Here is a 115,343-nt window from a genome sequence, read left to right as displayed (position 1 = left end):
TCGCGTCCAACATTAAACATCATCATGAACGAATTAAAAGAAGCAAATGTGATCGATTTTAATCGAAAAGAAATTCGTTTTATTCAATAAAAAATAATACATTTAAAATATACACAAAGACGCTATTTTTAGCGCAAAAAAGCATCCAAAACTAACATGACAGCATGACAGTTTTGGATGCTTTATTTTTATTAATCTAATTAGTTAAATAATTGTGTTTAATATTTTGATATGTAGGTTTTTGAATCAAAAAAAATAGTATCATTAAGGAGTGTGTTTTTTTTGAACATTTTTTTAGCAAAAAGTGATTTTTTTAAAGAAGTGTTAGCTAGCTAACATTTTACGTGATTTTAGCAACATACATTTGTACTGTAATCATAAAAAAATATTCGCAATGATAAAAAAAATGTTTTTGGGATTAGCGTTAGGATTTTTCGCAATCTCGTGTAGTAGTGATGATGATGCTACAGTAGCAATATCAAATTTAGATGTAAACCTAAATGGTTTAGAAAACTTAGGTGCAGACTTCGTATATGAAGGATGGATTATTGTAAATGGAAGTCCAGTTTCCACAGGAACATTTACGGTAAATGATGCAGGAGCTTTATCGAGAACTTCTTTTTCAGTAAACTCAGATCAATTAGCGGCGGCAACAACATTTGTACTTTCAATAGAGCCAACGGTTGATCCAGATCCAGCACCAGCAGCCACAAAATTATTAGCAGGCGATTTCTCAGGAAACACTGCAGCCGTAGGATTAGATCCAGTAACAAGTAGTGGAAACTTTGACAACGCTTCCGGAGTATTCTTTTTAAGAACACCTACAGATGAATTAGCAGGATCAGGAAACAACGGAAACGATCAATATGGAGTTTGGTACGGAACACCAGGAATGCCGCCAACTTCAGGCTTGAACTTACCTCCTTTAGCAGACGGATGGAAATATGAAGGTTGGGTAGTAGTAGATGGCGTAGGTCCGTTAACTACTGGAACTTTTACAACATTCGGAGCTGTTGATGAATTTAACGACTTTAGCGGCGCAGAAAATACGGTTGGACCTCCAGTTCCAGGTGAAGACTTTTTCCGCAACGCACCAGCAGGTTTTACATTCCCACTAGATGTACGCGGACGTACCGTAGTTATCTCTGTAGAACCAAGTCCTGACAACAGTCCAGCACCATTTCTACTAAAGCCCCTAGTAGGAACTGCTGGAAACGACACAGCGCCAGCGACGAATAATTTTAATTTAAATGCTTCGTCATTCCCTACTGGAACGATTGTGCGATAATCTTTATGATTATTATCGTTAATTTTGAAACACGTTATCAATGTTGGTAGCGTGTTTTTTGTTTGTCATTAAAAGATTGAAGGATTAAAAGATTAAAAGATTGAAGGATTGAAAGATTGATTTTTTTGAAATTTTATCGTAGTTCTATCTGTAAATCTTTAAATTAAACTCACAAACTACATTACATGAACTTCACAAAAAAACTAAGAAATAATATTATCTTCTTTTCGGCAATAGCAATCTTGCTTTTTACTCCAGTTGGTACTTTTGTAAAAGTTCAGCTTATGAGAGTGTACATTGCTGTTTCCAATCCATCAAGTATTGCAGAAGAAAATAGAGTTACTATTAGCGATTTTAACTGGAATTTGATAGACAGCAACGGAAAATCAGTAAACTTTCAGGAAATGGAAGGAAAAGTCGTTTTAATCAACTTTTGGGCAACTTGGTGTCCGCCATGTATTGCAGAAATGCCCAATTTGAACATGTTGTACACAGACTACAAAGATAAAATCAGTTTTGTGTTTGTAGCCAATGATACTGCTGAAAATGTACGTACATATCTCACTAAGAATACGTATGATTTGCCCGTGTATTATACTTCTGAAAAAGCGCCAAACGAGTTGTATTCAAAAAGTATTCCTGCTACGTTTTTAATTGACGATCAAGGAAAAATTGTGATGAAGGAAATTGGCGCAGGAAATTGGAATAGCCAAAATGTACGGAATCAAATAGATGAGTTGTTAGCGTTTACGCTTGCAGAGTAAGTATAGTTGTGTAAAGCGCAGGAACTATTTTTCTTCTTTTCTACTGTATAGTTATGGTTTTTAGTTCAGAATTATTAAAGCGTAAAGTAAATCATAAAAGTCCTTATTTGTACCTCGATAACTTTGCTACGTATTTTCAATCAAAATGTATTTTTAATTTTGTAACTAAATTATTTTTAGTGAATTAAGGTTTCGTTATAATAGAAATAAAAGTAATTCTTATGCTATGCATATTGACACAATTTTGAAACGATGCAATTTTGGTGTATTTTTACACCAAATCATGAAATTATGGCAAGGCAAAGCATATCTTTTACAAAACCAAATGATGAGTGGCTTAAAACGCAAGTAGACAGCAATGAATATTCAAGTAAAAGTGAACTCATAAATGACTTAGTCAGGCAAGCTCGAAAACAACAAGCTCAAGTTGACTGGATTCGGACTAAACTAGAAAAGGCTGAAAAAAGCGGATTTACCAACGATCGTAAAGATGAAATTTTAGCGCAGTCAAAGTCTTTGCTCAATGGCGAATTATAGATTAAGCAACGAAGCTAAAAACGACTTGATTCGAATTCATCGCTATGGAACTGAAAAATTTGGCACAGCTCAAGCAGATAAATATTTTGAATCGTTTTTTGAATATTTTGATAGTATTGCGGAACGACCTTTTTCTTTTGAGTCAGTAGATTATATAAAGAAAGGTTACAGACGTTGTGTTTATAGTGTTGATAGTATTTTCTTCAAAATAAATGACAATGTTGTAGAAATAATGGCGATTATAGGTAGATAAGATTTAAACGAAATATCATAAATTTTATAAAAAAAATGATTAGCCAACTCCGTGTAAAATCAAGAGTTATTTTTAGCTTATTTATGAAAACCTATTTGTTTTTATTTATTACTTTAGTCCTATAAATACATAACGAAATCATACATAAATATCTTGTATGTATTATAACAACTCAATCAATCTGCTATCTATAATCTATGAGAAATATTTTATGCTTAATGGTGTTAGTTTTGACATTTGGATGTGCTGAATCTGAAAAGAAAGTCTACATTGAAGAATTTGAATGGACTTTACATATTCCAGCAAATTTTAAAGATGTACCATCAAAAACACGAATGGAATCTCAAAAGAAAGGTGTGAAAATGATAGAATCTGCTTATCCTAACACAAAAGTCAATATAGTTGCACAGAATTTATTCCACTTCAATAATGGTAAATACAATTCCATGAACGCACAATTCTCAGAATTGAATTCAGAACAGGATTTTTTAGAACAATTCAATAAATCAAATGAAATTGTTTTGAAAGCATTTACCAAAGAGAGACCAAACACAAAAATTGAAAAAAATGTCGGTACTGAAATTATTGATGGACTAGAGTTTAAAATGTTCAATCTGAAAACACTAAACGATAACGGAACTAATTATGACTATACCGTTTATAGTAGGATGTTTGGTAAAAAACAATTGGAAATAATTATTTTATCAAGCGACAGTGAAAAAAGAAAATTAATTGATAAAAGTATATTAGCATCTACTTTTAACTAAATCAACAACGCTATACATAACTTTGGAATTTTATATAAAAAGAATTGATTTTCAGATTTTTAAGTGAAAATTCAGTAAAAGTACAATAGCCACAGCTTATGAAAATTTTCCCAACCATAGAAAAAGAATTTAAACTAATTGATGACCAAGCAGAAACGCTGAATCGATTGCATCGGAGAACGGAAAAGTCTAAAAATTTGACTTCTCAATATACCGATAAATCTTTCCGCGGAATGATAAACGAAAATGAATTTAAAATAATCTCTTCAGCAATCGGAAAAGGAGCTTTTTGTGTGATGACAGGGAAAATTAACGCTGATAGTGGAAATGTGAAAGTAGAAATTCATAAAGTATTTAGAATCTTATTGAGTGTTTTTATGTGCTTTCCAGTAATCGGAATGATTGCGATGATTTTGACTAAACCTCAAGAATTTTCATCAATTCTGATTTTAGTGATGATAGTTCAAATTTTAATGATTAGATATATCTTCATAGGACTTGCTTTTAAATTTTTATCAAAAGATAGTCTGAATCGATTGCGTGATGTATTAGACTTTGAGTGGAAAAAAAACTAGAAATAGAAACGTATGTAAAATATGGCAATTCAAGTCTTAGTGTGATACTTCATACGCTGAACGTTGCGCACAAGCTGAAAAAAACAGAACCGAATTGAAAAACATTTTTCTTACTTTATTACTAACTCTAATTTCGCTGAATACTTTTGGACAAAATTCTGACCGAACTTATTTAAGTCACAACCATAATTATAGTACGATCTACTCATATGCAGTAACTGAAATAACAATACATTCTGATGCTACTTTCACTTGGAAAAGTTGGGATGTTAATCGTAAAAAGGAATGGAAAAGCTATAAAGAACAAGAACCTACAATTAGTAAAGGGAAAATTACTCTAAATGGTAAATATTATATCTTAACTCAATATAGGAATGGAAACAAAACTGACTTTAACTGGACTGTGAAATTTAATGATAAACGATTGATTTTCTTCTATCTAAATAAAAATAAGAAATTGAAAAGAGGTACTATTTACAAGCGGATTAGATAAATCGGAATTGATACCAGTTTACATGAATAGTCAACAAATATGAAGGTCAATAGTACCAAACCAACTGTAATTATTTATTACATTGACAAAGATTCATATAATTCTGGAAGTGGATTTGCAGATAATAAATGGATGAAAAGTTGGAAAAATAATCTTGAAAATGAACTCAATCAAATTTTCAAATATTTTCTAAACACAAATATCCTTACTTAAACTTTGTTGTGATGTCAGAAAAACGGAATATACTACAAAAAATGTATTTACTTTCGTTTAAAGTATTTCATTGGAACCCAAAGCATTCCAAAACATTCGCCGTCTTCTTTTCCTAAGTGTTTGTGATGAATTTTATGTGCTCTACGAATTCCTTTTGCATACCAATTGTCTGCTTTTCGGAACATTTTAAACCGTTGATGAATAAAAATATCATGCACAATAAAATAGGCGAGTCCGTAAGCGAAAATTCCAACACCAATAGGCAATCCAGCCCAGAAAATTTCAAACTTCCACAATACAAAACAACCAATACTTACGACTGCATAGAAGATAAAGAATGCGTCATTACGTTCAAACCATGAATCATGATCTTTATGATGATGATCTTTGTGAAGTGACCACAAAAAACCATGCATTACATATTTGTGCGTTGCCCACGCCATAAATTCCATAATACAAAATGTTCCTAAAAATACTGCGATCCAAAGTAACGTTGTCATTGTTTTTATTTATATAAGATTGAGTTGATAATTAACGTATGATTTTGCTAATAACGCCATTTTTTGATAATTTGGAATGCGAATTCGTGCATTTTTTATCTTCATAGAAGGCGTTCTTTTTAGCTTTTTCAATAATTTGAAATAATATTTATATGCTGTAAAGACCCCAAATTTGGCTTCAATAGGTAATTTTGCAATACCTTCTAAACCTAATTTGAAATCGTGTTCTATTTCTGCAATAATTTTCTGTTTTGATGCTTCGTCTAAGTTTTTTAAATCTGCATCAGGGAAATACGTACGATCTAAATCTTCAAAATCAGCTTTTAAATCACGCAAGAAGTTCACTTTTTGAAATGCTGAACCGAGTGACATTGCCGAAGATTTCAATTCTTCATACTTTGTTTCATCTCCTTTTACAAAGACTTTTAAACACATTAAACCAACTACATCAGCCGAACCATAAATGTATTCGTTGTACTCTTCTTTTGTTAAGTATACTTTTTTATCCAAATCTTGACGCATACTTTTCATAAAAGCATCAATTAAGTGTTTTGGAATGTCATATTTTAAAACCGTATGCTGAAAAGAATTTAAAATAGGATTCAAGCTAATTTTATTTTCCAGCGCACAATCTAAATCATCTTGAAATTTGTCTAACAAGAATTTTTTGTCGAACTCATGAAAAGAATCTACAATTTCATCGGCAAAACGGACAAATCCATAAATATTGTAAATATCTTGACGAATAGATGGTGATAACATTTTTGTAGCCAGAGCAAATGACGTACTGTACGACTTTGTAACGGTGGTGCTACACTGATATGAAACAGAATCAAATAGTGCTTTCATGATGAGTATTTGGTTGGTGTTTGGTAATTAATTCGGCTACCAATTTCCCAGAAATTAACGCTGGTGGAACGCCAGGTCCAGGAACGGTTAATTGTCCAGTAAAATAAAGATTTGATACTTTTTTACTTTTCAATTTGGGTCTTAAAAATGCAGTTTGAAGCAACGTATTTGCCATTCCATATGCATTTCCTTTGTATGAATTGTATTCTTTTATGAAATCATTCACACAAAAAGATTCTTTAAATATAATATGATTTGAGATATTTTGTTGTGTAATTTCCTGAAATCTGTTCATTATAATGTCAAAATACTGATCGCGAAGCGCTTGTGTATCTTCTAAACCTGGCGCAATTGGAATTAAAAAGAAACCAGCTTCTTTTCCTTCTGGCGCCATTGTAGCATCTGTCATGGACGGAAAGTTTGCATAAAATAAAGGTTCTTTTGGCCAAGCTGCTTGATCATAAATAACGTGCGCATGTGCATCAAAATCTACATCGAAAAATAGAGTGTGATGCGAAACATTTTGCAACTTTTTATCAAATCCTACATAAAATAATAGGGAAGAAGGTGCAAATGTTTTCTTTTCCCAGTAATTTTCTGAATATTGACGGTATTTTGGAGCCAATAGCGTTTCCGAATGATGATAATCTGCGCCAGATAATACAATGTCAGCTTCAAATTCATCTTGTTGTGTTATGACTTTCGTCGCTACCGAATTGTCAACTTTAATTTCTTGTACGTTTTGATCTGTTTTGATCGTTACACCTAACTGTTGTGCTAACTTCTGCATTGCCAATATTACGCTGTACATTCCTCCATTTGGATGCCAAGTGCCTAGTCCGAAATCGGCATAGTTCATAAAACTGTAAAAAGAAGGAGTATCGCTTGGTTTTGCACCTAAAAACAATACTGGAAATTCTAAGATTTTTATCAATCGGTCATTTTTAAATTCTTTTCGAACATCACGTTTAATGTTGCTAAGAAACTGACCTAATTTGGTAACAGTTTTTGCATTGACCAATTCTAACGGAGAAACACCAGGTTTGTATACCAAATCTTTAATGGCAACATTATAGTTTTCTTCTGCGTTTGCAATAAATTTTCGGAGTTTTGCACTGCTGCCTTTTTCTTCTTGCTCAAAAGCGGCACAGATTTTTTCTAAAGTATCTTCAATACAAATAGTATCTTCCTTACCAAAATATACTTGATATGCAGGATTCAATTTGTCTAAATGATAAAAATCTGAAGTTTTGGTGTCGAAGTCATTGAAGAAACGCTCAAATACGTCAGGCATCCAGTACCAAGAAGGTCCGATATCAAACGTAAAACCTTCTTTTTTGAGTTGACGTGCGCGTCCTCCAACAGTCGTATTCTTTTCTAGAATTGTCACATCATATCCAGCTTTAGCCAAATAGCTTGAAGCAGATAGTGAGGAAAATCCAGAACCTATAATTATAATTTTTGATTTCATTGTTTAACAAATGTAGTAAAAAGTTAAACAAAAATGAATACAATTTTAGATTTCTTTAACTAAATTTTGAATCGATTTAAAGATTTTCAAGTTTTTGTGATTCTCCTTGTTTTTAACATTTCTAGCTTGGTAACCAAGAAGCCATAAATGATGTGTATCCAAACCAATTTTTTCACTAAACTCTTCTATGTATCCTTCAACCTTATCATCAGGTGGCGTGACCGTAAAATAAGAAATAAAATGCAATTCTGGAAAGAAATTGTGAATATTTGTTAAGCTATCAATAGGAATTGTTTGTCCAAGATATATAGTGTGATATCCTTTGAGTTGTAATTCATAATTTAGGTATAACAATCCAATTTCATGAATCTCGTTTTCAGGTAAAAACAGTACAAACGTTTTTGATTTATTTGACTTTTCTAAAGTTTGAATTCTTTCCGTATTTAGTATAATTTTTTGTTTTACTAAGCTGGAAATGAAGTGTTCATGTGCAGGATTTATGGTGTTTGTATGCCACAATACACCTAATTCGTTCAATAAAGGAATAAACGTGTCAAAAAATATCTCTCTAAATGATTGCTCAGCCAACAACTTATTATATGTATTGTAGAATAAACTGTAATCAAAATTTAACATAGAAAGCTTAAAAGAATTTAAAGCTTGATTATGCATATTTTTCTCGGTAGCAATCTCTCTAACTAAAATATGAATTTTGTCTTCCGGTATTTCGGCGATCTTAGATATTTTATACCCATTTTTGTAAAGTAGGGTTATATTTAGTAGCTTTTGCAAGCTTTGAATATCGTAAGTTCTTATATTTGTATCAGTTCTTTCAGGGGCTAATAAGTTGTATCGTTTTTCCCAAATACGAATTGTATGCGCCTTAACACCTGAGAGGTTTTCTAAGTCTTTAATACTAAACTTTGTTTTTACACACTCCATTTGTTCAATCTTTTTTTTAGCAACTTCAACAAAAATAGTGCTTTTTATCTATTTTTTAGCCAAATTATCCATTTCTCCGCTAATAAGAATCATTCTAAATAAAATCGATAGAGCACAAAAGTTGTCCATATGGACAACTTTTTTAGCATTACTGGGTGTTTAGCATTTTACATCAAGTGATTGACACCAAACTTGAATGGAATATTGTACCGTACAATTTCCTAATGGTCTTGGTAATGTTTGGCAAACAGCTGGTTGTACTGTTAGTGCAATTGTGCAATTCCCAATAGGTCTTGCGCAAGTTTGCGTGAATTTTTCATCAGCTCCACCAACAATGTTTTCTTGATTTAAAGCTGAAACAACTTGCTTCTTTAGGTGTAACCCATTTAATTTTTGTTTTTTCATGGTATTATAATTTTTATGGTTTGCCTAAAATTACAAACAAACAGATTGTTATAAAACAAAAGAAGATCGCTATTTATAAATAACGATCTATTCAGGTAAAAATAGTAGCTTTTTCTACCATTTCAATTCAAAATCGTCTGTCAATAAAATACATGTACTATTCACAAGGAAGTACAGTTTGTAAATTTTGATATACCTAAGTTGTTTTTAATTAGTTGAAAAACAATGGATTATTTATTTTCAAAATGAATTACGATTTTGAATACACTGATGAAGCGACAAATTCTATACATCTAATTAAGACAAAAAATAAAAATGCACCAACCAATCCGCTAAAGAAGAATATGATAATTTCTAAGAAGAAATCGCTTCTGTAATTATGTAAATGATCAACGGCTATTTCATCAAGTTTGTAGAATGTAATTGCCCAAGAAGCGCCAAATAGTAAGGAAATGGCAGCTGCTTTTAAAAAAGTAAGTAAATGTTTTATGTAGAATTGCATTGAAGTAAATATACTAAAAGTAATTTGATCTGTTCCATAAGATGAAAAACATATCTTTTTTAGTATTTTCAGCCTTTAAAATAGTATATGAAAAAACTTGAAAAAATCTTAGCAGTTACCATCATAGCATTCATGGTTTTACGATTGTTTACGGCTTTCCCGTATAGTTCAATGATATTAACGCTTTCAACACTTTTGTTAGTGTTACTCTATACTACTTTTGGTTTTGCATTGCTGAATGGAATTTCTTTTCGAAGCTTCTTAAAAAAAGAATCTTTTAAAGGTATTAGTATTTGGCGAATGATTGGCATTATTGGAACTGGATGGGTACTTTCCATAGTAATTATAGGGATTTTGTTTGTATTTCAACGTTGGCCTTATGGATATATAAATTTGCAAAACGGATTGATTTTTACAGGAATTATTGTAATTGTCATTGTACTCAAAAAAGGAATATCATTTCATAAAGTGTATTCGTATATTTTGTTGCGAATTGGAATTACAGGTCTTATCGGTTTGTTTTTGCTGTACTTACCACAAGAAACGTTGCTTGAAATGCAATGTAAAGATTGTTCAACATCATATCTTGAAGCAGAAAAAGCGTTGCTCAAAGATCCTAACAATAAAGAGTTGCAAGAAAAAGCATATCAAGAATATATAAAAATGGACAAAGCGGAGGAAGAACGCAAACAATAATAAAAACAAAACCAAAAATACAGAATTTCTGTAATTTTATAAATTGTGGCTAATTTCATTACCTATATATTCACAAAAAGTTTGATCTTAGCTACGTATTAAAATGAACTCGTTTAAACTTTTCGGATTTAGGCGAAAATTAGCAGTTTTAAGTTCTGTTGACAGCTTTTTTGAGTTTCATAGCAGCGTTACGGAACGAAAAAAAGGTAAAAACAGGTCTGAAAAGAGCAATTTTTTAGCAAATTAAAAAAGTTTAAACGAGTTCAATAACTAAAAACACATAAAATATCATGAAAAATATAAAAATTGTATTTGTACTTGCCGCTATTTTCAGCTTTCTATCTTTTCAAACCAATGAATCATTAGTTGGAAAGTGGGAATTGTTTAAAATGCAAAGTGGAGAAGGAGAAGTGAGAGATACCAGTGGTCGCTGGATGGATTTTCAAAAAGATGGAGTTTTAATAGGAGGAAATACACTTGATACGACTAACAGAACAGGAAATTGGGAATACAATACAGAAACGAAAGAAGTATCAATTAGTTCTGAAGAAAAACGCCCAGGAGAAGGAACATTTGTAGTGAATTGGATTGACGGAAAAACGATCAGTTTAGACATAGGATCTGGACGAAAAGTATATTTGAAGAGAATAGAGTAAAAATAGATTCAAAGAACTTAAAAGCGAGCTACACGGCTCGCTTTTCTTTTTTGAAGAATTGATGATATTATTTAAAAAGAATAAAAATTTATTGTTTATCAATAAATTTTTACCGTAATTTGATGTATTAAACACAGCATTATGAATTCAACAGCCAAAAATATATTAAAAATCATGCGCTTGCTTGCATGGATTGCCTTTATCGGATTACTGATTAAAGCCGGAGCAATTATTATGTCTTATGGAATCAGCACAAATAATCCTGAAGCAGCAAAAGACTTATACAAAGGAATGGATTTGTCACGCTATGAAGCCTACAATTTTGTTCAGTATACAATTATAGTGATGTATTATGTAATCATGTATCTTATGCAGGCATATATTGCTTTGTTTGGTGCAAAACTGCTAAGTAGTATCAATATTGAAAAACCATTTAGTGCAGAAGTTGTCCAATTATTACATAAAATAAGTTACACAATTTTAGGTGTGGGAATTTTGGCTATTCTACACAATGTACATGTCGGAATTATTAATGCAAATGCTGGTATTGAGGCTGAACTTATCGCTGGAGAATTTATCTTCTTGGCAGGATTGGTATATGTGTTGGCGCAATTGTTTAAAAAAGGAGCAGTTATGCAAGCAGAAAATGATTTAACCGTATAATCATGGCAATTGTAGTACATTTAGATGTAATGATGGCAAAACGAAAAATGTCATTAAACGAACTTTCAGAACGCGTAGAAGTTACGTTGTCTAACCTTTCTATACTAAAAAATGGCAAAGCAAAAGCCGTTCGGTTTAGTACGTTGAGCGCAATTTGTAAAGCATTGGATTGTCAACCAGGCGATATTTTGGAATATATTGAATAACTTTAGAAACTAAAAATACTAATGAAAATAGGGAACGTTAACAAATGGGCATTTCACTTTTCAATTTGGATTGTGATTATAAATATCATTCAATTTATTCTTACGGTCAATTTTAATTCGCTGACACAGGATGCACTTCGTTTTTCAACAGTGATGCTGTGTTTTGGAATCATATGTGCCTTTTTGTGGTGCTTGACGTTTGTATTTCTATTGATAAGTATATTGAACAAATATCCGAGAAACTATCAATTTTGGATAGCAAGTGTTGTTTGCGGTTTATATGGTTTGCTATTTATTATTTCTATGTTTACTGTAATTACTTAGTAAAACAGATGAAACAAACAAAAAAAATGCGAACCGAAGTTCGCATTATCAATTAGCCTAATGGTGCATCTAACTGCCCTTTTGGTTTACAAAGCGCAGGCGTACAAGAATATCCGCATTGTGAATCACATTGTGATCTAGACATTCCTCCATTTAATTCTCTACTACTAAAATTTGAAATTGACTTTTTGTTTAATTTCAATGATTTTAAATCTTTTCTTTTCATGATATAAAGTTTTAATTGTTTCCATCAAGATACTCAATTGATTAAGCATAAAAAAAGATGACTTCTCAGGATTCATAAATCGTAATTGCTTGAATTTCAATTGTATTACAACAATACTACAACATTACGAAGGAATCACATACTACAATTTATGTAATTATTTGATTTATAGTTCATTGTAATTTTTTTTAAATGTTGTAATCTTATATCGTCAGTTAAAGTGTTATTTTGCAACTACTTACGTGAAAGTATATAGTGAGGCATAAAAAAAGCGAACCGAAGCTCGCTTAAAATGTTTAAGATTTGGACTGTTGTCTAATTTGTGTGACAGTGACAAATAGACAATGGTTGTGATCGTGTTGGGTTTGGACAGTAAACCACTAGATAGATTACCAGCGCTTCAAAAATATTTTTCTAAAGAAATGTGGTCATATTTTGTAATTCCAAGAAACAGCTCAGGAGATGTATTACCTTGGCCGTAAAATTGGATCGTTCTAAAAACAGGTGCGATTTTTTAGGACGACACAAATATTCTTTCAGATTTCGAGCGTTTCTAAATCAAGCACTTTGTTAAATTAAAAATCGCATCTTGATGCAGTTTGTTTTTCGCAATCATTTGAGCAATTTCCAAGCGTACACATAAAATAGTTAGAATTAGTAATCGCTTCCTAAATCGTTTAATAATACGACAAGAAAGCAATAAAGGAAGCTTTCATTTTAAAAGTATCACAAGTAAGAGAATTTAGGAGAATTATAGCATATTTAATGGCTATTTGTATTTTCGATTCATTATTTTTATGCCGTAATACTACTAAATAAAACAAATCAAAAAAACAATGACAAAGCAGTATCTATTCTACTTTTTATTAGTGATCACAATCAATTCTTTTGCGCAAACAACTACAGTTGTAACGGGCTTATCAAATCCAGTAGGTTTAGCTCTAAATGGAAATGACTTATATGTAGGTTCTGTAGGGAATCAAAAAGTAATGAAAAAGGATTTATCGGATACAACTACAACTTTAGCAACCGATTATCTCACAAATATAAGTTTCCCAGGATTCTTATTGCTCATAGGCGATTATCTGTACATTCCACAAGTATCAGACAGTAAAGTTACAAGAATAGACGTTAGTGATCCTAATTCATCTCCTGAAGATGTAGTAACAGGAATAAATACTCCAATTGGATTGGCATTACGTGGAAATGATTTATATATTTCATTGAGATTTTCTAATAAAATTGTTAAGATCGATATTTCTCAATCAAATCCTTCTCCGACTGATGTAGTTACAGGAATTAATGGCTGGGTTAATGGATTAGCATTCTATGGAAATGATTTGTATTTTTCACACAATAATACCAGTATTTCTAAAATAGATGTTACACAAGTAAATCCTAATATTACTGAAGTAACGCCTATGTCTGGAGGTGCAGGAATTAGAATTAAAGATAATTATTTATACGTAGCTAGACCTAATGAGAGTAAAGTTTCAAGATTTGATGTTACACAAACTACACCAACTATTACAGACGTTGTTTCCGCTCTTAACACTCCATGGGATATTATTGTTACGGATAATTTTCTATACATTTCCGAACAATTTGGAGCAAAAGTTTCGAGATTTGATCTAACAACTTTAAGCACCGAAAATAGTGCTCAAAAAGTAACATTTGAATATTATCCTAATCCGACATCAGGACTTCTTAGCATCAAAGGACTCGAAGATAATGCTACTTATAAAATTACTGATATAAATGGTAAGATCGTTTTAAAAGGTAAAACAATAAACAATAGTAATCTTGATATTAGTGATTTAAAAAATGGAATCTACTTTTTAAGAATTAACGAATATCAGATAAAAAAGATCATAAAGAAATAAGTATATAACAATTCAATATTAAAAAACTATTAATTGCGGTAGTTATTGCGAAAAAACAAAAAATCCCAACACAACTGTTGGGATTTTTAATTTTATGAGGAAAATTTTAGTACCGAAGATGGGAGTCGAACCCACACGCTCTAATGAACACATGGCCCTCAACCATGCCTGTCTACCAATTCCAGCACTTCGGTAAATACTTGTAATTATACAGTAAATATAAAACAAAAAAGTTAAGCAATAGCTTAACTTTTGTGACCTGGCTGGGGCTCGAACCCAGGACCCTCTCCTTAAAAGGGAGATGCTCTACCAACTGAGCTACCAGGTCATAGACCTTGATAATTTGTACGTTGTGACCTGGCTGGGGCTCGAACCCAGGACCCTCTCCTTAAAAGGGAGATGCTCTACCAACTGAGCTACCAGGTCATTCAAAATGAATTATAAATAATTCCCTGAATGCGGGTGCAAATATAACATCATAATTTTATTTTTCAAGTCTTTTTTAATATAATTTTATCTTTTTTTTTCGGATTTTTGTAAGCGCTTAAAAATAAATTAATTATAATGCAAATATGACAATTGTACTTTTAGGATATATGGCAAGTGGAAAGAGTTCTGTTTCTAAATTACTAGGAAAAGCATTGAAACTTCCAGTAGTTGATTTGGATCATTTTATTGAAGAAAAAGAAGAAACTACGATTCGTGAAATTTTTGAATCGAAAGGAGAAATCTATTTTCGCATGAAAGAACATCACTACTTGAAAGAAATTTTAGAGAAAAAAGAAGACATTATTGTTTCGCTTGGCGGAGGCACACCTTGCTATGCTGGAAATATGGAGTTGCTTCATGCATATACACAACATACTATCTATCTGCAAACGTCTATTTCTGAAATTATCAATAGAGTGAAGGATGAAAAAGCAACACGTCCTTTAATTACCGAAATTGCAGACGAAGATTTGCCAGAATTTATTGGAAAACATCTGTTTGAACGGAATGCATTCTACCAAAAAGCAACACATACCATACTGACCGATAAAAAATCAGTGGACACTTTAGTGGAAGAAATAAAGGCAGTTTTAAATTAGAAATGCTTTATTCTGACCTTCTTCAAAAACAACATCAATATGCTCTAAGATAGACGTTGATAATGAAATACCTTTAAAATCGGCTTTTATAGGGTATTTTTTATGATTTCTATTCACTAATACCGCCGTTTTGAAATTCTTCAAAGGAACGTCTAAAAAGTGCTTTACGCCATAAATTAATGTTGTTCCTGAGTTTAGGACATCATCAATTAACACCAAAGGCTTATTGGAGTATTGTTCTTTTGGTAGCGAGGTAGTAACGGCTTCAAGTGGATTTTGTTTGTCAATTTTAACTTCACACAAGGTAATTACAGCTGAAGAAATTTTTTCCAACTCATCTTTTATCTTTTGTGCAAATACAAAACCATTCGTTGCAATTCCTGCGACAATGATTTCTTTTTCATTTACATTAGATTCTAAAATTTGATACGCAATTCGACGTGTTTTATGTTGAATTTGCTGATGATTGAGGATAATATTTCCCGTAACGGTCATAGTGTTAAAATTTAAATAAATTACTACAGCGTAAATTCGCAGTATATATGAAATTTATGTTTTACATCAAGTCTACTTTGCATGAGTAAATGCTTGATTGTTGAGTAAAATTAATCATTACTTTGATCATCATCAAGACTATCTTCCAGATAATCATCAATTTCACGTCTGTCTTTTTTAGTAGGTCGTCCAGTTCCTTGCTTACGATAATGATCTTTGGCGTGTTTTAACAGTTCTAAATGATCAAAATTTTCTTTCGGAGTTGTATCTACTCTGTAAATATCTACCAATTTAGCTCCTACACGATTTGGCGGAATATCTAGTACCGTTAAATGGTGCTGTACTTGGTTTTTTCGCACGATAATTTTATCCGTTGCATACACATCTCTCGACGGTTTTACAACAGCATCATTTATGCGTACATGCCCTTTTTTACAGGCAGTTGTCGCAATGTTTCGCGTCTTAAAATAACGGACGCACCAAAGGTATTTATCTATCCTCATACAAAATCTCTAAAAACTACGTTAAAGAATATACAAAAGTAGGATAAAATTGTATCTTGCAAGCCAAAATTTAATAAATCAATGATGAAGATTATAAAATTTACATTTTTAATAATAATCGCAAGTGTGGTTATATTTTCGTGTAGACCAGATGATGATAGTGGAGGTGCTATTGAGTTAGCTGATAGAAATGAGCAGCAAATAGAAGATTCTGCGGAATTAATAGAATTTCTCAATACGCATTTTTATAATTACGAAGATTTCGATTTTATGAATCCTGAAAGTGCCGCAAATGATACTTTTCAGATGACTTTTGGTAAGATTGAAGGAGCAAATGCAGACAAAATACCATTAAGCAGTCAGGTAGAAACCAGAACGATTACTTATTTTGATACAGAATACACATATTATGTATTGAAACTTCGTGAAGGTGGTGGAAAAGAATATACCAATGCTGATGCGGTAAGCTTAACGTATAGAGGACAATTAGTTGAAGACTTATCTACGTTTGACTTTAAGTTAACTCAACAGTTGATAGGTTTAGTATCTTCCATAAAAGGATTTCAAGTTGGACTTGACGAATTTAGAACTGCGGAAGATATTGTAGAAGGATCAGGAGGATTTTTAAACGCAAGAAACGGTGGTATAGGCGCAATATTTTTCCCTTCAGGATTAGGATATTACGGCTTATTTCAACCAGGAATTCCTGTGTATTCTGAACTTATCTTTTCTTTCAATGTATTTGATGCAATATACCAAGATGATGATAATGACGGAATTCTTTCTTCCTTAGAAGACATTGATGGCGATAATGATGTAACCAATGATGATACTGATAGTGATGGAAATCCAAACTTTGCAGACTTTGATGATGATGGCGATGGAACTTTAACAATAAATGAAATTGTTCAAAATACATATGTATTAAATCCTGGAGATTTAGAGCCTGTATTAGCTGCCAATGAGGTTGAACAAACTAGAGAAACTGACGACGATGGTGTTACAACCATTAGTACAGTTGTATTTACAGATACAGACGGAGATGGAACTCCAGATTATTTAGATGCGAACTAAAAGCATTTTATAAAAGCACAAAAAAAGCACTTCTGTTCGGAAGTGCTTTTTTTATGCTGTAATTTTTTAAGTCTATAATTTTAATGAAAGACTAAATATTATTTGACTTGGTCTAGAATCTAAAGTTCCAATTTGAATATTATTACTATCTAAAATAGTGGCTTCATTTTCAGTAAATCCACGTTCGTAGCGTACATCCAAACCAACATTTCCAATTTTTACCATGGCGCCAAAGTTGAAACCAACAGTAATGTCATTTTGTACATCAGAAATAGTATTATTTTCAAAATCGTTATCTAATGTATATTGAAACGCTGGTCCAGCAAAAACACTCAAAGGACCAACAATATCCAATCCTACTAATAACGGAATATCAATTTTAGACATGTCATATGCATTAGATTGGTATTCACTTTTCGTTTTTGTATATACAACTTCTGGACGAAGGTATAATTTTCCTAAATCAACATTGTAATACGCTCCAAAGTGATATCCAATTTTTGCGTCTCCGCTTTCTTCTACAATATTTTCTCCCGCGTTGATTACATCTTGAAGTTTTAATTCTCCATTAGAGTTGAAGTTCAATCCTGCTTTTACACCAAATTGCGCGAAGCAACTTGCCGTAGCAAACAAAAATATCAAACATAATAGGTTGTTTCTCATGATCTTACTGTTTAATGTTATAGTAGTAGAAACGTATTTTTTTAGAATCTATTACTTTCTTTTAATTACTTTTTGTGTCGCTTTTACGATTGAAGCGGCATTTAAACCGTACTTTTCCATCAATTGTGCAGGCGTTCCAGATTCTCCAAAAGTATCTTGTGTCGCTACAAATTCTTGAGGTGCTGGTGTATTTAGTGCTAACGTACGTGCTACACTTTCGCCCAATCCTCCTAAAAAGTTATGTTCTTCCGCTGTAACAATGCAACCCGTTTTAGCAACAGAGTTCAAAATAGCTGCTTCGTCCAATGGTTTAATAGTGTGAATATTGATCACTTCCGCAGAAATTCCTTCCGCTTCTAAAGTTTCAGCCGCTTGTAATGCTTCCCAAACTAAATGTCCTGTAGCAACAATTGTAACATCAGTTCCTTCGGTTAATTGAACCGCTTTTCCAATTTCAAATTTTTGATCAGCAGGTGTAAAGTTGGCTACTTTCGGACGTCCGAAACGTAAATATACAGGTCCATGATGTGCTGCAATTGCCAAGGTAGCTGCTTTTGTTTGGTTGTAATCACAGGTATTAATAACGGTCATACCAGGCAACATTTTCATCAAACCGATATCTTCTAAAATTTGGTGTGTTGCGCCATCTTCTCCCAACGTAATTCCTGCGTGTGAAGCACAAATTTTTACATTCTTATCAGAATACGCTACTGATTGACGAATTTGATCGTACACACGACCTGTAGAAAAGTTCGCAAACGTTCCTGTAAACGGAATCTTTCCGCCAATCGTCATTCCTGCGGCAATTCCAATCATATTTGCTTCTGCAATTCCAATCTGGAAAAAACGTTCTGGATGATTGTCCTTGAATTCATTCATTTTTAACGATCCTGTCAAATCTGCACAAAGTGCGACAACATTTTCGTTTGTTTGTCCAAGCTCTGTCAATCCATCTCCAAAACCTGAACGTGTATCTTTACTTCCTGTATTTGTATATTTTTTCATCTTATGTGCCCTAGAAATCGGGTATCTTTTTAGTTGTTGTTTTTAATTCAATAAGAAAGACTTGATTTTTAATAATCACCTAAAGTTGCTGGATTTTGTGCCAATGCACTTTCCAGTTGTTCATCATTTGGTGCTTTACCGTGCCAAGCATGTGTGTTCATCATAAAATCAACACCATTCCCCATTTCTGTATGCAACAATACACACACTGGTTTTCCTTTTCCAGTTCTGGCTTTAGCTTCCGCCATTCCGTCTTTAATAGCCTGAATATTGTTTCCGTCGGTAATTTCTAAAACATCCCAACCAAACGCTTCAAACTTATCAGAAAGTGAACCTAATGGCAATACATCATCTGTAGCACCATCAATTTGCTTCTTATTATAATCAATCGTTGCGATATAATTATCAACGTTATTTCCAGCGGCGTACATAATTGCTTCCCAATTCTGACCTTCTTGCAGCTCTCCATCTCCGTGTAACGAATACACTAAATGATTGTCTCCGTTTAACTTTTTAGTCAATGCCGCGCCAATAGCAACCGACATTCCTTGTCCTAGTGAACCAGACGCAATACGAATTCCAGGCAAGCCTTCATGCGTAGTTGGATGTCCTTGCAAACGAGAATCTAACAAACGAAATGTGTTCAATTCATCAACAGGAAAATATCCGCGACGTGCTAAAACGCTATAAATTACAGGAGAAATATGACCGTTAGACAAAAAGAAAACATCTTCTCCTTTTCCGTCCATATCGAAACCGTCCTTCAGTTTCATCGTATCATTATATAAAGTGACTAAAAATTCAGCACATCCCAAAGAACCTCCTGGATGTCCAGAATTTACTTTATGTACCATTCTCAAGATATCTCTACGTACTTGAGTGACTAAATTTTCTAATGATTTGTTATCAGACATTGTGTGTTAATTAGTAGTTTTTTAAAGCATCAAAAGTAAGTTATAAAACGGCGCAAACAAAAGAACTTTGTAGGCTTTTATTAACGAAATGTTGTGAATAAGGTAAAAAGTGTGAGTTGTGTGTAAATTATTGAAAATGAAGTTTGTAAAAACTATTGTAAATGCTCCAAATAATACTTGCATGAAGAACTTACAAGACATATTGTAAAACTTAGTTGATGAATTTCCCTAATTTGAGAGAAAATCGATGTCTTTTAAAAAAGCAAATTGTAAGTACGTGAAATATATCATTAAAAATCATGCTTGCTAAAAAGGTGCTAGAAAGTAAATTCTACACTCAATAATTGTATGATAGTTACAGTAGTAATAGTACATAATACATTATTTTGTATCTTTGATTTAAAGAATAAAATACTATGGATATTCAAGCAACAAAAATTGAATTAGTAAAAACAATCTTAGCGATTCAAAATGACGAATTTCTTCAAAAAGTTGCTGATTTTGTCAATAAGGAAAAAGTTGATTTCTGGAATGAATTGAGTACAGCTCAACAAGAAGAAATAAAACAAGGCATCGAAAATCTTGATAAAGGAAAAAGAGTTTCCTACGAATCAGTCTTGAAGAAGATTTCTTAATGAATGTATTTTTATCCGAATTAGCAGCGTCTAAACTGCAAAAATTAGCTCAATATCTTTTAGAACATTGGAGCTTGAAAACAAAAGATCAATTTATTGAAAAATTGACAGCAAAAATAAATCAAGTATCTACACAACCGCATAGTTGTCCGCAATCCACTGAATTTAGAGGACTTTACAAATGTGTTGTTACCAAGCAAACCACTTTTTATTACAGAATTGTAACGGAATCAAATGAAATTGAAATCATTACATTTTTTGATTCAAGACAAGATGCGAATAAACTCAATGAAGATATAAAGTAAAAATCTATCAAAAAACACCAATCCATCTGAGTTTCTTAAATTTTAATATTTGATTAGTAAAATCATCTCGCAATCTTACCTATATTTGCCAACTGATCATGCCACTATATAGTTGTCAAAAAAGTCGTAGTCGGCTGTAGCCGATAAAACACAGCGCACTTACATGATAACATTACAGGCAATAGATAGCATACATACATGAAATTTGATTTAAAAGGAAAAGACGCAGGAAGTAAGGCGAGAGCGGGAGTTATTACCACCGATCATGGAACAATTGAAACGCCTATTTTTATGCCTGTGGGAACGGTTGGAACCGTAAAAGGAGTACATCAACGTGAGTTAAAAGAAGATATCAATCCTGATATTATTTTAGGAAATACCTATCATTTGTACTTGCGTCCACAAACTGAAATTCTTGAAAAAGCTGGAGGATTGCACAAATTTATGAACTGGGATCGCAATATTTTGACAGATTCTGGAGGTTATCAAGTGTATTCGCTTTCGGCAAACCGAAAAATTAAAGAAGAAGGCGTAAAGTTCAAATCGCACATTGACGGTTCGTATCATTTCTTTACGCCAGAAAATGTCATGGAAATTCAACGTACAATTGGAGCCGATATCATAATGGCTTTTGACGAATGTACACCGTATCCATGCGATTACCGATATGCAAAACGTTCGATGCACATGACACATCGTTGGTTAGATCGTTGTATTGCACATTTAGCCAAAACACCTTACAAATACGATTACACACAAGCATTTTTCCCAATAGTGCAAGGAAGTACATACAAAGACTTACGCAAACAATCGGCAGAATTTATCGCATCGCGTGAAGCAGTTGGTAATGCAATCGGTGGCTTATCTGTTGGAGAACCTGCTGAAGAAATGTATGCAATGACAGATGTTGTCTGTGAAATTCTTCCAGAAGACAAACCACGCTATTTAATGGGCGTTGGAACACCAATCAATATCTTAGAAAACATTGCTTTAGGTGTCGATATGTTTGATTGTGTCATGCCAACTCGAAATGCTCGAAATGGGATGCTTTTTACAGCACATGGAACTATAAATATCAAAAACAAAAAGTGGGAAGACGATTTTTCTCCAATTGATGAAATGGGCATTACGTTTGTCGATACGGAATATTCAAAAGCATATTTACGTCACTTATTTACGGTAAATGAATTGCTTGGAAAGCAAATTGCAACGATTCATAACCTAGGATTTTATCTTTGGTTGACACGAGAAGCTAGAAAACATATCTTAGCAGGCGATTTCAGAACATGGAAAGATATGATGGTAAAACAAATGGATAAGCGTTTATAGCAGAAAATAAAGCGAATATTTAGAAATTTGAAAATTCCTCTATAAAGAAAATATTTAAAATTTAAATGTGTGAAAATATTAGATTGGTACATCATTAAAAAATACTTGTCAACATTTTCAGTAATGTTGTTACTCTTCGTTCCTATCGGAATCATGGTTGATATTTCTGAAAACATTGACAAAATGTTAGCTTCAGAAGCGCCAGCAGGTGCAATCGTTGTCTATTATGTCGACTTTGTCATTTACTTTGCCAATCTATTATTCCCAATATTTTTATTTCTTTCGGTCATTTGGTTTACATCAAAAATGGCAAACGATACTGAAATCATTGCTATTTTAAGCTCTGGTGTTTCTTATATGCGTTTTTTACGCCCATTTTTAGTTGCTGCCTCTATAGTTGCTATTGTAGCTTTTGTAGCAGGAATGTACATCGTTCCTAATTCGAGTAAAGGTTTTAATGAGTTTCGATTTGAATATATCAAAAAAGGACGGAAACAAGTGCGCGACAATGCTCAGATATATAAGCAAGTTTCGGATAATGATTTTGTGTATTTAAAAGGATTTAATTTTAACGACAAAAGAGGCGATAACTTTACTTTAGAGCATTTTGAAGACAACATATTAAAGTATAAAATACAAGCACGCTCGATAACATATAACGAAGAAGATAGTACCTACACGTTACGAAGCTTTAAAAAACGTATCATCGGAACTATGAATGATAGTATTTTGAGCGAACGAAGATTTGATACTATTTTTCCTTTTGAAGTGGAAGATTTAACGCCTGTAACCTACATGGCAGAAACGTTAAACTATCAAGAACTAAACAAATTTATACAAAAAGAACGTCAAGCAGGATCGCCAAACGTAAGCAAGCATTTATTAGTAAAATACAAACGTTGGAGTCTGCCAATAACAGCTTTCATACTTACTATTATTGCGGTAGCTGTTTCGTCTATGAAACGTAGAGGAGGAATGGGCGTTAACCTAGCTTTTGGGATTTCTATCGCGTTTATCTACATATTTTTTGATAAAATCTTTGGTACAATGGCTGAAAAGTCAGGATTCTCTCCCATGTTAGCCGTTTGGGTGCCAAATATTGTCTTTGGGATATTAGCGATATATTTGTTGTACAATGCTAGGCGTTAAACTCAAAAACTACATACATCTTCACGTGTTGATTTTCATTGCAGGATTTACTGCAATACTAGGAAAACTCATCACAATCAAAGCGATTCCATTAGTCTGGTTTCGAATGCTTATTGCAGGTGTAATTATGTTTGCCTTTATCAAAATTTCCAAAATACGATTACACATATCTCTAAAAACATTTTCAAAATTTGCCGTCGCAGGTATTGTGGTGGCTTTACATTGGATTACCTTTTTTGGCGCTATTGATGTGTCTAACGTATCCATTACTTTGGTCATGTTCTCTACAGGAGCATTTTTTGCTTCTTTCATAGAACCTATTGTTTACAAAAGAAAAATAATTTGGTATGAAATCATCTTCGGAATCATTGTCATCATTGGTGTGTATATCATTATGAATAGCGAATTCAAATACATCAACGGAATCATTTTAGGAGTCATTTCTGCATTTCTATCATCATTATTTGCAGTACTAAATGGAAAATTTGTAGAAAAACACAATGCTTCTACCATATCATTCTATGAATTTATCTGTGGTGTCGCATTTATCTCAATATACTTAGTCTTTTCGGCAGATGGTTTTACACAAGAAAATTTCTTCATCCTAAGTACAAATGATTGGATATATATCTTCATTCTTGCTTCTATATGTACGGCTTATGCGTTTATAGCGTCCACACATATAATGCTTCATATAAGTCCGTATACGGTAGTGTTGACCTATAATTTAGAAATAATATATGGAATAATTTTAGCCTTGTTATTATTTCCAGAAGACGAAAAAATGTCACCAGGATTCTATTACGGAAGTATCCTAGTTATCATAACGGTACTTGCAAATGGAATCCTAAAAAACAAAAGGAAAATAAAATCCGATGTCGGCATAGATGTTTCCTAAATTAAAATTTTATATTTGTAAACTGAAACAACTAAACATACCCTCAAAAGCATGGAATATTTAGATTTTGAGCTACCTATTAAGGAATTAGAAGAGCAACTGACAAAATGTGTCGCAATTGGACATGAAAGCGATATTGATGTTACAGAAACATGTCAGCAAATCGAGGAAAAACTAGCAAAAGCTAAAAAAGATATTTACAAAAATCTAACTGCTTGGCAACGTGTACAACTATCACGTCATCCAAACAGACCGTATACCTTAGACTATATCAACGCACTTTGTGGCGATACATTCTTAGAACTACACGGAGATCGTAATGTAAAAGATGACAAAGCCATGATTGGTGGTCTAGGTAAAATCGGAGATCAATCGTACATGTTCATCGGTCAGCAAAAAGGATACAACACAAAAACACGTCAGTACCGTAATTTCGGAATGGCAAATCCTGAAGGCTATCGTAAAGCATTGCGTTTAATGAAATCTGCTGAAAAATTCGGAATTCCTGTAGTAACGTTAATTGATACACCAGGAGCTTATCCAGGATTAGAAGCTGAAGAACGCGGACAAGGAGAAGCAATTGCACGTAACATTCTTGAAATGACACGATTAAAAGTGCCAATCATTACTGTAATTATCGGAGAAGGTGCTTCAGGTGGCGCGTTAGGAATCGGTGTTGGAGACACAGTATTAATGTTAGAAAACTCTTGGTACTCTGTAATATCTCCTGAAAACTGCTCGTCAATTTTATGGCGTAGTTGGGAACACAAAGAAAAAGCGGCAGATGCGTTAAAATTAACTGCTATTGACGCAATGAAAATCAAAGTAATTGATGAAATCATAGAAGAACCGCTTGGTGGCGCACACAACGATCGTGAAGGAACATTTATTGCAGTTCGCGATGCCATTGTTGCAAATTATGACAAATTAAAAAACTTATCACAAGAAGATTTAGTAAGTTCACGGATGGATAAATATTCAAAAATGGGCGAATTCAAAGGATAAACCTATACTACATAAGGAAGTATGAAAATCCGAAGTTAGCGCTTCGGATTTTTTTTCCGCTTATCAACAAAAAATCGTAACTTATTAACATTGAATCGTTAAGATTCAAGCGAAAAATAAAACCCCAAAAGTAAATGTATTAGTTTACTTTCGCAGTCATGGAAAATGTAAACCCTAAGCAAACATATAAAACTGATAAAAGCAATTTAATAAGTCTGGAGAAAGGAAAATTGCCTCCACAAGCCGTCGATTTAGAAGAAGTCGTACTTGGTGCAATGATGATTGATAAAAAAGGTGTCGATGAGGTTATTGATATTCTAAGTCCTGAAGCTTTTTACAAAGAAGCCAACAAATTTGTCTTTGAAGCCATCTTTCAATTGTTCGAAAACTCAGAACCAATTGACTTATTAACAGTTTCGTCGCAATTGCGAAAAAATTCAAAGTTAGACATGGTAGGCGGCGATTTCTATTTAATATCGCTTACGCAAAAAGTATCATCTTCGGCGCATATAGAGTTTCATGCACGTATCATTTTGCAAAAATTCATTCAACGTAGTTTGATAAAAATTTCCAATGAAATCATTGAAGATGCATACGATGAAACAACAGACGTTTTTTCACTATTAGACAAAGCAGAATCACGTTTGTATGAAGTAACACAGGGAAACATTAAAAAATCGTCCGAAACGGCGCAAAGTTTGGTAATTCAAGCCAAAAAGAAAATTGAAGAAATATCAAATAAAGAAGGATTAAGTGGTATTCCAACAGGTTTTACACTATTAGACAAACTAACTTCTGGATGGCAACCAAGTGATTTAATCATCGTTGCAGCACGTCCAGGTATGGGAAAAACGGCACTTACCTTATCGATGGCACGAAACATTGCCGTAGATCAAAACATTCCAGTAGCATTCTTCTCGTTAGAGATGGCTTCGGTACAGTTAATCACACGTTTAATATCTTCGGAAACTGGTTTATCTTCTGAAAAATTACGTACAGGGAAACTTGCCAAACACGAATGGGAACAACTCAACGTAAAAGTAAAAGGACTCGAAAAAGCACCTTTGTTTATTGATGATACACCTTCGTTATCCATCTTTGATTTGCGTGCAAAAGCGCGACGTTTAGCTTCGCAACACGGAATCAAAATGATCATGATTGATTACTTGCAGTTAATGACAGCTGGCGGAAGTCAAAAAGGAGGAAACCGTGAACAGGAAATTTCAACCATTTCGCGAAACCTAAAAGCTTTGGCAAAAGAATTAAATGTTCCAGTAATTGCCTTATCTCAGTTATCACGTGCGGTGGAAACGCGTGGAGGAAGCAAACGTCCATTACTTTCCGATTTACGTGAATCGGGAGCGATTGAGCAGGATGCGGATATCGTATCGTTTATTTATCGTCCTGAATATTATAAAATTGAAGAATGGGATGATGAAGAACGCTCGCCAACTGACGGACAAGCGGAATTCATTGTCGCAAAACACAGAAATGGTGGTTTGGATAACATTCGATTGAAATTCGTTGGACATTTAGGTAAGTTTGACAACTTGGAAACTTTCGATTCTCCTTTCGAATTCCATTCAAAAATGAACGATGCGGCAAATGATGATACATTTAAAACAGAAAATTTACCAAGTGCCGATGAAGCGTTTGGAAGTTCAATGAATGATGATTTTAATCCTGACGATAACGAAGTTCCTTTCTAAGAAATCCTTATTTTTGTAAAAGTAACATGTCAAATCGAGCGCGGAATGACAAAAGCTAGATTTTTAACATGCAATAATTACTGTAAAGAATACTTTGTCAATGAAATACGATTACATAATTGCTGGATCAGGATGTGCAGGGCTGAGTTTGCTGTACAGAATTTTGAAAGATCCAACGTTGTGTACCAAGCAAATTTTAGTTGTAGACAAGGAACAAAAAAACAAAAACGATCGTACATGGTGTTTTTGGGAAAAAGGAAACGGACTATTTGAATACATCGTAACGCATCAATGGGAAACCTTAGAGTTTTTATCAGATGATTTTCAGCGCAAATATGACATGCCTGCATATCGATATAAAATGATTCAAGGAATTGACTTTTATAACTTTGTAATCAGTTTCGCAAAGCAATTTGAAAATGTAAGGTTTATTTCTGAGCAAATCACTTCAATTACTTCAGATCAAAAATCTGCAGAAGTTACTACGGAAAAAGCAACGTATTCGGCAACGTTTGTGTTCAATTCTACAAGTCTTTTCTATCCAAAAATAGACACTAAAAATTCACTTTTGCAACATTTTGAAGGTTGGGTAATTCAGTCAAAAAAACCAGTTTTTGATACCACTGTTGGTCGATTGATGGATTTTAGATTGAGTCAAGAACACGGAACAACTTTTATGTATGTGTTGCCCACAAGTGAAACCGAAGCTTTGGTAGAATATACCTTGTTTACAGAGAAAATTCTTGAAAAAGAACAATACAAAGAAGCGTTACAAAACTATATCAAATCGTATTTAGCTATCGATGATTATGAAATTTTGCATACAGAATTTGGAATCATTCCTATGTCGTTGGCTGAATTTTCAAGAGATATTTCTAACCAAGAGAATATTATCAACTTGGGAACTGCTGGCGGATTTACAAAAGCGAGTAGTGGTTATACGTTTCAATTTGTGCAAAAACACACGGAAAATATTATCAAACTATTGCAAGAAGGAAAACATCCAAATCCTAAATTGACATTTCGCGAAAAAACATACCAATGGTACGACAGAACATTATTGGAAGTGATGTTGTCTAACAAATTAGAAGGGAAAGAAATCTTTGCAACGATCTTTAAAAATCGTCCAATAGAAGATATTTTAGCATTTTTGGGGAATGAAAGTTCTGTTTGGCAAGACCTGAAAATTATGAGTTGCTTGCCAATTGGACCTTTTTTCACTGCTGGAATTAAACAGTTGTAATCGTAATTAATTCAGAGATACTTTTTGAAATTATACGTACTTATCATACAAAAAACTTCAAACCTAGAAATATTGAAAGCTCAATATGAAAAACTCGGTTTTGTCTTATGAATATATTTTCTAAACTATTTGGCAATAGTACAAAGGCTAAAAAGCAAGAATACATACATTACGTACTTTCTGATTCCAAAAATGTCTACTATTTAAAAAAGATAAAGAAAACGATACTACTTTTTCCAAATCGGATCAATACAAATGCACATTCAGAAGCAAAAACGACACTCGTTTTTACTAAAAAGTTTCGTTCATTACGCGAATTTTGGAATTATATTACCAAATCTGAAAAATGGTACTTGGAATATCAAGCAAATAGTATTGAACATATAGAAAATTATATAGAAATTTTGGCGCCATTCATCGAAAATTCTACGAATGAATTAAGACGTAACATGGAAGTCTCAGATCAAGAAATCTACACGATTGCCGCATGGGATAATTTATTGTTTCGACATAAAGAGAAAAGTGAATTGGTTTATATAGAAAGTCAAAAACTAAAAACTTTTTGTGCAAATTGCGGGAACGAACGAGCAGGATTTAGTGAACGCTATCCAACATCAATTTGTAACGAATGTTTTTCCAAAATCACAGATCATTCATCGTAGAAAAAGATGGTTCTGTACGTGATGCTAAAATTACCAAAAGTGTACATGCTGATTTGGATAGCGTAGCATTACAAATGGTTAAACAAGCTACGTTTACACCTGAAAAGTATAATGGGGAAATTGTTAGCATTCGTTATAACCTACCGATTGATTTTAAATTGGAAGATGATTAATGCGAAAAGTCGAATATCTGTTAAGAAACTATAAAATCTTTAATGAGGTATAATTTTTGTGTATCTTTCGATAGAATAAAAAATAATGAAATTGAAATTCAAAAAAATAATCACATTGGCGCTGCTTTTACTGTTTTCAGTGAGTAGTTATGCTTCCTATATATTGATTCCAATGGATGCGGAATCGCAAAAAGATCACTTAAAAGCGTACGGAATTACTTATTGGTCGCTTGAAAAGAAAATCAAAGTAAAATGGTTGCTCAATTACAGAGGCGGATCATTTTTACTGCCTGCAATTGATGCCGTAGAGAAAGAATGTAAAATTAGAGGTGTTTCATACGAATTGTTATCAGATTCAAAAACGGCTACCATATTAGCAGAAATCGCTAGTCCGAGTAAAAATCAGGAAGCTGTAATTCTAGAAAAAGCGCCAAAAGTAGCAGTATATTCTCCAAAAGGAAATGTTCCGTGGGACGATGCCGTAACAATGGTATTGACGTATGCGGAAATTCCATATGAAGTCGTGTATGATGAAGAAGTATTGTCGGATGGTTTAGTTCAGTACGATTGGTTACACTTGCACCACGAAGATTTTACAGGGCAATATGGTAAGTTTTACGGAATTTACAGATCGGCTCCTTGGTACATTCGTGAAAAGAAAGAAGCAGAAGCGTTGGCAAAAAAGTTAGGATACGATAAAGTATCAGAAGAAAAACGCGATGTCGCTTTAAAAATTAGAGATTATGTTATTGGTGGCGGATTTATGTTTGCCATGTGTAGTGCAACGGATAGTTTTGATATTGCACTTGCTGCGGAAGGTATAGATATTTGTGAACCTATGTTTGATGGTGATGTTTCGGATAGAAATTATCAAAATAAGATAGATTATAATAAAACGTTTGCATTTACAGATTTTGAACTCGAACGAAGTCCAACTAAATACGAATTTTCATCGATTGATATGACTTCCAAAAGACGTATTGTAAAAGATGCGGATTACTTTACATTAATGGATTTTTCTGCAAAATGGGATCCAATTCCGACGATGTTGTGTCAAAATCATACCGCTTTAGTGAAAGGATTCATGGGACAAACCACAAGTTTTGATCGTTCGCAAATAAAGCCAGCTGTTTTAATTTTAGGTGAAAACCGAACCAATGGCGAAGGTAGATATATTCATGGAATCAAAGGAAAAGGTTTTTTTACGTTTTATGGCGGACATGATCCAGAAGATTATCAGCATAGAGTAGGAGATCCGAAAACGGAATTAGAGCTACATCCAAACTCTCCTGGATACCGATTAATTTTGAACAATATTCTATTTCCAGCAGCAAAGAAGAAGAAGCAGAAAACTTGATTTTTCAATCAGTTTTAAATGTCTTCTGCTTGCGTAAATTATCTAATTCACGGTTGCTTCAATTTTAGGTTTCATAATTTCTAACTAACTTCAAACAATTATTAATTTAAAAACCATCTTTATGTTAGAAAAGTTAACACAATTTAGAATTGAAACTCCAGATAAAATTTATGGAGGTTTTACCGCGACTGATGATTTGGCAAAGTGGAGAAAGAATAATCCATAACAGCATATAATTATCTACAATACAAAACGAACTTCGGTTCGTTTTTTTTATGCACTACATTTACCGTCATAAATCAGTCAATTTAGGGTTGCTTGTGTTTGAAACGGCACAATTTATAAGTTGCTTTGTCTCATTAATAATTAAAATCAAATTTTATGAAAAAAAACAAATTAAGGCAATTATCACTAAACAAGAAGGTCGTTTCTAAGCTCGATCTTTTACATCAGAAAGGAGGAAATATTGATAACTCATTCAACGAATGTATTCGTACACTTGATGTTGATGGTGTTAATGTTTGCTTTGAAACACGACAAAAAAATTGTGGAATAAGCGTCGTAAGAACGTGTGTTACACAAACTGAATTTCCAACATGTAGAGATTGTGTGTAGGAAGTAACTTTTTAGGAATTCAGCGGCATAAAAATCCTGACTTGTGCCTGCGATGGATTTCTAAATTGAATTGAAAATAATGTAAACTATATTGACTGATGTTTATAAGAAATCCGACTATAGCAAAGTCGGATTTTTTAATAATAGATGTTGAGTTCGACGTAAAAAATTTAGTTAGATACTTTTCTTTTCCGAAGTATAGCAGGGATTTTCCGTTAAAAATTTTTGAAGCCTTGGAAAAAATTTAGGGAAATTCATGCGGTTTTAGTTTTTCCTTCAAAGAAAAACTAAAAATACCTCTGGAAAAGTTCCCTTTCTTTTGTTTCTTTTCTTTGGGAAAGCAAAGAAAATGAAAATAAAACACTGAAAATGTGGTTTTTAGTAAGGAGTTTCTAAACTCAATTACAAATATGAATTGAATCACTTATATCGAACTCACGTTAATATATTTGGGTTAAGCCGTATCTACATCTCCAATTCCGATAATGTCAGCAGTAGCATTGCAGTTTAATGCATTGATATCATCCACAAAAATAATATCATCAAAAGAATCTGTTATACCACCTAAAATGTAATACGCGTTTACGATTGTCTGCGTGTTGAATTTTTCTAACATAGCTATAAAATTTAAAAATTAATAATAGCATGAAGTTATGTGAGTATATTTTTGAAAACAAGCAACGTTGCCTTTGGTGTATGAATTGATGACAGGTAAGAAGCAACTTCTATAAAAACTAACCATAAAAAAAACCGACTCAAAAATGAGTCGGTTTATATAAGCGAAATATATTATTATTTGACGATTTATTTTACTTTATCAACGATTGCTTTAAAAGCTTCTGGGTGATTCATTGCTAAATCGGCTAAAACCTTACGGTTTAATTCGATATCGTTAGCTTTAACTTTCCCCATAAACTGAGAATATGACATTCCATTTAAACGAGCTCCCGCATTGATACGAGTAATCCATAATGCACGGAATGTTCTTTTCTTGTTTCTACGGTCTCTGTATGAGTAACTCATAGCTTTGTCAACCGCATTCTTTGCAACTGTCCAAACGTTTTTACGTCTTCCAAAGTAACCTTTGGCTTGTTTTAATACCTTTTTTCTTCGGGCTCTACGAGCAACCGCGTTTACTGATCTTGGCATAATTTTAAATGTGTTTTTGTAGTAGGCGATTCAAAAATTTAGAATGTATAATTCAGAATTTTGAATTCTTTTTGTGTTGGCCTAACTCCAGGGTTTATAAATTTGATTTAACCGAAAGAACGGATTACTTTAAACGTAATTGTTCTTTAATACTATTAACATCACTATCGTGTACTAAAGTACTGTGAGTTAACGCTAGCTTACGCTTTTTAGACTTCTTTGTTAAGATGTGACTTTTATACGCGTGCTTTCTTTTAATTTTACCAGTTCCAGTAAGCTTAAAACGCTTCTTAGCGCTGGATTTTGTTTTCATTTTAGGCATAATTCCTAAGTTGTTTTTAATACTTCGCTTATTATTTTTATTTCTTTTTTGGTGCAATGAACATAATCATTCGCTTTCCTTCTAATTTAGGCATTTGTTCTACTTTACCATATTCTTCAAGCTCTTGGGCTAATTTTAATAATAAAATTTGTCCTTGATCTTTGTATATGATAGAACGTCCTTTAAAGAATACATACGCTTTTAATTTTGCTCCTTCTTTTAGGAACTTTGTGGCATGCTTCTTTTTAAACTCATAATCATGATCATCAGTTTGAGGACCAAAACGAATCTCCTTAACAGTAACTTTCGTTGCCTTTGCTTTTAGTGATTTTTCACGTTTTTTCTGTTCATAAAGGAATTTCTTATAATCCATTATTTTACAAACAGGCGGATTCGCTTTAGGTGAAATTTCAACTAAATCTAATTCTTGTTCTTCCGCTATGGCTAGCGCTTTCCGTGTTGGATAAACACCAATTTCAACATTGTCCCCTACAAGTCGTACTTCAGGAGCGTTGATTTTTCTGTTAATTCTGTGTGGATCTTCCTTGATTTCTCTTCTAGGAGCTCTACTTCTTTTTCTTCGTATTGCTATGGTTCTAAAATTTTAAGTTAAACATTAAATGGCTTTAAGCTATTATTTATTTCTTTTTGTACCATTTCAGCAAATGCTTCCATGGTAAGTGTGCCGATATCTCCGACTCCGTGTCTACGTACAGAAACTGTGCCATCTTTCTCTTCTTGTTCTCCGATGATAAGCATAAACGGTACTTTGCTCATTTCTGCTTCTCTAATCTTCTTTCCAACAGTTTCGTTTCTATTGTCTATTTGGGCGCGAATTTCGTGATTTTCTAACAAATTTAAAACTTTTTTCCCGTAATTCTCATATTTTTCACTGACAGGTAAAAGATTTACTTGTTCTGTCATTAACCATAATGGGAAATTTCCGCCTGTATGTTCTAATAAAATTGCAATAAATCGCTCCATACTTCCAAACGGTGCACGGTGAATCATTACTGGTCTGTGCAATTCATTATCACTTCCTTTGTATGTTAAGTCGAAACGTTCAGGCAAGTTATAATCTACCTGAATTGTTCCCAATTGCCAGCTTCGTCCAAGTGCATCTTTGACCATAAAGTCTAACTTAGGTCCGTAAAATGCAGCTTCTCCATACTCAATTACATAATTTAGTTTTTTCTCCTTCGCAGCATTAATGATAGCATTTTCAGCTTTGTCCCAATTTTCATTAGAACCAATATATTTTTCTGGCTTCTCTGGATCGCGTAACGAAACTTGCGCTGTAAAATTGTCAAATCCTAACGAACCAAATACATACATTACCAAGTCAATCACATTTTTAAATTCCTGATCTAGTTGATCTGGTGTACAAAAAATATGTGCATCATCTTGTGTAAAACCTCGAACACGCGTTAATCCATGCAATTCTCCACTTTGTTCATAACGATATACCGTTCCAAACTCAGCAAAGCGTTTTGGTAAATCTTTATAGCTAAAAGGTTTTGCATTATAAATTTCACAATGATGTGGGCAATTCATAGGTTTTAACAAAAACTCTTCATCTGCTTTCGGTGTTGTGATTGCTTGGAAACTATCTTCTCCATATTTTGCGTAATGTCCAGAAGTTACATATAAATCCTTTTGTCCAATGTGTGGAGAAATTACCATTTCGTATCCAGCTTTTTGCTGTGCTTTTTTCAAAAAACTTTCTAGTTGACTGCGTAAAGCGGCTCCTTTAGGTAACCATAACGGCAATCCTTGTCCAACTTTTTGAGAAAACGTGAACAATTCCATTTCTTTTCCAAGTTTTCTATGGTCACGTTTCTTTGCTTCTTCTAATAAGTGTAAATATTCTTTTAGTTCCTTCTGTTTCGGGAACGAAATTCCATATACACGTGTCAACTGCTTATTATTTTCGTCTCCTTTATAATATGCACCGGCAACGCTCATAATTTTTACGGCTTTTACAATTCCAGTATTTGGAATATGTCCACCGCGGCATAAATCTGTAAAAGTATCATGATCACAAAACGTAATGGTTCCGTCTTCAAGACCTTCTACAAGTTCTACTTTGTAATCGTTTCTATCTTTATAATAAGCTAATGCTTCTTCTTTAGTTGCAGAGCGCATCTTAAAATCGTGCTTTCCTCTAGCAATTTCAAGCATTTTATCTTCAATCGTTTTAAAGTCTTTGTCAGAAATAGTATCATCGCCTAAGTCAATATCATAGTAAAAGCCATTTTCAATAGCTGGACCAACCCATAATTTTGCAGTTGGGTACAATTCTAAAATTGCTTGTGCTAAAATGTGAGCCGAAGAATGCCAAAAAGCTTTCTTTCCTTCATCATCTCTCCAAGTATATAAAACAAGGTTTCCATCTGTGGTAAGTGGAGTTGTGGTTTCTAAGGTTGTACCATTAAATTTTGCCGAAATCACATTTCTAGCAAAACCTTCACTAATATTCTTGGCAACATCCATTGGAGTGGCGCCCGAATCAAATTCTCTAACTGAGCCGTCTGGCAGTGTAATTTTTATCATACAAAAATAAATATTAAGCTAACAAAGATAATACGAACCAAAATCCTGTACAATATATATAGGAACTTCTTTTTATAAATCAAGCTTCGAATCGTACATTGCTATTTAAATTTTAGAAACTTCCATAGAATGCTCACGATTTCTACTAATAATTAGGTGCTAAAAAGTAATCTTAAAGACAAAATAGAAAGGGGAAATTCAATTTTAAAATAATTTCTAATAATTCTCAACTCTTTTTTTTCACTTTTATCCCAATATTTTCACGCTAGCAAACATTTATGCTAACAAAAATGCATGTTATACGTTGATTTGTGGAAAATAAAACAAAACAATTTAACATGAAGACAAAGACAATTAAAGGAACAGTGTACGCAGTAATAATGGTATTATTTTCACTGCAAAGTTGTAGTACAGACGATGGAGAAATCCTTGCAACTCCAGAAACAAATGCAGGCTTGGTTCAACTAACAAATAATGCTACTTTAGGAAGTATTTTAACGGACGTTGATGGCATGACGCTTTATTTCTTTTCAAAAGATACCAAAGGCACTTCACAATGTGCAGGAGGTTGTCTTGATACTTGGCCAATTTTCTATGCTCAAAACATTACAACGAACTCAGATTTAAGTGATTCAGATTTTGCAACAATTACACGTGCCGATGGAGCACTACAAACAACCTATAAAGGTTGGCCTTTGCATTACTTTGCTAATGATAACGCCGCAGGAGATACAAATGGAGAAGATATCGGTAATGTTTGGTATGTAGCTAAGCCAGATTATTCACTTATGTATGCAAAAACACAATTGGTAGGTCATGATGGTAATAATTATACAAGTACTTACGCTTTGGGTGATGAAGAAACGAGTTACATAGTAAGTGGTAATGGTAGAACAATTTATACATTTTCTAACGATACAAACAATACCAACAACTTTACAAGTCCTGATTTCTCAAACAATGCGGTATGGCCAATTGTAGAAATCACATTGGATCAAATACCGAGTATCTTAGAAAATAGTGATTTTGGAACCATCAATGTTCATGGTAGAACTCAATTAACGTATAGAGGATGGCCACTTTATTACTTCGGTCAAGATGTAGCACGTGGAGAAAACAAAGGAATTAGCTTTCCAGCGGCAGGAGTTTGGCCAGTTGCAAATACAAATACTGTAATAGCTCCAAATTAAAGCTATGTTTAAGTGTATTGCTTCACATAATACACTTAAACATAGCGTGATCAGCATTATTTTTTTTGAAAAAGTAATGCTGATCACGCTTTTGCATATGCTTTTATGTGTTTGAAGAGAATTGTGTATTGTAAATCAATGTTTTATACAACATATAGTTTTTTTAGTTTACATATTAAAACTTTACTTATAATATGGTATGTAATCCAATTGAAATATTGTAGTTCGTAAAAAATGTTTCACAAGAATTTTCCAAAACTTTTTAAAACGATCTTAATTATAATTTTATAACCTACATTTATTCTTTTAATTTTGTAAAAAAAAGATTTGTTCAAAAAAATCATCGCATACCACAATACCATCATCAACAAAGGTGTAGAACATGTTTCTACCGAATTCGACAAACGAGTCTTGAAATTGCTGAACTTTATTAGTCTATGCGGTGCTATACTTATCTTGCCAACCGTGTGTATTCTAAAATTAATTAAGGCAGATTACACATCTTTTTTCGTGACTGTTTTTGCAGAAGTGATAGTGATTACAGTAATTTATTTGAATAGAATTGGCAAAAGTCAAATTTCTTGTTTACTGTATTTATTTATCATGACTTCAATGGCGTATGTAGCAGTATATTTTGAAGAAAAACAAGTAGAAGTACCTTATGTCGTACTTTGCATTGGGTTTTTTAGTATATTTTTAATCAAAAATCAACTATGGAAAATTGTTGGTTTCATATATGCTTTTTTCACCTTTTCTATTTTGCATTACATCCAACTCAATGATCGAGAATTTGCAATTTCTGGTTATGTGCTTACACTTGTCATTTTATTGATCTTTGCTTTTGGATTAAAATTTTTTGATAGAATGCGCAACAGAGATGAGCAAACAATTCGAAAACAAAATGATACACTAAAGCATCAAAATGAAGTAATTAAAACGACTTCCGAACAACTGATGCAACTAGAAAAAGAAAAATACGCGCAAGAATTACTCTTAAAACAAAAGGATATTGAAATGATCCTTACCAATAATCAGGTACAAACACAGTTGAATGAAAATCTCATCAAAAAATTAAAATTAGCGCAACGAGAAGGAAAACTTGAAAATAACATCAATCAAGTGATTCTAGAACTACGTCAGCAAAACGAAATCAACGCGAAGATGAAACTTTCAGAACAAGATTTGGACGTTGTCAATGCTAGTTTTTTTGAAAATTTATTAAAAGCACATCCAAATATTACCCGAACCGACAAAGAATTTTGTTCCTATATAAAATTAGGATTATCCTCCAAAGAAATTGCCGTAGTTAGAAATACAACAGTAAATACTGTAAATGTGGCGAAAACAAGATTGCGAAAAAAAATGGAATTGGATTCCAACGTAAATATAGCTGCATATCTTTCTTCTTTTTAAGTTATCTTCTAATTAACGTCAGTTCGATATAAGTGATTCAATTCATATTTATAATTGAGCTTAGAAACTCTCTGCTAATTACCATATTTTCTGCGTTTTATTTTCATTTTAGCTCATAAGACTTTAATTTCTTAAATAGGAATTCGTGAATCTTCGATTTCTTTGCTTTCCCAAAGAATACTGAATCAAGTTCAGCACAGGCATCAACAAAAGAAAGGGAACTTTTAGTTCATGTCATTTATATTTTTAAATTAAAGTATTCATGAATGCACAGCATTTCCAGAGGTATTTTTAGTTTTTCTTTCTGAAAAAAACTAAAACCACATGAATTTTCCTAAATTTTTTAGTTCACAATCTTTTTATTTTAAATTATGGAGTTCATGAATCTTCGATTTCCAAGGCTTCAAAAATTTTTAACGGAAAATTCCTGCTATACTTCGGAAAAGAAAAGTATCGAACTAAATTTTTCACGTCTAAATCAGATTAATCAAAAATATATTCTCGGCTTACTTGTTATGTGTGAAGAACTTACAGGTGTAAAGTATTCATTGCTAATATTTTATCACGTATGCTTTTTTGGGTAAAATACTTAGTTCCTACATCTTTGTGCTAGTAAAGATTGAATGGGTGAAATATCGTTTTATGCTATTTTAATTTCATAAAGCGCTCATCAATCTATAATTGTTTAGTTTACTTACGGTTTAAAAACACGATGGAAAAAATCATGAATGATTGTAATCTCAATCGTGTAAAAAATCCAGATACGTACTATTTCTGGATAACGAGTCTACTATTTAACTACATCTAATAATCTCATCATTAGATATTGTAAATAGTCAGTTTATTTTATTATGGTTGAAAGATGGGGTAGTTCCCATCTTTCTTTTTTTAATAAATCCCACGAAACAATTACACACTATTCCTAAATTTCTATTTCGCACAAAGTCCTCAATCGAATGAATCATCCTACTTTCTTACAAAGGCATAAGATCTAAAAACCTTTTATCAACCTAATTTAATTGCAGCAATTTAAATTTAAAAACTTGTAAATCAATATTTTAAAAACATTGCTAATACTTTATCACTACTACTTTCTTTTTCTTGAAAATAGATTTAAACATATTTGTCGCATCCAAAATGACAAGCGTATCTAATCAATTGTCAAAACCATAATAATTAAAATAATCTATCATGTTAAAAAAACTACTATTACTTTTTGGAGTATTCCTATTCGGTATATATTTCCTGAATGCTCACGGAAATATGGAAGGCCGAAGATCGTCGAAATCTAAAAAAGAGGAATCAAAACAGCATACTACAAATGCGAAGGAACATACTTCTTCGGAAACAGTGAATCCATACACGGCAGTTCCCGACCCAAATTTTGAAGCAGCGTTGAGCGCATACGATGATATTCCGAACGACGGACAAGTGCCTACCAATAACATTAGCGGAGTAAGTACCTTATTCCTTAATAACTTAAATATTTCAGACCTTACGGGAATTCAAGGGTTTACTGATTTACGAATTCTTGAATTCAACGACAATAGTGTAGATTCATTAGATGTAAGTCAAAATACAGGTCTATTTATATTACGCCTTCGTAATAATAACGTATCTAATTTAGATTTGAGTGCCAATCCTAGTCTTACTCAGGTTTTAGTAGAAAATAATGGTCTTGAAACCATAAATGTTAGTAATAATTTTTTCTTACAACGATTATACGTAGGCGGAAACTCGCTTACGGAATTGGACTTGAGTAACAATTCGAATCTTCAGATTGTGGGTGTAAATGTGAATAATTTATCCACTCTTAATATACAGAATGGAAATAACACGAACATTACCACTTTTGTAGCAGGAAACAATCCGAACCTCACATGTATTTTAGTAGATGATGCCGCTTATAGTATTGCGAATTGGACAAATGTGGATTCACAGTCCAATTTCATAGATACAAGCTGCTATACATCTATTCCAGATAGTAATTTCGAAGCCTTGTTGAGCGCGTATGATGACATTCCAAATGATGGACAAGTGCCAACGGCAGCTATTCAAGGTGTCACAACTTTAGACGTTTCCAACAGTAGCATTGCTGACCTTACAGGAATTGAAGGTTTTACCGCCTTAACCGATTTAAACTGCGAACGAAATAGTTTGATGAGTCTTAATCTACAAAAAAACACCAATCTTCAAACTCTTAATTGTGCAATTAATAATTTAGGAGCACTTGATTTACAGTACAATACAGCACTCCAAAATTTGAATTGTCAGAGAAACAGCATTACGAATCTTGATCTGCAATACAATACAGCACTAAAAGGTGTAAACTGTGAACGAAATACCATGACACTACTCAATGTGTCTAACAATCCGTTATTAGAATCATTAGACTGTGAAAGAAATAGCCTCAGCGAACTCGATGTTACGAATAATCCACTTTTAGAAACTTTAGTTGCGAGAGTGACTCAAATTAGCGAATTAAATCTTTCCCAGAATACAGCTTTAAGAATTTTTCTAGGCGATGGAACTCGAATTAGCAAGCTTACCTTAAATACAAATACACTGCTAGAAACTGTAGTAGTAGGAAGTAATCATTTAACAGAAATCAACATAAAGAATCAAAACAATACAAGCATTACCAATTTTAACGCGAGCAACAGTCCAAACCTAACCTGTATTGCGGTGGACGATGTAGCGTACAGTACTGCCAACTGGACACAGGTTGATAATTCTGCAGTTTTTTCAGCATCATTTTGTAACTATACAGCAATTACGGATCCCAATTTTGAAGCTGCTTTAGACAATTTAGGATACGATGACATTGCAGCTGACGGACAAGTACCAACATCGCTAATTTCAAATCTGATATTTTTAAATGTTTCCAACAGATTGATTTCAGACGTAACAGGAATTGAAGACTTTACAGCGTTGCAAACATTAAACATCAATGGTAATTCTGTTTCCACAATAGATATTAGCAACAATACGGCGTTAACATCATTCTCTGCAAGAGAAAATACATTATCAAGATTACAAGTAAACTCTAATACGGCTTTGGAAACGATTGCAGTGCAAGATAATAATATAGACAGCTTAAATGTAAGTCAAAACGGAGCGTTGCGTTATTTAGGAATCGCACGTAATTCAATAGCTACTTTAGATCTAACTAATAACACAAACTTATCAGAACTGTATGCTACTACAAATGGATTGACTGGAACGATTGATTTAAGCAACAATCCAAACCTAACAGTTGTTGGTTTAAACGGAAATAACATTACTGGTTTAGACATGAGAAGTGGTAACAATATAGCAGTAACAACATTCACTACTGCAGGAAATCCTAACTTATATTGTGTGTTGGTTGATGATGTAGATTACAGTACCACCAATTGGACAGCTATTGATGCACAAACTATTTTTAGTGATACGAGTTGTTATACGCAAATTCCCGATCCGAATTTTGAAATAGCTTTGGGCGATTTAGGATATGACGATATTCCAGGCGACGGACAAGTGCCAAAAGGAATCATTGCTGGTGTCACTATTTTAAATATCATCAATAAATCGATCTCTGACTTAACAGGGATTGAAGACTTTGTTTCCTTAACAGAATTGAGAATTGCCGCAAATCCTATCACAGAAATAAACCTTACAAATAATACGGCGCTGGAAGTTTTAACGGCTAATGATTGTGATATTTCCACCATAAATATTGCAGGACTTACCCAATTAAGAAACTTATATATTCAGCTTAACGAACTCACAAGCTTAAACTTTTCTGCATTTCCAAATTTGGAAAATATAGATGTGAGCAGCAATCTACTGACAAGCTTGAATATTCGAAATGGTAATAGTACTACATTGTTAACCATGAATGCGCGTAACAATGACGATCTAACGTGCATCTTTATAGACAATCTCTCAGATGTAAATAATACGTGGTTTAAAGACAATGAAGCAAGTTACACAGAAACGGACTATTGCGATTATACGGCGATTCCTGATACCAATTTTGAAGAACGATTGAATGATTTAGGCTATGATGATATTGCTGGTGACGGACAAGTGCCAACAGACTTAATTACCAATGTAAATAGCTTAAATGTCGCTTCAAACAATATCTCAAACTTAACAGGAATACAAGCATTTACGGCATTACAAATATTTAATGCATCTGATAATCCTGCAACAGCCATTGCTATTGATAGTTTAACACAATTGTTGGAAGTAAATTTAGGAAACACAGGAATTTCGTCCTTAAATACGGGCAATAATAGGTTGTTGAAAGTGTTACGCATAGACGAATCTGCTGTAACAGCACTCGACATCACAAACAACGAACAACTAGAAGTATTAAACGCAGATGATATTGGCGTGTTGACCGATATTACTTTTGGAAACAACACACTTTTAAAAAATGTAGTATTGAGTGGAAATCAATTGACTTCTATTGATTTATCACCATTTCCAATGTTAAAAATTGTACGTTTAAACAATAATAACTTTACCAACATTAGGCTAAACAATGGAAACAATAGTGCTATTATAGACTTTAGTGCAAGAGTAAATCCAAATTTGAGCTGTATTTTAGTGGATGATGTAACTGCTTTTGACATGGCTTGGGGCACTTTTGTTGACAATGCCAACATTAGTGATACATTTTGTGACTATACAAGCATTCCAGATCCTAACTTTGAAGCGCGATTGGAAGCCTTAGGTTACGATGATATTTCAAATGATGGACAAGTGCCAACAGCTTTAATAATGACAGTTACTTCGCTAGACGTTAGTGATCAATCGATCAATGATTTAAATGGAATTCAAGATTTTGAAAACCTTCAAACCTTAAACGCGTCTAACAATAGTATGACGACCATTCCGTTAGACAATCTAATGCAATTAGTTACCATTCAAGCAGATAGTAGTTCTATAAATACCATCAGTTTTCCTGCAAATTCACTCATAGAAAATTTATCCTTAAATGCGAATAACTTAAGTGTGCTGAACGTTCAAAATCTTACACAACTAAAAACACTTTCGGCACATAGCAACAATCTTAATGGAATTTCGCTCAACGCAAATACCGCTTTGGAAACTGTTCAATTGTCAAACAATTCGCTAACATCTTTAGTTGTAACGTTATTAACAAATTTAAAAACGCTGGAACTCAACGATAATCTACTCTCAGGAATTTCCTTGGATGCAAATACTGCTTTGGAAGTATTACGTTTGGATGACAATGAATTATCAAGTATTGAATTGATAAATAATACAAATTTACAAATCATTAGCTTGAATAATAATGAGTTGACAGCAGCAAACTTCAAAAACGGAAACAACACAACAATTACTGACTTTTCAATTACGGGAAATAGTGAACTTACCTGCATTTTTGTTGACGATGCTACCTACAGTACTACCAATTGGACACAGGCAGATGCTCAAGTTCAATATGTAGATACTGACTTTTGTGAATACACCTTAATTCCGGATGCAAACTTTGAAACACGCTTACGACAATTAGGATATGATGACGTTCCGAATGACGGACGTGTACCAACGGAATTAATAGCAACGGTAACATCACTCAATCTATTCAATCGTGGTATTTCCGATTTAACAGGAATTCAAGATTTTGCTGCCTTAGAAACACTGGCAATAGGACAAAATTCGCTCATAAGTTTAAATGTAAGTAGCAATACACAATTACGAGATCTGTCGGCAAACGATAACCTATTGACATCAGTAAGTCTTGGTGCAAACATAAATTTACAGGACATTCAACTGAATAATAATAACTTAAGTAGTATCAGCCTAACAGGTCTTACAGGGTTAAATACTATTAACTTGAATGGTAATCCGTTAAACTCTTTAAATCTTGCGGATCAAGGAGCTTTGCAAGAACTATATCTAAATAGCAATCCTTTGCTAGCAAGTCTTGATCTTACCAACAAAACCGCGCTGAGAGAAGTATTCCTGAACAACTGTATTGCATTGGCATCAATAACCTTTGCAAACAATCCAATGTTGGGTGAAATAGTACTTTCTGCAACGGCATTAACTTCAATAGATGTAAGTCCACTAACTGCTTTAAGAGAAATAAACATCAACGATACGGCAATTACAGAAATAGACTTTTCTTCCAATACATTCTTAAGAAAAGTATTTGCAAACAATACGCAGTTAACGTCGCTAGATTTGTCATCAAATACAGGAATAAGAGATGTATTTATCGAAAATACCTCAATATCGTTTTTAAACATACAAAATGGAAACAATACCAATATAAACAACTTTGCTTTCAGAGTAGAAAACAATCCCAACCTATTCTGTATTTTGGTTGATGATGCAAACTACAGTACCACGACTTGGACAAATGTAGATATGCAAGTAACATTTAGCGATACCTTTTGTCGTTACACTGCCATTCCAGATGCAAACTTTGAAGCTGCTTTAGGTAACTTAGGTTACGATGATATTTCAAGCGATGGACAAGTGCCAACCGCATTAATTGAAGGTGTAACCTCATTAAGTGTAGAAGGTGTAAATGCAGAAATAACAAATCTAACAGGAATAGAAGCCTTTACCGTACTTACGCATTTAGATATTGACTTCAACAATCTTGGAGACCTCGATTTAAGAGCAAATACAAACTTGATTAGCTTAGACTGTGAAGCAGCCGGAATAACATCATTAAACATTGAAGGTTTGGAGCTGTTAGAAGAATTAAAATGTAAATTCAATCCTTTAGGGACTTTAACTATTGCAACCAATACCAATCTCAAAAAGCTAGACTGCGCAGATACAGGTATAAGTACTTTAGATGTAAGTATGTTACCATTATTAACAGCATTAGATTGCAGTCTAAACACCTTAACTGCCTTAAATATCCGCAACGGAAACAATATCAACTTTACCAATTTCAATGCAACGACCAATCCAAATCTGGCTTGTATTTTTGTAGATGATGCCGCTTTCGCGGAAATAAACTTTACCAACGTTGATGCAGGTGTTACGTTTTCTGATACAGCCTACTGCGATTACACTGCCATTCCAGATGCCAACTTTGAAGCAAAATTGGAAAGCTTAGGATATGATGATATTTCAGGCGACGGACGTGTGCCAACAGTTTTCATTGAAGGAATCACATCATTAGACATAGAAAGTGTGTCCGCAACAACAGCCATACAAAACCTCACTGGAATTGAAGCGTTTACGGCGTTGGAACACTTGAATATGCGTAACAATAACGTATCAGATGTTGACTTAAGATCAAATACAAATTTAATCACCTTAATATGTGATTCATCTAGTATCGATTCAATCAATATAACAGGATTACAGCAGTTGGAAGAAGTGGATTGTAAATTAAATTCGTTCTCGTCCATTAATTTGACAACAAATATTAACATAAAGAAATTAGACTGTAGAGATGCAGGTTTGGGCGAATTGGATGTAAGTGTGTTGCCATTGTTAACTGATTTAGATTGTAGCTTTAACTTTTTTACGACACTAAATATCAAAAATGGAAACAATGTCAACTTTACCAATTTCAACGCGACCAACAATCCGAATTTGACTTGTATTTTTGTGGACGACGCCGCTTTCGCGGAAACGAACTTTACCAATGTAGATGCAGGTATAACGTTTACTGATACAAACTACTGTGAGTATACAGCCGTTCCTGATCCGAATTTTGAAGCGCAGTTAGCTGGTTTTGACGATATTCCAAATGACGGTCGAGTTCCTACAGCGTTAATAGCAAACAGAACTACACTAAGTGTAACAAATGATAACATTTCAGATTTAACAGGAATAGAAGGATTTACATCATTACGCTTATTACGTGCTACAAATAATAACCTTACTACTGTCGATTTAAGAGCAAACACAGCATTAGAACAAGTATTTATACAAAACAACAGACTTACCAATATCAATATAAATGGCTTGACAAGCTTACGAGAATTGCAATTAGATAACAACAACCTTTCTTCGATTGATGTAAGTACAAATACATCACTCGCTACGGTAACGTTAAGCAGTAACACAAACTTGCCAAGTATAGATGTACGTGCAACTATAAATCTAACATCGCTTTTGGTAAGTGATTGTAGTAGTTTGCAAACCATCATTTTTGGGAATAACACATTGCTTACTACCGTTACGGCAAACAATACAGGAATCACAAGTTTGGATGTAAATTCATTAATAGGATTACGCCAACTTACGCTAAACAATACATCTGTAACATTACTAAATCTGATTAACAATCCAAACTTAAGAAATGTAAATGTTGCCAATGCAAATCTGACAGCATTAAACATCAAAAACGGAAACAACACAGCAATTACAAGTTTTGATGCGTCCAACAATCCAAATTTAACCTGTATCAGTGTAGACGATGCTGCTTACAGTACAACCAATTGGACAAATATTGACGTACAAACTGCGTTTACAGATGCTTATTGTCGTTATACCGCCATTCCAGATGCTGCTTTTGAAGCCGAATTAGAAGCAATTGGATTGGATGATATTACTGCTGACGGACAAGTGCCGACGGCGTTAATTGAAATCGTAAATTCGCTTAGCATAGGAAGTGCTGGAATCACAGATATTACAGGAATTGAAGACTTTGCCGCATTGGAAAATTTTGTCATCAATGCAAATACGATCACAACAGTAAACCTGAGTAGTAATACAAATCTAAAACTGGTAGAATTTGAAGATACTACGGTCAACAATTTAGTATTAGACAACAATCCACTATTAGAAAGTATCGAGTTTGAAGGAGCTGGACAATCTATAATCACGGATTTAGACCTATCAAACAGTCCATTATTACAACGTATTGATGTCAATAATGTCGGACTCGTAAACTTAACACTACCAGCACAGTTGCCAAACTTGGAAATTCTATTCATTTCAGGAAACAATTTTGCTTCTATAGATGCTTCTGGCTATCCTGCTTTAGAGCGTATTTCATTTAGCAACAATCCAAACTTGTCATATTTTGACTTTAGAAACGGAAACAATGCCAATATCCTTTCGGCAAATCTAATCAACGTGCCAAGTTTAACCTGCGTTTTAGTAGATGATGTCGCGTATGCAACTACAAACTTTACCAATATTGATTCGCAAATCTCTTTCAACGAAATTGATTGTATTGTGCCAACGCTCACCTGTCCAAGTGATATTACAGTAGGGAACGATGTAGGTGTTTGTGGCGCTGATCTAACAATTCCAACGGTAACAATAACTGATGATAACACAGGTGCTGTACAAAGCGATGATTTGGAATCCTACACCGTAGGGCCGCTACTTGGGCAAGATGATAACTGGGTTACATGGACACCAAACACTCCTGAACAAAGTGCCAATGTTTCCACAGAACAAGCACGAAGTGGTACAAAAAGTATAAAGTTTACAGGAATATCAACAGGCGGACCAGAAGATATGAATTACAATCTAGGAAATCGTGAATTCGGAGCTTGGGAATTAAAACTATATGTATACATTCCATCAGGAAATACCGCAGCTATTAACCTTCAAAAATCAGAAACCTCTGGAACTGAGGTTGGAAGTCAAGTATTCTTTTTCTCTGATGGTACAGGTATACACAATGTGAATCGTGGTGTAACCAATTTCACGTTTCCACAAGATACTTGGTTTGAAATAAAATATGTAATCAATACAGATGGAGATAATAGTGAATTTTTTGTAGAAGGTACTTCCATTGCGAGTCATCCATTTACCTATATTCCTACAGGTACGGACGGTACACTCACTACATTAGGAGCTATTAATTTTTATCCAGTTACCGTAGATATATTAGATCCAAACCCAACGGCAACACCATTGTACTATGTAGATGATATCAGTTTAAGCCCAATAGCTGTAAACGATTATAACAATAGTTCGGATGCTTCCGATGTATATCCTGTAGGAACTACCGATGTTGTTTGGAAGTATACGGATGAAGGCGGAAATACGGCTACCTGTACACAAGTTATGACGGTAAATGATACAGAAGCACCTCAAGTGGCAAACTGTCCTGACAATATCACTGTAACGAGTTGTAATGCCACTGTAACTTATGACGTGCCACTAGCATTGGACAATTGTGATGTAACTGCAATTACAGGATTTACCTACTTAGGAAAATTTGAGAATAAAGCGTACTACTTATCAGAAGCCGATTTCAATGCACCAGACGCATTTATTGATGCAGAAGCACAAAATGGTTTTGTAGCTACTATAGACTCACAAGGATTGAATGACTGGTTAAGAGAAACTACAGATGCAGCAGGAACAGGTTCTGTAATCATCGGATTTACTGATCGTGAAGAAGAAAGAGAATTCAAATGGCATTCGGGAAGTACATCAGACTATACAAACTGGAATGATAACGAACCGAATGATTTTAGAGACGGAGAAGATTATGTAGAATTGCGCTCAAATGGACGTTGGAATGATATAAACTCTACAAGTGCACGAAAATATGTACTCGAACTTTCAGGGTTTCCAATGACACAAACTGCCGGATTGCCAAGTGGAAGTGATTTCCCTATCGGAACTACGACCAACACGTTTGAAGCAACTGATACTGTAGGAAATACCATTACATGTAGCTTTGATGTAACTGTTGAAGCGGTTAATGGAGGATGTGTTTCACAACTAAGTATGCGTCCAAAAGTATATTTGCAAGGAGCAGCAATCAACCCAGTTACGGGAGAAGAAAACCTCATGCGTGACAATTTGCGTGCTAGCGGATTCATTCCAACCAGAAGTCCGTATGTAGATATGCTAGCCTGTGAACAAACTGTTTTAGACGTAACAGGAAACAACGCAATTGTAGATTGGGTTTGGGTAGAATTACGAGATGTAACAGACAATGAAATAGTTGCTCTAGGTCGTTCTGCGCTGCTGCAACGTGATGGTGATGTCGTGGATGTTGATGGTGTATCTCCACTAAATTATTCAAACGTAGAAAATAGCTATTATGTCGTTATCAAACACAGAAATCATTTAGGTGTCATGACCAATAGTGCCATTACATTTACAGATGGAGTTACGGAAACGATAGATTTCACAACCATTACGACGTTTGGTACAAATGCGCAAACAATTGCTGGAATGCCTGCTAGTATTGCGGGAATGTGGAGTGGAAATGCCAATCAAGATATAAGAATTCAGTATTCAGGAACCAATCCTGATACACCAGCGATTTTAGCTACAGTATTGAACGATCCAAGTAACTTTTTAAATTTTCCAACATTCAGTATCACAAAGTACAATACCAACGATGTAAATATGGACGGAATCATTCAATACTCAGGAACCAATCCAGATACGCCATTCATTTTACAAAACGTATTAGCGCATCCTGGAAATTTCTTGAACTTCAGTACCTATCAAATCATAGAGCAATTGCCAGAAAATATATCAAACACAGCACAGTAGTATACCGTAAATAGTTGTTCGTTCGAGCACAGTCGAGAATCATCTAACAAAGAAAATTCAAAAACCGTACTGTGCTCAACTTACAAACCTTTAAAAAAATAGCATCAAAAAATAAACATCGTAAAATCATGAAAACTTCATACTTAAAAACACTCATTATAGCCATTATTACAACTACAATATACCAAGCAAAAGCACAAGATGGTTACACATATACATTAATTGACAATGGTTCCTATAATTATACGATTGGAGCTGTTCCCAATGCTAGTGCAAATAATTTTGCAACTTCAGTACAAAGTTATGGATTCACCATCATCCTACCAGATGGTATTACTGCTACTATTACTTCTTCATTGGGAAGTGCTGCCAGTGCTACTTTTTTTGACGGCAATGCTGTAGGGCAATCAGCAATTGACGGATATCTAATTACAGAGACTTTGGGCAGTCCTGTGTCGCTGGCAGCTCCTTCTTCGGGAATTACTTCAACGATTGTTTCCATTCAAATCAATGGCGCACCAACTTCGGGAACGATGTATGTATTAGAAAACAATTCCACGCTCGCAACCACGGTAACAGCTTTAAAAAGTTTTATGCAAGCGGATATGGTTGACAATGGCATGGCAGCGTTTGAAAATGTAGTAGATGCAATGACTTCTGGAGTTTCTGGAATCTCCTCAATTAGCTTTGCTACACTTTCGGTAGAAACAGTGAACGAATTGGCTGAAATTTCCATCTATCCAAATCCTGTAAAAGATATAATTCACATAACACATACAAATGCACAGTTAATAAAAGCTGAAATTCATAATCTAAATGGACAATTGGTACAATCGCAAGAAAACAATCTTACGACAATAAATGTGAATAGATTGCCAAGCGGTATATACATGCTAAAACTATATTCAGAAAATGCAACGAAGACAATTAAAATCATGAAACAGTGAGTCTGATTTGTAAAGCTAAACTCTATTTCATGTAGCACTTAGCAGAATCTCAGGTAAACTTTGTCATAATTAATATAAGTATGTTCATTTCCCTTAAAGCGATGAATCTGCGCATATGCAATTACTTTCAAACGTTTTCTAACATTACTATTCATATAAATATCAGTTTAATAATAATAATAGGGTTCCCATCTTTCCTTTCGTAAAAAAAGGAAAGATGGTCACGCTTTCGCCTGTACCTTTGTATGTTTTAAAAGAATAAGGTATTGAAGTTCAGAGTTTTATTTTTAGTTTTAATTTAAAAAAATGACCTAATCGTATTCGTTTGTGTATTCTATTTTAGTTTAAAATAGAACTCAAATATAGTTGTAAATTTCCAATTCATAATATTTTTTTAGGATATTAGCTATCTTTTTTTATTTAAAATGTGAATATAAGATTATATTACTTTCACTGAAGTTTAGATGAATTTTATTATAGTTGATATATTATCGTAAAATTATTTATACTGATTTGTACTTTATGTTAATCAAAATTTCAATTTGTATCTCTAAGTAAGCAATTACAATAAAGCTGGAGAAGTTTATTACCAAAACTAGGCTAACTTATTTGCATATATTTTTTGTATTTACAAAATATAAAATTTAATAAAGATTTATTTCTATGCTTTTCTTTACTCTGAACCTGTATTCTTTTAATGTTTTTATAACTCTATTTTCTAATCTAATTTTAACAAAAGTAAAAGAAAATATTTGCAAAGGAAAAATGCGTAAATAATTCCAAGAAATAAATCTAATCTAAACCTTATTGTATAAACCAGAATAATTTCTGAATATGCCAATTTGAATTCATATGTAATTCCAAATTGAATTTACTCTATATTTTGTCCAATACTATTGGGTATTATTAAGCTTAAGAGCGTTTTTTCATTTAATTGATAAGAAATTTTTCGGTGAGATGTAAAACTCTTCCTAATTTCCATCAGTTGGGCTTATATAAACTTTTTTAAGTACTTAATCTAATGCTTACAACTATGAGTGTAAATTGTAAAATGTCTTAATTGATAGGATAGATAGCATATCTTTTTCATGATATTTTGTTATATTAATTTTTAAAATTAAAAAAGAGATCTTTAAAGGCAATTCCCAACCTTAAGTTGCTCACGTGTTGATTGTAGTCAATAAGATCTTCCGAATATCCACCAAAATATTGTAAATATAGAAATTGATTACTCTTTTTTGAGATTTTATAACTTATTCCTAATTTGATGCTCCCTCTCCAACCATTATGAAATGCTTGTCTTAAGTCTGCATCAAAATATAGGTCTTTTGAAGGGGTATAAGTTACGCCAGTCTCAAAATAGCCTCTGTAATCTGTTATGTCTTCGTTGTCTGTCAGACTACCAACAGGCAACCAAGTTTTTATTCTAAATACCCAATCATCACCATAAGGCTTAAAATATTGTAGGGAAAAAAAATTCCAACTACGTGAGTTTTCAGCATTACGACCATTGGATTCATGCTCAAAAGCAAACCAAAGTCCGTCAGTAATGCCAGTTTCATTAGCAAAAAGTTTTGCAATTCCTAAAGAAGGATTATAATTGGTTTCTCTAAAGGGGAAACTATCTTCATAAATATCCCAAAATGCTTTTTGTTGATATGTAAAATATATGAATGTATTCCATGGTAATTCAAAATTTGTGAGACGTTGCCTAAATCCTAAATGAAATTTAGCATCACTATTGTCGGTTGAAATTTTATTTTTTAGTGATGGGCCAGTTATAAAATAATTATCGCCAAACATTGTAAAGCTAGGTAAGCTCTTAATATATTTTTCGTAATTACTGCTATTTAACTTTACCTGTTTGTTTTGAGAAAAAGCATGATTGCTAAAACTAAAAATTAGTATTAGAGCGATAGCTTTTATCACAAGTAATGGATAAAAAGTATTATTTAATGATTTTAACTGCATAGCACTAATTATTTTTTACAATTATATTTTAGTGTCTTTTAATATTGAAGCTATATTAACTAATCATCTTGAACCATATAATCGATAGAGAATGCTTCGGAAATTCTAAAATAACCAAAAGGGTATTTTTCTGGATTTTGTGAATTAACAATATTACCTCTAACAGTAGCTGGTGGGCTACTAAAAAGACCTCCGCTTCCAGTTTGTTCTAGAAGTAATTCCATATATGTAAAAAACTGCTCATCTATACCATCATTTATAACAGTTATGGTATCTCCAGTTTGTAAATTAACCTCGTCATCTTCTGTGTAAAGAAAAGAAAACTCAAAATCATTGCCATTAAAAAACTCATCTTCTAAAGTCAAGTATAGAGCAAAACCGTAATCTAAGAGGTAATAATTTTCGACAATTGGAGTGTCACTTATAGTTACTATTATTTCTAAGTCCTCTTCACCAAAAATTTCAAGGTCGCCTTGCTGTATATCAATTATTGGTGCGGAAGTAATTGGCTTTGCAGATGATATGTAAATCTCATCACCAACCTCTATACGTAAATCAAAAATAGCATCAAAGTTATTGAGAAAGAGTAGATTGTTGATCTCATAAATACCTGACTCAGGTTGTATTTCGGTGAAGATGTACTCATTATTAGTATCACGCTCAGTTATTATAACTGTAGCACCACTTACAGTTGGAATAGTTTCATCAAAAAAGTTAACGGTTTCAGTAAGAACTACTTGACCTGTAGCTCTTATCGGTTGCTCATCAGTAAACACTCTAAAATGAGCATCAATATTTAAGCGAGACTCTCCAGTTGGTGTATCGAGTTCTACAACATCCTCACAACTAGAAGTGATTAAACCAAAAATAATTATTACATATAGAATTTTTTTCATTTTTTAAAATTTAAAGTTATAACTAATTGCTGGAACTGCACCGAATATGGATGTACGTATTGCCTCATTTTGACCTGTTTCTCTATTTTCTTCAAAAGAGTATGAGGCTGCATTTCTTCTGTTATAAATATTGTAAAAACCAAAAACCCATTCGGATTGCCATCTCCTACCTTTATTATTTCTTGGAGTTAATGTGACTGATACATCTAATCTGTGGTAATCCGTTAGACGGCTTTCATTTCTACCTCCATAAATAGGCACAGTAATACCCAATTGTTCTACTTGACCTATGGGTAGGTTAGTAGGAATACCTGTTTGATAAATGAAGTTTGAATTAAAACTCCATTTATTATTGAGTTCATAAGATGCATTGACAGAAAAGTCATGAGGCCTGTCCCATAAGGAATTATACCATTTACCATTATTTATTCCTGGTTCACTGGAGGTTCTTCCAGGTGTACGCTGTTCAGATTTTGATAAGGTGTAAGCAATCCACCCTTTAAGTTTTCCTTGGTTTTTACGAAATAAAACTTCTAATCCATAAGCGCGAGCTTCTCCATTTAATATAACTTGCTCAATTTCTTCATTTGCAATTAAATCAGCTCCGTCAATATAATCGATTCGATTTTGTATATTTTTATAAAATACTTCTAACTCTAATGAGTATTTACCATCTTTAAAATCTTTATAAAATCCAAGAGCATATTGGTCTAAGGTTTGAGGTTCTATGTAGGGACCACTAGGTGTCCAAACATCAAGAGGTGTTGGTGAGTTTGTATTAGACAATAAATGTAAATACTGAGACATTCTATTGTAGCTTAACTTTAAAGAAGTTCTATCATTTAGTAAGTAGGATAGGGCGAGACGTGGTTCAAAATTATTGAAATCTGCCAAACTCTCACTACGGTCGGAACTTTCTACTCCCGTTGGATTTGCGCCTTCGTATATCTGAAAATCCTCGTTGTATATTACAGGGTTATTGTTTTCATATACATTAAACTCATCTTGGCCTAAGCGATTAAAATGACTCCATCTAAGCCCGTATCTTAATGAAAGTTTATCCGAAATTTTATGTTCTGCATCAATATAAACTGCGAATTCATTGGCATATTTATTTGTAAACACTTCAGCATTGATACCAGAATCCGCACTATTAGGTCTTATCTCACCTGGACTAAAATGATAATATATATTGTTGATACCGTAATCTAAAGTTAGTTTGTTAGATACATAGTGTTTAAAATCATATTTTAAGTTGAAATTGACAATATGGGATTCCCACTCAAAGCCTCTAACATCTAATTCTAAACCATAGTAGTAATCTGAATAAATCAGTGATAGGTTTGAAAATAACTTATTAGAAAATAAATGATTCCAACGTAAGTTAGCTACAGAGTTGCCATATGTATTTATAAAACTATCTCCAAATTCAAAATTATCTCTTCCAAAATAACCAGATGCGTATATACTGTTGTTTTCATCTATGTTATAACTAAGTTTTGTATTTAAATCGTAAAATGATGCTGTGTTTTCTTCTCCAGCTGCCTGTAAAAATAGATGTGCATACGATGTTCTACCTGCTAATAAAAATGACCCTTTATCTTTTTTGATTGGGCCTTCTAGTAATAATTTACTAGATATAAGACCAATACCACCATTCATTTTAAATTCTTTTTTATTTCCTTCTCGCTGATAAATATCTAGTACTGATGAAAGTCTACCACCATAACGTGCAGGAATCCCACCTTTATACAGTTTTAAATCTTTAATAGCATCTGTATTGAACACCGAGAATAAACCAAATAAATGCGATGTATTAAAGATAATGGCTTCATCTAATAAAATAAGGTTTTGGTCAGCACCACCACCCCTAACATTAAAACCCGAGGCGCCTTCACCAGCATTGCTCACACCTGGAAGTAATAAGATGGACTTAATGACATCTGGCTCACCTAAAACAGCTGGTATTTTTTTTAAAGATTTTGCAGTGAGTGTATTGACGCTCATTTGAGGTTTACGAATACTATTTTTTTCAATATTTTTTTCAATGATGACTGCATCAAGTTGGCTAGTTTCTTCAGTTAATGTAAAGTTCAGTTTTGTATTCTTGTTAAGAGTTACTTGCTGTTCAATGGTTTGGTAGCCTAAATAACTGATTACTACTTTGTGCGTGCCACTTGGCAGCGTAATTGAGTAAAACCCATATTCATTGGTTACAACACCTGTATTGAAATCGGGTATTATAATATTTGCACCTAAGGCAGTCTCACCAGTAACCTCATCAGTTACAGTACCACTCAAAGTGTATTTTTCTTGTGCATTCATTATGATAGTAGATAGTATCATTGTAAGGAATGCAATAATTATTTTTCTTTTTTTCATATATTTCAAGTTATTTTTTAAGGTTATAAAATAATATATGTAATTATTATAGTTGGTGATTATTTAAGACTATATACTTTAGTTTTGTTCAACTTACCTTCCAATTTTAGCGTTGCCACATATTCGATTTCAACCTCACTGATTACTCCCATTACCTTTAAATAAAAATCTAAAAAAATAAACGTTCGTTTTTCTTCGATAGGTTCCGCATATCGATCAATGAGATAATTAAAAAAAACATGCTGACCAAACGACGTATGCAAGCGCCTTAAAAAGCTTACAACCATACTTAATACATAATAGTAGTTAAAGAAAGAGAGAAACAAACCTATGGATATAAATTTGAGTGCATTTTGAGAGGCTTCAATAAATGTAAATTTTCTTTCAAGTGCATCAGCAATAATGAATACGGAAAATGTGAGTGCAATAATTTTAATAGCAGTATCAAAATGCCAAAACAATCGTTTTCCGTGAAAAGACATCCGTTTGTTCATAAAATGATGGATAAATTTCTCATGAAACAAGATGACACAACCAATTAATAGACCACCAATACTAACTCTTAAATGAGCATTTAATAAGTTAACCTCCCGAAATGGATCAAATTTAAACACTGGATTTTCAATACCTATCGTCTTCAAAAAAATAAAAAAATTGGCACCACATATAAATGACAATACAATGATGATGTTTTCAATAAAACCTTGATAATTATTGATATGTAGTTTTGAAGTTTCCATACATTATTGCTGTTTTTTATACGTCCAAACAGCTGCACCATTAAAAATGACTGCTAACATAATCGTATATATGAATTCCCATTTCACATCCATAAAGCCACTTCCTTTTAAAATGACTTTACGCGTTAAAGAAATAAAATGTGCCAATGGATTTGGAATAGTAGTGTATTGCGCCCATTTAGGCATACTATCAATAGGTGTAAACAAACCGCACATTAAAATAAAAATCATAATAAAGAAAAAAGCAATAAAAATGGCTTGTTGTTGTGTGTCAGCATAATTAGAAATCAATAAACCTAAACCTAAAACACAGATAATATTGATAAAACCATAAGCATAAATCAATAAAATACTTCCTCTAAATGGAATGTCGAATACAATTTTACTTGCCGCTAAACCTACCGTTAGTACAAACATTCCTATACACAAAAAAGGAACTAATTTCCCAACAATAAGTTGCCATTTTTTAATAGGTGTAACGTTGATTTGTTCTATGGTACCGACTTCACGTTCTTTTACAATATTCATTGCAGAAAGAATAATGGTTAATAAAGCCGTTAATTCTGCTAAAATGCCTGGCGCCATAAAATGAGGATATTTTAATTCAGGATTGTACCAACTGTTATTAGATACAGTGATAGTTGCGTTTTTATTTCTATTATTGGTATGAATCATTAAAGGTTCGTTCATTATCAATTCTTGACTTAGTGAATTGATAATTGAACTCAAATATCCCGAACCTATGGTCGCTTGCTGTCCATTGATAGCATTGACCAACATTTGTAATTTTGGAGCTTCACCACGATAATGCTTTTTCTCAAAATCTAATGGAACTTCTAAAATAATATCCACCTTATCTAATTGCATCAAATTCATAGCTTCGTCTTGGTCAAAACTTGTTGCTACGACACTAAAGCGATCATTTGCTAAGATTTTATTTGATAACGATCTTGATATTTCAGATTGATCTTTATCGACAATAGCAATGCGAACATTTTTCACTTCATTAGATGCTGCACTCGATAATAAAATCAATTGCACTATTGGAAGCACTGTCATCATAAGTAATAAGGTTTTATCCCTAAAAATTTGAATGAATTCTTTCTGTATGAGATATCTGAGTAGTTTCATATTATTCCAATCGGATTTTAAAATTCTTGAGTGCTAACACCAGTAAAACTACCGTCATTAAAATTAGGATACCTACTTGAAAAAGTATGACATTTAAGCCCGCGCCACGCAGCATAATTGCTTTTAATATTTCGATAAAATAAGTAGCAGGAACAATTTTTCCAATGTATTGTAATACCATGGGCATGCTTGCTAAAGGAAAAATAAAGCCTGATAAAATCATGGAAGGCAACATTAACCCCATAAGAGATTTCATCATGGCGCTTTGTTGTGTTTCCGATACTGTTGAGATTAATGTTCCTAAGGATAATGCCGTAACCACATATAAAAAACACATCAACAATAACAAACCCACGCTTCCAACAATAGGAACATCAAAGACAAAATAGCCTATAATCAACACAATGAGTGCATTAATAAAAGAGAGTAGGGCATACGGTGTAACTTTTCCTAGAATAATTAATAAAGGTGGTAATGGTGATACTAAAAGAATTTCCATGGTGCCCAATTCTTTTTCTTTTGCAATGGTTAATGAAGTAAGCATAGCACAAATAATTAATAATATAAGAGCAATGGTTCCAGGAACAAAATTATAAGAACTGATAAGCTGCGGATTATATATCATACGTGTCTCTATACCAATTTGGAACGGATTGGAAATGCTCACGTTCTTTTCAGATTTAAAACTACGCACCATTTCGTTAATATATTGCACCAAAGTTGTTGCATTATTTGGGTCGGAACCATCAGCTATTAATTGAAGTTTCACGGAATTTTCAGCATAAAAATCGTTGGAAAAATCACGAGGAATTACAATCACTAATTTAGAATTCCCAGCTTTCATACCAGATTCCATATTCTTTTCTGAAGTTAATATTTCATTAATAGCAAAATTTCCTGAACTTTGTAAATGTTGAATCAGTTCTGTGCTAGTTTCATTTCTTGCATGGTCTAAAATGTCAATTTCGGCATCCTTAAATTCATTGGTAACCGCATATCCAAAGATTAAAATTTGTGCCAATGGCATGCCAAAGAGAATCAATAGTGTACGCTTGTCTCTTATAATATGATACACTTCCTTTTTTATAAATGCCCAAAAAACCTTTAGCATAATTTGCGAATTAGATGATGAATATCATATCAATAACTTTCTCAGAGGTATTGAGTTCAATAGAACATTTTTTGAAATTTGGCTTGCTTCTTTTCGTAAGATTTGAAGCACCAACAGGTTCTTTTGGCATACCAAAGAAATTAGATTCTATTTTACCATCACCATTTTCATCATGAAAAATTACAATGGCATACGTACCATGTGGTAGATCTTTGAAAGTATACGAAGCTGTATCTGAAAATTCTTTTACGTATCCTTTTTTGTAAGCTTTGTTTACTTCTTTTGGGAAACCTTCGTCTTTGTTAAAAAGCATAAAAACGATTTGTCCTTTTTCACTTTGAATTCCTTTAATATTGACTTTTATCGTTCCTAAATTTAGATCTTCTTTTGAAGTAAAACTCATGAAACAGATTGCTGCAATCAGCAAAATCATTAACTTTTTCATAATTTCGTTTTTTAATTTATTTTTCGTACTAGCTTTAGAAATACTTCATCCATAGATGTTGCATTGAACTGTTTTTTTAGATTATCGGGCGTATCTAAAGCTTCTATTTTACCATCAACCATAATTGAAACACGATCACAATATTCAGCTTCATCCATATAATGTGTTGTTACAAATATGGTGCTACCACGTTTTGCTGCTTCATAGATGGCTTCCCAAAATTGACGTCTTACCGCAGGATCTACGCCACCAGTTGGTTCATCCATAAAAACAATTATAGGATCGTGTACCATAGAAATGGCAAAAGCCAAGCGTTGTTTCCATCCTAGCGGAAGTGATTTTACTAATTTTGAAGCGACTTCTATCAACTGTAATTCTGCTAGAATCTGTTCAATTTTCTCTTTTATTCTTTTTCTGGAAAGTCCATATACACCACCGTAAAAGCGTATGTTTTCTTTTACTGTTAAATCTTCATATAAACTGAATTTCTGCGACATATACCCAATTCGTTCTTTTATTTTTTCAGATTGTCTAATCACGTCCAAACCTGCTACGGTTCCACTTCCTGAAGTAGGTTTACTCAATCCGTTGAGCATTTTCATAGCGGTTGTTTTTCCAGCACCATTAGCGCCCAAGAAACCAAATATTTCACCGCGTTTAACCTCAAATGTGATCGCATTCACTGCTGTGAAATTGCCAAACTTCTTAGTTAAGTTTTGTACCGCTAAGACATTTTCGTTATTCATTTATAGCCTGTTGTTTGTTTAATGGTTTGAAATAATCAGGAAACTCAAAATAGGCACCAATCCATAAAAGTGTTTGTAATACGATGCCAGGAATTGGTGGCTCATGAGTCATCCAATTGGACGCGATGATTCCACCAATGTAAGCAGTACAAAGTAAAAAACCGATGCGCCTCGTTTTGGGAATTAGAAATGCAAAAACACAAATTAATTTTAAGAGTGCTAGTAAATTTAACATGTGCGACATGCCTTTTTTAGTCATTTCTTTTATTAGAGCTTCCGTGCCTAATAATTCAATAATTGCTGTTAAAGTGAGTAATAGTATTGGTATTACCCATATAAATCTCCATTTGCTCTTTTTTTGCGTTTTTATCATAAGTTATTTTGTAAGTGATTTTTCGTTTTTAGATATATCCAAGAAAATATCTTCTATAGTTGCTTTAATTTTTTTAACTTCAGTTATAGTAAAACCATTTTGTTGAAGGTGTGATTTTAGTATTTCAACATTTAATTTTTGTTTGGTAACGAGATGTAAATATTCGCCAAAAGGCAAGATACTTTCGGTAAAATTTTGTTGCTTTAAATGCTGGAGTGTACTATATGTTTCGTGGGTTTTAATGGCATAAAGTGGTTTTTCAAAATCGTTAATCATTTTTTGTGGCTTATCAATCCTTAGTATTTTTCCTCTTTGAATTAGTGCAATACGATCGCACAAACTGGCTTCATCCATATAAGGTGTACTCACCAAAATAGCAATGTTCTTTTTTTTGAGACTTTGGAGCATATCCCAAAATTCAATGCGGCTTACTGCATCAACACCAGTGGTAGGTTCATCTAAGAATAACACTTCAGGTTTATGAATAAGCGCACAACAAAGTGCTAATTTTTGTTTCATTCCCCCAGAAAGTTGCCCTGCTAAACGTTTTTTAAAAGGTTCAATTTGCACATAAATATCTTTTACCAAATCATAATTTTCTTCAATTGTAGTTCCAAATATGGTAGCGAAAAAAGATAGATTTTCTTCCACGCTTAAATCTTGATATAATGAAAAACGTCCTGGCATGTAACCTATTTTTTTGCGAATTTTTTTATAGGCTTCTACAACATCATATCCAGCTACTGTGGCTTTTCCTTTATCTGCAATTAGTAATGTAGTTAATATTCTAAACAAAGTAGATTTTCCAGCACCATCTGGACCAATTAATCCAAACAATTCGCCATCTTCCACCGTAAAATTAATGTCATTTACCGCAAGTACATTGTTATAACTTTTACTTATATGTTCTACTTTGATCGCGGACATCTATTGTTCTTTTTGTTTAAAAATAACCTCAGCAGGCATCCCAATTTTTAGTGTGCCATCATTTTTCACTTTTACTTCTATGGCATATACCAAATTAACACGTTCTTCTTTAGTTTCAATTGTTTTTGGTGTAAATTCTGCTTCACTAGCAATCCAAGTAATTGTGCCGTCTAATTCTTTGTAATCTTCTTTTCCATTATCAACAAGTACAGTAACAATATCATTTAGTTTAACATTTTGTAATAAATTTGAACTGGTATACGCTTTTAATTTTAGTTCATCAATATTTGCTATTTTGTACAAAGGCGAGCCTTGATTAACATATTCATGTTGTTCTACAAATTTGATCAATACCGTTCCCGAGATAGGATTGATAATTATATGATCATTAATTTGTTTGTTTGTTAAATCGATTTGTGCTTCCATAGGTTTTCGTTCAGATAGCACAGCTCTATTGGCGACGCCTACATTTTGTTTTATTGAATTTATCCGCTGATTGATGACTTCTATTTTGCCATTGTAATCATCAAGTTGTTGTGCAGTTGCGGCTTTTTCTTTATATAGTTTTTTTGTACGATTGCGTTCTCTTATTAGGTTCGATCGGTCTTTAATAAGAATTGCAACTTCTGGTGCAGCTTCTTGTAATTTTTGATCTAAAGCATTTATCGAAGCTTGTGTTTTTTGTTTTTCGAGATATAATTTTACCGTATCAATCACACCTATAACTTTTTTGTCTTCAAGCTTTTGACCTTCTTCAATATTAAATTTTAATAGTTCGCCAGTACCTTTTGCACTGATAGTAATTGAAGTTGCTTCAAAATTTCCGTATGCATCGGATTTTTTATAGTCAGTACAGGAAAAGAAGAGTAGAGTTACTAATAAAAAGGAGCATGTTGTTTTCATGTGTTATAGTTTTCCGATGAGTGTTAAATATTCTATTGTAGCTTGTTGAAGTTCTACACGATTTAATTCTAAATTTTGTTCAGATTGTATAGCAGCATTCAGTTGTGTTACGTATTCACTTGAATTGATAATACCATTGTCTAATTGTACTTTAGATTGTTGAAGAATTTCTTTTTGAAGTTGCACAATGGTTTCATTATTTTCAATTTCTAATACTAACGATTCTATTCGTTTGGTGTATTCTTTGGCTTCAGATTGAATATCGAATGAGAAGACTTCACGATCGATTTCTATTTGATCTTGTTGGATTTTCAGTAGTTCTTTTTCTTTTTTACTTTTTCCAAAATTGATAAAGTTCCATTTTAGTTTTACGCCACCTAACGCATATGGAGCCAAATTGAAATCAGCAAAATTTAGCGGATTTGGATTTCCAACACCACCTTGAGCAAACAGTGATATTTTAGGTTTTAAACTGGCGGTAATGGACGCTTCTTGCGCTTCTAATAGAGATTTCTGACTGTTAAATAATTCTAGTTCTGGACGATTGATTTCGCTAGAAGTAAAATTAGACGGTACTACAGGAATCTCAAACTGTACATTATTAGAAAACGTCTTGCCAGTTAATTGTTCTAACATGACGAGATAAGAACTAAATTTGCCATTGAGTTGAATGATATTAGAAATAATTTCTAATCGCCTTACTTTTAGTTTAGAAACTTCACTTTCTAGTATTGTACCATTTTTAAAACCGATTTCTAAGGTTGAAATGTTGGTTTCTAAATCTAATTTTGATGTTTCGAGGATGTATTTTTGCTTTCTAGAAATAGAAATTGCAAATAGTAAGGTGTTTACACGATTTTTGATAAGTCTAAATTGTACTTCAAATGCATTTCTATCTACACTAGATTTAGCTTTCTGAATCCTAGTTTCAGCGGAAGTTTTTCCGCCATCATAAATGTTATATTCTGCATATAGATAAGCATTGTAAGTTTCTAGTGGTGCTTCTATGGACGCTGTTCCTAGGTTCAATGAAATATTTTCTGATTGAACTTGCGCATTACCATTTAAGGAAACTGACGGAAGTTTTGATTTTTTGATGACTTCTAAATGTAAGCGTTCTATCTCATTAATTAGATTTCCATCTTTTACCAAAGGGTAGTTTTGTTGTGCATATTTATACACTTGGTTCAATGTTATAGCTTTTATAGCTGCATCTTGCGCAGTAGCGATAGATGCATATATGAAGGTTATTAAGAGTAGTATACTATTATTTCTAATCATAACTTTTGTGCAAAAAACAATTTATCTAAGTTAACTAAATAATTTAACTAAATGGTTAATACAAATGTAAACAGAAAAAGTGAGATAGTTTTTAATAAATCTACCAACTAATAAAATGTATCTATGAACTAAGGAATTAAGGCACTTCGAAGAATATTCATAACGATTATTTTACGTTCATGCATCATTGATGTATATTCTGTTTCGGGAATTTCTAATAGGTTAGTAAATACAGGTTTTGCTAAAAATGGAAATGTGAGTAGCGACATAACTGTAAGAATAACATGTTTAGGAGGAATTTGTTTTAAAATACCTACGTCTTGCTCTTTTTGTATCTGATTCATGAAGCTGAATAAGACACCGTTTTCCATCATTTTGGACTTAAGTTGCACTTGAAAATTTTTTTGACCTCTAGTCATTTCACTTAATATAAACATGGGAATATGAGGATTCTCAATTGTGGTATTAATATGAATGTGAACTAAATTTTCGAGTTTTTCAATTACTGGTTTCTTACCAATTAGGGCAGGTATTATATTTGAAGCCATTAGTGTAACCGAGCTTTCTAGTATTTTAAGAAAAAGCATGTCTTTATTTCTAAAGTAATAATGGAGCATTGCTTTATTAATATTTGCTGCATCTGCAATGGCTTGCATTCTTGTTCCAGCGTATCCATTCTTTATGAAAATTTTTCTTGCTTGTTGAAGAATTTTTTTTTCGGTATTCACTTTAGATTTCTCAGCCATTATCAATAGATTAACTTTTCAAAAGTATTAAACTTATTTTAATATGTCGCATTGTATATAGTTAATAACTAATTATTTTACTTTCAAAGTTTTGTTTAGTAATCTTTTTAATTACTCAGAAATATGACATATAAGTACCAATTTTTGATGAATTTTAAGCAAATATTAGAAGTCTTTCTCATTCAATATTGTATATATAAACTTTAAAGCCATCACTTTACTTCGCAAATCTTGGATTTAATATTAGTAGAGAATTAAACCTTTTTACTTTTAGATATATTGCTACTTTAGTAAGGTTTATATGTTAAATGTTTGATTAGAAAATCCTTCAAAAATTTATCTTGCTGAAAATTATTCCAAGCTATCTTTTTATTTCTAGTTCTAAAACGAAAAAATAGATTTTCTTTTTTGTGTAAGTATGATAGTTTATGTAATTTATTCTAGTACTCTAAAAAGGATTTATCTTTTGACTAATATTGCTTATTCTTAACCCAAGAAAGCTTTTGGAAGATAAGTAAACATGAGTTTATGAACTTTAACTTCTACTTATAATATCAAATTATCAAAAAATCATTACCATTCAAATCATTTCATAGTTAAACCTTTTAGAAAATATTACATTGAATAAATCTATAGGTATAATTTTGAGCTTAGTATATATTATTTGGAAAGTATTTGAATTTTATGTAACATAGCAATGATTAGTAAGACTAAAATTATATATTAATTTATAATGGTTCAAAAAGTTAAATGCTTTATAATTGAAAATGATCCTATAGCCCTATTTTGGCTTCAAGATGCATTAAAAGGTTTTATAGATATAGAAATTTGTGGTTTTGCTACTAATTATGAAGATGCTTTAGAAGGAATCAAAACGCTTGAAATAGATTTACTTTTATCTGATATTGAATTGGATAACTGTACTTCATTTGATGTTCTAGAAAGTTTAGAATCTCCTCCAAATTTTGGTATTATATTTATTACTTCTCATGAGCACTATGCATTGCAAGCAATTAAGGTTAATGCTATAGATTATATTACTAAACCTGTTACTTTAAAGAGTTTAAGAATTGCCATAAATACATTTATTTCAAATCAACAAGAAAAGTTAGATCAGCTGAAAAAACTACTTTCTTATTTAGACAAAAATAAAACTAAAAAAAGAATTGCACTACCAATGAAAGAATATACTGAATTGGTAAATTTAGAAGATATCATGTATTTCAAAGCTGATGTAAACTATTGTATTATTTATATTAAAGATATAAAACCAATTATTGTATCAAAAACTTTAAAAGAATTTGATCTTTATCTGAAGGATAATTTTGAATTTATTAGAATTCATCAGTCGTATTTGATCAATAAAAATTATATTAAAAAAATTATAAAAACAAAACTACCACAAGTAATAATGCAGGATAATGTTGTTTTAAATGTTTCACGATCAAAAAAGACCGATTTTTTAAAACAAGTTTTAGATTAATACGATTTATTAATTACATAACAATTTGTTTATTACAATTGAAATATTGATACATTAAGAGAAATTCTTATATCCGTAATAAAAGGTCAAAAAAAACACCTAAGCATTCAGCTTTATTTTAGTATTTAGTTTTTACGAATCAATCATATCATATGTTCTTATGAAAATTAATTTTCTTTTTTTGTTAGTTATATTGCAAGTTTTGGGTATTTATTCTTTAAATGCTCAGGAAGGTAAAGTCTTATTATTTGATAATCTTATTGAGGTTGAAAATTTACTTCATGAGTATACAGTTTTTGAAGATATAAAAGATCGAGAAGAATTTTACTCCAAAATCAAACAATTATATTCTAAAATCCCCGATCTAGATAAAATCAGTGATGAGCAAAAAATATACATTGATATTGTAAAGTTGTTTTATACAGCATTGATTGAAGATGCAGATGAGAAAGCTCTTAATTTGAGTGAAAATCTTTTGAAAAATTACAAGAATATCAAACCCAAACTAAAATTTAAGATATTATTGGTAACTATGACTCAAGGAGAATTTAAACATTTAGACAGGTCATTTGCAGATGATTTTATTGAACTTACAGCTCGTTTAAGCGAGCAAGTCAATGCTAGTACTCTTGAGAAAGACTTTATCAAATTAAATAAAGCCGCACTATTTACTAATTATAATGAATTTGATAAAGCTATTCAAGAATGGGAAAAAATTCATTCGCCATTCTACCGCGGTTTAAAAATTGAATCATTATTGGTGCTTTCAGCTTCCCTGAATAAATTTGATGAAGCAATCAAAATATATAAAAAAGCAATTATTGATACGAGCTTAACTAACTACAAGAATAGGTATTCTGCCTTTATGGCATTGAGCTTACTCAATAATGATCAATCACAATTAGTCATAGATTTATTTTCAAAAGAAGCTGAAGAAATACAAGATAGTGATCAAGGTGGATGTTCATTGAAGTTTATCGTAGCATTAGCACATAGATATAATGAGGATTATGATACGGCATTAAAGCATTTTACGAAAATTATGTCTTCTGAATTTTTTCAAGAAACTAATAGTATTTGTTACATAACTTCAATAAATGGTATCTTAGACTGTTACAGTAATTTGGGAGAATATATAAAATTTGATGCTTTGCTAAGCAAACATGATTCCTTGTTTTCATCTCTTAGTGAAAATTCTATAATAACTCTTGCACATAAAATAGTAATAGCCAACAATAAATTAAAACAAAAAAAATACTTAGAAGCTTATGAATATTATACTGAGGTTAAAAAAAAATCAGACTCGTTGAATATTCATATCTCCAAGAATAAGAAAAAACAATTACTTTCAGGGTTAGCTCAGAGTTCACTAAAACTAGGGTTAATAGAGGAAAGCGATAAATTCTTTAAAGAATTAACTACTCATTTACAAAATGGATACAAATTAAAATCAGAAGTAAATGAATTTTCGATTAACGCTTTGAAAGTAAAATATGAAAATAAAATCTTAGAAGAAAAAACAAAACTTGATGCCATTAAAATTGATCTATTACAAGAGGAAGTTATAACTCAACGTTACAAGTTATTTATGAGCATTGGAGTACTTTTTATAGGTTTAGTTTTTGGTTTGTGGTATCTATCATATAAAGCGAGGAAAAAACTCGAAAAAGCATATAATCTCTTAGCAATAGAAAAAACAGAAGTATCTAAGTTAGTTGATGAACGAGAAAAGCTTTTAGCGCATGTGACTCATCAATCGAAAACACCTTTAGTTAATATGAACTACATGGTAGATATTATTGATAAAGTAGAGAGTAGCAATGATCGAAGCCAGCTCAAAAATCATTTAAAAAAGATGTTAGAGATTGTTAATGTGCAAATGGAAGACATATTAAACTGGATAAAGGCAGTATTAGATTCAAACATAAATATTGAAAAAGTTGATTTATATCAAATTGTTGAAAGTATAATAAAAGAAAATATAGTTTTGTTAGAAAGTAAATCGTTAACTATTGTAAATAAAATAAATTCTAAAACAATGGTTAATACTAATCAAGAAGCTATAAAGATTATATTAAATAACTTGTTGATTAATGCAGCAAAATACTCGTATTTAAATAACAGAATAATTTTCGAACTAATAGATAATTCTCTAATTGTGACAGATTATGGAGAAGGAATGTCAGTTAGTATGAAAGAAAGTATCATCTCAAAAACAAATCCAGTTAAGAGTAATCATCCTCAAGACGATTCACTTATATCAGGTACTGGATTAGGACTATATCTAGTGAAAGATTTGTGCGAAAAATTGAAACTTAAGTTAGATATTATCAGTAATATCGGAAAGGGAACTGTCATTAAAGTTTCTTTTGAATAAAAGAAGTGTTGTCTTTATGACGATTTTGCATTGTGCTAAAGGGCATAGATTACTTTCATTAGCTCTATAAAATATTTTTTTCTTTATCAATTAACCCATATTTGTTTGATCCTACCTCAAACATAATTGGTTTGTTAATATGAATGTTAAAGACTTAACTTTGATTAGTTGTATGTGATTTTAGATTGTAAATCATTAAATAAAACTCTTTTATAGTAGAATATTTCTTTCTAAGAAATATTCTACTATAAGTATAAGTGTTGAAAAAATTACTCAATGACTGAATAATAATAAAAGATTACTAAATAATAATTAGTCATAATTTTAATCCAAAAGCAAATCTATATTTGTTCTGTAAAAAAGAATCATAATATTAGAAAAACTTCTTATCATTCCTAGTTATATGGTTCTTCAATAGAAAACATTAAATATAATTAAAATCTACATTATGACACATTTTTTATCAATTATCTGTATTGCAATAATTTCGTTATTTAACACTCATGGTCAAAATTTGGAAAATACTACTCTCTGGGAGATTTCAGGTAATGGCTTAGAAAAAAAATCATATCTATTTGGAACTATTCACGTGACCTGTGATGCTACATTAGGCGTAGATGTGAAAAAAGCATTAGATGAAACCTCACAAGTAGTTTTAGAATTAGATATGGACGATCCCGAAATGAACAAGGAAGTGATGCAAAATATTAGTATGAATGATGGTAAAACTTTAAAAAATTATGTTACAGACGAGGAATATGGAATAATTGACTCCTTATTTACAAAACACTTGGGTATTTCTATTAAAATGATGGAAACTATGAAACCAATTTATCTAACATCTTCATTGTTGCCAAAATTAATTGATTGTGAAATGCAATCTTTTGAAACAAAACTAATTAATACTGCTAAAGAACAGGGAGAAGAAATTAATGGCTTAGAGACTGTTGAGGAACAAATTAAGGTATTTGATTCAATCCCTTATAAATTACAAATTGAAGGTATAATAACAATGGCAAAGGACGATTTAAATTCTGAAAAAGAGATGCTTTCAAAGCTTATAGAAATTTACAATAGTAAAAATATTACTAAATTACATGACCATATGTTTAATAATTCCGATAATTATTTGTCTAAATATGAAGATATAATTGTGTCAAATAGGAATATAAAATGGATTCCCAAAATGGTTAATTATGCAAAAGAGCAGCCTACATTCTTTGGTGTTGGAGCTGGTCACTTAGCTGGTAAAAATGGGGTTATTCAGTTATTAAGAAATGAAGGCTATACAATAACTCCTGTAAAATAATAAAAGTTTTTATACCATTTAAATAAAAATTATTGTAAAAAAGCATTATTTTAAAATATTCAATAAATTGATTAGGTCAATACTAAATTAAGTTTGTGGACTTCAGACTAAAATTAGTATTGGCTTTTTTAATTTGATTCATTCTATCGATCATACATATTCTAAAACAGAAATGTGTTGATATTTTACAAAAAAAAATGAATTGACTAGATATTCTATTGAGAATAAAGTATACGTAAGCTTTCAAGCTAAACCACTTATTGATCATTCCCCTATTTAGAGGACAGGATTTATATATAGTAACAGTTTCTCTCTATTGCAGTTTTTGGAACAATTAAAATGCAAAATACTTTTACAATAACAAACATCTCTGCGCTATTTACTATTTTAAGGAAGATGTAAATTCATCAATTTACTATAATTACTGTCTTATTCCTAATGAAAAAACTCCATTAATTAATATTCAGAAATAAGAAATACTGAATTAAAATGTAAATAAATAGTTTCTAAGAAGTTCATAGTTGGCATCTATTCTAACTTTGATCTATTTTTTATATTATCATATTTTTCTTCATAATCTTTAAATTCTGTGCCCAAAAGTTTATCCCAAAATCTGAAATGAAGACCATAATTTCCGTTAAATTGACTGTGATGCATGTTGTGATGCGTACTCGAAGTCATAAACTTCAAGACACTCTTATTCCACCAAGAAGGATAAAATTCATACCCTAAATGGGCTTTTACATTATCAAATAATCCCCAAAGCTGTAGCAATATTAAAGTTGGAACATAAATTGGAAATATGAATGATACTGGTAAAATCCAAAATGTTAGAATGATAGCTTCTATTACATGAAAAGACATAGAAGTAAAAGGATTTACATCAATGCTTTTGTGATGTTCTTTATGGATATGTTTATAAATTTTCGGACTATGAAGTAAACGATGTGTCCAGTAAAACCAAGTATCGTCAATGAGCAATAAGACAAAAAAGCTAATTAAAGACATAAACAATCCGTATTCCGAAGTGTCATAATATATTTTGGTATATCCTTTCATACTTAATAATATTACCAAAGTACTAAATAAAGCACTTACCAACAGAGCATATAAAGAGTTTTTTAACTCACGTCTAATTTGCTTATTGTTTACACGATTTTTTAGTTGGATCCTAAAATTCTGAAATCGTTTGGCAAATTTTTTCCAAATTAAAAAATATACTAAAAAAATAATTGTTCCATTAAACAGGAGTCCTGCCATAAAGTTCGTAAAGATATTTGATAAAATATTATTTATTATTTCCATAATGTATTTGTATATTCTTACCAATAACATTAAAGTATTCCATAATCATATTTTATAACAACGAAATCAACTTTAATGTGAGGATAAGTTATTCTAGATAAAGTTTTTAAATAAATCATTATAAAGATAATTGGTGAGCACGTTTTTTCAATTTCAAAATCTACGAAATAAGATATTTTATATACGAATAGAAAGTTTAATAAAATCGAAGAAGCAACTTTCTCAAAAATAAAACATCGCTATCAAATAATAATTTAAGGTTCTATTACGTAAGTTCAAATATAGATTTGTATAAACGATTAAATATTTGATCTTCTTTTAAAAGATATGGATAAATTATCTTGTATATAAACAGAACATACACATAAAGCTGTTTTCTCTTTTTTAAAAGGACATAGTTTATTGTCAAAAAAAAGTGACTAGTTTCAGGAACAGGTATTAAAATTTCGTTTAAATAATAAAGTTATTATTTTTACAAAGACATATTACAAAAGATAAAGATTAAATATTCCTTCAGCTAATACCAAGAATTATTTTTTTTGCTTGTATGGAATAACTTTTACCAATTGGAATAATAATATCAGATATAATTGCTTGATTACCATTTACAGAAGTTACCCTTGTAATATTAATTATATAAGATTTATGAATACGAATGAATTTATTTTGAGGAAGTTCTTTTTCCATATTTTTTATAGTTTTTCTTGCCACAAAAATTTTCTCGTTACAAGTAATAACTTTTAGATAATTTCCCCAAGACTGAATATAAGAAATATCATCAAACCTTATTTTATGAGTAATTTTATTATCAACAACAGTTATGAATTCATTTATTTCAGTATTAACTCTAGTAGTTCTTTTTTGTGCAAACTGTTTTTCAATAGTTAATTGTTTTTTCAAACGTTCAATCGATTTGATAAACCTACCTATCCTAATAGGTTTGTGTAAATAATCAATGACTTGTTCAAAATTAAATCCTTCTATAGCAAACTCTGTAAATGCTGTTGTTAAAATAACTTTTGGGCCATTTGTATTAAGGGTGTCCAATAGTTCTAGCCCAGTTAAATCGGGCATTTGAATATCAAGTAAAATAGCATCAACATCATTTTTATTCAGAAAGTTTAAAGTTGACATACCATCATAGCAATTACCAACTACACTAACATATTCAATTTTTTTACAATACCTTTCTAAGACATTATGAGCTAATGGTTCATCATCTACTATTAAAAGTTTAATTTCCATCATAATTTGAGCTTAAGTTTTAAATAAAATACATCTTCTGTATTAGAAATTTTTAATTCAAACTTATTATTATATATAAGCTTTAAACGGCGTTTAGTATTTTCTAGTCCAATATGAGTTTTTACTATTTTTTTATTTGATATAATACTGTTACGTATTTGAAAAATGATTGTGTCATTTTCTACAACTAAACTGAAATTTATGAAACATGGTTTTGTTGGGTGTGTACCGTGTTTAAAAGCATTTTCCGTAAATGGTAACAAAAGTAATGGTGCAATTTTCAGCTTTGATTTAGAAGGTGCAATATTTATATAAATCTTACAATTTTCAGTTAATCGAAGTTTTTCTAAAGCAATATAAGAATGTAATAATTGTACTTCATCTTCTAAACTCACTTTTTGCAATTCTGAGAATCTCAAATGATACCGCATTACCTCTGAAAGTTCCATAATCATTTCAGAGCCTTTTTCTGCGTCAATTTGATTTGTTGCATAAATATTATTTAAGGTATTGAACAAAAAGTGTGGATTTATTTGAGCTTTTAGTGCATTGATTTCTGCTTCATTTTTTTTAACTCTCAATTCTTGTAACTGAAACTGACCTACAATCCCGCGTTTTAAATATCGTATTCCTACACTTAAAACTAGCAATAATATGATATTGGAAATTTCTTGAATAAAAGATACTTCAAAAATGGAAAATTTCAGAGTTGTATAATAAGATATACTCACTATTACGAAAGTCAAAATTAAAAAACAGCATATATAATGAATATACTTCCTATTCATAAAATAACGATCTATTAAATAAAAGTTCAAATAGATACCTATAATTATAGGAGTAATAAAAAGTAATGTTTGGAATAGATAATAATAAAATCCAAAGCTCTTATAATGATTGTCAGTGACAATAGTCATCCAAAAAATAATTAGCACCCAAATTACAGAATGATAAAACCAACGTTGTTTTACAAATTTAGTCATATACAAAATTCACAAATAAAGATGAGGATACCAATTTTTTGTGATAAAGTGATTTTATCACAATTTTAATAAGCTTAGTCACAAACCATATATGAGTAATCACATTTTATTGATACAACTCTAAAATGCCTGCAAATTTGTGCTGTAATTAAACTTAAGGTTATGAAAAAAATATCTATCTCATTATTACAATACTGATATGTAGCTGTAGTTGTAGAAAAAACAATTAATATAAACAAACTATAAAACATAAGCAAATATCTGGATCTATATTACATGGTTCGTACACTTGGGGAGATTCTATAAAATCAAAAATTTTTCAGAGAGAATTCAAACCTTAAATAATAAAAGCGAAGATTGATTCCACTAAATACGGAGCCCATGAAATTTTAGGTGGTGTAATACAATGGACTATCAAAAAAGACAATATTAATAAATCAATTAAATAATAATATTATGAAAATAAATCAAATTAATTTTATCAGGCAGTCATATTATGGACGTAATAAATGGTGGACGTATGGAGTAATGGTTCTTATTAGTTTATTATGTATAGTTATACTCAATATGCTAATGAATAAAGTATTTATTCCTTTATTAAAAACGTCAAGTGCATTAGAAATTATAGGTAAAGAAAATATCTCCTATTTTTTTATTTTTTTAGTTTTTGGAGCTTTAGTATTAATTTTAAAACTTTTACACAAAAAATTACACTTTAGACCCTATTCATCTTTAACTAATGGATTGAATGATCAAAAATTTAGATGGAAACTTTATGGTAAAGGTATTTTGCAATGGGGAATTATTATATTTCCAGCAATGTTAATTACTGATTGGGATGCTTTCATAAACTTTACTGAAGCCTTTAATCTTACTAATTTCGCTATCTGTTTCGTATTAGCAACTATTGCTTTTTTCTTTCAAACCTTATGGGAAGAATTGATCTTTAGAAGTTATCTATTTCAAGGTTTATCAAGAAAATTTAATCTGAAAATAATTCCACATATTATTATAGGTATTCTATTTGCTTTTGTTCATTTAGGTTATGGTATACAACACTTCATTTTTAGTTTTATATTTTCTATTGTATTTACATTGATCGTTATAAAAGATAACGGCATAGAAAGAGCTACTGGTATGCATTTTATTAATAATTTTTTAATCTCTATTTTCTTTCGAAATATAAATGAGGAACTAATCAAAGAATTTAACTGGACAATCGACTGGGTTGATGGCAGTATTGAGTTATTAGCATTCACAGCATTACTATTTATAACTGGTTTATTAAAATTCTCTAAAAAAACACCAAAATCTGAGGAAATAGAGTTTACGAATAATAAGCCAATACTAAATTCTGGAAATTAAAATATTTGAGCTTTAAATGTAAACTCGAAAGCGCACAAAAATCCAATTTTATTAAAAAAGTAACTGAGCCGAAAAATAAAATAATAGAACCAAATAATAACTTAAGGTTTTCATTATGTAAGTTCAAATATAGATTTGTATAAACAATTTAATTTTTGATAGTATGTTAAAAGATTTAGATAAATCATCTTGTATAAAAATAGAAAATACACATGAAATTGTTTTTTCATTTTTAAAAGAACATAGTTTGTTGTCAGAAATACTACTTAGACATAGGATTTCGGAATTTAAAGTATCAGTATTAGAGAAATCATTACTCAAATTAATAAAAAGTCAACATTCTAATTCTACAGAAAATATATTAATCAGTGGTAACGATGGGTATTTGTATTTAATTTCTAATAGCGCTCGTTTTTATAATACAAAAGGCAATCTTCAGTTTCTTTTGGGAAAATATAATGAAGCTCAAAAATCATTTAATAGCGCTCTACAAATATTTCCACGATACTTAGACGCTATGGAAAATTTACTCCACACTATCAACTTTATTAAAGCCCATCATTATGTCAATTAAAAATATATCAACATATATACTATTCTTGATATTTACAAACTCAGTAGTAGCTCAATTAGTTATAAAAAATAATAACTATCTGTATGTTAACAATCAATTGCTTCATGTTGAGGAAGATATTAACTTAATGAATTCTGATAGTCGCATTTTACTTCGTGATGAATCACAATTAACTCAGCGCTCTGAAGATATTGCAAATAAGGGAGTTGGAGAATTAAGTATATATCAAGAAGGTACAGTTGGTGAATATGAGTATAATTATTGGTGTTCTCCCATTTCACAAAAAATCATAAGTAATACAAACAATAACTTTGGTATTTCATTACTCAATGATGTTATAGATAATCTAACTTCAATACCAGCTACTTACATTCATAATTCAGACTATAATGGAACCTCTAATCCTTTAAATATTGAGCCATATTGGATTTACAAATTCATAACATCAAATCAATACTCTCAGTGGATTTCAGTACAAGAAAACACTACAATAAACCCAGGTGAGGGCTTTACTATGAAAGGAGTATCAGGAACTAGTGCTAATAATTCTGGAGATAATCAACGATATGATTTTAGAGGGAAACCTAATAATGGAACCATACAAAATGCCGTATTAGCTAACAATTGGACTCTGGTTGGAAATCCTTATCCTTCAGCTTTAGATGCTAGAGATTATATCTGGGATACAGACAATATAAACGCTATTACAGGAACACTCTATTTTTGGGAACAAGATAAAACGGTAAACTCTCATTATATAGCTGATTATGTTGGAGGATACGCTACGTATACCATAAATGAATCAGGTAACGTAGAAACATTCATTCCTGCCACGTTTAATAGTTATAACTCGGATGGGTCATTAAATACTGTTGGCTCTCCTAGCGCTTCTGGAAAGCAAGTGTTTAGATACATGGCTATTGGTCAAGGTTTTATGGTTGAAGGGAAAATAGGAACCACTGGCATAGTCACCACTAGGAATAGTCATCGAGAGTTTTACAAAGAATCTGGCACCAATAGTGATTTTTTTAGACCGAGTACTTCTGAAACAAACGAAAATCTCACTGTACTTCCTTATGCGTATAAAAGATTTAGAATCAATGTAGATTTTAATAATATTTACACAAGACAATTGGTTCAAACATTCCATCCAACCGCCACAGCAGGGTTTGATTATGGGTTAGAATCAAAAAGCCCTGAGGATGTAGCTTCAGATGCTTATTGGGAATTGAACGGTGTTCCATATACGGCTCAGGCATTTCCTTTTGATTCACAGCTTGAAATTCCACTAATAATAAATTTATCAGAACAAAAGTCAATAACTATTAGAGCTTTTGACATTCAAAATTTTGATTCTAATCAGCCAATATTCATTTATGATACTCACAACAATACTTATGTAGACTTACGAATACAAGATTATAATATTAATCTTCCTCAAGGAACATACGATGAGCGTTTTAAAATCAGATTTGTTTCTGAGACATTGAATCTTGAATCTGTACCACTTGATTCGTTTCACATTTTTCAAAATAATAATATATCACAGTTAACAATATTAAATCCTAATCAATTGGATATAAAGGATGTAAGTATTTTAGATATGACTGGGAAATTAGTTTTTCACAAGTCAAATTTACCTAAACAGGATTCATATAGTTTTAATACCAAAAACTTTTCAGCAGGTATCTACATAACTAAAATTCTAATTGAAAATTCAAGTATCAGCCAAACAAAAAAAATAATTATAAAAAATTAGAAATATGAAAATCAAAGTCTTTATCATTATAATATTTATGATATCACTAAATGTTTCTGGACAAGTAGGAATAGGAACTACAATGCCTGAAACTACATTTGACGTGCGAGGTGTTAATCATGAAGGAGAAGTAACTGCTACCGATGGTGTTTTAGTGCCTAGAGTAAGTAGTCTTAATACTGATGGAAGTATTAACGGTCAGTTAGTTTACTTAATAGCTGATGCAAGCGGTTTTACTAAAGGTTTTAACTATTGGGATGGTAGTCAATGGGTCGCTATTGGAGGAAGTGACTCCAATGCTTGGACACTTTTAGGCAATAGTGGAACTACAAATGGTGTTCACTTTTTAGGAACAACTGATGCACAAGATCTTGATATAAGAGTAAACAATATCATCTATCACCGATTCACCCGAAAAGCACAGCTTGAGTTTGAAAATACCGATGGCTCTATCTTCATAGGAAAACAAGCGGGTGAAAATATTAATAACCTAACCAATAGCCGTAATACTTTTTTAGGATATCAAAGTGGTTTTAATGTTTCTACGCAAACCAATAATACATATTTCGGTTACAGAGCTGGTTATGGTGGCGGAGGTGGAAATGAAAATCACTATATAGGATATGAAAGTGGTTTTACAGGCGGAACTGGAACCTTCAATCACTTTTCGGGATACCAAAGTGGATATACCAATTCTGGTGGAAGTCGTAATTATTTTTCGGGATATAAAAGCGGATTTAGTAATGAATTTGGATCTTCTAATACTTTTTTAGGATATCAAAGTGGTTTCAGTAATTTTAATGGATCAGCTAACATATTTATAGGACACAACAGTGGTCAAAATAATGAAAGTGGTAATGAAAATTTATTTATTGGTACTTCGGCTGGTCAATCCAATACAACAGGAGATGAAAATCATTTCGTAGGTATTTACAGTGGTCAAAATAACACAGGACAGCGAAACCATTTTGCAGGGTTTTCTTCAGGTAAAAATAATAAAGGGGATTTTAATCAATTTATAGGTTTTAAATCTGGTGAGAACAATACGACTGGAGATAACAATCTTTTTTTAGGATATGAAGCAGGAAGTACCAATACTACAGGATTAAATAACATTTATATTGGTAGTGGTGCTGGTAAAAATGCAAATGCTTCTGGAAACGTATTCATAGGTAAAGATGCAGGACTCAACAGTGCCTTTATGTCCAATGGGTTTTTTATAGGAAATAATGCAGGTAGAAATAATACAAATGGAAGTGAAAATCATTTTGTTGGAAATCAATCTGGTACAAGCAATACTACTGGGAATTTCAACTACTTTACTGGTAGGCAAAGCGGACTCGCAAACACATCTGGGAGTCAAAACTATTTTTCGGGATATCGAAGTGGTATGAACAATACTACTGCATCAAATAATATGTTTATTGGTCATCAAGCAGGAGAAAATAATTCAACAGGAACCAGAAATCTATTTATTGGTAGTAATACAGGTAGAAGTAACACAACAGCTGATAGAAATCACTTTGTCGGATATGCTAGTGGAATAAATAATATAACTGGTATACAAAATTATTTCGCTGGCTATATGAGTGGTAATAGAAATACTACTGGTAACAATAATCATTTTTCAGGTTATGAAGCTGGTCGTGAAAATACAACTGGGAATAATAATGTATATATTGGATACAATGCTGGATACAACCAAACGACTCAAAGCGATCAATTATATATAGAAAACTCCAACTCAGATACTCCATTAATAGGAGGTAATTTCGCAAGTAATCGTGTCGGTATCAATACAGCAGTAGCTGATATTACGCATACATTAACGATAACAGGCGATGTTAGAGCTAGTGCAGGATTTTCAACTACAACAAATACCTATCCTGACTATGTATTTGAAGATTACTTTACGGGACAATCTAAACTTAATTCAAACTATAATTTCATAACACTTGATGATGCTATCCTTTTTGTAAAGAAGTATGGACACTTACCTAATGTTCCTTCCTATCGAGATATTGCCAACAATGGTATGAATATAGATTTAGGAAAAACAGCGATTACAAATCTTGAAAAAATTGAAGAACAATTTCTCTACATAACTGAGCTAAGTAATGAAATTAAAATCTTAAAAGCAGAAAAAGATGAAATGCTTATTAGAAACAAAAATATTGAACGCATACTTAAAAATCTTACTAAAAAATTAGAAGCATTAGAAGAGCAAAAAAACTAAATATAAAGCCCTACAAGTACAATACTATGAAATTCTTGTAGTCCAGAATAAGTGTTAATGAATTAATAGTACTGTATTGAGTTCATGCAATTTATTAATAATCTAAAATCAATTATCTATTTAAAAATCACAAAATTATGAAAACAGTAAATTACTTACTTAAAAAAAGTGAACGTTTTAAAGTCTACTTTTCAATGTCAACCCTAATAATCTTAACTGCTTTTTTTACACTTGCACAAGCACAAAACACTAATGAAACCATTAATGTAACTCTTCCTTCAGGAAGTACGGGTATAAAATTAAAAAATACTAGTTCGGGTAACAACAGTCCACATATTACATTTGATGCTAGAAGTGACACTAATAATGTAAATAACATTTTTACAACTAGACAAGAGTCAAATGGACTGGCATTCAGAAAATATAATACAGATTTTCCATACACGGGCTCTAGGTTACTGATGTTAATGAAAACTAATGGGAGAATAGGCATTAATACAAATAACCCTGATGTAATATTTCATGTCAATGGAAATGTAAAAACTGAAAATGCCTTTTTAGTCAGTAGTCCTGACAGTAATAACAATCGTAATTCAACTTTCGGAACCGATACTTCTGGGAATCACAGAATTGAGTTACGAACAGGTAGTACACCTTATTTAGATTTTAAAAATGATATAGGTAATACCTCTGAAAATTTTGATGCCCGCTTAGTATTAGAAACTAATGATAGAATGGCTATCAGAGGTGCAGGACTTGAAGTAGATAAAAGCTTAATAGTCAAGGGTGTCAATGGAAGTTCAAATCGTAGAGGTTTTTTTGGAACAGACAGTGACGGTAATCATCGTTTAGAATTACGATCGGGTGAAACACCTTATCTGGATTTTTCTAATAATAGCGGACAATCTACAGAAGATTTTGATGCTCGTCTAGTACTAGAGGCAAATGATCGTATGGCAATTAGAGGCGCAGGATTAGAAGTTGATAATAGCTTTATAGTTAAGGGAGAAAATGGAGACAATAACCGTAGAGGATTTTATGGTATGGATGGAGATGGAAATCATAGGATAGAACTACGATCAGGAGCTAATCCATATATAGATTTTTCTAATAGTGCTGGAAATGTTGGAGAAGATTTTGATGCGCGACTTGTGTTAGAACAATCAGATGTTTTAGCAGTTCAAGGTGCAAATTTAGCTATTGGTACAGATAATGTGCCTACTGGTTACAAACTAGCCATTGACGGTAGAGCGATTGCAACAGGATTGAAAATACAAGATGTAGGTAATTGGCCTGATTATGTTTTTGAGGATGATTATTCTTTAATGCCTTTGACTGATGTAGAATCCTATATAAATACAAACAAACACTTACCTAATGTTCCTTCACTAGCTCAGGTTACTAATGACGGTGGGTATGATGTAGCTACACTTAACAAGAAACTTTTAGAAAAAGTAGAGGAACTAACACTTTACACTATAGCTCAAGAAAAAAAGATAGCAGAACAACAAGAAAAGCTAATGGAGTTAATGAAAAAGGTGAATAGTATGGCTTCTAAACAATAAGAATCTTTAATAATGGGTATTCCATTTCAAAAAACAGATATATGAAAATAATAGTAAAACCAGCTTTTGGTATACTATGCTACATACTTGTATTATTATGCAGTGTAGATACTTTACAAGCACAAGAGAACGGCAATCGCTATGAGTTACGCTCTGGAGAAAAAATTGAGATAGGCTTGCAAACTTTAGAGATTATTTATTTAAAAGAAAGTAATAAAGAATTAGATGATGAGTCCATATTGAATTTGTATCCAAATCCAATAAATACTGTATTAAATATAAATATAGGTAGTACTGAAATTATTAAAGAAGTAAGCTTCTTTAACATGGTAGGTGTAAAAGTTAGCGTACCTAAACTTCAAGTCAAAAATAATAATATTGTTTATGATTTGGCTAGTTTGCCCTCGGGCATGTATATTTTGGGAATAATACTCAAAAGTGGAAAACAACTGAACAAAAAAATCATTAAAAATTAAAGACAATGAGAGTTAAGTATTTATATTCATTAGAGGTGTTGCTCTTATGCATGCTTTTTTCAGCTGTAAGTTTTGGTCAGAGTGGTGCCATTTTCGATTTTTTTGATCAAAGAGGTTATAGAATTGACCAAGGATTTGCTAATGTTACGTCACAAGGAGTTCTTGGAGATGGTATACGATACAGAAAAGATAATAGTATTGTTTATTTATTTAATGATGGTAGAAATGGTATTGCTTTTGAAGGAGATTTGACCGCTCCAGATATAATGGAATTTATGGAAAGATATGAGAAAGGTATTAATTCCGCACCCGAATTACTCGCATCTACTAGGGCATCTTTTGCTTCAATAAATAGAATTGTAAATAATATCGTACCACCCAATGACATAGACATTATAAAAGCCAAACCTTTATTAATGGGTGGAGCATTTGATTTTAAGGTTGAAGTAGAAGTTGATGTATTTACAAATGTTTTTAGTGGATTGTCACGTCCTGGCGCAGAACTAAATCTAGATGCAGCAGGCCAACCTGTCAACCCAACATTTTTTATAGCTGGACAAACTGCAAAATTGGGATTTCTAATGTATGATTGGGAAGGTGATATTCGTTTTCCTACCATACAAGATGTGAATTCTAATATTCCTGACCTTTCAATAGTTCTTTCTAAGATACCTGGTTTAAATGAAAATCTTGATATCATAGAAAGTATAGATGGTAATTTATCACAAGCCAGCTTAGATTCCAATTTTCCAACAAAACTTCAATTACTTATGAATGAGGTTAGGCAAGAACAAGGTTATGGTTCCAAAAAAGTAAAAATAACCAGTGAAGGAAGAGCCTTTGTAGTACCTAGTGCATTTTTTGATAATTTTAGTGGTAAACTAAAATCTACTAAAATAGATGATTTTATAGAACAGGTAGGTATACAAACAGCTAAAGGAACAAGTACTAATCCACAAACAAAAGTAAAAAGTACAACAAAAGGTCCTGCTGGAAATTCTAAAGGTGGTGAAAACTATACCAATAGTGGTGTTGATAGTTTTAAATATGCAGGTGTAGAAGTCACTAGAGAAGATGCTGGCGGTGGCACTGATAGATGGACATACAATGGTTTTTCAACTGGCCGATTAGATGATCGTATAGATCAATGGGACGATTATAGTGCAGGCCTCCATGCTCAATGGTTAACTATAGACTATAATGAATTAGATGCACAGGTCGATTCACTCAATGCTCGCCTGTTCAATGGGGAAGATTTACCACTAGGACTTGGCGTATCATCCAATCCTAATATAAAGTTTGCTCCAGTAACTTTAGAATATATTGTTAATGTCTCTACGGTCAACGGTATTGAAATTGAAGCATTATCTAAGGAAATTAATAGAAATCATTTTATTGGTAACAATGCTAATAATGGAGGTGATAACAACGGAGATAATGGTGATGATGGTGATGGACTACCTATTGATAATGGTCCTGGTAATAATTTTGATGATGGACCAGGTGGCGGATCTGGTGACGGTGGAGCTTGTATTTGTACTGATTTTGGTTGTTCTTGTTCTAGTAAATCAAATTCAAATGAAAATTTTTCTGTACCTAATGTTATCATTACCAATAACTTCATTAAAAACTCTGACTTTTTAAGCATACTAACTGAAAATTTTGGATTAGGCGACAAAAAATTAATTCAAAAATTATTTATTCAAGCATTAACTTTGCCTAATGAAAAACAAGGAATGTTATTAAACGATAGCCAAATAAGTGTGGAACAAGCAGAATTGTATCACATAACCTATAAAGCAGCTATAGCTTTCAAGCAAGAATTACTTAATCATCTAAACAGTAAAATAGAAACATTAAATACCACAACAGTTTGGATGGAGTCATTAAAAAATAAAGACGAGCAATTATACGCAACTATTTTGAATAAACTAACTGCTTTTTATGAAAAAGAAAGTGGAATTAAAGATGGCACTGTTTTTATAACCCCTAAGTTTAAATTTGAATTATCTATAACACCAAAAGTACCAATCATAAATTATGAAGGTGAGGATGCTTTGGCGCTTAATGCTATGAAATACGACATTGATATTGTACTTACTTCGGCTCGATTAGCCTTAGGAGTTGATACTGATGAAGATTTCAAAGCAGATTTAGGAGTTGTACTGAATGAGACCGAGTTGCAATTTATATTAGACACTTGGGCTCAAGACACTAATGGTGATAAATTTATTGATCAAGGTTATATTGTATGGTTACAACAACAACTTTTCAAAGTTAAACAACATCTCTCAGAAGAGATAAAAGCTGGTACTACAAAAGCCTTTAAAGCATACAACCAAATGGTCTTGCCTTTAGCTGTAGCTGATTTTTGTAAAAGACAACTGTTAGAAGATAATGTATTTGGAAAAGATCCTGCTAATTTAGGCGCTTTAGTAGATAAAAATACACTGGGAGTTTCCAATTTATTGGCTTTGGATAGTATTTCTTATAGTGCTCATAATAGTATTTCTAGTGAATATGTTTTTAGTATTCAAACCGAAAAAGGAAAAGATATTGTTTTTAATCCATACAGTATAATCACTAAATTGAATCCAATTAAACTTTTTGGAAAAGAGAATAATAGAACAGGTGTCGCTAAGCAACAAGGTTCCTCAGGAGGCTTAGCTGCAACACTTAATTTTTCCAATGATGGTTTCTCATTAAAACAAGATACTTTAGTTTTAGGCTTACAAAGTGAGGGTAAAATAAAATTACAAAACATTTCTAATCAGACTATTTCTGCTGGAACTTATATCATTACTTCATCAACTAGTGAAGAAGTACTATACCTTGACGTTGCTAAATTTGATGTGCCAGAAATACCAATAGGAGGTTCTATAAATCTGTTTTTCGATTACACACCAATAGCAGCAGACAGTAAATCACAGAATATGGAAGATTTCAGGTTACATAAAGTTGGAGACTTCAATAATGTAATTGTAAGAAGAGACTTTTATATTGAGGAAAATATTATGGCAGGTATAGACTTTACTTCTTTTTGTGAAGAGTCACAAGCATCTTATTCCACTATTAATGATAACGCTACATTAGCAGGGCAAAGAGTAGTCACTGGAAACATCATCGAAACTGGTGCGAATTTTACAGTAAAAGCAATTGAAACTATAGATTTGACAATCGGTTTTGAAGCTAAGCTGGGTGCCAAAGTAGATTTTTCTATTGTAGATTGTAATACTTTACAAAATGCAGTTATTAATGGAATGATAAATAGTATGCAACCGTAATTGTTATAAATTTATCTTCTTGAACACAAAACTAAAAATTAAGACCGCATAAATAACATGAGTGATATCTGAGAAATTACTACAGTAGACCTAAGAATCAATATTTTGTCATTTTAAAGTTGAGAGGCTAAATTACACAATTTTTTAATTGATAATATTACTCGATTCGGTATTGTCTTAAATAATTCTCAGCTAATATATGAGTAGGTGATGAAATAGATTTTTATCAAAAAGTTATGATTTTTGGAGATAATATTAGTATAGCTAATATTTTAGAATCTAATGTAGTTTGAAACATAAAAGCTAGAGTCTATTGAATTTAATAAAGGTTTTTATTAATCAGTTTGAGCACAAGTTATTGCAAATCTCATAAATTGTAATATAATGAGAAATGAAGTTACTGAAAGTATTTCATACCAATATTACATGATTTAAAATACTAGAAGGTATCTAAATGAAACTCATCGACATTTAGGTTTCTCAATTTAAGATAAGAAATATTCCTTATCTTAAAAAAATATTACAATTATGCTTGAGATTAACAAATACGTGAAAACACAGAAAAGATAACTTTCTTTTCTGTGTTTCTTTTATTTGATTTTTCAGTTTTCATTAGCTTTGATATTAATATTTAAAAAGGTTGTAAGTGAAATCATTTCAGAATATTAACAAAAGTTCTCAGATAATAAATCATTTAATACACTAAGAATATATTATTTTTAAAAAATCAAAGGTTTGTACAACGGTTACTCAGTTCAAACTATTCCACAATATTTAATCTCGGAATTACTAGTAATTCATTAAATTTGGAATGTTGTGTAAAAATTTTAGCAAAATTTTATACAACTAGGCATAGATCAACTATAGACTCAACTCAGAATAAATATTGTGCAACAAGAAAAAATATACAACTCAATATCGGAATTTTTCAGTTCCATAAACTTGAAAATTGAACAGGATTTCGATTTTACCATTCATCCTTTGGACAAGCTACACGGAAAAAACTCAATGTCGTCACCCTTTTTCAGAACAAATTATGTAGCTTTTTTGCTTATTGAATCTGGAAAAGGACATTATACTATAGACGAACATTGGTTTGAGCTAAGGCCTCATTCTTTTTATTTTACGCTTCCTGGACATTTAAAATCTTTTACCATTGAGGAAAATTGGAAAGGTTATATGCTTACTTTTTCGTTGGAATTTTTAAAAGCCAATTATCCTGGAGGCATACAACAAGATTTTCCTTTTTTATTAAAAGAAACGATTCCTGTAATGTATTTAGAAACTCAGGCTTATGAAAGAATTGATAGATTGTGTGAAGTCTTAGTACAGGAATATAACGGAAAATCAGCATACAAAAAACGAATAGTAGCGAACCAACTCGTAACATTTCTTTTTCAAACAAAGGAACTATTGCTAACACATCGAGTCTCTATTTCACTTGAAAATAGACCCTCGGAAATAGTTAAATCATTTAAAGTTGCACTGAATAAGAATATATTAAATATTGTTAAAGGTAATACTGAACATTTATTGAATGTGCAAGAATATGCTTCTGTTTTAGCAATTCATCCAAACTATCTAAGTAATGTTATTAAGTCCCAAACTGGAAAAACTGTAAAGCAATGGATTGACGAACGTGTTATTTCGGAAGCAAAATCCTTATTGAACAACACGGACAAATCCATTTCTCAAATTGCTTATAGTCTAACCTTTGACGATACTTCAAATTTCTCTCGATTTTTTAAGAATAAAACAGGGCTTACACCTGCAAAATATCGTGATCTTAGAAATTGACCGTAAGCCCTTAAAAAGCGACCAAACTTACCTTTTCCTTTTACTGGATATTTGTAGTGTAATTAAAAAACAAATAATAATTCACTTTAAAATCTTAGTAAAATGGAAAATTTAAATCAAACATTAAAAGGAAAAGTAGCAATCGTAACAGGAGCATCAAAAAATTTAGGTGCCGAAACCGCTATATATTTAGGAAGTATTGGTGCAAATGTAATTGTACATCACTTTAGTGACAATAGTAAGCAAGATACTTTACAAATCGTTGAAAAGATTAAAGCATCAGGTAGCAAGGCAAAATTGGTTCAAGCAGACCTAAGAAAGGTTTCAGAAATCAAACGTCTATTTGATGAAGCAGAAAACACATTCGGTAAAGCGGACATTCTTGTAAACACGGCAGGAACTATGCTCAAAAAACCAGCTGCCGAAGTATTGGAAGAAGAGTACGACCAGATGTTCAATATTCACACTAAGACTGCTTTCTTTTTACTTAGTGAGGCGGCTAAAAGAATAAATGACGGTGGACGAATCGTAAATATTTCTACGACCTTGACCTCAGTAACAACTGGATTATATTCAGTATATGCAGGAGCTAAAGCAGCTTCAGAACAATTCGTGAAAATGATAGCCAAGGAAATTGGTTCAAGAGGAATAACTGTAAACTCAATTGCACCAGGACCATTGAATACTTCCTTTTTTTACCCAGTAGAAAATGAACATTCAATAGATTATCTGAAACACATGTCAGTCCAGAACAGATTGGGCGAAATCTCTGATGTTTTGCCGATGGTCAAGTTTTTGACCAGTCCAGAAGCTGGTTGGGTAACCGCTCAATCCATTAGAGTAAATGGAGGAATGTTTTAAACTATAAATAATGAACTAAGGCAGGAATTAAATTCCTGCCTTTCAAACATTTTAAAATGATACCAAGAATAGCTTGTTTGAGCTCATTTTGTAAACCACTATAGTTTAATATCTGCGTATGCAGTTCTACAAGTCATCCAAATCGCAGCACTTTCTTTAAACGATATCCACTTAGTTTTTTTGATAACAGCTTGTAATGGAGCAACTGCATACTCTCCAAGAAAACCATACTCTGTTGGAGTAATATTTGGTATCAAACATACTTCATCTCTTTTTTCAAAATTATTAATTTTAGAACCTACTTTCTCAATTATGCCTGCTGCTTCAAGGTCAAGCAGAGATGGAGATTTAGGTTGAAAAAGATATTGACCTTGAAATAAAAGTTCTTCAGCTCTATTCAGTCCAGCAGTTTTTACTTTTATAACAATTTCGTTTTCTTTTGGAATAGGTATTTCTCTTTCAACAATATTCAATACTTCTGTACTTCCTATCTCATTAAACTCAACTCTTTTCATATCTTATTTGTAATTCTGTTTATACCAATTTGCTATTCCTTCTCCAATTTCGTGAGGATGTGTTTCTTGTATATAATGTTTACCTTTTCCTAAATTGATTGCAGTTAAGTTTTTCCATGTAGCTATAATTTGTTTAGCTTCCTTAGGCTTAATTATCATTCCTGGCTTAACGTGAAACATTAATTTTGGAATTTCTGAAGTAGGGAGATAGTCATTGTATGCTTGTATAATATCTGTGCTAAACTTAGGAATACCACTAATCGCAATTTGAGATGGCCAAACAAAAAGTGGTTTGCGATGCGTTTCTTCTAAGTATGGTGCTCTGTAATTTTCCATTTCTTCTTTGGTCAATTTTCTACCTGTCATCATCGGCAAGAATCGATTGACAAAAAAATGATTCTTTACAATCATTTTATATCCCTTTTTTGGATGACGAAATCGTTTGAAGATAAAACGCTCTACTATGTTAGCGTCATTCCAAGTAATAGGTCTAATAATAGCCTCTAGGAAAACGATTCCAGCTACGCTTTTGCGAAAGCGGTAGCATAGTGAAAACCTATTCCTGAACCCCAATCTTGAATCACAAAGATAATGTTTTGTAATTTTAAAGTGTCAATGAAAATATCTATGTATTCTATATGATCTTCAAAGGCGTAGTCTATATCTGGTTTTCCTGATTTCCCCATTCCTATCAAATCGGGGGCAATAACGCGACCGAGTGACGAAAGGTACGGAATGATATTTCTCCATATATAACTAGATGTAGGATTCCCGTGGAGTAGGAGAAAGGTGTATTTTGAGTTCTTTTCTCCTTCATCGACATAATGAATTTGGGAATTTAAAACATTTTGATATTTAGATGCAAAAGGAAATGACGCTGATATTTTTTTTATTTTAATTTTCATTGTTCGGTTGGTTTTGAGAATCCGTAAAATTTTAAATTATCTATTGGATAAAGCAATTCCTTATTAAAGGAATCGAATTGATAATTTTCTAGAGCGATGCTATATACTTTACTTTCAGGTTTCTTAGGTCCCTTTAATTGAATTTTGATAGTACTTGGCATATAAGTACCTATACTTGTTTCTTTTCGTTCATATCTTGCAGTCGCATGCTGTAAGCCTTTAGGCATTTTTATAAAAAAATCATTTATTGTGACCTCCAGTAAATCAATAAACTTCGTTTTAGGATTGATGTAGACTAAAAATCGATCGAACTTCTCGTTTGGTTCTACACTTCCCCAAGTGACATAAACTGTTTCATAGAGAATCTCATCAATTTCTTTCGTTCCAGCATATCTAATAATTTCAGCATCAGGTAAATGTATTGGTGCTTCCAATAAATAATGATAGGTAGCTAATCCCCAAATATATCTGTTATGATTGTGTTGTTTAATCAAATTACTATTTGATTTTTTCTTATATCCATGCCAAGATTGAACTCCTTGTATGGTATTTTCTTTTCGACCTTCTAAATATTCTACTTGACCATCAAAACTATTGGTTGCCATGCGCAATTGTAGTTTTTTTCCATTATTACCTGGAAAAGCATTCATAGGCATCAATAACCAAGCACGATTCCAATCAAATTTTGCACTAACCTCATAAACTTTCGTTTTGGATAGTTTATCATAGCCCATTGCTGTTCTTGCTTGATTTAGGAGTGTTTTTCCCTTCTGTTCGGCATTAATTATCGAATTAGATTTTAGAGCTGCTGTTCTCAAGTCAACTGATTTACAAGATTGGTAAAGACTTATGATTATTATAAGGCTTGATAGTTTTAATAGTTTTTTCATTTTATATTTATTAAAATTAGACTGTTCTGTTTAATTTACTTTCAAATTTTTTATGTTTTTATGAAATTAAAGGTAATGTCAAGCCAAATGTCCATATAAACTCTAGATCTAGTGACTTTAGTTCGTGATAACGTACCGTAAAATCCAGCATGTAAATATTCAGCCAATTCTAAAGAAGTATATTCAGTTGTGATTTCGCCAAGCTGTTGTCCTTTTTTAATAATAGATGCAAGAACGTTCAACCAGCCTATAAATTGTTGATTAGCTTCTGAGCCAAGATTATCATTATTACGACCGACTTCCATACTCATATTATTAATTAAACAACCACCTGCGTAGTTGTCCTCCTCATTCATATTCATAACTGTTGAGTAAAAGTATTTAAGAGACTCAATCGGAGTAAGTTTAGATTCTTTAAAGAAGTCTTCCATCCATTTTTGGTTTGAAAGACCATATTGATTTATTACTTGTTGCGCAAAATCCTCTTTGGATTTAAAGAAGTTGTAAAATGAACCTTTTGGGATTCCACATTCTTTGAGAATTTGATTTATACCGACATTATGGTATCCATTTTTTCTAAAAATGTCATAACCCACATTAAGAATGTCTTCTATTTTATATTTATATCCCATAGTGCAAATATATAAAATTTTTTTAATTAGACTAGTTGGTTTATTTTTTAAGTTTTACATAAAAATTACACTTTGGACTCCTTTTCTTCCATAACCAATGGTGTTGATAATCAAAAATTTTGATGGAAACTCTGCGAGAAAGAGATTATATAATTGGCACTGCTTATATTCTTAATAATGTTAATTAACAATTGGAGCGAGTTTATTGATTTGATAATACTTTAGATGTTAAAAAATCCTTTCATTTAAATTAATGAAAAAATTTCTTTGTGATAGAAGTTGCATTTTGGTCGTTTTACCTTGTAAAATGGTTATGTTAAACTCTTAATACAGAGTAAATTTGTCCTATAAATAAAATGTACAATTAAAACACTCAATTATGAAAAATCCAAATAGGAACAAAATTAACTCTTGTTTTATAAAACTATTTTCAATAAAATCGTCATTAACTTTATTGTTGATTATATCATTTATGTCACTGACTTATGCACAAAAAGCTGCTAATCCCGTTCCATTGTTTCAAGATTTTGATGAAATATCATTTAAGCGTGATTTTCATCACTATTTTACTAAAGTAAATGATATTACAATTCACTATGTAATGGGAGGAGATGGTCCACCTTTAGTATTACTTCACGGTTGGCCGTTTACATCTTATTCATTTCGTCAGATTATGCCAGAACTTGGTAAGCACTTTACAGTTATCGCGGTTGACTTACGTGGATTTGGTGATAGTGATAAACCAACTTCGGATAATATGAGCAAACCTCAGATGGCTGATGACATTGTAGATTTGATGAAACAACTAGGTCATAGTAAAATTGCAATACTAGGTCACGATTGGGGTGGTGTAGTTGCTTATGAAATTGCTTGGAATAATCCTGATTTAATAGAACGAATGGTATTCTTTGAAATGATTTTACCAGGTTTTGGTATGGATGATCCTAAGGTTCAAGCTGGTTTTTGGCAATTTGGATTTCATCGAGCACCAGATATTGCCGAGACACTTATAGAGGGAAATGAACGTGAATATATCAAATTCCTATTGCGTGGAAAAAATATATATAACCGACGTGCATTTACTCGGGAGGATATTGATGAATTTATGAGAAGTTATGGAGAACCAGGAGGTTTTCGAACAACCTTTCAGCTATACAGGGATGCAGACGAAGATGGTAAGCGATTCAAACGCTATGCCGCTGAGAGAAAGCTCAGGATTCCCGTTCTAGCTCTTGGCGGAATTACCTCTATGGGCAATCTCACTGAACTGGATATGCGTGAGATTGCAATAAACGTAGAAGGAATTATTATACCACAATTTGGTCATGCAATTGAAGAAAATCCACAAGGTGTTATTAATGCTATATTACCTTTTTTACTTAAGAGAAAGTATTGATAATTATGATCAATTTCTCTTATTTACCAATTTAAAATACTTTGATTAATTCAAAATGGTCATTTGTTATTGATTATTGGTCAAATTAGAGCCAAACAACAGTATTAAATTTGCAGTATAAATATTTAGTAATCTAAAAACAATACCAATGAAAAATTTAAATATGTATAAAATCATTCCAGGGCGTTTGTCTGAAAAATTATTGAATGATTCAGAAAAAATTCAACTCTTATATGATAGGGAAGTTATCTCTCAAATAGTTAGTACGTACGCATATAGTCTTGACAAAAAGGATTGGGAAATGCACAGATCACTATTTGTAGATGATTTACAAATGGACTTCTCGGTATCTATAGGAGGAGATGGCGGTATAATGGAAGTAAAAGCCGATGACTGGGTAGCTGGTGCAGCCAAATTCTTTGATGCCTTAGATGCTACACAACACGACCTAACACCATATAAAATTGTAGTTGATGGTGATGAGGCTTATGTTTCCGTGATGTTGCATGCACAACATTATAAGAAAAACAATTTTGGAAGCCCTGTACAGATTATGGTGGGCACGCATAACTTTTGGATGCGTAAAGATGATGATGTATGGAAAATTTACAAAGTCATTGAAGAATTAAGTTGGAATGAAGGCAACTATAAAGTATTTGACCTCGCTGTGGAAGAATCAAGTAAACAAAAGTAAAACCTAATGGAAGGTTATAAATGAAAATAATAGTAAACAAAAATTAAATCTAAATAAGTAAAAAATGAAAAATCATAAAAACATCCTCATCGTAGGAGCAACAGGACAAGTAGGTAGCAAAGTAATAGAATTATTAAGTACAAATAACGATTTACAGCTTTTTGGAACATCCAGAAATAAAGAAAAACTAAAAGCACTTGATGGGGCTAATGTAAAAGGAGTGTATCTAGACCTCGAAGACAAAGAATCCATTAGGCCTGCTTTAAAAGGAATGGATAGTGCCCTACTGATGACAAGCTATACAGCGGACATGATGCGACAAAGCAAGCGTTTTCTTGATATCGCAAAAGAAGAAGGTGTGAAGCACATTGTTCATATAGGTGCATCAGGCACAGAAACCAATGAAGTATCCCATTGGGGCTGGCACCAGTTTATTGAAGCCTATATTGAAAAATTAGGATTTGACTATACCCACTTACAGCCAGAATCTTTTATGCAGAATATCTTCAATTTTGGATGGCTTCAGGAAAATACCTTGCACGATTTTATAGGCAATGCTAATTGGACCTGGATCGATACCGATGATATCGCAGCCGTCATTGCACAGATTTTTATTCATCCCGAAAAATATCATAACGAAACTATACCATTAGGGTATGATGCAAAAACCATTACAGAAGTTTCAGAGTTAATGTCCGAAGCTACTCAACAAGATTTCAATGTGGTGGAGCACCATCCAGATGAGTTCAGGGATATGACCTACCAAGGGACCAAAGATTCGGTGTATGCCGACGCCTATATGAAGTGTGTATCCGACCAATTTGCCCTTAACGCTTCTGGTGCCATTCCTTCAGGAAAAACATTTGATAATTTTGAATACATTACAGGACGTAAACCCACTACTTGGAAAGAGTTTATTCAAAAAAATAAGCACAGAATAGGTAATCGAACTGTATTGGCATAATCATAAAAGAAAAGTAGTATGGAAGCGATTGTTATTGAAAAGGAGCAAGATAAAGCAGTACCACGATTTAAAAGTATCGATGAATTGACACTTCCAAAAGGAGATGTTTTGGTAAAGGTAAATTATTCGGCTTTGAATTATTCCGATGCCACAACGATGTTCAATGTATGGGATACGATAGATTGTTACCCTCATATTCCAGGAATTGATTTTGTAGGTGAAGTCATTTCGAGTTCTAGTGAAAGTTTCACTAAAGGAGAGCGTGTTCTTCACACGAGTTATGGCGTGGGTTATAACCGTTTCGGTGGACTGGCTCAAAAAGCGGTTTCCAATGATGATTGGCTCATTAAAGTACCTGATGACGTTTCTGATATACAGGCAATGGGTCTTGGAACTGTTGGATTTACCGCGATGCTCGCAATAAATGAGTTAGAAGCAAATGGTTTAATTCAGGATGATGGAAAAGTTTTGGTTACTGGAGCTACAGGTGGTGTAGGTTCTCTAAGTATTCAGTTATTGAGTCGACTAGGTTATAATGTCGTTGCCAGTACTGGAAAGTTAGATTCTTACGCACAATATTTGAAATCCATTGGAGCTTCCGAAGTTATTGATCGTATAATTTTCAAAGAAAAAACACAAGAAATCTTAGAAGATGAAAACTATGCTGGTTTTATAGATTCAGTAGGTGGGATTACACTATCTAGAGCTATAAAGCAACTTCAATATGAAGGTATTGGTATTACTACAGGATTTGTTACAGGTAATGACTTGGATGTTTCATTAGCTCCATTTGTTCAAAGGGGTATTAAACTAATAGGAATCAATTCAGTTTACACTGTAAAAGAAAAACGAGAAAGTACTTGGTATCGACTTTTTAAACTGATAAATTTCGATATTTTAGAAAAATCTATAAGAGTAGAGCCAATTGAGAAAGTTCCTGAGCTTGCTCGAAATATGCTGGACGGACATAGTGTAGGTAGAATTGTAGTTCGTATTTAAAACTTTTTCTTCAAAAAATCCTATATTACAAAAAAAAATTTAGTATTGTTGGATGAAAATTGATGATATATATACGTTTTCTAAAATTGAAGATTATTTTAATTTTATAAATTTTGACTGCAAAGTATTTGATGGATTTTCAATAGGTAAATTAGAAGATTCTGCAATTAATCTTCCTAAGGTAATGCCTCCTTATCGAAAACGTTTCTTTAAAATAATGTTGATATTAGGTGGTAAAATAGATATGAAAAATAATTCTGAAGAAAAACATTTGAAGCAAAATATGCTTTTCTTCTCTGGCGAAGGTCACATACAATCTTGGGAAAGCATTAAACCATTGTCTGGATATATCATTTATTTTACATCAGATTTTTATTCGGTTGTTCATAAAAAGAAAAAACTACAATCAGGATTCCCTTTCTTTACCCAAAACGCCTCAATGAGTATTAAAATTACATCTGAAGAAACTTTACATCTAAAAAATACATTCGAGAATATTATTCAATTATCTAAAAAAAACTTAATAAATAAAAATGATATCTTTAGGTCGTATCTAAATATTATACTTTTAGAATCTTATAATTTTTATGAACAAAAAAATGGAACAAGTAGTGTTACACAAGATTCTGACACACGTATTCTAAATCAATTTAACGAATTGATTGAGCTTCAGTATAATACAAATAAGGAGAATGTTTTAAAATCTGTAAAAGAATTTGCCAATAGTATTGCAATACATCCAACTCATCTCAATTATGTTGTCAAAAATTTAACAGGAAAAACAGCATTGCAGACTATTCATAATAGACGATTACTTGAAGCTAAATCATTATTACTACAAACTTCTAAAACCATAAGTGAGATTGCTTACGACCTTCATTTTGATAATCCTACACATTTCATTCGGTTTGTGAAGAAAAAAACGGGCATAACACCACTTCAGCTTCGCAATACTTAAATTTGGTCGTTACTTCTTGGATATTGGTTTATTCCTTAACTCTTATTAGGGGTACATTTGTATTATAATATTAAAAACAATATATCATGAAAACTATAAGATATTTTTTTACGACCTTGATGACATTAGTCTTTACATTAAGTATCGCACAATCATCCAAATCGACAGATTTTAAACCGTTACACATCGTTATTTGCGTTCCCAATGTGCAGGAAGCAGCTGAGTGGTATATCGATAAACTAGATTTCGAATCATACCAACGTTTTGATGTTCCTACAAAAGGTTTGTCAGCGCAATTATTGAAAAAGGGAGATTTTGAATTAATGCTGATGAAAAGTGATGGTTCAAAATCGTTACCATTATCCAGAAAAAGTACGTTTACAGACTTGAATGTAGAAGGTGTTAAAAGAATCGCATTTGAGGTGGATGATCTCGATGAATTTATTACAAATCTGCAAGGAAAAAGTGTGGAAGTAGATGTTACTCCACGGCTGTTTGAGGACAAAGAAAATCAGGTTTCATTTAAATGGGCAATTATCAAGGACAATAACGGTAATCTTTTGGAATTTGTAGAAAGGGAAAAGTCATCTCAAAAAGACATTGAAAACTTTTTAGGTGGTTGGTCCAAAGCTTGGAGCCCAAAAGAAAATGCAGCAAATTTTGATAAGGAAAGTCTTAGAGACTTTTATGTACAGTCTGAAGAATTGGTTGCCTTTGATTTTACCGACAGTTCACAAACAACGGTAATTAAGGGAGCTGAAAACCATCATATGTTTTGGGAACCTTTTATGCGCCAATTCAACTACTGGACATTTACCCCAGATTTAGGAAGTCTAACTATTCATACTTTAACTCAAGAAACAGCATCTATCTCGATGTACGTTGACAACTATGGTAGGCTCGCTGATGGAACAATAATTCAAGCAAAAGCTCATGTTACCCTAGTATTGGTAAAGGAAAATAACGATTGGAAAATCATTCATGAAAATATATGGGGACCAGTAAAAGAATAATCGAAGTCATTCGCTTTAATAGTGGTTCAAAGATTAGAAATAATTAAAACAAATATCATGAAAAAACTAAAATCAGCATTTATCGTCTGGATAGCAATATATCCAGCAATAACAGTGATTCTAATATTATTCGGTACTCATCTAAATAATTTACCAATACTGTTAAGAACTCTAGTTCTTACCGTTATCCTTGTTCCTCTGATGGTTTACGTATTAATACCCTTTTGGACTAGAATAATAGCTTTAATAACATCGGAAAAGAACAGTAGCTAAAAATTTGAATAAGTAATAGCGGTTGGAGTGCCAATTCGAACCGTTTTTGTGTAAGTAAAAAAGATATTGTAAACCGATAAACAATTGCGCAAAATCCGTCACTGTTATAACGACTGATTTTATTGCTTGCGTCTGGGGCGCTGATCTTGTTTCTTTGCCCATTTGTTATTCCTTGATTGAATCACTTTGAGTTCTTGTGCATTGGCGGAAATTGTTTGTTGCTTTTTACTTGATCAATCCCCTGAAATTAGGACAGTGATTTAAGTTAAAAAAACATTTAAGTTTACTGATATTACACGAAGAAAATTCAAAACAAAATTCAAAACAAAAGTAGTTTTAGAGGTTTTAAAAGAACGTTCTACTATTCAAGAATTAGTACACAAATTTGAAATTAGCGTACAACAAATCTACACATGGAAACGAGAATTTTTGGCCAATGCTGACGCTGTATTTGATAAAGGAACTAAATCTGTTAAAACCCAAGTAGAAGAAAAAGAAGAACGTTTATTAAAAGTAATAGGACAGAAAAAAGTAGAGCTCGATTTTTTAAGAACGCCTTACGATAGCACCTCCTAAAAAACGAAGACTAATGATAAGCAAGGATCATTCTAACCTAAGCATCAACATACAATGCAAATTGCTAAAACTCCATCGTTCTGGTCTGTATTACAAGCCAAAAAGGGAAGGTAAACTGAACTTAGAATTCATGAAATTAATTGATACATATTATATGAATTATTGTTTTAATGGAGCAAGGCGAATGTATAAATGGTTGACTATGGATAAAGGATATAAAGTCAATCATAAAAGCACAGAACGACTTTAATACAAAGTCATAGGACTTAGAGCTATCATGCCTGGAAAACACACTTCTAGGTGAAATAAAGCCCGTAAAGTATATCCGTATCTGCTAAGGAATTTAACCATAACTGTTCCTAATCATTTTTGGGCTACTGACATTACTTATATACCACTGCAAAAAGGATTTATGTATCTAGTAGATATTATAGATCTGCATATTAAATATGTTTTAAATTGGTTTGTATCGAATACTATGGATGCTAGTTGATGTTAAGAAACTTTAGAAGAAGCTATTTCTATTCATGGTAAACCAGCTATTATTAATACAGTTTAAGGAAGTTAATTTACTTCTGAAGTATTTATCAAATTCGTACTTGGTAATGGAATCAAATTAAGTATGGATGCAAATGGAAGTGCTATCGTTAATGTATTTATTGAACGTTTATGGAAAACTGTAAAATATGAAAACATCTATCTAAATCCGCCTGATTCTACCATAGACTTATATAGACAACTCAAAAAATATTTTAACTATTACAAAATCAAAAGAAGAGATCAAGTTATCGAAAATCAAAACCTGTCAACAGGTATTTGATGAAAAATAAACAAGTTGCTTGATATATTTATTAACTTAGACTAAATCCTGTCCTCTATATGGAGGAATGATCACAACTCCACAAGTTTGACTTAGTCGTAAGTGATTTCATTTACCGTTTAATTTTATACACTCTTCACATACTTTTTTCGTTGTCGTTTCAAAGGTGTCTACATCCAAATGCTTGCAATAATCTTTTGATTTATCCATTACTGTCAATTGGTTATTTTCAAATTAGTCCAAAACTTTGTTATACTGCGGATAAGTTAAGAACTAAAAGCTATATCTGCTATTTCAGGATTACCTTCATAAATTCTTATAAAGTTGATTAGGCCATCTTTAAAACTGTATTGGATAATGCGGTCAAAGTAATATTCTTTTCCATTTTTATTAACATACTCTTCTGCCATAAGCAAAGCTTTATTTTCAGCATTTATCCATTCGTGGGTTTTGGTAAGTTTATAACTGCCTTGAGACAGTTCCATCATTTTACCGAAATTAGCAAAAAATGCTTCCTTACCCTTGTGTATGCCAGCTAAGGCTGTGTTTCCGACCATTTGCAATTTTAACTTATCGTGTAGTATTTCACTTGCACCTTCTGTATCTCCAGAATAGGCTTTATCTAAAAACTCTTGTGCTTTTTTAACGTAATTCATAACTTCCTTTTTTAATTATTTATAATATTCTCGATAGCTCAATGCACCAGAAGGGCAAGCATCAATTTGATTCTTTAATGCGTCTACAGAGGCATTTTCAGGTGTAATCCACGGTTTTGCATTTGGGTCATACACCTGCGGTAATGTTTTAACGCAAACTCCTGCATGTATACATTTTTTAGGTTTCCAAATAACCGTTAGATTATTTTTTTGATATTCTTTAATTATCTCCATAATTTTTAATTTTTTAAAACATCTCCAATATCATCAAGTTTTTTGAACATAGCATTAGCGAAAGGGCATAAAGGCAAAATCTTTATATTATTTTCTCTTGCCATCTCTACAATTTTGTAAAGTAATTTTTTACCTATGCTTTTACCTTTAAATTCTGGTTCAACTTCCGTATGGTCTATAATAATAAGTTCTTCACTAGCTCTGGAATATGTCATAACACCAGCTCTTTTATTATTTTCTCGTACCATAGCAAATCCTTTATTATCTCTTTCTGTTATTGTTATGTCCATTAGTTATTAGGTTTAAATTTTAATTTTTGAATCATTTCTGTAGTCAATGGGTTTGAATAAACGCCATATGCATCAATTAGCAATCCTTTAATTTTAAATTTTTCAGAATATATAGCAAAAAGAATAGAACTATCATCAGCACTTGAGTCTCCTTCAAAGCGGTGCATTTCATCTATTTCAAACTGATCTGTATACATTTTAAAATTCAAAGCTTTACATTCTATACAATTACTTTGAAGATTTAGATCTTGGTCATATCCTTTTCGTTGAAGCGCCTGAACTGCCTCCGTTAAGGTGTCATAATATTTTTTCATAATTTATGTTTTAGTTGTTTGTTTTTAAATATGGCAAACCACGCAAAGCCTAAGAGCGATGCGAGAACAGATGCTGTGATTATTCCAACTTTTGCTATATTCAATAATTGTTCTTCTTCAATAGCTAGTTCTGCAATGAAAAGGGACATTGTAAATCCTATTCCGGCAAAAATCCCAACGCCCGATATACTTTTCCAACTTGAACCTTTTGGCATCTCTGAAATTTTAGTTTTAACCATTAAATAGGAAAATCCTGTAATCCCTATAACTTTTCCCAGAACTAAACCGGCAATAATTCCTAAACTTATTGGGTGCTTTACCATATCAAAGTAATTTCCATCTATTCTTACCCCAGCATTAGCAAGTGCGAAAAGCGGTAAGATAAAATAGTTTACAAGAGGTTTTAGCTTAAAATCTACACGTTGTAAAGGTGTACCAGCATATTTGGTGTTCTTATGTATTTTTGCAAGTATGTTTTCTTGGTTATGGGTTAACAAGCTGTCGGTTCCAGCACAAGATTCGTCAAATTCTCTGACCAATGTTTTAAGTTTACTCTGATATTCTCTCTCTTTTAATTTTCTATTTGCTGGTATAGTAAGCGCTCCAAGAACACCAGCAAGTGTTGCGTGAATTCCTGATAATAATAAAGCAATCCATAAACCTAATACGCCAACCACGATGTAAAACCACATATTTCGTACTCCTAAATAATTAGCGGTAGCCATTATCAATAGATAAATGCCGCCAGCCACTAAACTTTGTACGTCAATAAAAGGTGTGAGAAAAAATGCAATTACTAATATTGCGCCTAGGTCATCTGCGGTGGCGAGTGCTGTAAGAAATACTTTTAATTTATCAGAAACCGCAGTGCCAAGTAAACCTATGAGGCCTAAAGTAAATGCAATATCCGTGGCCATTGGGATTCCCCAAGCATTTTGAGCTTCAGTACCATAATTAAATGCTAGAAAAAGCATCGCTGGTATAAGCATTCCACCTATAGCAGCAACAATGGGTAATGAAGCTTTTTTTAAAGTAGATAATTCACCTTCTAAAAATTCTTTTTTTATCTCAAGTCCAATAGTGAAGAAAAAAATGGACATTAATCCGTCGTTAATCCAAATATGTACTGGCTCTGTAAGCGAAAATCCCTCAATCCCTACTGTAAAATCAGAATTAAAGATATGGTGGTAACTATCATAAAATCTTGAGTTAGCCCAAATCATTGCAATTATTACTACAACTAATAAAAGAAGGCCATTCGCATATGGACGAGCAAATATATTTTGTAAGTAATTATTGAATTTATCAGTTGGTGTAGCTTTCATACGCTCTTTTAAAATTTAATTTCTGTTGTAAATACAAAATGATATAATGTATCACCTTGATTTCTTTGTTTTAAAAAACTTCCAGGAAAAATGATATTTGATTCTAATTCTAGGTTAATAAATTTATTAAGTGCATAACCTGTTATACCGCCTATTTGATTTCCTATAAATCGCTCATTATTAGTAGAAGGGTAATCCAGTAATAAGGCTGGGTTGTAAATACCGTCATTTGTAGAAAAACGCCAGAAGGCCACATAATCTAATTCTAGATTAATTTTACCAATCTTGGTTTGATAATAGGGATGTATATCAATTAAATTAGATGGTCCAAAGCGTGCTACTCTGCCAAAATAAGCGCCTCTAGGATAAAGCGCATCAAAGGTATTTAGAGTGTTATCATTTGTACTTTCATCTCCACTTATAGCTTCGGTTTTGATGCCAATAGTAAATGGATGAGCAGTGTTAAATTGTCTTTCTACATTAAACGATACTGTCCAAGCTATTATATTTTCATTACCAAATGATCCAATTTGATAAACAAATTCATTATTGTATTTGAAACCTTGCCAACTTCCGTAATGTCTCATACCTATTGACGTTCTTTTGTCTTTAGCAGTGCCAGTATTCCAGGTTTTGTTGTATTTTTCTTTATGTAATACATAGAGATCTGTATTCGTTTTGTTTATCCAATTTTGCGTCCAATACAGGGCTAAAAGTGATTCGTCTTTTTCAAAAGTTTCATTATCAAAAACACCTTCTTGCTGTTTTACTGGTAAAGCGTAAAAACCTTTTATTTCAGTTTTTTGATTCTTAAATTGTAGCTGTGCCATATCAAATGATAAACGCACATTAGGGCCTTCACGAACGTCGACTAATCTTCCAGATCCTAAACGCATATTTTGACGACCTACAAGTAGATTCCATTTATCATTAAATTGATATCTAGCAAAGAGTTGATTGATACTTAACTCATCCTTATCAACCGGAGTTATCGCCATTTTACTTGATATAAGACTTGAATTTAATTCTCCGAAAAATTCAAAATTGCGGCCTAACTTTAAATAAGCGTGTAGCATCATACGGTTTAAAAACCAGTAGTCAGTCTGGTCTTGATTCTTGTCAAATTGCTCGTTAATAAATGCTTCTGTTTGGAAACGGTAGCTGCCGCCCAAACTCAAGGATGAATTATTTCCTAGTGATATCGATTTAAGATTTTGATAAAGGTTTTGTGGTTCAGTAATGGATATGCTATCATACTGACGAAGCAATTTAAAATTTAGCGTGTTGGGTTCTGATTGAGCTTTCGCGAAAGCGAAACTAAAAACAAAGCATAACCATAAATACTTCTTCATCTGGATTAGAATTTACGGATCAGCAATACTCCGACAACCAAGAAAGCTACACCAACTAATCGCTGCCAATTAATTTGTTTTACGGGAAGTCCTAGTAAGCCGTAATGGTCTAGAACCAAGGATACTGTCATTTGCCCTGCAACTATAAGAACAAAAGTCAATGCTGTTCCTAATTTTGGCGCGAGTATAATTACAGCAGCGACATAAAAGGCTCCTAGCAAGCCTGCAATCCAAACTACTGGTGATACTGTTTTAACTTGTGTAATAGATGAAAAGTCAAATTTGAGTACGATTAAGTACATCAACAAGCCTATTGTACCTACTAAAAAAGAGGCAAAAGCAGCAAAAATAGGTTGATGTACCGATTTCCCTAATTGTACGTTAAGACCAGCTTGCAATGGTAAAACTGCACCTGCGACAATTGCAAGAATTATAAAGAATATTTGTGTTCTCATTTTATGAATTTTTGAAAAATTTAAAATCAAGTGAGTATTTTCCTGCTCCTAAGAAAAAAATGAGCAGATAGGCAAGTGAATACATTAATGGAATATCCCTAACTGCCCAAGGATCTGAACCGTGTACAACAAAAAATCCCATAAGCGTAACTCCTAAAATTGGTAAAATAGCCACCCTAGTTCCAAGACCAAAAATGATGAATATAGGACCAACGATGTTAGCTATTATTGCGATAATCGTGCTTACATAACCTCCCATGCCAAAAGGATCTGGAATATGGGAGACAGTTTCTGGAAAGTTTAAAATTTTCTTCAGACCGTGTGTGTTAATCATTGATAATGAGACTAAAACTCTAAAAAGTAATATACTTGTGTCTGATGATAAGAACTCCGGATGCGGGCTTAAAATTTTTCTGATTATCGCTTTCATAATTATTCTTTTAATAAAGTTAAAATATCCTTGATAAGCCTTTTAGTATCCATTTCCTCAAGACCATTGTAATATCCTCGTATTCTCTGGCTACCATCAACAAGAACAAACGTACCATCGTGAATAAGATTTTTCCCCAAATCATTACTATCATCAAACGCCCTAACCTTGTAGTCTTTTGATAGTTCAAAAATGGTCTCACTGTTTCCTGTTAGAAATGTCCATTTATTATTGTCTATATCGTAGTTCTTAGCATAGCGCTTTAGTTGTTCTGGGGTATCATTCTTTGGATCTATACTATATGAAATAATAGCTACTCTATCTTCTTTCATGAAAACCTTTTCCACTAATTTTAGGTGATTTGTCATTTGAGGACAAATAGTGGGACAGCTTGTAAAAAAGAAATCTACCACGTGAATTTTGTCTTTAAAATCAGCCTCGGTCACGGATGAACTCAACTGATTTGTCAAATTAAAACTAGGAGCTTTATAATGTAGCACTTCGCCAGTTTCATTGTCAGTAGTTGTTTGACCTAGAATTGGTAATCGCTCATTTTTACAGGAAATGGCCGAAAGGATTATGACTAAAAATGCAGTAAGCTTATTCATTTTCGTAGTGTGTTACTAAGGAGATATTTTCCAGCTTCAAAATCTCATTAGGAATATTTCTATTAGGTAACGGTACTGGCTGAAATATAACTTGGATATCCTTTTTTGCATCTATGGCTTCTGCGATTTCTTTTTCAATTTCAATCTGCAAGTGAACACCATTTTGTAACAATACTGTATCTAAATCTAGAATGGGAAGTATGGTAAATGTACCAGTGTATTTGCTTTGCTTAACACCATCTTTATCATATTCAAAATAGACTCTTGCACAGTAGGGTTGATAAGGCAACTGTGCTCTTTCAAAGTGTAAAATAACGTGTGTACGTTCTTTATTTACAAACTCCTTATAGATAGCATCTGTATCTGATGTTTTTAAATTTAATGCTGCTATACAATCCTGCTTTGTTTCATCTCTTTTCGGCTTATCTACTTCTAAAAAAGGATTGCAATACGTAGGGTTTAAATCTAGATCTGCAAAACGATATCCCAGATCTTCTGAATTTAATAATTCTTTAATTTTAAATTCTACAGGCCTTCCGTTACCATCTGTAGCATATAATTTTTTCTCTAGCCACTCTTCATCATTGGGTAATTTATTATCTGGACTATATGCTCTCCACGCATCCCAGATACGATCACAATTGCCGTGGTGTCCATAAAAAATAGGTTCAAAAGCAGATTCTGTAAAAGTTGCCATTTGACCTCCAATCCAGTTATGGATGTTATTGTGGAAGGATTGCTCTGCCAATCCATCTAACTGTGAGTCTCCGCGTTTTTTTATAGCTGGATACCCTCCAAAAGTTTTGTATTCTGATGCTCTAAAACCAGCACCTACGTTAATAAAATCTTTGGGAATTTCATCTTTGGGACCTACCATCCTAGTTACATTAAATAGAGGATTACTTTCATTTCCCCAATAGTGTTCTGGTATAAAGTTGGATTTAGTCCAATCCCAATAGTGTAGTGCGAGTTGAGGCTCATTTACTGCCTTTTGTAGTTTTTGTTCCATTGACCAAAGGTATAGTCTGTGCCAAGGCCAAACGTACCAATTATAATGTACTTGGTTTGAATAGATACTTGTGGCACAAAAGGTTGCGTGAAGCATTCCATGAGCCGTAAAACCCATCGGGTCTAATGGGGAAATATCTGAGCGTTTCTTTAGAATACCTATTGCATCTTTGAAAAGTTGAATTTCTGGATCATTTACTGGAATATCTGCAATATTTTTTCGAGTTACAATCGATGAGTTTAGATTGCTCGTAGGTATAACCTTAATTGATTCTCCAGTATCTTTGCAGCCTATTAAAGTGGATGAGATAAGAGGTAAACTGGTTAGACCTAAAGTGGTTAATGCTGCCTTTTGCAAAAAGTCTCTTCTTGATGTGTTTTTATTATTTTTCATCGGTTAGAATTAAAGAAGACAGTCATTTTTAAATGATAGTCTATAGTTTTAATTAAAAGTTACTCTTTAATAAATTGTAGATCTAAAGCTAGGTTGATAGTATCACTAACAACGATATTACCAGCCTCAGTCACTGCATTCCAGGTCAAGCCAAAATCTTTACGATTTATTTTCCCTGTAATTTCAAATCCTGCTTTCGTTTGTCCATATGGATCAATGACTACACCATTAAAATCTGTATTCAATGCAATCTCTTTGCTAACATTTTTAATGGTTAAGTCTCCAATTATTTTATCGCCATCAAACGAGGTTGACTTAAAAATCATTTCTGGGTATTCATCAGCATTGAAAAAGTCTTCTGACTTCAAATGTGTATCTCTATCATTATTTTTAGTATTTATAGAATTAACTTTTGCAATAAAGTCAAATTGTGCATTTTTAAAGTCATCGTTTTCTGTTTCAACGGATGCTTCAAACGCTTCAAATGCTCCTTTTACCTTAGAAATCATCATATGTTTTACTTTGAAGCCTATTTCTGAGTGAGCGGCATCTATATTCCATTTTGTTTTCACAGCTGTTTCCATTTTCTTTATTTTAATTTGTTATTAAATTGATTATACTTTTGATAACCTCCATAATATTTTACTGGTGACCAATCTGGCGTTACTTGTGGCAAAGGTGGATTCATTTTTTCATAATCATCTGATCCGTAAACAACGTTACCACCAACTACAGTTAATACCGATTCTAATGAATTAATTTGTTTTTCTGGTATAGTAAAGTAATCTTCAGACAGGATTGCAAAGTCTGCATACATACCGTTTTCCAAGGTTCCTTTTACATCTTCCTCTTTAGAAACCCAAGCACTACCTTTTGTGTATAGATGCAACGCTTCTTCTCTTGTAAGTCTAGCAGAAGATTCTGTAAGTTGAAAATCACCAACTGTCTTACCTGTTACCATCCAATATAAAGCTGGCCAAGGATTGTAACTTGCAACGCGAGTTCCATCTGTCCCTGCTCCGACAGGTATTCCTTCGGCCATCATTTTTTTAATAGGTGGCGCGTGTTTTGCTTTATCTGCACCATAGCGTTCTACAAAAAACTCTCCTGCATACGCCATTCTAGCTTGCACCGCAATACCACCATTCAAATTTTTGATACGTTTAAGGTCTTCTTCCTTTACCGTTTCGGCGTGGTCAAACATCCAACGATTAGCAGTAAGTTTTCCATTAGTCTCTTTATTCACTTCTTCGATAACTTCGAGCATATTACTAATAGTCTCTCCGTAGGTTGCGTGAATTCTAAAAGGCCATCCATTTTCAGCGTGTAAGGTTAGAATCTTTTTTAAATCCTGACGCCAGGTCGGTCTATCTTTTAAGAGTGGTTGAGGTGCCAAAAAGTTTTCAAAATCACCAGCACTCCAAGCTAAGAATTCGCCTCCACCTTCTAATTCATATCCATGGTCTAAATGAATTTCTCCATTATGTCCAACATTATTATTAGACATCCATTCTTGAAACTCTTCATATTCTTTCCCTTTATTTTGAGGGAAGAGATAGTAGGACAATCTAATAGGCATTTCTCCTTCTTCTGCAAGTACTTTAGTACCTATGTAGTCTTTAGGGAATTTATGACCACCTCCACCAGCGTCAATACCACTTGTGATACCAAAACTGTTTAATTCTCTGTAGAAATGTTTTGTTCCATTTACCATTGCTTCTTGAGATAACGGTGGTAAGGCGCCAATACGAGCATACAAGATGCTAGGATTTGGTTCAGCTAGCAATACACCTGTTAACTTTCCATTACTGTCTTTTTCAAAAGTGCTTCCTTCAGGTGCTTTCGTATTTTCGTCAATTTTAAGAGCATCTAAGCCTGCTTGATTTAACCAAGCTCTACTGTACAAAAACAATACATAAGTAGGTACATCTCCCGTAGCTTCATTTATTTCTTCTGGTGTAGGAAATCTTTTTTCTTCAAACTGGAATGGACTCCATCCGCCTATAACTCTAACCCATTGCCCATCTGGTGTGCGCTCTGCCTGTTCTTTAAGCATTTCCAATGCACGCTTCAATGTTCTTACACCATCCCATCTTAATTCAGCATTGAAGAATCGGCCACCTCTAGTTAAGTGCAAGTGTGAATCATTCAAACCTGGGATAATCGTTTTCCCTTTAGCATTTATAGACTTTGTATTCTCACCTTTAAGTTTTAAAATCTCTTCGCTTGTACCTGTCCTTAATATTTTACCATCTTTAACAGCTATAGCTTGAGCAATAGTTCTGTTATCATCCATAACAGCAACCTTTGCATTGGTAACTATTAAATCAGCGGTGTTTTGTGACTGGGCTGTATCTGATTTCGTTTTTTCCTCTTTACAAGCAAAAACCACAACAGCCAGCATTAGCGTTATAAATAATTTTTTCATCTTGATTAGTTTTAAAAAAACTCTACTTATGTAAGTAGAGCGTTCAATTAATATTATTAATGCTTCAACATTTTTCTAGCATACTGAATACCAATTCCATATCCGCCTCCGAAACGCATTGCTAATTGGTTTACAGCTTCATAAGTTTCACCTCTAGCCCAATCACGTTGTAACTCAAGTAAGTATTGTAAAGATGTGATTGGTTTAGCACCAGCTTGTACCATTCTTTCTATAGCCATATCGTGAGCTTCTTGAGAAATATCTCCAGAAGCATCCGTAATTATATACACTTCATAACCATCATCAATGGCAGACAGTGTAGGACCTACAATACAAACGCTTGTCCATAATCCAGCCATTACGATCTTCTTTTTCTTTTTACTTGTGATAGCGTTAAATGCATTTTCATCTTCCCAAGTGTTCATAGTTGTTCTATCAATGTATTCCTTTTGATTAGGGAAGAACTCGATAATTTCAGGAAACACAGGGCCGCTAAATGATTCTTCAGCAACTGTAGTTACAACTGTTGGTATATTAAAAATTTTCGATGCACCAGAAATTAATCCTACATTATTACGAAGTTGAACAGGGTCTATACTATTTACGGCAAAAGCCATCTGACCTTCGTGATCAATTAGAAGTAATGAATGATTTGTTGGGTTTAATAATTCTGCGCTTGGTTTTTGTGCAAGTGCACTTGTAGTAATTGCTAGTAGTAATACGAATGTTAATTTAATTGCTTTCATTGTGTTTTGATTTGTGTCTTTATTGACGTTGTATTTAATTTTGATTTATATTTATTTATTAATTCAATGACATTGGAACTTCCATCAATAAAATTTCCGTGTCGTTATCTGCTTCAATGTTTAGAGTTTCTACATCCCAGATCCCAAACCCATCTCTTTGATTTAGTGGTTGGCCATTGATTGTTGCATCTCCTTTCAAAACAAAAACATAAACACCATTATTTTTTGTGTCATTCAAATTATATTGAACTTCTTTACCTTTATCAAGACTGGTCATATTGAACCAGGCATTTTGATGTACCCAGACTCCCGCATCATCTGCATTAGGTGATAATATTTGCTGAATTTTGTTTTTACGATCTTCCTGATTTAATGTAATTTGATCATATCGAGGTTCCACGCTTTGTTTATTTGGAATGATCCATATTTGAAGAAATTTTACATGTGCATCTGGATTGTTATTATACTCAGAATGCATAACACCTGTTCCTGCACTCATTACTTGAATATCACCAGATCTAATGATTGTTTTATTTCCCATATTATCCTCGTGTTTCAAATCTCCTTCAAGCGGAATTGAAACAATCTCCATATCCTTATGAGGATGAGTGCCAAAACCTTTACTTTCTGAAACTGTGTCATCATTGAGTACTCTAAGTACACCAAAATTCATACGCTCAGGGTTATAGTAATTGGCAAAACTAAACGTGTGTTTTGAATGCAACCATCCGTGATTTGCATCGCCTCTTGTGTCTGCTTTGTGAAGTATAGTATTCATAGTTTTTATTTCTTTATTAGGTAAATGATTATACCCTATATTAGTATTAAAAGATGTGTTGGTGCTTTTTCTAATCTCTGCTTTCGCGAAAGCGGAAACTCCTAATAGTGTAAATACACTACCTGTAAAAGCCGTTTTTAAAAAATTATTACGTTTCATCTTTGTTGTATTATTTGTCACAATACAAAAAGCTAAACTTGTGCCAAACTCGTAACTTATTTATAGTCAGATGTTTAAATGGATTTAATTTTTTTAAAAGCATCTTGTTTTTAAGAATTTTCTGTTATATGAGAAAAATTATAGTATTTTTAACATTTATATAATTAATATTATGACAGACATAAAAGAAATAGGATTTGTAAAAGAATGGTTGGTTGATGCGCTACCTTATGAAGTATTATGGGCCAATGAGGATGGTAGTATATTCTATGGTAATTCTAAACTATGTGACCGTCTTAGTTATAAAAAGGATGAGATAACCAAACTCACCATATTTGATATTAACACAACAGTAACAGCTGAAAGTTGGCGAAAACATTGGGTTTTTTTAAAAAAATATAAATCGCAAAACTTCAAAGCTGTTCATAAGGATAAGAATGGAAAGTTTTATGATGTAGAGGTTTTTGCTCAATTTTTCTCAAATGATAGAAAAGAAATGATTTGTTCAATTATAAACGATATTACTTCATCTAGTTTCTATCAAAATCTAGTAAGCAATGTGGAGTCCATTGCTCAAGTAGGTGGATGGAAACTTAATCTTCAGGACGGTTCTTTGATAGTAACAGAACAATTATATGAGATTTTTGGAGATAAAAATAATTCAAGTTTTCAACCGGGTAAAGTAATTCACTTCTTCGAGGAACCTGAAAAACTTAAAAAATTCATTCTGGGAGTAATGAGAAAAGGACAACCTTTCGATGAAGTTTTAAGTACAAACACAAAAGAGAAAAAATATATTAGAGCTGTTGCTAAGCCCATTTATAAAGGTGACAAAATAATTAAAGTCTTGGGGATTTATCAGGACATTACCGATCAAAAAGAAAAAGAACTTGAACTCGTATTTTTCAAGGATATTATAGATAATGCTCAAGACCTAGTTTACGTTTATAATAGAGCAGGAAAGATTTTACATTATAGTGACTCTGTATCGAAGGAGTTAGGATTTTCTAAAAACTCTCTAGATGGATTTTACATATATGACTTAGACGAAAATATTACGGAAGAATGGTGGAGTGGTCACTTTGATGAATTAAAAGAAAAAGGTTCTTTACGAATGGAATGGTTAATTACTAGAAAGGATGGGACTAAATTTCCTGCAGATATTTTAGCGAATCATTTAGTATTTAATGGAGAGGATATAAATTGTGCAATAGTTCGAAATATAACTGATCGTAAGAACAGAGATTTAAAACTTTTTACAGCTCTTGAAGAGATTAAATCCTTAAAAAATAGACTAGAAATCGAAAATGAATATTTACAAGAGGAGATTAATGTTAATCTCAATGCAGATAATATTATTTGCCAAAGTGATATTTATGCTAAAGTTCTTGAGCAAGTAACACTAGTTGCTCCTACCGATACTACAGTGTTAATTACCGGTGAGTCTGGAACTGGAAAGGAACTTCTGGCAGCAGCTGTACACGGTAATAGTTTACGTAAGAGCAGACCTTTAATTAAAGTGAATTGCGCTACGTTGCCAAAAGATTTATTTGAAAGCGAATTATTTGGACATAAAAAAGGTGCATTTACAGGTGCTGTAGCAGACAAAATTGGAAAATTTACGCTTGCAGACGGAGGAACTATCTTTTTAGATGAAATTGGTGAAATGCCAATAGAACTACAATCTAAACTCCTGCGCGTTCTTCAAGAGGGAGAATATGACGAATTAGGTGGTTCTAAAACTATCAGTGTAGATGTAAGAGTAATAGCCGCTACTAATAGAAGTCTGGAAGAGATGATAATGGAAGGTACTTTTAGACAAGATTTGTATTATAGACTCAATGTTTTCCCTATTTACAATATACCCTTGCGAGAACGTAAGGAGGATATACCATTGTTAGCTCAATTTTTTCTAGAAAAGTTTTCGACAAAGGCAGGAAAGGCTTTTAAAAGATTATCTAAAAAAACTATTGAAACATTGATGGCTTACAATTTTCCTGGTAATATCCGTGAATTAGAAAATCTTATTGAGCGTGCAGTAATTATAGAAAGCGGAACTATTTTAAACCAAGGAAGCTGGTTGCCATCAACTTCAAAAGTCATCCAAACAAGCGATTTACTCACTTTTGAGGAAGCACAGAAACAGCATATTATAAATACTTTAAAATTTACAAATGGTAAGGTAAGTGGTGTTAATGGGGCGTCTAATATCTTGGATATGAATGCAAAAACTTTATTTGCCAAAATGAAAAAATTAGGCATAGAGAAAGAAACAATATTTAAGACATAAAGAAAATAAGGCATTAAGGAAACAAATAGATTAGAAGCATTTAGTGATGGTGTTTTCGCAATATTAATTACCATAATGGTTTTAGAATTCAAAGAACCTGAAGAGGCCACTCTAGATTCACTATTAAAATTAACTCCAGTTTTTATTAGCTATCTAATTAGTTTTATTTATTTGGAAATTTATTAGAATAACCATCATCATTTATTTCAAATTACAAAAAAACTAATGGAAAAACCTTACGGGCAAACCTCCACTCATTATTTTGGCTATCCCTTATTCTTTTCACAAAAGCTTGGGTTGGAAAGTTTTTTAATAAACAATTACCTATTGCTACATATGGCTTCGTATTATTGATGAGTGCAATAGTATATAATATCTTGTTACGTCAAATTTTAGGTAATTACAATAAGGATTTTGAGCTTATAGTAATTGTCGGAATGGACTACAAGGATAAAATTTCAATTTTTATGTATGCTTTAGGTATAGTCTTATCATTTGTTAATACCTATTTGAAAATCCAAGCTTATATAACTGTTGCAATTATGTGGTTTATACCAGAGCGAAAAATTGAGAAATTCACGCATGTACTTCCCTAAATAATCACATTGATCTGTAGTTGTTTAAAAACTATGTTGGTAATCGGTAGTGACCATTAATTTTTCTTTCATTAATGATCAAAGCGGTATATCTTAAATATAAATCATAATAATAGTTAATATTACCGATGAGTTGTCCTATAAGTCGATGATCACTGCAACAGACATAATGTTTCAATAACATCAGCAAAATTCGACCTCTTGGACTACAGGACATTTTAGCTCCTTTAGAAGATTCGTTAAGGTCAAAATGTCTAATCAAATCCAATCACGGAAAGCTGTATAAATCTCACTAAGATCACTCTCTAAAAATCAAACATAATATGCATTGAAATTTTCAACAGAAAATAAAAAGGAAAATTTGTGTTGAAACTCACTAATTCTATTTATTTTTCATCAAGAGAAAAAAGAAAACCCCATTTTCGAACCATATCAGTCATTATCGGGATCTTATTTTTCTATAATTTACGAAAAAATATCAGTATTTACAAGGGACTACCTAGTTTCTGAAAGCACTATGTTAAGATTGCTTTTTTTTAATTATAGAGTTGTGCATCGATTACCTTGGTTATGCTTAGTATTTTCCACACGTAGTTTCAATTCCCTATTCATTCGCTCAAATCCATTTTTGGTATCCTTGTCTAAGCTCTTGGAGAATAATTTAACTAAAATTCCGCTAAAATTTTCGCTCTGCTCGAAATTGGTCGTTCCGTTTCCGTTGTCAATGAGTTTAAATTTATGTTCTCCGTCAAAAAGACCTTTGAACCAAAGATGACCAAGCCATTTTAATTCCGTGTTTTCATTCAAGGTCAATATGAGTGGTTTAAATGTCATTCCTTGTAATTTTATTTCAATTTTGTTTCCAACTTTTACATCTCCAGAAATCGATTTAATAAATGAATTCCATTCAGGATAATTCTTAAAGTCCAATAATATTTCCCAGACCAATTCTTTATTTGCGTTAATCGTAATCGATGTTTTAATTTGCTTTGTCATATTGTTTAATTTATTAGACAAAGTTCGTTTTAATTTGAGTTCTTGCTCTTGATAAAAATCAAGAAATCTTTTTGTTTCTTATTCTGCTAAAAGTTTCGGGTGACATTCCAAGCATTGATGCGAGATATTGCAAAGGAACTTGATTAAAAATTTCTTTATTATTCTCAAAAAGGTTGTCGTAACGTTCTTCAGCACTAAGGGATAAATGGTTGAAAACTCTATCCTCTAATTGAACAAAGCAACCTGCAATGAATTGCTTTTCCATTTCGGGCCAATTAGGAACTAAATTGTTTAGAAGTGCGTAATTATCTTTATCAATTGTATAAAGTTCACAATCTGTTAATGCTTGAATATTCCATTTTGCTCTCTGTTTGAATGTAAAACTGTATAAATCCGTTATAAAATAACCTTGGGTGGAAATCCATTGAGTTATCTCTTTATCATTAGTGTATGCAAAAACTCGAATTAAACCATTTCTTAAAAAACTCAGCTTTTCGCAAAATTGACCAGTTTTTGTAAAATATTCTCCTTTCTTGAGTTCTGTTTCTTTAAATAATGACATGATTTTGTCCATATTCTGGTTTGTAATTCCAAAGTAGGAAGTAATATATCTCTGTAATTCTGTCAATTTCCTAAATATTTTTTATATTAATCACAACGTTTTATGAATGTAACGTATAGGGCATCATTATATACAAAAGTTGAGGATTATTACTGAGCTAAATCTGCGATTTGATATTGTTTGTAAATATAGATGAACTTTTCGTATCTCACTTGCTAATTATGTATTTCATACATTTTGTGCCTATTGCGTAAATCTAATATACTTATAAATTCTGTATATAGAATAACATAAAGCAAGAAAGTATAACTAACACTTTTTTTTACATCATTTCGATTAAGTGATCACGTTCCTAAACAGAACTTTTATTGTCGTTTATCTTCTGAGTCAGAATTAGAATTTTATGTAAACTTATTATAGAATACAATGGAAGTAGTGAAAAAAAAACATTGATCCATAGTTTATTCAAACTCTGTATAGTTGGTTATTCATTATCGCATGCCCTTGTTAGATATACTGTATTTTTTGTCTATGATATTGATGAATAGCTTCTTTGGCATAGTACAATTAGTAGAATGCGCCAGCATGTTTACTGAATCAATATTTGAAGAAGTCTTTAGATGTATTTTCAATCTTTGTGAATATAAAGGTATGATGAGCGGTCACACACAAGCAGTGGATTATGCTTACATTAAGATTAATACCTGTATAAATAATCTAAAGTTACTTAGGAAGAATTAGAATTACAATTATCTAAAATATGCGTACAAATTTATCGAGATTGTCAAGTTGAAAAAAATAAATGTGAAAGCAACGGAAAATCATCACTAAAGCATAGGAAATCAATGCGATTCAATTTAGGAGTAATAAATAGCAAATGAACGAGGTAAGCGCTCAGGCGCAGGTAATCAAGGTAGTCATCACACCATTAACAAAATACATAACAGCCCTACCAATACTGATATTCCTATTAGTGTCAAACTGCGCAACGTAAGGAAACTAAACTATATGGTCAACTTAATGTTGTTACCACTCATCATTTCATTAATGTGATTTCGATATAGCTTTATAATATTAGTAATTGTATAGTATTTGCAAAGTTATTTCTTAGCAATGGTTCTTATCTTTAAAATTATAAGCAATTAAAGCTGAAAATATGTTGTTAAAATAGTTTCAATAAAAGCTCTTTCTCTAAGATAATATGCATCACTCATTGGTGTTAGTAATTTAGTTTTCATACCCTTGCTGCCTTTATAAAACTCAAATAGAAATTCGGGATTTAAGCCCATTATTATGGAGTTGAGTCCATTTTTTAATCTGTAAATTCAAAGTTATGAAAACCAATTTAAATTTTGTTGGTATAGATATTAGTAAATCTGTATTAGATATTTGTATATTAAAATCTACCCCTGTATATTTTACAATAGAAAATAATAAAAAATCAATCTTTTTATCAAAATAGAATGATTTAATCATAGAAATCAGGTTAATTAAGAAAATCTGCAAAATAAGGCTTAGGGAAAAATACCCATCTATCGTTTATATAGCAAAAAACACTAAATCTGATTCCTCTTTCGGTATATTTATTCTCTAAAAATTCAATAGAATAAAAATCAACACTATTATTAAGTATAAATTTTTCAGCGATCATTTTCATACCCCCTGGTAATTTTATGCTATTGTCATTTAAGATTTCAAATAGCCGTGCTTTATTTAATCTATAATGTTTACGTTCAGGATACATTGGTTTCATATAGTGAGTTAACATAACTTCAAAACCTTTACAGTAATAATCAAAATATTTTCTGAAATATTCGTTTGAAAAAGCAATCTTACAATCAATTAAGGTAGGATGCGCCTGTAATAATAGACTATTCATATTTACGTTTGCGCCTAAAAACTTACTAAAATATTCTTTTGCACGTTTTTCTATGTAATCATCTTTTGTATGAATATTGGAGATTTCTTGGCTTAAAAAGTCTAAAAATTCTTTTTTTGCTTTACTCCATCGGGCTATAATTCTTTGAAGATTATATTTTTCTGTGATTTCTTGGAATAATTCATCTAAAGAATAGCTATTATCTAGTTTAGCCACTTGTTTAACGCTGTATAGTGTCCCAAGGGAATCAAATCCTATATTCGGAAAAATAAATGGCTTCACAATCACGCTGTCTTGTGCCCAAGAAGCCCCCATTTCATTTAAACAAATATCACTTTCCTTATATTCATTAGAAATAAATAAAAAAGAATAATCAGACTTTAATAGAGTTTCTTTAATATGTTCTCTAAAATCTAACCCTGTTGTAATGCCCAAACCTTCTACAGAAGAACAAAATATTTCTTTTTCATTTATTCCACAACCTAAAATTAAAATTTTGTCAACAAAAAAATCTACTACCTTTTTATTTTTCGAAGAATGACTTATAAAAATTTTCAAATTTATAATTTTTTAAATTCTTTGATAAATATAGGTAATCACTTCCTTTTATAGAAAATAAAATCTACTTCATTTTATCAAATTAAAACTATATTTTTCTGTTTTTTAGTAGTATGTCTAGATATGAAACCTAAAGATGTTTGTAAATTTTTCAATTATATATGTACCTTTTGAATTATTGTTTACTAAGGATATTTATAAACTATAACTAATTTCTATGAACAGCTAGCGTACAAGCTAACAACAGTCAAAATATACTTAACTAATACCTACGAATTTCTATGAATTGTAAATTTTATAA

The 115,343-nt window shown here is 32.2% G+C and carries 109 protein-coding genes, 3 tRNA genes and 1 pseudogene (1 of these 113 running past the window's edge); 54 read left to right on the top strand and 59 right to left on the bottom strand.

Features of this window, described 5'->3' with window-relative positions; all coding sequences use genetic code 11:
- From AA089_RS06300 to AA089_RS24610, 8 genes are all read left to right on the top strand, one after another.
- A protein-coding gene (locus AA089_RS06300) for a Crp/Fnr family transcriptional regulator (protein WP_046756070.1) crosses the window boundary here: on the top strand, positions 1–90 show its 3' portion. The gene continues 573 nt to the left of window position 1, outside the view; 90 of the gene's 663 nt are visible here — the last part of the coding sequence; its start codon lies off the left edge, out of view; it ends in the stop codon at positions 88–90.
- A gap of 304 nt (positions 91–394) precedes the next feature.
- Complete coding sequence (locus tag AA089_RS06295; protein WP_046756069.1) at positions 395–1,288, top strand: anti-sigma factor; 894 nt, start codon at positions 395–397, stop codon at positions 1,286–1,288.
- A gap of 185 nt (positions 1,289–1,473) precedes the next feature.
- The gene (locus AA089_RS06290) at positions 1,474–2,052 is read left to right on the top strand and encodes a TlpA family protein disulfide reductase (protein WP_046756068.1); all 579 of its coding nucleotides are present in this window, start codon (positions 1,474–1,476) and stop codon (positions 2,050–2,052) included.
- Between the two features lie 291 nt (positions 2,053–2,343).
- Positions 2,344–2,589, top strand: coding sequence for a ribbon-helix-helix domain-containing protein (locus AA089_RS06285; RefSeq protein WP_046756110.1), 246 nt, complete (start codon positions 2,344–2,346; stop codon positions 2,587–2,589).
- Positions 2,576–2,842 carry a type II toxin-antitoxin system RelE/ParE family toxin gene (locus AA089_RS06280; RefSeq protein WP_046756067.1) on the top strand — a complete coding sequence of 89 codons (267 nt, stop codon included), beginning with the start codon at positions 2,576–2,578 and terminating at the stop codon, positions 2,840–2,842. The genes AA089_RS06285 and AA089_RS06280 overlap by 14 nt, the downstream gene beginning before the upstream one ends.
- A 197-nt stretch (positions 2,843–3,039) precedes the next feature.
- Positions 3,040–3,609, top strand: a complete 570-nt coding sequence (locus AA089_RS06275) for a hypothetical protein (protein WP_156168924.1) — start codon at positions 3,040–3,042, stop codon at positions 3,607–3,609.
- 98 nt (positions 3,610–3,707) lie between these two features.
- The gene (locus AA089_RS06270) at positions 3,708–4,184 is read left to right on the top strand and encodes a hypothetical protein (protein ID WP_046756065.1); all 477 of its coding nucleotides are present in this window, start codon (positions 3,708–3,710) and stop codon (positions 4,182–4,184) included.
- Between the two features lie 532 nt (positions 4,185–4,716).
- Positions 4,717–4,890: a hypothetical protein gene (locus AA089_RS24610; protein WP_156168923.1), complete on the top strand. Its 174-nt coding sequence runs from the start codon at positions 4,717–4,719 to the stop codon at positions 4,888–4,890.
- Between the two features lie 47 nt (positions 4,891–4,937).
- Here AA089_RS24610 and AA089_RS06260 read toward each other — a convergent pair whose 3' ends face one another.
- From AA089_RS06260 to AA089_RS06235, 6 genes are all read right to left on the bottom strand, one after another.
- On the bottom strand, positions 4,938–5,390 hold the full coding sequence (locus tag AA089_RS06260) for a sterol desaturase family protein (protein ID WP_046756063.1): 453 nt from the start codon (positions 5,388–5,390) through the stop codon (positions 4,938–4,940).
- A gap of 9 nt (positions 5,391–5,399) precedes the next feature.
- Complete coding sequence (locus AA089_RS06255; protein WP_046756062.1) at positions 5,400–6,239, bottom strand: phytoene/squalene synthase family protein; 840 nt, start codon at positions 6,237–6,239, stop codon at positions 5,400–5,402.
- The gene (locus AA089_RS06250) at positions 6,223–7,710 is read right to left on the bottom strand and encodes a phytoene desaturase family protein (RefSeq protein ID WP_046756061.1); all 1,488 of its coding nucleotides are present in this window, start codon (positions 7,708–7,710) and stop codon (positions 6,223–6,225) included. Before AA089_RS06250 ends, AA089_RS06255 begins: the two co-directional genes overlap by 17 nt.
- Positions 7,711–7,755: 45 nt before the next feature.
- A complete protein-coding gene (locus tag AA089_RS06245; RefSeq protein WP_046756060.1) occupies positions 7,756–8,652 on the bottom strand; it encodes a MerR family transcriptional regulator in 897 nt (298 codons plus the stop codon).
- 159 nt (positions 8,653–8,811) lie between these two features.
- Entirely contained in the window at positions 8,812–9,057 is a 246-nt protein-coding gene (locus AA089_RS06240; protein ID WP_046756059.1) for a hypothetical protein, read from the bottom strand.
- A gap of 250 nt (positions 9,058–9,307) precedes the next feature.
- Positions 9,308–9,559: a hypothetical protein gene (locus tag AA089_RS06235; RefSeq protein ID WP_046756058.1), complete on the bottom strand. Its 252-nt coding sequence runs from the start codon at positions 9,557–9,559 to the stop codon at positions 9,308–9,310.
- 87 nt (positions 9,560–9,646) lie between these two features.
- Here AA089_RS06235 and AA089_RS06230 point away from each other — a divergent pair, with 87 nt between their 5' ends.
- The 4 genes from AA089_RS06230 to AA089_RS06215 all read left to right on the top strand — a co-directional run bounded on the left by AA089_RS06230 (position 9,647) and on the right by AA089_RS06215 (position 11,780).
- Entirely contained in the window at positions 9,647–10,255 is a 609-nt protein-coding gene (locus AA089_RS06230; RefSeq protein ID WP_046756057.1) for a hypothetical protein, read from the top strand.
- Between the two features lie 290 nt (positions 10,256–10,545).
- On the top strand, positions 10,546–10,911 hold the full coding sequence (locus tag AA089_RS06225; RefSeq protein WP_046756056.1) for a hypothetical protein: 366 nt from the start codon (positions 10,546–10,548) through the stop codon (positions 10,909–10,911).
- 141 nt (positions 10,912–11,052) lie between these two features.
- Positions 11,053–11,574 (top strand): DUF2975 domain-containing protein, encoded by a 522-nt coding sequence (locus tag AA089_RS06220; protein WP_046756055.1) that lies wholly within the window; start codon positions 11,053–11,055, stop codon positions 11,572–11,574.
- Positions 11,575–11,576: 2 nt separating this feature from the next.
- Positions 11,577–11,780 (top strand): helix-turn-helix domain-containing protein, encoded by a 204-nt coding sequence (locus AA089_RS06215; protein ID WP_046756054.1) that lies wholly within the window; start codon positions 11,577–11,579, stop codon positions 11,778–11,780.
- Positions 11,781–12,156: 376 nt separating this feature from the next.
- On the opposite strand, the gene AA089_RS24605 is transcribed toward AA089_RS06215, so the two are convergent.
- On the bottom strand, positions 12,157–12,330 hold the full coding sequence (locus AA089_RS24605) for a hypothetical protein (protein WP_156168922.1): 174 nt from the start codon (positions 12,328–12,330) through the stop codon (positions 12,157–12,159).
- An 836-nt stretch (positions 12,331–13,166) separates the two neighbouring features.
- Between AA089_RS24605 and AA089_RS06205 the strand changes: the two genes are divergently transcribed.
- Positions 13,167–14,213: a T9SS type A sorting domain-containing protein gene (locus AA089_RS06205; RefSeq protein WP_046756052.1), complete on the top strand. Its 1,047-nt coding sequence runs from the start codon at positions 13,167–13,169 to the stop codon at positions 14,211–14,213.
- Positions 14,214–14,323: 110 nt separating this feature from the next.
- Here the strand turns inward: AA089_RS06205 and AA089_RS06200 are convergent.
- From AA089_RS06200 to AA089_RS06190, 3 genes are all read right to left on the bottom strand, one after another.
- Positions 14,324–14,407: transfer RNA gene (locus AA089_RS06200), tRNA-Leu, on the bottom strand.
- 61 nt (positions 14,408–14,468) lie between these two features.
- A tRNA-Lys gene (locus tag AA089_RS06195) sits at positions 14,469–14,541 on the bottom strand.
- A gap of 25 nt (positions 14,542–14,566) precedes the next feature.
- Positions 14,567–14,639: transfer RNA gene (locus AA089_RS06190), tRNA-Lys, on the bottom strand.
- 146 nt (positions 14,640–14,785) lie between these two features.
- On the opposite strand from AA089_RS06190, the gene AA089_RS06185 reads away from it, so the two are divergent.
- Positions 14,786–15,301 carry a shikimate kinase gene (locus AA089_RS06185; RefSeq protein WP_046756051.1) on the top strand — a complete coding sequence of 172 codons (516 nt, stop codon included), beginning with the start codon at positions 14,786–14,788 and terminating at the stop codon, positions 15,299–15,301.
- Here AA089_RS06185 and AA089_RS06180 read toward each other — a convergent pair.
- Positions 15,293–15,796, bottom strand: a complete 504-nt coding sequence (locus AA089_RS06180; RefSeq protein WP_046756050.1) for a phosphoribosyltransferase family protein — start codon at positions 15,794–15,796, stop codon at positions 15,293–15,295. The two genes, AA089_RS06185 and AA089_RS06180, sit on opposite strands and share 9 nt — an antisense overlap.
- Before the next feature lie 110 nt (positions 15,797–15,906).
- Positions 15,907–16,299, bottom strand: coding sequence for an RNA-binding S4 domain-containing protein (locus AA089_RS06175; protein WP_046756049.1), 393 nt, complete (start codon positions 16,297–16,299; stop codon positions 15,907–15,909).
- 81 nt (positions 16,300–16,380) lie between these two features.
- On the opposite strand from AA089_RS06175, the gene AA089_RS06170 reads away from it, so the two are divergent.
- Complete coding sequence (locus tag AA089_RS06170) at positions 16,381–17,373, top strand: FKBP-type peptidyl-prolyl cis-trans isomerase (protein ID WP_156168921.1); 993 nt, start codon at positions 16,381–16,383, stop codon at positions 17,371–17,373.
- Positions 17,374–17,445: 72 nt separating this feature from the next.
- Here AA089_RS06170 and AA089_RS06165 read toward each other — a convergent pair whose 3' ends face one another.
- From AA089_RS06165 to AA089_RS06155, 3 genes are all read right to left on the bottom strand, one after another.
- Positions 17,446–18,036, bottom strand: a complete 591-nt coding sequence (locus AA089_RS06165) for an outer membrane beta-barrel protein (RefSeq protein WP_046756048.1) — start codon at positions 18,034–18,036, stop codon at positions 17,446–17,448.
- A 51-nt stretch (positions 18,037–18,087) separates the two neighbouring features.
- Positions 18,088–19,041, bottom strand: a complete 954-nt coding sequence (locus tag AA089_RS06160) for a transketolase family protein (RefSeq protein ID WP_046756047.1) — start codon at positions 19,039–19,041, stop codon at positions 18,088–18,090.
- A gap of 68 nt (positions 19,042–19,109) precedes the next feature.
- Entirely contained in the window at positions 19,110–19,955 is an 846-nt protein-coding gene (locus AA089_RS06155) for a transketolase (RefSeq protein WP_046756046.1), read from the bottom strand.
- Between the two features lie 416 nt (positions 19,956–20,371).
- Between AA089_RS06155 and AA089_RS06150 the strand changes: the two genes are divergently transcribed.
- From AA089_RS06150 to AA089_RS06095, 12 genes are all read left to right on the top strand, one after another.
- A complete protein-coding gene (locus AA089_RS06150) occupies positions 20,372–20,590 on the top strand; it encodes a hypothetical protein (RefSeq protein ID WP_046756045.1) in 219 nt (72 codons plus the stop codon).
- Positions 20,590–20,895: a type II toxin-antitoxin system RelE/ParE family toxin gene (locus AA089_RS06145; protein ID WP_046756044.1), complete on the top strand. Its 306-nt coding sequence runs from the start codon at positions 20,590–20,592 to the stop codon at positions 20,893–20,895. Before AA089_RS06150 ends, AA089_RS06145 begins: the two co-directional genes overlap by 1 nt.
- A gap of 198 nt (positions 20,896–21,093) precedes the next feature.
- Positions 21,094–22,224, top strand: a complete 1,131-nt coding sequence (gene tgt / locus AA089_RS06140; protein WP_046756043.1) for a tRNA guanosine(34) transglycosylase Tgt — start codon at positions 21,094–21,096, stop codon at positions 22,222–22,224.
- Between the two features lie 69 nt (positions 22,225–22,293).
- Entirely contained in the window at positions 22,294–23,373 is a 1,080-nt protein-coding gene (locus tag AA089_RS06135) for an LptF/LptG family permease (protein WP_046756042.1), read from the top strand.
- Positions 23,360–24,271: a DMT family transporter gene (locus AA089_RS06130; protein WP_046756041.1), complete on the top strand. Its 912-nt coding sequence runs from the start codon at positions 23,360–23,362 to the stop codon at positions 24,269–24,271. Before AA089_RS06135 ends, AA089_RS06130 begins: the two co-directional genes overlap by 14 nt.
- A gap of 51 nt (positions 24,272–24,322) precedes the next feature.
- Complete coding sequence (locus AA089_RS06125) at positions 24,323–25,276, top strand: acetyl-CoA carboxylase carboxyltransferase subunit alpha (RefSeq protein ID WP_046756040.1); 954 nt, start codon at positions 24,323–24,325, stop codon at positions 25,274–25,276.
- A gap of 158 nt (positions 25,277–25,434) precedes the next feature.
- Positions 25,435–26,985, top strand: a complete 1,551-nt coding sequence (dnaB, locus tag AA089_RS06120) for a replicative DNA helicase (RefSeq protein WP_046756039.1) — start codon at positions 25,435–25,437, stop codon at positions 26,983–26,985.
- Between the two features lie 100 nt (positions 26,986–27,085).
- Positions 27,086–28,228, top strand: a complete 1,143-nt coding sequence (locus AA089_RS06115) for a lycopene cyclase family protein (protein ID WP_046756038.1) — start codon at positions 27,086–27,088, stop codon at positions 28,226–28,228.
- A 107-nt stretch (positions 28,229–28,335) separates the two neighbouring features.
- On the top strand, positions 28,336–28,890 hold the full coding sequence (locus AA089_RS06110) for a hypothetical protein (protein ID WP_046756037.1): 555 nt from the start codon (positions 28,336–28,338) through the stop codon (positions 28,888–28,890).
- The gene (locus AA089_RS06105) at positions 28,857–29,063 is read left to right on the top strand and encodes an energy transducer TonB (RefSeq protein ID WP_053002230.1); all 207 of its coding nucleotides are present in this window, start codon (positions 28,857–28,859) and stop codon (positions 29,061–29,063) included. Before AA089_RS06110 ends, AA089_RS06105 begins: the two co-directional genes overlap by 34 nt.
- 85 nt (positions 29,064–29,148) lie before the next feature.
- Positions 29,149–30,420 (top strand): type 1 periplasmic-binding domain-containing protein, encoded by a 1,272-nt coding sequence (locus AA089_RS06100; RefSeq protein WP_046756036.1) that lies wholly within the window; start codon positions 29,149–29,151, stop codon positions 30,418–30,420.
- A 381-nt stretch (positions 30,421–30,801) separates the two neighbouring features.
- Positions 30,802–31,035, top strand: a complete 234-nt coding sequence (locus AA089_RS06095; RefSeq protein WP_046756035.1) for a hypothetical protein — start codon at positions 30,802–30,804, stop codon at positions 31,033–31,035.
- Positions 31,036–31,489: 454 nt separating this feature from the next.
- On the opposite strand, the gene AA089_RS24600 is transcribed toward AA089_RS06095, so the two are convergent.
- The 5 genes from AA089_RS24600 to thrS all read right to left on the bottom strand — a co-directional run bounded on the left by AA089_RS24600 (position 31,490) and on the right by thrS (position 35,059).
- Complete coding sequence (locus AA089_RS24600) at positions 31,490–31,651, bottom strand: hypothetical protein (protein ID WP_156168920.1); 162 nt, start codon at positions 31,649–31,651, stop codon at positions 31,490–31,492.
- Between the two features lie 188 nt (positions 31,652–31,839).
- Complete coding sequence (gene rplT, locus AA089_RS06090; protein ID WP_046756034.1) at positions 31,840–32,184, bottom strand: 50S ribosomal protein L20; 345 nt, start codon at positions 32,182–32,184, stop codon at positions 31,840–31,842.
- Between the two features lie 124 nt (positions 32,185–32,308).
- Positions 32,309–32,506: a 50S ribosomal protein L35 gene (gene rpmI, locus AA089_RS06085; RefSeq protein ID WP_007093935.1), complete on the bottom strand. Its 198-nt coding sequence runs from the start codon at positions 32,504–32,506 to the stop codon at positions 32,309–32,311.
- 37 nt (positions 32,507–32,543) lie between these two features.
- Positions 32,544–33,056 carry a translation initiation factor IF-3 gene (gene infC, locus AA089_RS06080; RefSeq protein ID WP_156168919.1) on the bottom strand — a complete coding sequence of 171 codons (513 nt, stop codon included), beginning with the start codon at positions 33,054–33,056 and terminating at the stop codon, positions 32,544–32,546.
- Positions 33,057–33,115: 59 nt separating this feature from the next.
- Positions 33,116–35,059, bottom strand: a complete 1,944-nt coding sequence (thrS, locus tag AA089_RS06075; protein WP_046756032.1) for a threonine--tRNA ligase — start codon at positions 35,057–35,059, stop codon at positions 33,116–33,118.
- 338 nt (positions 35,060–35,397) lie between these two features.
- Between thrS and AA089_RS06070 the strand changes: the two genes are divergently transcribed.
- The 4 genes from AA089_RS06070 (at position 35,398) to AA089_RS06055 (ending at position 50,078) form a co-directional block, all read left to right on the top strand.
- On the top strand, positions 35,398–36,249 hold the full coding sequence (locus tag AA089_RS06070; RefSeq protein ID WP_046756107.1) for a hypothetical protein: 852 nt from the start codon (positions 35,398–35,400) through the stop codon (positions 36,247–36,249).
- A gap of 327 nt (positions 36,250–36,576) precedes the next feature.
- Positions 36,577–37,662 carry a helix-turn-helix transcriptional regulator gene (locus tag AA089_RS06065; protein WP_046756031.1) on the top strand — a complete coding sequence of 362 codons (1,086 nt, stop codon included), beginning with the start codon at positions 36,577–36,579 and terminating at the stop codon, positions 37,660–37,662.
- Between the two features lie 1,191 nt (positions 37,663–38,853).
- Entirely contained in the window at positions 38,854–49,131 is a 10,278-nt protein-coding gene (locus tag AA089_RS06060) for an HYR domain-containing protein (protein WP_046756030.1), read from the top strand.
- Between the two features lie 128 nt (positions 49,132–49,259).
- Entirely contained in the window at positions 49,260–50,078 is an 819-nt protein-coding gene (locus AA089_RS06055; protein WP_241479976.1) for a T9SS type A sorting domain-containing protein, read from the top strand.
- 1,104 nt (positions 50,079–51,182) lie between these two features.
- Here the strand turns inward: AA089_RS06055 and AA089_RS06050 are convergent.
- The 13 genes from AA089_RS06050 to AA089_RS05990 all read right to left on the bottom strand — a co-directional run bounded on the left by AA089_RS06050 (position 51,183) and on the right by AA089_RS05990 (position 63,730).
- Positions 51,183–52,049 (bottom strand): phospholipase A, encoded by an 867-nt coding sequence (locus AA089_RS06050; RefSeq protein ID WP_046756028.1) that lies wholly within the window; start codon positions 52,047–52,049, stop codon positions 51,183–51,185.
- Positions 52,050–52,108: 59 nt separating this feature from the next.
- Positions 52,109–52,945 (bottom strand): DUF4249 family protein, encoded by an 837-nt coding sequence (locus AA089_RS06045; RefSeq protein WP_046756027.1) that lies wholly within the window; start codon positions 52,943–52,945, stop codon positions 52,109–52,111.
- Between the two features lie 3 nt (positions 52,946–52,948).
- A complete protein-coding gene (locus tag AA089_RS06040; protein ID WP_046756026.1) occupies positions 52,949–55,327 on the bottom strand; it encodes a TonB-dependent receptor in 2,379 nt (792 codons plus the stop codon).
- 59 nt (positions 55,328–55,386) lie between these two features.
- A complete protein-coding gene (locus AA089_RS06035; protein WP_046756025.1) occupies positions 55,387–56,067 on the bottom strand; it encodes a hypothetical protein in 681 nt (226 codons plus the stop codon).
- A gap of 3 nt (positions 56,068–56,070) precedes the next feature.
- On the bottom strand, positions 56,071–57,198 hold the full coding sequence (locus AA089_RS06030) for an ABC transporter permease (RefSeq protein WP_046756024.1): 1,128 nt from the start codon (positions 57,196–57,198) through the stop codon (positions 56,071–56,073).
- Position 57,199: 1 nt separating this feature from the next.
- Positions 57,200–58,309, bottom strand: coding sequence for an ABC transporter permease (locus tag AA089_RS06025; protein WP_046756023.1), 1,110 nt, complete (start codon positions 58,307–58,309; stop codon positions 57,200–57,202).
- Between the two features lie 10 nt (positions 58,310–58,319).
- The gene (locus AA089_RS06020) at positions 58,320–58,754 is read right to left on the bottom strand and encodes a DUF2141 domain-containing protein (RefSeq protein WP_053002227.1); all 435 of its coding nucleotides are present in this window, start codon (positions 58,752–58,754) and stop codon (positions 58,320–58,322) included.
- 11 nt (positions 58,755–58,765) lie between these two features.
- Positions 58,766–59,500 (bottom strand): ABC transporter ATP-binding protein, encoded by a 735-nt coding sequence (locus AA089_RS06015; RefSeq protein ID WP_053002226.1) that lies wholly within the window; start codon positions 59,498–59,500, stop codon positions 58,766–58,768.
- Positions 59,493–59,873 carry a hypothetical protein gene (locus AA089_RS06010; RefSeq protein ID WP_046756022.1) on the bottom strand — a complete coding sequence of 127 codons (381 nt, stop codon included), beginning with the start codon at positions 59,871–59,873 and terminating at the stop codon, positions 59,493–59,495. The genes AA089_RS06015 and AA089_RS06010 overlap by 8 nt, the downstream gene beginning before the upstream one ends.
- 3 nt (positions 59,874–59,876) lie before the next feature.
- On the bottom strand, positions 59,877–60,800 hold the full coding sequence (locus tag AA089_RS06005; protein WP_046756021.1) for an ABC transporter ATP-binding protein: 924 nt from the start codon (positions 60,798–60,800) through the stop codon (positions 59,877–59,879).
- Entirely contained in the window at positions 60,801–61,703 is a 903-nt protein-coding gene (locus tag AA089_RS06000) for an HlyD family secretion protein (RefSeq protein ID WP_046756020.1), read from the bottom strand.
- Between the two features lie 3 nt (positions 61,704–61,706).
- On the bottom strand, positions 61,707–62,984 hold the full coding sequence (locus AA089_RS05995; RefSeq protein ID WP_046756019.1) for a TolC family protein: 1,278 nt from the start codon (positions 62,982–62,984) through the stop codon (positions 61,707–61,709).
- Positions 62,985–63,112: 128 nt separating this feature from the next.
- A complete protein-coding gene (locus AA089_RS05990) occupies positions 63,113–63,730 on the bottom strand; it encodes a TetR/AcrR family transcriptional regulator (protein WP_046756018.1) in 618 nt (205 codons plus the stop codon).
- Between the two features lie 733 nt (positions 63,731–64,463).
- On the opposite strand from AA089_RS05990, the gene AA089_RS05985 reads away from it, so the two are divergent.
- The 3 genes from AA089_RS05985 (at position 64,464) to AA089_RS05975 (ending at position 68,899) form a co-directional block, all read left to right on the top strand.
- Entirely contained in the window at positions 64,464–65,213 is a 750-nt protein-coding gene (locus AA089_RS05985; protein ID WP_046756017.1) for a LytR/AlgR family response regulator transcription factor, read from the top strand.
- 160 nt (positions 65,214–65,373) lie between these two features.
- The gene (locus AA089_RS05980) at positions 65,374–67,590 is read left to right on the top strand and encodes a tetratricopeptide repeat-containing sensor histidine kinase (protein WP_046756016.1); all 2,217 of its coding nucleotides are present in this window, start codon (positions 65,374–65,376) and stop codon (positions 67,588–67,590) included.
- Positions 67,591–68,038: 448 nt separating this feature from the next.
- Complete coding sequence (locus tag AA089_RS05975) at positions 68,039–68,899, top strand: TraB/GumN family protein (protein WP_046756015.1); 861 nt, start codon at positions 68,039–68,041, stop codon at positions 68,897–68,899.
- A gap of 528 nt (positions 68,900–69,427) precedes the next feature.
- Here the strand turns inward: AA089_RS05975 and AA089_RS05970 are convergent.
- The 3 genes from AA089_RS05970 to AA089_RS05960 all read right to left on the bottom strand — a co-directional run bounded on the left by AA089_RS05970 (position 69,428) and on the right by AA089_RS05960 (position 72,180).
- Positions 69,428–69,958 carry a sterol desaturase family protein gene (locus tag AA089_RS05970; RefSeq protein WP_162200415.1) on the bottom strand — a complete coding sequence of 177 codons (531 nt, stop codon included), beginning with the start codon at positions 69,956–69,958 and terminating at the stop codon, positions 69,428–69,430.
- Between the two features lie 759 nt (positions 69,959–70,717).
- Complete coding sequence (locus AA089_RS05965) at positions 70,718–71,452, bottom strand: LytR/AlgR family response regulator transcription factor (protein ID WP_053002225.1); 735 nt, start codon at positions 71,450–71,452, stop codon at positions 70,718–70,720.
- Positions 71,449–72,180: a sensor histidine kinase gene (locus AA089_RS05960; protein WP_162200414.1), complete on the bottom strand. Its 732-nt coding sequence runs from the start codon at positions 72,178–72,180 to the stop codon at positions 71,449–71,451. Before AA089_RS05960 ends, AA089_RS05965 begins: the two co-directional genes overlap by 4 nt.
- Before the next feature lie 708 nt (positions 72,181–72,888).
- On the opposite strand from AA089_RS05960, the gene AA089_RS05955 reads away from it, so the two are divergent.
- The 9 genes from AA089_RS05955 to AA089_RS05915 all read left to right on the top strand — a co-directional run bounded on the left by AA089_RS05955 (position 72,889) and on the right by AA089_RS05915 (position 86,349).
- Positions 72,889–73,797: a CPBP family intramembrane glutamic endopeptidase gene (locus tag AA089_RS05955; RefSeq protein ID WP_046756013.1), complete on the top strand. Its 909-nt coding sequence runs from the start codon at positions 72,889–72,891 to the stop codon at positions 73,795–73,797.
- A 163-nt stretch (positions 73,798–73,960) separates the two neighbouring features.
- Entirely contained in the window at positions 73,961–74,371 is a 411-nt protein-coding gene (locus tag AA089_RS05950) for a tetratricopeptide repeat protein (RefSeq protein ID WP_046756012.1), read from the top strand.
- Positions 74,361–76,130: a T9SS type A sorting domain-containing protein gene (locus AA089_RS05945; protein ID WP_046756011.1), complete on the top strand. Its 1,770-nt coding sequence runs from the start codon at positions 74,361–74,363 to the stop codon at positions 76,128–76,130. The genes AA089_RS05950 and AA089_RS05945 overlap by 11 nt, the downstream gene beginning before the upstream one ends.
- Positions 76,131–76,134: 4 nt before the next feature.
- Complete coding sequence (locus tag AA089_RS05940) at positions 76,135–78,366, top strand: hypothetical protein (protein WP_046756010.1); 2,232 nt, start codon at positions 76,135–76,137, stop codon at positions 78,364–78,366.
- A 137-nt stretch (positions 78,367–78,503) separates the two neighbouring features.
- Complete coding sequence (locus AA089_RS23560) at positions 78,504–79,931, top strand: hypothetical protein (protein WP_053002223.1); 1,428 nt, start codon at positions 78,504–78,506, stop codon at positions 79,929–79,931.
- Positions 79,932–79,972: 41 nt separating this feature from the next.
- Positions 79,973–80,407 carry a T9SS type A sorting domain-containing protein gene (locus tag AA089_RS05930; protein ID WP_046756009.1) on the top strand — a complete coding sequence of 145 codons (435 nt, stop codon included), beginning with the start codon at positions 79,973–79,975 and terminating at the stop codon, positions 80,405–80,407.
- Positions 80,408–80,412: 5 nt separating this feature from the next.
- Positions 80,413–83,691 (top strand): hypothetical protein, encoded by a 3,279-nt coding sequence (locus tag AA089_RS05925; RefSeq protein WP_046756008.1) that lies wholly within the window; start codon positions 80,413–80,415, stop codon positions 83,689–83,691.
- A gap of 942 nt (positions 83,692–84,633) precedes the next feature.
- Entirely contained in the window at positions 84,634–85,488 is an 855-nt protein-coding gene (locus AA089_RS05920) for an AraC family transcriptional regulator (protein ID WP_156168918.1), read from the top strand.
- A 102-nt stretch (positions 85,489–85,590) separates the two neighbouring features.
- Positions 85,591–86,349 (top strand): SDR family oxidoreductase, encoded by a 759-nt coding sequence (locus tag AA089_RS05915; RefSeq protein ID WP_046756006.1) that lies wholly within the window; start codon positions 85,591–85,593, stop codon positions 86,347–86,349.
- A gap of 98 nt (positions 86,350–86,447) precedes the next feature.
- On the opposite strand, the gene AA089_RS05910 is transcribed toward AA089_RS05915, so the two are convergent.
- The 5 genes from AA089_RS05910 to AA089_RS05895 all read right to left on the bottom strand — a co-directional run bounded on the left by AA089_RS05910 (position 86,448) and on the right by AA089_RS05895 (position 89,291).
- Positions 86,448–86,864 (bottom strand): alcohol dehydrogenase catalytic domain-containing protein, encoded by a 417-nt coding sequence (locus AA089_RS05910; protein WP_053002222.1) that lies wholly within the window; start codon positions 86,862–86,864, stop codon positions 86,448–86,450.
- A gap of 3 nt (positions 86,865–86,867) precedes the next feature.
- A complete protein-coding gene (locus AA089_RS24195) occupies positions 86,868–87,275 on the bottom strand; it encodes a hypothetical protein (RefSeq protein ID WP_053002221.1) in 408 nt (135 codons plus the stop codon).
- Between the two features lie 110 nt (positions 87,276–87,385).
- Positions 87,386–87,769: an alpha/beta fold hydrolase gene (locus tag AA089_RS24190; protein ID WP_053002220.1), complete on the bottom strand. Its 384-nt coding sequence runs from the start codon at positions 87,767–87,769 to the stop codon at positions 87,386–87,388.
- Positions 87,766–88,659, bottom strand: coding sequence for a hypothetical protein (locus AA089_RS05900; protein ID WP_046756005.1), 894 nt, complete (start codon positions 88,657–88,659; stop codon positions 87,766–87,768). The genes AA089_RS24190 and AA089_RS05900 overlap by 4 nt, the downstream gene beginning before the upstream one ends.
- 50 nt (positions 88,660–88,709) lie before the next feature.
- The gene (locus AA089_RS05895; protein WP_046756004.1) at positions 88,710–89,291 is read right to left on the bottom strand and encodes a TetR/AcrR family transcriptional regulator; all 582 of its coding nucleotides are present in this window, start codon (positions 89,289–89,291) and stop codon (positions 88,710–88,712) included.
- Between the two features lie 379 nt (positions 89,292–89,670).
- Between AA089_RS05895 and AA089_RS05890 the strand changes: the two genes are divergently transcribed.
- The 9 genes from AA089_RS05890 to AA089_RS24180 all read left to right on the top strand — a co-directional run bounded on the left by AA089_RS05890 (position 89,671) and on the right by AA089_RS24180 (position 96,984).
- Positions 89,671–90,687: an alpha/beta fold hydrolase gene (locus AA089_RS05890; RefSeq protein ID WP_053002219.1), complete on the top strand. Its 1,017-nt coding sequence runs from the start codon at positions 89,671–89,673 to the stop codon at positions 90,685–90,687.
- A gap of 148 nt (positions 90,688–90,835) precedes the next feature.
- Entirely contained in the window at positions 90,836–91,381 is a 546-nt protein-coding gene (locus AA089_RS23545) for a nuclear transport factor 2 family protein (protein WP_053002218.1), read from the top strand.
- Between the two features lie 64 nt (positions 91,382–91,445).
- On the top strand, positions 91,446–92,345 hold the full coding sequence (locus AA089_RS05880) for an NmrA family NAD(P)-binding protein (RefSeq protein WP_046756003.1): 900 nt from the start codon (positions 91,446–91,448) through the stop codon (positions 92,343–92,345).
- 18 nt (positions 92,346–92,363) lie between these two features.
- A complete protein-coding gene (locus AA089_RS05875; protein ID WP_046756002.1) occupies positions 92,364–93,344 on the top strand; it encodes an acrylyl-CoA reductase family protein in 981 nt (326 codons plus the stop codon).
- Between the two features lie 52 nt (positions 93,345–93,396).
- Positions 93,397–94,302: a helix-turn-helix domain-containing protein gene (locus AA089_RS23540; protein WP_053002217.1), complete on the top strand. Its 906-nt coding sequence runs from the start codon at positions 93,397–93,399 to the stop codon at positions 94,300–94,302.
- Positions 94,303–94,388: 86 nt separating this feature from the next.
- On the top strand, positions 94,389–95,315 hold the full coding sequence (locus AA089_RS05865) for a VOC family protein (RefSeq protein WP_046756001.1): 927 nt from the start codon (positions 94,389–94,391) through the stop codon (positions 95,313–95,315).
- A 564-nt stretch (positions 95,316–95,879) separates the two neighbouring features.
- Positions 95,880–96,164 carry a transposase gene (locus tag AA089_RS05855; protein ID WP_046755999.1) on the top strand — a complete coding sequence of 95 codons (285 nt, stop codon included), beginning with the start codon at positions 95,880–95,882 and terminating at the stop codon, positions 96,162–96,164.
- 331 nt (positions 96,165–96,495) lie between these two features.
- On the top strand, positions 96,496–96,657 hold the full coding sequence (locus tag AA089_RS25785; protein WP_394334126.1) for a DDE-type integrase/transposase/recombinase: 162 nt from the start codon (positions 96,496–96,498) through the stop codon (positions 96,655–96,657).
- Between the two features lie 93 nt (positions 96,658–96,750).
- Entirely contained in the window at positions 96,751–96,984 is a 234-nt protein-coding gene (locus AA089_RS24180) for an integrase core domain-containing protein (protein ID WP_316936945.1), read from the top strand.
- 266 nt (positions 96,985–97,250) lie between these two features.
- Here the strand turns inward: AA089_RS24180 and AA089_RS05845 are convergent, their stop codons facing one another.
- The 14 genes from AA089_RS05845 to AA089_RS05780 all read right to left on the bottom strand — a co-directional run bounded on the left by AA089_RS05845 (position 97,251) and on the right by AA089_RS05780 (position 108,002).
- On the bottom strand, positions 97,251–97,640 hold the full coding sequence (locus tag AA089_RS05845; protein WP_046755998.1) for a nuclear transport factor 2-like protein: 390 nt from the start codon (positions 97,638–97,640) through the stop codon (positions 97,251–97,253).
- A 15-nt stretch (positions 97,641–97,655) separates the two neighbouring features.
- On the bottom strand, positions 97,656–97,874 hold the full coding sequence (locus AA089_RS05840; protein ID WP_046755997.1) for a (4Fe-4S)-binding protein: 219 nt from the start codon (positions 97,872–97,874) through the stop codon (positions 97,656–97,658).
- A gap of 5 nt (positions 97,875–97,879) precedes the next feature.
- The gene (locus AA089_RS05835; protein ID WP_046755996.1) at positions 97,880–98,164 is read right to left on the bottom strand and encodes a GNAT family N-acetyltransferase; all 285 of its coding nucleotides are present in this window, start codon (positions 98,162–98,164) and stop codon (positions 97,880–97,882) included.
- On the bottom strand, positions 98,164–98,478 hold the full coding sequence (locus AA089_RS05830) for a hypothetical protein (protein ID WP_046755995.1): 315 nt from the start codon (positions 98,476–98,478) through the stop codon (positions 98,164–98,166). The genes AA089_RS05835 and AA089_RS05830 overlap by 1 nt, the downstream gene beginning before the upstream one ends.
- Complete coding sequence (gene nhaA, locus AA089_RS05825) at positions 98,475–99,803, bottom strand: Na+/H+ antiporter NhaA (protein ID WP_046755994.1); 1,329 nt, start codon at positions 99,801–99,803, stop codon at positions 98,475–98,477. The genes AA089_RS05830 and nhaA overlap by 4 nt, the downstream gene beginning before the upstream one ends.
- Positions 99,804–99,811: 8 nt before the next feature.
- Complete coding sequence (locus tag AA089_RS05820; protein ID WP_082113211.1) at positions 99,812–101,155, bottom strand: alginate export family protein; 1,344 nt, start codon at positions 101,153–101,155, stop codon at positions 99,812–99,814.
- A gap of 5 nt (positions 101,156–101,160) precedes the next feature.
- Positions 101,161–101,610, bottom strand: coding sequence for a DMT family transporter (locus AA089_RS05815; RefSeq protein ID WP_046756097.1), 450 nt, complete (start codon positions 101,608–101,610; stop codon positions 101,161–101,163).
- Between the two features lies 1 nt (position 101,611).
- A complete protein-coding gene (locus tag AA089_RS05810; RefSeq protein ID WP_046755992.1) occupies positions 101,612–102,040 on the bottom strand; it encodes a DoxX family protein in 429 nt (142 codons plus the stop codon).
- 2 nt (positions 102,041–102,042) lie between these two features.
- Complete coding sequence (locus tag AA089_RS05805) at positions 102,043–102,648, bottom strand: SCO family protein (protein ID WP_046755991.1); 606 nt, start codon at positions 102,646–102,648, stop codon at positions 102,043–102,045.
- Positions 102,641–104,050 (bottom strand): tyrosinase family protein, encoded by a 1,410-nt coding sequence (locus tag AA089_RS05800; protein ID WP_046755990.1) that lies wholly within the window; start codon positions 104,048–104,050, stop codon positions 102,641–102,643. Before AA089_RS05800 ends, AA089_RS05805 begins: the two co-directional genes overlap by 8 nt.
- Before the next feature lie 59 nt (positions 104,051–104,109).
- Positions 104,110–104,634 (bottom strand): YceI family protein, encoded by a 525-nt coding sequence (locus AA089_RS05795; protein ID WP_173427050.1) that lies wholly within the window; start codon positions 104,632–104,634, stop codon positions 104,110–104,112.
- Between the two features lie 5 nt (positions 104,635–104,639).
- Positions 104,640–106,454, bottom strand: a complete 1,815-nt coding sequence (locus AA089_RS05790) for an amidohydrolase (protein ID WP_262495011.1) — start codon at positions 106,452–106,454, stop codon at positions 104,640–104,642.
- Between the two features lie 80 nt (positions 106,455–106,534).
- Positions 106,535–107,224, bottom strand: coding sequence for a hydrolase (locus AA089_RS05785; RefSeq protein WP_046755988.1), 690 nt, complete (start codon positions 107,222–107,224; stop codon positions 106,535–106,537).
- A 58-nt stretch (positions 107,225–107,282) separates the two neighbouring features.
- Complete coding sequence (locus AA089_RS05780; protein WP_046756095.1) at positions 107,283–108,002, bottom strand: pirin family protein; 720 nt, start codon at positions 108,000–108,002, stop codon at positions 107,283–107,285.
- Positions 108,003–108,333: 331 nt separating this feature from the next.
- On the opposite strand from AA089_RS05780, the gene AA089_RS23535 reads away from it, so the two are divergent.
- Both AA089_RS23535 and AA089_RS25535 read left to right on the top strand, forming a co-directional pair.
- On the top strand, positions 108,334–110,451 hold the full coding sequence (locus tag AA089_RS23535) for a sigma 54-interacting transcriptional regulator (protein ID WP_053002216.1): 2,118 nt from the start codon (positions 108,334–108,336) through the stop codon (positions 110,449–110,451).
- A 75-nt stretch (positions 110,452–110,526) separates the two neighbouring features.
- Positions 110,527–110,637: a TMEM175 family protein gene (locus AA089_RS25535; RefSeq protein ID WP_241479973.1), complete on the top strand. Its 111-nt coding sequence runs from the start codon at positions 110,527–110,529 to the stop codon at positions 110,635–110,637.
- 950 nt (positions 110,638–111,587) lie between these two features.
- Here the strand turns inward: AA089_RS25535 and AA089_RS05765 are convergent.
- The 4 genes and pseudogenes from AA089_RS05765 to AA089_RS23530 form a co-directional block, all read right to left on the bottom strand.
- Positions 111,588–112,043, bottom strand: a complete 456-nt coding sequence (locus AA089_RS05765) for an SRPBCC domain-containing protein (protein ID WP_046755987.1) — start codon at positions 112,041–112,043, stop codon at positions 111,588–111,590.
- Positions 112,044–112,101: 58 nt separating this feature from the next.
- On the bottom strand, positions 112,102–112,605 hold the full coding sequence (locus tag AA089_RS05760; protein ID WP_206540700.1) for a Crp/Fnr family transcriptional regulator: 504 nt from the start codon (positions 112,603–112,605) through the stop codon (positions 112,102–112,104).
- A gap of 1,066 nt (positions 112,606–113,671) precedes the next feature.
- Positions 113,672–113,849, bottom strand: a pseudogene (locus tag AA089_RS25860) (IS982 family transposase); the annotation flags it as partial.
- Between the two features lie 242 nt (positions 113,850–114,091).
- The gene (locus AA089_RS23530) at positions 114,092–115,042 is read right to left on the bottom strand and encodes a toll/interleukin-1 receptor domain-containing protein (RefSeq protein WP_053002215.1); all 951 of its coding nucleotides are present in this window, start codon (positions 115,040–115,042) and stop codon (positions 114,092–114,094) included.
- Positions 115,043–115,343: the final 301 nt, after the last annotated feature.

The sequence above is a fragment of the Kordia jejudonensis genome (genome assembly GCF_001005315.1).
Lineage (GTDB): Bacteria > Bacteroidota > Bacteroidia > Flavobacteriales > Flavobacteriaceae > Kordia > Kordia jejudonensis.
This window is presented reverse-complemented; position numbering and strand designations above follow the sequence as displayed.

What these genes read in the sequence shown, in the direction of transcription:
- AA089_RS06015 (WP_053002226.1), bottom strand. Translation starts at nt 59,500, where the DNA reads ATGAATAACGAAAATGTCTTAGCGGTACAAAACTTAACTAAGAAGTTT.
- AA089_RS06285 (WP_046756110.1), top strand. Translation starts at nt 2,344, where the DNA reads ATGGCAAGGCAAAGCATATCTTTTACAAAACCAAATGATGAGTGGCTT.
- AA089_RS06035 (WP_046756025.1), bottom strand. Translation starts at nt 56,067, where the DNA reads ATGGAAACTTCAAAACTACATATCAATAATTATCAAGGTTTTATTGAA.
- AA089_RS05990 (WP_046756018.1), bottom strand. Translation starts at nt 63,730, where the DNA reads ATGGCTGAGAAATCTAAAGTGAATACCGAAAAAAAAATTCTTCAACAA.
- AA089_RS06260 (WP_046756063.1), bottom strand. Translation starts at nt 5,390, where the DNA reads ATGACAACGTTACTTTGGATCGCAGTATTTTTAGGAACATTTTGTATT.
- AA089_RS06250 (WP_046756061.1), bottom strand. Translation starts at nt 7,710, where the DNA reads ATGAAATCAAAAATTATAATTATAGGTTCTGGATTTTCCTCACTATCT.
- AA089_RS05955 (WP_046756013.1), top strand. Translation starts at nt 72,889, where the DNA reads ATGAAAATAAATCAAATTAATTTTATCAGGCAGTCATATTATGGACGT.
- AA089_RS05965 (WP_053002225.1), bottom strand. Translation starts at nt 71,452, where the DNA reads ATGATGGAAATTAAACTTTTAATAGTAGATGATGAACCATTAGCTCAT.
- AA089_RS06255 (WP_046756062.1), bottom strand. Translation starts at nt 6,239, where the DNA reads ATGAAAGCACTATTTGATTCTGTTTCATATCAGTGTAGCACCACCGTT.
- AA089_RS06125 (WP_046756040.1), top strand. Translation starts at nt 24,323, where the DNA reads ATGGAATATTTAGATTTTGAGCTACCTATTAAGGAATTAGAAGAGCAA.
- AA089_RS24190 (WP_053002220.1), bottom strand. Translation starts at nt 87,769, where the DNA reads ATGAAAATTAAAATAAAAAAAATATCAGCGTCATTTCCTTTTGCATCT.
- rpmI (WP_007093935.1), bottom strand. Translation starts at nt 32,506, where the DNA reads ATGCCTAAAATGAAAACAAAATCCAGCGCTAAGAAGCGTTTTAAGCTT.
- AA089_RS23560 (WP_053002223.1), top strand. Translation starts at nt 78,504, where the DNA reads ATGAAAACAGTAAATTACTTACTTAAAAAAAGTGAACGTTTTAAAGTC.
- AA089_RS06010 (WP_046756022.1), bottom strand. Translation starts at nt 59,873, where the DNA reads ATGATAAAAACGCAAAAAAAGAGCAAATGGAGATTTATATGGGTAATA.
- AA089_RS06220 (WP_046756055.1), top strand. Translation starts at nt 11,053, where the DNA reads ATGAATTCAACAGCCAAAAATATATTAAAAATCATGCGCTTGCTTGCA.
- AA089_RS06040 (WP_046756026.1), bottom strand. Translation starts at nt 55,327, where the DNA reads ATGAAAAAAAGAAAAATAATTATTGCATTCCTTACAATGATACTATCT.
- AA089_RS06100 (WP_046756036.1), top strand. Translation starts at nt 29,149, where the DNA reads ATGAAATTGAAATTCAAAAAAATAATCACATTGGCGCTGCTTTTACTG.
- AA089_RS06055 (WP_241479976.1), top strand. Translation starts at nt 49,260, where the DNA reads ATGAAAACTTCATACTTAAAAACACTCATTATAGCCATTATTACAACT.
- AA089_RS05915 (WP_046756006.1), top strand. Translation starts at nt 85,591, where the DNA reads ATGGAAAATTTAAATCAAACATTAAAAGGAAAAGTAGCAATCGTAACA.
- AA089_RS06150 (WP_046756045.1), top strand. Translation starts at nt 20,372, where the DNA reads ATGGATATTCAAGCAACAAAAATTGAATTAGTAAAAACAATCTTAGCG.
- AA089_RS05835 (WP_046755996.1), bottom strand. Translation starts at nt 98,164, where the DNA reads ATGGACATAACAATAACAGAAAGAGATAATAAAGGATTTGCTATGGTA.
- AA089_RS05980 (WP_046756016.1), top strand. Translation starts at nt 65,374, where the DNA reads ATGAAAATTAATTTTCTTTTTTTGTTAGTTATATTGCAAGTTTTGGGT.
- AA089_RS05910 (WP_053002222.1), bottom strand. Translation starts at nt 86,864, where the DNA reads ATGAAAAGAGTTGAGTTTAATGAGATAGGAAGTACAGAAGTATTGAAT.
- AA089_RS06025 (WP_046756023.1), bottom strand. Translation starts at nt 58,309, where the DNA reads ATGCTAAAGGTTTTTTGGGCATTTATAAAAAAGGAAGTGTATCATATT.
- AA089_RS05760 (WP_206540700.1), bottom strand. Translation starts at nt 112,605, where the DNA reads ATGTCATTATTTAAAGAAACAGAACTCAAGAAAGGAGAATATTTTACA.
- AA089_RS05900 (WP_046756005.1), bottom strand. Translation starts at nt 88,659, where the DNA reads ATGAAAAAACTATTAAAACTATCAAGCCTTATAATAATCATAAGTCTT.
- thrS (WP_046756032.1), bottom strand. Translation starts at nt 35,059, where the DNA reads ATGATAAAAATTACACTGCCAGACGGCTCAGTTAGAGAATTTGATTCG.
- AA089_RS06215 (WP_046756054.1), top strand. Translation starts at nt 11,577, where the DNA reads ATGGCAATTGTAGTACATTTAGATGTAATGATGGCAAAACGAAAAATG.
- AA089_RS05945 (WP_046756011.1), top strand. Translation starts at nt 74,361, where the DNA reads ATGTCAATTAAAAATATATCAACATATATACTATTCTTGATATTTACA.
- AA089_RS05930 (WP_046756009.1), top strand. Translation starts at nt 79,973, where the DNA reads ATGAAAATAATAGTAAAACCAGCTTTTGGTATACTATGCTACATACTT.
- AA089_RS05815 (WP_046756097.1), bottom strand. Translation starts at nt 101,610, where the DNA reads ATGAGAACACAAATATTCTTTATAATTCTTGCAATTGTCGCAGGTGCA.
- AA089_RS05925 (WP_046756008.1), top strand. Translation starts at nt 80,413, where the DNA reads ATGAGAGTTAAGTATTTATATTCATTAGAGGTGTTGCTCTTATGCATG.
- AA089_RS06130 (WP_046756041.1), top strand. Translation starts at nt 23,360, where the DNA reads ATGCTAGGCGTTAAACTCAAAAACTACATACATCTTCACGTGTTGATT.
- AA089_RS06145 (WP_046756044.1), top strand. Translation starts at nt 20,590, where the DNA reads ATGAATGTATTTTTATCCGAATTAGCAGCGTCTAAACTGCAAAAATTA.
- AA089_RS05805 (WP_046755991.1), bottom strand. Translation starts at nt 102,648, where the DNA reads ATGAATAAGCTTACTGCATTTTTAGTCATAATCCTTTCGGCCATTTCC.
- AA089_RS06275 (WP_156168924.1), top strand. Translation starts at nt 3,040, where the DNA reads ATGAGAAATATTTTATGCTTAATGGTGTTAGTTTTGACATTTGGATGT.
- AA089_RS06270 (WP_046756065.1), top strand. Translation starts at nt 3,708, where the DNA reads ATGAAAATTTTCCCAACCATAGAAAAAGAATTTAAACTAATTGATGAC.
- AA089_RS05785 (WP_046755988.1), bottom strand. Translation starts at nt 107,224, where the DNA reads ATGAAAGCAATTAAATTAACATTCGTATTACTACTAGCAATTACTACA.
- AA089_RS05995 (WP_046756019.1), bottom strand. Translation starts at nt 62,984, where the DNA reads ATGATTAGAAATAATAGTATACTACTCTTAATAACCTTCATATATGCA.
- AA089_RS06185 (WP_046756051.1), top strand. Translation starts at nt 14,786, where the DNA reads ATGACAATTGTACTTTTAGGATATATGGCAAGTGGAAAGAGTTCTGTT.
- AA089_RS05840 (WP_046755997.1), bottom strand. Translation starts at nt 97,874, where the DNA reads ATGGAGATAATTAAAGAATATCAAAAAAATAATCTAACGGTTATTTGG.
- AA089_RS06235 (WP_046756058.1), bottom strand. Translation starts at nt 9,559, where the DNA reads ATGCAATTCTACATAAAACATTTACTTACTTTTTTAAAAGCAGCTGCC.
- AA089_RS05765 (WP_046755987.1), bottom strand. Translation starts at nt 112,043, where the DNA reads ATGACAAAGCAAATTAAAACATCGATTACGATTAACGCAAATAAAGAA.
- nhaA (WP_046755994.1), bottom strand. Translation starts at nt 99,803, where the DNA reads ATGAAAGCTACACCAACTGATAAATTCAATAATTACTTACAAAATATA.
- AA089_RS06070 (WP_046756107.1), top strand. Translation starts at nt 35,398, where the DNA reads ATGAAGACAAAGACAATTAAAGGAACAGTGTACGCAGTAATAATGGTA.
- AA089_RS05875 (WP_046756002.1), top strand. Translation starts at nt 92,364, where the DNA reads ATGGAAGCGATTGTTATTGAAAAGGAGCAAGATAAAGCAGTACCACGA.
- AA089_RS24610 (WP_156168923.1), top strand. Translation starts at nt 4,717, where the DNA reads ATGAAGGTCAATAGTACCAAACCAACTGTAATTATTTATTACATTGAC.
- AA089_RS06280 (WP_046756067.1), top strand. Translation starts at nt 2,576, where the DNA reads ATGGCGAATTATAGATTAAGCAACGAAGCTAAAAACGACTTGATTCGA.
- AA089_RS06050 (WP_046756028.1), bottom strand. Translation starts at nt 52,049, where the DNA reads ATGCAGTTAAAATCATTAAATAATACTTTTTATCCATTACTTGTGATA.
- AA089_RS06295 (WP_046756069.1), top strand. Translation starts at nt 395, where the DNA reads ATGATAAAAAAAATGTTTTTGGGATTAGCGTTAGGATTTTTCGCAATC.
- AA089_RS06005 (WP_046756021.1), bottom strand. Translation starts at nt 60,800, where the DNA reads ATGTCCGCGATCAAAGTAGAACATATAAGTAAAAGTTATAACAATGTA.
- AA089_RS05975 (WP_046756015.1), top strand. Translation starts at nt 68,039, where the DNA reads ATGACACATTTTTTATCAATTATCTGTATTGCAATAATTTCGTTATTT.
- AA089_RS24600 (WP_156168920.1), bottom strand. Translation starts at nt 31,651, where the DNA reads ATGTTAGAAAAATTCAACACGCAGACAATCGTAAACGCGTATTACATT.
- AA089_RS06160 (WP_046756047.1), bottom strand. Translation starts at nt 19,041, where the DNA reads ATGAAAAAATATACAAATACAGGAAGTAAAGATACACGTTCAGGTTTT.
- AA089_RS24605 (WP_156168922.1), bottom strand. Translation starts at nt 12,330, where the DNA reads ATGAAAAGAAAAGATTTAAAATCATTGAAATTAAACAAAAAGTCAATT.
- AA089_RS06000 (WP_046756020.1), bottom strand. Translation starts at nt 61,703, where the DNA reads ATGAAAACAACATGCTCCTTTTTATTAGTAACTCTACTCTTCTTTTCC.
- AA089_RS06105 (WP_053002230.1), top strand. Translation starts at nt 28,857, where the DNA reads ATGTTTTTCCAAAATCACAGATCATTCATCGTAGAAAAAGATGGTTCT.
- dnaB (WP_046756039.1), top strand. Translation starts at nt 25,435, where the DNA reads ATGGAAAATGTAAACCCTAAGCAAACATATAAAACTGATAAAAGCAAT.
- AA089_RS06020 (WP_053002227.1), bottom strand. Translation starts at nt 58,754, where the DNA reads ATGAAAAAGTTAATGATTTTGCTGATTGCAGCAATCTGTTTCATGAGT.
- AA089_RS06180 (WP_046756050.1), bottom strand. Translation starts at nt 15,796, where the DNA reads ATGACCGTTACGGGAAATATTATCCTCAATCATCAGCAAATTCAACAT.
- AA089_RS06205 (WP_046756052.1), top strand. Translation starts at nt 13,167, where the DNA reads ATGACAAAGCAGTATCTATTCTACTTTTTATTAGTGATCACAATCAAT.
- AA089_RS05865 (WP_046756001.1), top strand. Translation starts at nt 94,389, where the DNA reads ATGAAAACTATAAGATATTTTTTTACGACCTTGATGACATTAGTCTTT.
- AA089_RS05985 (WP_046756017.1), top strand. Translation starts at nt 64,464, where the DNA reads ATGGTTCAAAAAGTTAAATGCTTTATAATTGAAAATGATCCTATAGCC.
- AA089_RS05820 (WP_082113211.1), bottom strand. Translation starts at nt 101,155, where the DNA reads ATGAAGAAGTATTTATGGTTATGCTTTGTTTTTAGTTTCGCTTTCGCG.
- AA089_RS23540 (WP_053002217.1), top strand. Translation starts at nt 93,397, where the DNA reads ATGAAAATTGATGATATATATACGTTTTCTAAAATTGAAGATTATTTT.
- AA089_RS23545 (WP_053002218.1), top strand. Translation starts at nt 90,836, where the DNA reads ATGAAAAATTTAAATATGTATAAAATCATTCCAGGGCGTTTGTCTGAA.
- AA089_RS06170 (WP_156168921.1), top strand. Translation starts at nt 16,381, where the DNA reads ATGATGAAGATTATAAAATTTACATTTTTAATAATAATCGCAAGTGTG.
- AA089_RS05895 (WP_046756004.1), bottom strand. Translation starts at nt 89,291, where the DNA reads ATGGGATATAAATATAAAATAGAAGACATTCTTAATGTGGGTTATGAC.
- AA089_RS05950 (WP_046756012.1), top strand. Translation starts at nt 73,961, where the DNA reads ATGTTAAAAGATTTAGATAAATCATCTTGTATAAAAATAGAAAATACA.
- AA089_RS06230 (WP_046756057.1), top strand. Translation starts at nt 9,647, where the DNA reads ATGAAAAAACTTGAAAAAATCTTAGCAGTTACCATCATAGCATTCATG.
- AA089_RS24195 (WP_053002221.1), bottom strand. Translation starts at nt 87,275, where the DNA reads ATGATTGTAAAGAATCATTTTTTTGTCAATCGATTCTTGCCGATGATG.
- AA089_RS05890 (WP_053002219.1), top strand. Translation starts at nt 89,671, where the DNA reads ATGAAAAATCCAAATAGGAACAAAATTAACTCTTGTTTTATAAAACTA.
- AA089_RS05970 (WP_162200415.1), bottom strand. Translation starts at nt 69,958, where the DNA reads ATGAAAGGATATACCAAAATATATTATGACACTTCGGAATACGGATTG.
- AA089_RS05780 (WP_046756095.1), bottom strand. Translation starts at nt 108,002, where the DNA reads ATGAATACTATACTTCACAAAGCAGACACAAGAGGCGATGCAAATCAC.
- AA089_RS06030 (WP_046756024.1), bottom strand. Translation starts at nt 57,198, where the DNA reads ATGAAACTACTCAGATATCTCATACAGAAAGAATTCATTCAAATTTTT.
- AA089_RS05810 (WP_046755992.1), bottom strand. Translation starts at nt 102,040, where the DNA reads ATGAAAGCGATAATCAGAAAAATTTTAAGCCCGCATCCGGAGTTCTTA.
- AA089_RS05880 (WP_046756003.1), top strand. Translation starts at nt 91,446, where the DNA reads ATGAAAAATCATAAAAACATCCTCATCGTAGGAGCAACAGGACAAGTA.
- AA089_RS25535 (WP_241479973.1), top strand. Translation starts at nt 110,527, where the DNA reads ATGGTTTTAGAATTCAAAGAACCTGAAGAGGCCACTCTAGATTCACTA.
- AA089_RS23535 (WP_053002216.1), top strand. Translation starts at nt 108,334, where the DNA reads ATGACAGACATAAAAGAAATAGGATTTGTAAAAGAATGGTTGGTTGAT.
- AA089_RS05830 (WP_046755995.1), bottom strand. Translation starts at nt 98,478, where the DNA reads ATGAAAAAATATTATGACACCTTAACGGAGGCAGTTCAGGCGCTTCAA.
- tgt (WP_046756043.1), top strand. Translation starts at nt 21,094, where the DNA reads ATGAAATTTGATTTAAAAGGAAAAGACGCAGGAAGTAAGGCGAGAGCG.
- AA089_RS06240 (WP_046756059.1), bottom strand. Translation starts at nt 9,057, where the DNA reads ATGAAAAAACAAAAATTAAATGGGTTACACCTAAAGAAGCAAGTTGTT.
- AA089_RS05800 (WP_046755990.1), bottom strand. Translation starts at nt 104,050, where the DNA reads ATGAAAAATAATAAAAACACATCAAGAAGAGACTTTTTGCAAAAGGCA.
- AA089_RS06110 (WP_046756037.1), top strand. Translation starts at nt 28,336, where the DNA reads ATGAATATATTTTCTAAACTATTTGGCAATAGTACAAAGGCTAAAAAG.
- AA089_RS06060 (WP_046756030.1), top strand. Translation starts at nt 38,854, where the DNA reads ATGTTAAAAAAACTACTATTACTTTTTGGAGTATTCCTATTCGGTATA.
- AA089_RS05940 (WP_046756010.1), top strand. Translation starts at nt 76,135, where the DNA reads ATGAAAATCAAAGTCTTTATCATTATAATATTTATGATATCACTAAAT.
- AA089_RS06225 (WP_046756056.1), top strand. Translation starts at nt 10,546, where the DNA reads ATGAAAAATATAAAAATTGTATTTGTACTTGCCGCTATTTTCAGCTTT.
- AA089_RS06245 (WP_046756060.1), bottom strand. Translation starts at nt 8,652, where the DNA reads ATGGAGTGTGTAAAAACAAAGTTTAGTATTAAAGACTTAGAAAACCTC.
- AA089_RS05790 (WP_262495011.1), bottom strand. Translation starts at nt 106,454, where the DNA reads ATGCTGGCTGTTGTGGTTTTTGCTTGTAAAGAGGAAAAAACGAAATCA.
- AA089_RS06045 (WP_046756027.1), bottom strand. Translation starts at nt 52,945, where the DNA reads ATGAAAAAAATTCTATATGTAATAATTATTTTTGGTTTAATCACTTCT.
- AA089_RS06155 (WP_046756046.1), bottom strand. Translation starts at nt 19,955, where the DNA reads ATGTCTGATAACAAATCATTAGAAAATTTAGTCACTCAAGTACGTAGA.
- AA089_RS06290 (WP_046756068.1), top strand. Translation starts at nt 1,474, where the DNA reads ATGAACTTCACAAAAAAACTAAGAAATAATATTATCTTCTTTTCGGCA.
- AA089_RS05795 (WP_173427050.1), bottom strand. Translation starts at nt 104,634, where the DNA reads ATGGAAACAGCTGTGAAAACAAAATGGAATATAGATGCCGCTCACTCA.
- AA089_RS05845 (WP_046755998.1), bottom strand. Translation starts at nt 97,640, where the DNA reads ATGAATTACGTTAAAAAAGCACAAGAGTTTTTAGATAAAGCCTATTCT.
- AA089_RS06165 (WP_046756048.1), bottom strand. Translation starts at nt 18,036, where the DNA reads ATGAGAAACAACCTATTATGTTTGATATTTTTGTTTGCTACGGCAAGT.
- rplT (WP_046756034.1), bottom strand. Translation starts at nt 32,184, where the DNA reads ATGCCAAGATCAGTAAACGCGGTTGCTCGTAGAGCCCGAAGAAAAAAG.
- AA089_RS06115 (WP_046756038.1), top strand. Translation starts at nt 27,086, where the DNA reads ATGAAATACGATTACATAATTGCTGGATCAGGATGTGCAGGGCTGAGT.
- AA089_RS06175 (WP_046756049.1), bottom strand. Translation starts at nt 16,299, where the DNA reads ATGAGGATAGATAAATACCTTTGGTGCGTCCGTTATTTTAAGACGCGA.
- AA089_RS06095 (WP_046756035.1), top strand. Translation starts at nt 30,802, where the DNA reads ATGAAAAAAAACAAATTAAGGCAATTATCACTAAACAAGAAGGTCGTT.